This window comes from Bacillus sp. AFS077874, assembly GCF_002566505.1.
GTDB lineage: Bacteria > Bacillota > Bacilli > Bacillales > Bacillaceae_G > Gottfriedia.
On the sequence record NZ_NUYF01000005.1, the window covers coordinates 57,672 to 173,014 of the forward strand.

General features: G+C 33.2%; 111 protein-coding genes, 7 pseudogenes and 2 riboswitches (1 of these 120 only partly in view). Of the genes and pseudogenes, 25 read left to right on the plus strand and 93 right to left on the minus strand.

The features are described from left to right. The 3 genes from COJ46_RS02020 to COJ46_RS02030 form a co-directional block, all read right to left on the minus strand. Positions 1 to 102 carry the 5' end (the start) of an MFS transporter gene (locus COJ46_RS02020; RefSeq protein ID WP_098565635.1) on the minus strand. 1,083 nt of this gene lie to the left of the window's left edge, so the window shows 102 of its 1,185 coding nt (coding positions 1-102); it begins with the start codon at positions 100 to 102; its stop codon lies beyond the left edge, outside the window. Between the two features lie 95 nt (positions 103 to 197). Continuing rightward, on the minus strand, positions 198 to 578 hold the full coding sequence (locus COJ46_RS02025; RefSeq protein ID WP_097977347.1) for a VOC family protein: 381 nt from the start codon (positions 576 to 578) through the stop codon (positions 198 to 200). A gap of 84 nt (positions 579 to 662) precedes the next feature. Further along, positions 663 to 1,685, minus strand: coding sequence for an ROK family transcriptional regulator (locus tag COJ46_RS02030; protein WP_176522589.1), 1,023 nt, complete (start codon positions 1,683 to 1,685; stop codon positions 663 to 665). Between the two features lie 140 nt (positions 1,686 to 1,825). On the opposite strand from COJ46_RS02030, the gene COJ46_RS02035 reads away from it, so the two are divergent. Both COJ46_RS02035 and COJ46_RS02040 read left to right on the plus strand, forming a co-directional pair. Continuing rightward, positions 1,826 to 2,185, plus strand: a complete 360-nt coding sequence (locus tag COJ46_RS02035; RefSeq protein WP_097977349.1) for a phosphatase PAP2 family protein — start codon at positions 1,826 to 1,828, stop codon at positions 2,183 to 2,185. Between the two features lie 152 nt (positions 2,186 to 2,337). Beyond that, positions 2,338 to 2,994, plus strand: a complete 657-nt coding sequence (locus COJ46_RS02040) for a phosphatase PAP2 family protein (protein ID WP_097977351.1) — start codon at positions 2,338 to 2,340, stop codon at positions 2,992 to 2,994. Between the two features lie 121 nt (positions 2,995 to 3,115). Here the strand turns inward: COJ46_RS02040 and COJ46_RS02045 are convergent, their stop codons facing one another. Next, a complete protein-coding gene (locus COJ46_RS02045; RefSeq protein WP_286133615.1) occupies positions 3,116 to 4,222 on the minus strand; it encodes an MGDG synthase family glycosyltransferase in 1,107 nt (368 codons plus the stop codon). A gap of 394 nt (positions 4,223 to 4,616) precedes the next feature. On the opposite strand from COJ46_RS02045, the gene dltX reads away from it, so the two are divergent. Genes dltX through dltD form a run of 3 tightly spaced genes read left to right on the plus strand, consistent with a single transcriptional unit; the run spans position 4,617 to position 7,136 of the window. After that, entirely contained in the window at positions 4,617 to 4,733 is a 117-nt protein-coding gene (gene dltX, locus COJ46_RS24120) for a teichoic acid D-Ala incorporation-associated protein DltX (RefSeq protein ID WP_141437815.1), read from the plus strand. A 32-nt stretch (positions 4,734 to 4,765) separates the two neighbouring features. Next, a complete protein-coding gene (gene dltB / locus COJ46_RS02055; protein WP_097977356.1) occupies positions 4,766 to 5,914 on the plus strand; it encodes a D-alanyl-lipoteichoic acid biosynthesis protein DltB in 1,149 nt (382 codons plus the stop codon). Between the two features lie 34 nt (positions 5,915 to 5,948). Beyond that, complete coding sequence (gene dltD, locus COJ46_RS02060) at positions 5,949 to 7,136, plus strand: D-alanyl-lipoteichoic acid biosynthesis protein DltD (protein WP_097977357.1); 1,188 nt, start codon at positions 5,949 to 5,951, stop codon at positions 7,134 to 7,136. A 134-nt stretch (positions 7,137 to 7,270) separates the two neighbouring features. On the opposite strand, the gene dltC is transcribed toward dltD, so the two are convergent. Then, a complete protein-coding gene (gene dltC / locus COJ46_RS02065) occupies positions 7,271 to 7,513 on the minus strand; it encodes a D-alanine--poly(phosphoribitol) ligase subunit 2 (protein WP_097977358.1) in 243 nt (80 codons plus the stop codon). Between the two features lie 668 nt (positions 7,514 to 8,181). Here dltC and COJ46_RS02070 point away from each other — a divergent pair. Next, positions 8,182 to 9,300 (plus strand): AbrB family transcriptional regulator, encoded by a 1,119-nt coding sequence (locus COJ46_RS02070; RefSeq protein ID WP_098565636.1) that lies wholly within the window; start codon positions 8,182 to 8,184, stop codon positions 9,298 to 9,300. A 198-nt stretch (positions 9,301 to 9,498) separates the two neighbouring features. Here the strand turns inward: COJ46_RS02070 and COJ46_RS02075 are convergent, their stop codons facing one another. The 6 genes from COJ46_RS02075 to COJ46_RS02100 all read right to left on the minus strand — a co-directional run bounded on the left by COJ46_RS02075 (position 9,499) and on the right by COJ46_RS02100 (position 13,372). Further along, complete coding sequence (locus COJ46_RS02075) at positions 9,499 to 9,978, minus strand: PaaI family thioesterase (RefSeq protein WP_098565637.1); 480 nt, start codon at positions 9,976 to 9,978, stop codon at positions 9,499 to 9,501. 274 nt (positions 9,979 to 10,252) lie between these two features. Next, positions 10,253 to 10,630: a DMP19 family protein gene (locus COJ46_RS02080; RefSeq protein WP_176527917.1), complete on the minus strand. Its 378-nt coding sequence runs from the start codon at positions 10,628 to 10,630 to the stop codon at positions 10,253 to 10,255. 128 nt (positions 10,631 to 10,758) lie between these two features. After that, a complete protein-coding gene (locus COJ46_RS02085; protein ID WP_097977364.1) occupies positions 10,759 to 10,986 on the minus strand; it encodes a hypothetical protein in 228 nt (75 codons plus the stop codon). Positions 10,987 to 11,013: 27 nt separating this feature from the next. After that, positions 11,014 to 11,157, minus strand: coding sequence for a winged helix-turn-helix transcriptional regulator (locus COJ46_RS02090; RefSeq protein ID WP_097977366.1), 144 nt, complete (start codon positions 11,155 to 11,157; stop codon positions 11,014 to 11,016). A 70-nt stretch (positions 11,158 to 11,227) separates the two neighbouring features. After that, entirely contained in the window at positions 11,228 to 12,250 is a 1,023-nt protein-coding gene (ltaE, locus tag COJ46_RS02095; protein ID WP_098565639.1) for a low-specificity L-threonine aldolase, read from the minus strand. A gap of 114 nt (positions 12,251 to 12,364) precedes the next feature. Then, the gene (locus tag COJ46_RS02100) at positions 12,365 to 13,372 is read right to left on the minus strand and encodes a helix-turn-helix domain-containing protein (RefSeq protein WP_097977369.1); all 1,008 of its coding nucleotides are present in this window, start codon (positions 13,370 to 13,372) and stop codon (positions 12,365 to 12,367) included. A 285-nt stretch (positions 13,373 to 13,657) separates the two neighbouring features. On the opposite strand from COJ46_RS02100, the gene COJ46_RS02105 reads away from it, so the two are divergent. Beyond that, positions 13,658 to 14,812 (plus strand): tyrosine-type recombinase/integrase, encoded by a 1,155-nt coding sequence (locus COJ46_RS02105; RefSeq protein ID WP_097977371.1) that lies wholly within the window; start codon positions 13,658 to 13,660, stop codon positions 14,810 to 14,812. Between the two features lie 129 nt (positions 14,813 to 14,941). On the opposite strand, the gene COJ46_RS02110 is transcribed toward COJ46_RS02105, so the two are convergent. The 8 genes and pseudogenes from COJ46_RS02110 to COJ46_RS02145 all read right to left on the minus strand — a co-directional run bounded on the left by COJ46_RS02110 (position 14,942) and on the right by COJ46_RS02145 (position 20,589). Beyond that, positions 14,942 to 15,211: a hypothetical protein gene (locus COJ46_RS02110; RefSeq protein ID WP_097977373.1), complete on the minus strand. Its 270-nt coding sequence runs from the start codon at positions 15,209 to 15,211 to the stop codon at positions 14,942 to 14,944. Positions 15,212 to 15,214: 3 nt separating this feature from the next. Then, positions 15,215 to 15,601 carry an SHOCT-like domain-containing protein gene (locus COJ46_RS02115; RefSeq protein WP_097977375.1) on the minus strand — a complete coding sequence of 129 codons (387 nt, stop codon included), beginning with the start codon at positions 15,599 to 15,601 and terminating at the stop codon, positions 15,215 to 15,217. Further along, positions 15,601 to 15,972 carry a DUF2089 domain-containing protein gene (locus COJ46_RS02120; protein WP_098565640.1) on the minus strand — a complete coding sequence of 124 codons (372 nt, stop codon included), beginning with the start codon at positions 15,970 to 15,972 and terminating at the stop codon, positions 15,601 to 15,603. Before COJ46_RS02120 ends, COJ46_RS02115 begins: the two co-directional genes overlap by 1 nt. A gap of 297 nt (positions 15,973 to 16,269) precedes the next feature. After that, positions 16,270 to 17,118, minus strand: coding sequence for a MerR family transcriptional regulator (locus tag COJ46_RS02125; protein ID WP_098565641.1), 849 nt, complete (start codon positions 17,116 to 17,118; stop codon positions 16,270 to 16,272). 80 nt (positions 17,119 to 17,198) lie between these two features. Then, positions 17,199 to 18,362, minus strand: coding sequence for an MFS transporter (locus tag COJ46_RS02130; RefSeq protein WP_098565642.1), 1,164 nt, complete (start codon positions 18,360 to 18,362; stop codon positions 17,199 to 17,201). Positions 18,363 to 18,592: 230 nt separating this feature from the next. Beyond that, positions 18,593 to 18,892 (minus strand): hypothetical protein, encoded by a 300-nt coding sequence (locus tag COJ46_RS02135; protein WP_097977381.1) that lies wholly within the window; start codon positions 18,890 to 18,892, stop codon positions 18,593 to 18,595. Positions 18,893 to 19,028: 136 nt separating this feature from the next. Beyond that, the gene (locus tag COJ46_RS02140) at positions 19,029 to 19,415 is read right to left on the minus strand and encodes a cupredoxin domain-containing protein (RefSeq protein ID WP_097977382.1); all 387 of its coding nucleotides are present in this window, start codon (positions 19,413 to 19,415) and stop codon (positions 19,029 to 19,031) included. A gap of 124 nt (positions 19,416 to 19,539) precedes the next feature. Next, a pseudogene (locus tag COJ46_RS02145) lies at positions 19,540 to 20,589 on the minus strand (LLM class flavin-dependent oxidoreductase). Between the two features lie 286 nt (positions 20,590 to 20,875). On the opposite strand from COJ46_RS02145, the gene COJ46_RS02150 reads away from it, so the two are divergent. The 3 genes from COJ46_RS02150 to COJ46_RS02160 all read left to right on the plus strand — a co-directional run bounded on the left by COJ46_RS02150 (position 20,876) and on the right by COJ46_RS02160 (position 23,119). Further along, positions 20,876 to 21,859 carry a glutathione S-transferase family protein gene (locus tag COJ46_RS02150; RefSeq protein ID WP_097977384.1) on the plus strand — a complete coding sequence of 328 codons (984 nt, stop codon included), beginning with the start codon at positions 20,876 to 20,878 and terminating at the stop codon, positions 21,857 to 21,859. A gap of 22 nt (positions 21,860 to 21,881) precedes the next feature. Continuing rightward, positions 21,882 to 22,391, plus strand: coding sequence for a GNAT family N-acetyltransferase (locus tag COJ46_RS02155; protein WP_098565643.1), 510 nt, complete (start codon positions 21,882 to 21,884; stop codon positions 22,389 to 22,391). A gap of 203 nt (positions 22,392 to 22,594) precedes the next feature. Continuing rightward, positions 22,595 to 23,119: a GNAT family N-acetyltransferase gene (locus COJ46_RS02160; RefSeq protein ID WP_097977388.1), complete on the plus strand. Its 525-nt coding sequence runs from the start codon at positions 22,595 to 22,597 to the stop codon at positions 23,117 to 23,119. A 174-nt stretch (positions 23,120 to 23,293) separates the two neighbouring features. Here COJ46_RS02160 and COJ46_RS02165 read toward each other — a convergent pair whose 3' ends face one another. Beyond that, positions 23,294 to 23,488: a hypothetical protein gene (locus COJ46_RS02165; protein ID WP_025569137.1), complete on the minus strand. Its 195-nt coding sequence runs from the start codon at positions 23,486 to 23,488 to the stop codon at positions 23,294 to 23,296. 112 nt (positions 23,489 to 23,600) lie between these two features. On the opposite strand from COJ46_RS02165, the pseudogene COJ46_RS02170 reads away from it, so the two are divergent. After that, positions 23,601 to 23,859: pseudogene (locus COJ46_RS02170) on the plus strand (LysE family transporter); the annotation flags it as partial. Positions 23,860 to 23,891: 32 nt separating this feature from the next. Here the strand turns inward: COJ46_RS02170 and COJ46_RS02175 are convergent. The 6 genes from COJ46_RS02175 to COJ46_RS02195 form a co-directional block, all read right to left on the minus strand. Next, positions 23,892 to 24,383 (minus strand): helix-turn-helix domain-containing protein, encoded by a 492-nt coding sequence (locus tag COJ46_RS02175; protein WP_097977390.1) that lies wholly within the window; start codon positions 24,381 to 24,383, stop codon positions 23,892 to 23,894. A gap of 287 nt (positions 24,384 to 24,670) precedes the next feature. Next, the gene (locus tag COJ46_RS02180; protein ID WP_098565644.1) at positions 24,671 to 24,988 is read right to left on the minus strand and encodes a low molecular weight protein tyrosine phosphatase family protein; all 318 of its coding nucleotides are present in this window, start codon (positions 24,986 to 24,988) and stop codon (positions 24,671 to 24,673) included. Between the two features lie 19 nt (positions 24,989 to 25,007). Continuing rightward, positions 25,008 to 25,523 (minus strand): YfiT family bacillithiol transferase, encoded by a 516-nt coding sequence (locus tag COJ46_RS02185; protein WP_097977393.1) that lies wholly within the window; start codon positions 25,521 to 25,523, stop codon positions 25,008 to 25,010. 75 nt (positions 25,524 to 25,598) lie between these two features. Further along, positions 25,599 to 26,531 (minus strand): manganese-dependent inorganic pyrophosphatase, encoded by a 933-nt coding sequence (locus COJ46_RS02190; RefSeq protein ID WP_097977395.1) that lies wholly within the window; start codon positions 26,529 to 26,531, stop codon positions 25,599 to 25,601. 269 nt (positions 26,532 to 26,800) lie between these two features. Further along, positions 26,801 to 26,962: a hypothetical protein gene (locus COJ46_RS24310; RefSeq protein ID WP_176522591.1), complete on the minus strand. Its 162-nt coding sequence runs from the start codon at positions 26,960 to 26,962 to the stop codon at positions 26,801 to 26,803. 67 nt (positions 26,963 to 27,029) lie between these two features. Continuing rightward, the gene (locus COJ46_RS02195) at positions 27,030 to 27,722 is read right to left on the minus strand and encodes an SDR family oxidoreductase (protein WP_097977397.1); all 693 of its coding nucleotides are present in this window, start codon (positions 27,720 to 27,722) and stop codon (positions 27,030 to 27,032) included. 107 nt (positions 27,723 to 27,829) lie between these two features. Between COJ46_RS02195 and COJ46_RS02200 the strand changes: the two genes are divergently transcribed. Continuing rightward, positions 27,830 to 29,179, plus strand: a complete 1,350-nt coding sequence (locus COJ46_RS02200) for an MATE family efflux transporter (protein WP_097977399.1) — start codon at positions 27,830 to 27,832, stop codon at positions 29,177 to 29,179. 47 nt (positions 29,180 to 29,226) lie between these two features. Here the strand turns inward: COJ46_RS02200 and gpmA are convergent, their stop codons facing one another. Together gpmA and COJ46_RS02210 are read right to left on the minus strand one after the other, a co-directional pair. Beyond that, positions 29,227 to 30,018, minus strand: a complete 792-nt coding sequence (gene gpmA, locus COJ46_RS02205) for a 2,3-diphosphoglycerate-dependent phosphoglycerate mutase (protein WP_097977400.1) — start codon at positions 30,016 to 30,018, stop codon at positions 29,227 to 29,229. Positions 30,019 to 30,187: 169 nt separating this feature from the next. Then, a complete protein-coding gene (locus COJ46_RS02210; RefSeq protein WP_098565645.1) occupies positions 30,188 to 30,922 on the minus strand; it encodes a GntR family transcriptional regulator in 735 nt (244 codons plus the stop codon). A gap of 360 nt (positions 30,923 to 31,282) precedes the next feature. Between COJ46_RS02210 and deoD the strand changes: the two genes are divergently transcribed. Continuing rightward, positions 31,283 to 31,993 carry a purine-nucleoside phosphorylase gene (deoD, locus tag COJ46_RS02215; RefSeq protein ID WP_097977404.1) on the plus strand — a complete coding sequence of 237 codons (711 nt, stop codon included), beginning with the start codon at positions 31,283 to 31,285 and terminating at the stop codon, positions 31,991 to 31,993. Between the two features lie 177 nt (positions 31,994 to 32,170). Here the strand turns inward: deoD and COJ46_RS02220 are convergent, their stop codons facing one another. The 3 genes and pseudogenes from COJ46_RS02220 to COJ46_RS02230 all read right to left on the minus strand — a co-directional run bounded on the left by COJ46_RS02220 (position 32,171) and on the right by COJ46_RS02230 (position 35,237). Further along, on the minus strand, positions 32,171 to 33,616 hold the full coding sequence (locus tag COJ46_RS02220; protein ID WP_098565646.1) for a DEAD/DEAH box helicase: 1,446 nt from the start codon (positions 33,614 to 33,616) through the stop codon (positions 32,171 to 32,173). Between the two features lie 293 nt (positions 33,617 to 33,909). Continuing rightward, positions 33,910 to 34,324, minus strand: a pseudogene (locus COJ46_RS02225) (VOC family protein). Between the two features lie 367 nt (positions 34,325 to 34,691). Then, entirely contained in the window at positions 34,692 to 35,237 is a 546-nt protein-coding gene (locus tag COJ46_RS02230) for a GNAT family N-acetyltransferase (protein ID WP_097977407.1), read from the minus strand. Positions 35,238 to 35,414: 177 nt separating this feature from the next. Between COJ46_RS02230 and COJ46_RS02235 the strand changes: the two genes are divergently transcribed. After that, positions 35,415 to 35,831, plus strand: coding sequence for a hypothetical protein (locus tag COJ46_RS02235; RefSeq protein ID WP_098565647.1), 417 nt, complete (start codon positions 35,415 to 35,417; stop codon positions 35,829 to 35,831). Between the two features lie 68 nt (positions 35,832 to 35,899). Here COJ46_RS02235 and COJ46_RS02240 read toward each other — a convergent pair whose 3' ends face one another. Continuing rightward, complete coding sequence (locus tag COJ46_RS02240) at positions 35,900 to 36,469, minus strand: class I SAM-dependent methyltransferase (RefSeq protein ID WP_098565648.1); 570 nt, start codon at positions 36,467 to 36,469, stop codon at positions 35,900 to 35,902. 196 nt (positions 36,470 to 36,665) lie between these two features. Here COJ46_RS02240 and COJ46_RS02245 point away from each other — a divergent pair, with 196 nt between their 5' ends. Continuing rightward, a complete protein-coding gene (locus COJ46_RS02245; RefSeq protein ID WP_097977413.1) occupies positions 36,666 to 37,733 on the plus strand; it encodes a pyruvate kinase in 1,068 nt (355 codons plus the stop codon). Positions 37,734 to 37,780: 47 nt separating this feature from the next. Here the strand turns inward: COJ46_RS02245 and COJ46_RS02250 are convergent, their stop codons facing one another. The 24 genes and pseudogenes from COJ46_RS02250 to COJ46_RS24875 form a co-directional block, all read right to left on the minus strand. Next, on the minus strand, positions 37,781 to 38,011 hold the full coding sequence (locus COJ46_RS02250; protein ID WP_098565649.1) for a hypothetical protein: 231 nt from the start codon (positions 38,009 to 38,011) through the stop codon (positions 37,781 to 37,783). Between the two features lie 530 nt (positions 38,012 to 38,541). Then, a complete protein-coding gene (locus COJ46_RS02255; protein WP_097977416.1) occupies positions 38,542 to 39,342 on the minus strand; it encodes a HoxN/HupN/NixA family nickel/cobalt transporter in 801 nt (266 codons plus the stop codon). A 209-nt stretch (positions 39,343 to 39,551) separates the two neighbouring features. After that, positions 39,552 to 40,415, minus strand: a complete 864-nt coding sequence (locus COJ46_RS02260; protein ID WP_097977418.1) for a GHMP family kinase ATP-binding protein — start codon at positions 40,413 to 40,415, stop codon at positions 39,552 to 39,554. Between the two features lie 19 nt (positions 40,416 to 40,434). Beyond that, on the minus strand, positions 40,435 to 41,403 hold the full coding sequence (cbiB, locus tag COJ46_RS02265) for an adenosylcobinamide-phosphate synthase CbiB (RefSeq protein WP_097977420.1): 969 nt from the start codon (positions 41,401 to 41,403) through the stop codon (positions 40,435 to 40,437). Positions 41,404 to 41,712: 309 nt separating this feature from the next. Next, the gene (gene cobU / locus COJ46_RS02270; RefSeq protein ID WP_097977422.1) at positions 41,713 to 42,249 is read right to left on the minus strand and encodes a bifunctional adenosylcobinamide kinase/adenosylcobinamide-phosphate guanylyltransferase; all 537 of its coding nucleotides are present in this window, start codon (positions 42,247 to 42,249) and stop codon (positions 41,713 to 41,715) included. Then, complete coding sequence (cobD, locus tag COJ46_RS02275; RefSeq protein WP_098565650.1) at positions 42,246 to 43,349, minus strand: threonine-phosphate decarboxylase CobD; 1,104 nt, start codon at positions 43,347 to 43,349, stop codon at positions 42,246 to 42,248. Before cobD ends, cobU begins: the two co-directional genes overlap by 4 nt. Continuing rightward, positions 43,349 to 43,906 carry a cob(I)yrinic acid a,c-diamide adenosyltransferase gene (gene cobO / locus COJ46_RS02280; protein ID WP_097977426.1) on the minus strand — a complete coding sequence of 186 codons (558 nt, stop codon included), beginning with the start codon at positions 43,904 to 43,906 and terminating at the stop codon, positions 43,349 to 43,351. The genes cobD and cobO overlap by 1 nt, the downstream gene beginning before the upstream one ends. A gap of 15 nt (positions 43,907 to 43,921) precedes the next feature. After that, positions 43,922 to 44,491 (minus strand): nitroreductase family protein, encoded by a 570-nt coding sequence (locus tag COJ46_RS02285; protein ID WP_097977428.1) that lies wholly within the window; start codon positions 44,489 to 44,491, stop codon positions 43,922 to 43,924. 1 nt (position 44,492) lies between these two features. Next, positions 44,493 to 45,278, minus strand: a complete 786-nt coding sequence (gene cobA, locus COJ46_RS02290) for a uroporphyrinogen-III C-methyltransferase (RefSeq protein ID WP_097977430.1) — start codon at positions 45,276 to 45,278, stop codon at positions 44,493 to 44,495. Positions 45,279 to 45,297: 19 nt separating this feature from the next. Next, positions 45,298 to 46,338, minus strand: a complete 1,041-nt coding sequence (cobT, locus tag COJ46_RS02295; protein WP_098565651.1) for a nicotinate-nucleotide--dimethylbenzimidazole phosphoribosyltransferase — start codon at positions 46,336 to 46,338, stop codon at positions 45,298 to 45,300. Then, the gene (locus COJ46_RS02300; RefSeq protein ID WP_097977433.1) at positions 46,331 to 47,851 is read right to left on the minus strand and encodes a cobyric acid synthase; all 1,521 of its coding nucleotides are present in this window, start codon (positions 47,849 to 47,851) and stop codon (positions 46,331 to 46,333) included. Before COJ46_RS02300 ends, cobT begins: the two co-directional genes overlap by 8 nt. Further along, positions 47,844 to 49,214 (minus strand): cobyrinic acid a,c-diamide synthase CobB, encoded by a 1,371-nt coding sequence (locus tag COJ46_RS02305; RefSeq protein ID WP_098565652.1) that lies wholly within the window; start codon positions 49,212 to 49,214, stop codon positions 47,844 to 47,846. Before COJ46_RS02305 ends, COJ46_RS02300 begins: the two co-directional genes overlap by 8 nt. A gap of 17 nt (positions 49,215 to 49,231) precedes the next feature. Further along, complete coding sequence (locus COJ46_RS02310; protein ID WP_098565653.1) at positions 49,232 to 50,353, minus strand: cobalt-precorrin 5A hydrolase; 1,122 nt, start codon at positions 50,351 to 50,353, stop codon at positions 49,232 to 49,234. After that, positions 50,353 to 51,126: a precorrin-4 C(11)-methyltransferase gene (cobM, locus tag COJ46_RS02315; protein ID WP_097977439.1), complete on the minus strand. Its 774-nt coding sequence runs from the start codon at positions 51,124 to 51,126 to the stop codon at positions 50,353 to 50,355. Before cobM ends, COJ46_RS02310 begins: the two co-directional genes overlap by 1 nt. Then, positions 51,123 to 51,824, minus strand: coding sequence for a precorrin-2 C(20)-methyltransferase (gene cobI, locus COJ46_RS02320; protein ID WP_097977441.1), 702 nt, complete (start codon positions 51,822 to 51,824; stop codon positions 51,123 to 51,125). Before cobI ends, cobM begins: the two co-directional genes overlap by 4 nt. A 2-nt stretch (positions 51,825 to 51,826) precedes the next feature. After that, entirely contained in the window at positions 51,827 to 53,017 is a 1,191-nt protein-coding gene (gene cbiE, locus COJ46_RS02325; RefSeq protein ID WP_097977938.1) for a precorrin-6y C5,15-methyltransferase (decarboxylating) subunit CbiE, read from the minus strand. 1 nt (position 53,018) lies between these two features. Beyond that, positions 53,019 to 54,122, minus strand: coding sequence for a cobalt-precorrin-5B (C(1))-methyltransferase (locus tag COJ46_RS02330; RefSeq protein ID WP_098565654.1), 1,104 nt, complete (start codon positions 54,120 to 54,122; stop codon positions 53,019 to 53,021). Positions 54,123 to 54,125: 3 nt separating this feature from the next. Further along, positions 54,126 to 54,773, minus strand: a complete 648-nt coding sequence (locus tag COJ46_RS02335) for a precorrin-8X methylmutase (RefSeq protein WP_097977444.1) — start codon at positions 54,771 to 54,773, stop codon at positions 54,126 to 54,128. Beyond that, the gene (cobK, locus tag COJ46_RS02340) at positions 54,774 to 55,586 is read right to left on the minus strand and encodes a precorrin-6A reductase (RefSeq protein WP_098565655.1); all 813 of its coding nucleotides are present in this window, start codon (positions 55,584 to 55,586) and stop codon (positions 54,774 to 54,776) included. It lies immediately after the preceding gene. Then, a complete protein-coding gene (locus tag COJ46_RS02345) occupies positions 55,583 to 56,497 on the minus strand; it encodes a sirohydrochlorin chelatase (protein ID WP_098565656.1) in 915 nt (304 codons plus the stop codon). The genes cobK and COJ46_RS02345 overlap by 4 nt, the downstream gene beginning before the upstream one ends. Before the next feature lie 62 nt (positions 56,498 to 56,559). Then, positions 56,560 to 58,185: a precorrin-3B C(17)-methyltransferase gene (gene cobJ, locus COJ46_RS02350; RefSeq protein WP_098565657.1), complete on the minus strand. Its 1,626-nt coding sequence runs from the start codon at positions 58,183 to 58,185 to the stop codon at positions 56,560 to 56,562. A gap of 52 nt (positions 58,186 to 58,237) precedes the next feature. After that, positions 58,238 to 58,621 carry a (2Fe-2S) ferredoxin domain-containing protein gene (locus COJ46_RS02355; protein WP_097977940.1) on the minus strand — a complete coding sequence of 128 codons (384 nt, stop codon included), beginning with the start codon at positions 58,619 to 58,621 and terminating at the stop codon, positions 58,238 to 58,240. A gap of 124 nt (positions 58,622 to 58,745) precedes the next feature. Then, a riboswitch (cobalamin riboswitch) is annotated at positions 58,746 to 58,927 on the minus strand. Between the two features lie 167 nt (positions 58,928 to 59,094). Then, a riboswitch (cobalamin riboswitch) is annotated at positions 59,095 to 59,281 on the minus strand. Positions 59,282 to 59,602: 321 nt separating this feature from the next. Next, positions 59,603 to 59,923, minus strand: coding sequence for a YbjQ family protein (locus tag COJ46_RS02360; RefSeq protein WP_097977451.1), 321 nt, complete (start codon positions 59,921 to 59,923; stop codon positions 59,603 to 59,605). A 166-nt stretch (positions 59,924 to 60,089) separates the two neighbouring features. Further along, positions 60,090 to 60,684 (minus strand): annotated as a pseudogene (locus COJ46_RS24875) (AAA family ATPase). A 138-nt stretch (positions 60,685 to 60,822) separates the two neighbouring features. Between COJ46_RS24875 and COJ46_RS02370 the strand changes: the two are divergent. Then, on the plus strand, positions 60,823 to 61,524 hold the full coding sequence (locus COJ46_RS02370; RefSeq protein WP_097977453.1) for a polysaccharide deacetylase family protein: 702 nt from the start codon (positions 60,823 to 60,825) through the stop codon (positions 61,522 to 61,524). Between the two features lie 83 nt (positions 61,525 to 61,607). On the opposite strand, the gene COJ46_RS02375 is transcribed toward COJ46_RS02370, so the two are convergent. The 7 genes from COJ46_RS02375 to COJ46_RS02405 form a co-directional block, all read right to left on the minus strand. Next, a complete protein-coding gene (locus tag COJ46_RS02375; RefSeq protein ID WP_097977455.1) occupies positions 61,608 to 62,711 on the minus strand; it encodes an MGDG synthase family glycosyltransferase in 1,104 nt (367 codons plus the stop codon). Positions 62,712 to 62,743: 32 nt separating this feature from the next. After that, positions 62,744 to 63,304, minus strand: coding sequence for a hypothetical protein (locus COJ46_RS02380; protein WP_097977457.1), 561 nt, complete (start codon positions 63,302 to 63,304; stop codon positions 62,744 to 62,746). A 146-nt stretch (positions 63,305 to 63,450) separates the two neighbouring features. After that, positions 63,451 to 64,086 carry a VTT domain-containing protein gene (locus COJ46_RS02385; protein WP_097977459.1) on the minus strand — a complete coding sequence of 212 codons (636 nt, stop codon included), beginning with the start codon at positions 64,084 to 64,086 and terminating at the stop codon, positions 63,451 to 63,453. A 27-nt stretch (positions 64,087 to 64,113) separates the two neighbouring features. Then, positions 64,114 to 65,343 carry a sensor histidine kinase gene (locus COJ46_RS02390; RefSeq protein WP_176522592.1) on the minus strand — a complete coding sequence of 410 codons (1,230 nt, stop codon included), beginning with the start codon at positions 65,341 to 65,343 and terminating at the stop codon, positions 64,114 to 64,116. 100 nt (positions 65,344 to 65,443) lie between these two features. After that, the gene (locus COJ46_RS02395; RefSeq protein WP_097977463.1) at positions 65,444 to 66,115 is read right to left on the minus strand and encodes a response regulator transcription factor; all 672 of its coding nucleotides are present in this window, start codon (positions 66,113 to 66,115) and stop codon (positions 65,444 to 65,446) included. Positions 66,116 to 66,142: 27 nt separating this feature from the next. Further along, positions 66,143 to 66,727 (minus strand): undecaprenyl-diphosphatase, encoded by a 585-nt coding sequence (locus COJ46_RS02400; RefSeq protein ID WP_097977465.1) that lies wholly within the window; start codon positions 66,725 to 66,727, stop codon positions 66,143 to 66,145. A 236-nt stretch (positions 66,728 to 66,963) separates the two neighbouring features. After that, on the minus strand, positions 66,964 to 68,166 hold the full coding sequence (locus COJ46_RS02405) for a serine hydrolase domain-containing protein (RefSeq protein ID WP_097977467.1): 1,203 nt from the start codon (positions 68,164 to 68,166) through the stop codon (positions 66,964 to 66,966). Between the two features lie 172 nt (positions 68,167 to 68,338). On the opposite strand from COJ46_RS02405, the gene COJ46_RS02410 reads away from it, so the two are divergent. Further along, positions 68,339 to 68,965: a trimeric intracellular cation channel family protein gene (locus tag COJ46_RS02410; RefSeq protein WP_097977469.1), complete on the plus strand. Its 627-nt coding sequence runs from the start codon at positions 68,339 to 68,341 to the stop codon at positions 68,963 to 68,965. Between the two features lie 64 nt (positions 68,966 to 69,029). On the opposite strand, the gene COJ46_RS02415 is transcribed toward COJ46_RS02410, so the two are convergent. Continuing rightward, the gene (locus COJ46_RS02415; protein ID WP_098565658.1) at positions 69,030 to 69,581 is read right to left on the minus strand and encodes an NADPH-dependent FMN reductase; all 552 of its coding nucleotides are present in this window, start codon (positions 69,579 to 69,581) and stop codon (positions 69,030 to 69,032) included. A 554-nt stretch (positions 69,582 to 70,135) separates the two neighbouring features. On the opposite strand from COJ46_RS02415, the gene COJ46_RS02420 reads away from it, so the two are divergent. After that, positions 70,136 to 71,050 carry a DMT family transporter gene (locus tag COJ46_RS02420; protein WP_097977472.1) on the plus strand — a complete coding sequence of 305 codons (915 nt, stop codon included), beginning with the start codon at positions 70,136 to 70,138 and terminating at the stop codon, positions 71,048 to 71,050. Between the two features lie 1,258 nt (positions 71,051 to 72,308). Here the strand turns inward: COJ46_RS02420 and COJ46_RS02425 are convergent. The 13 genes and pseudogenes from COJ46_RS02425 to COJ46_RS02480 all read right to left on the minus strand — a co-directional run bounded on the left by COJ46_RS02425 (position 72,309) and on the right by COJ46_RS02480 (position 89,178). Beyond that, positions 72,309 to 74,003, minus strand: coding sequence for an ATP-binding protein (locus COJ46_RS02425; RefSeq protein ID WP_098565726.1), 1,695 nt, complete (start codon positions 74,001 to 74,003; stop codon positions 72,309 to 72,311). Positions 74,004 to 74,401: 398 nt separating this feature from the next. Then, the gene (locus COJ46_RS02430) at positions 74,402 to 75,463 is read right to left on the minus strand and encodes an HNH endonuclease (protein ID WP_286145483.1); all 1,062 of its coding nucleotides are present in this window, start codon (positions 75,461 to 75,463) and stop codon (positions 74,402 to 74,404) included. 22 nt (positions 75,464 to 75,485) lie between these two features. Continuing rightward, complete coding sequence (locus COJ46_RS02435; RefSeq protein WP_098565660.1) at positions 75,486 to 75,908, minus strand: DUF6884 domain-containing protein; 423 nt, start codon at positions 75,906 to 75,908, stop codon at positions 75,486 to 75,488. 720 nt (positions 75,909 to 76,628) lie between these two features. After that, entirely contained in the window at positions 76,629 to 77,960 is a 1,332-nt protein-coding gene (locus COJ46_RS02440; RefSeq protein WP_098565661.1) for an HNH endonuclease signature motif containing protein, read from the minus strand. After that, entirely contained in the window at positions 77,953 to 80,259 is a 2,307-nt protein-coding gene (locus COJ46_RS02445; RefSeq protein WP_098565662.1) for an AAA family ATPase, read from the minus strand. Before COJ46_RS02445 ends, COJ46_RS02440 begins: the two co-directional genes overlap by 8 nt. A gap of 824 nt (positions 80,260 to 81,083) precedes the next feature. Continuing rightward, positions 81,084 to 81,560 carry a hypothetical protein gene (locus COJ46_RS02450; RefSeq protein ID WP_098565663.1) on the minus strand — a complete coding sequence of 159 codons (477 nt, stop codon included), beginning with the start codon at positions 81,558 to 81,560 and terminating at the stop codon, positions 81,084 to 81,086. A 29-nt stretch (positions 81,561 to 81,589) separates the two neighbouring features. Beyond that, a pseudogene (locus COJ46_RS24880) lies at positions 81,590 to 81,736 on the minus strand (IS3 family transposase); the annotation flags it as partial. A 30-nt stretch (positions 81,737 to 81,766) separates the two neighbouring features. Continuing rightward, positions 81,767 to 82,255, minus strand: a complete 489-nt coding sequence (locus COJ46_RS02455) for a hypothetical protein (protein WP_098565664.1) — start codon at positions 82,253 to 82,255, stop codon at positions 81,767 to 81,769. Between the two features lie 13 nt (positions 82,256 to 82,268). Continuing rightward, positions 82,269 to 83,246, minus strand: coding sequence for a DUF6731 family protein (locus COJ46_RS02460; RefSeq protein ID WP_098565665.1), 978 nt, complete (start codon positions 83,244 to 83,246; stop codon positions 82,269 to 82,271). A 453-nt stretch (positions 83,247 to 83,699) separates the two neighbouring features. Further along, entirely contained in the window at positions 83,700 to 85,790 is a 2,091-nt protein-coding gene (locus COJ46_RS02465; protein WP_141540888.1) for a PDDEXK family nuclease, read from the minus strand. Positions 85,791 to 86,604: 814 nt separating this feature from the next. After that, the gene (locus COJ46_RS02470; protein ID WP_098565667.1) at positions 86,605 to 88,350 is read right to left on the minus strand and encodes a DUF2075 domain-containing protein; all 1,746 of its coding nucleotides are present in this window, start codon (positions 88,348 to 88,350) and stop codon (positions 86,605 to 86,607) included. A gap of 3 nt (positions 88,351 to 88,353) precedes the next feature. Continuing rightward, a complete protein-coding gene (locus COJ46_RS02475) occupies positions 88,354 to 88,692 on the minus strand; it encodes a nucleotide pyrophosphohydrolase (RefSeq protein ID WP_098565668.1) in 339 nt (112 codons plus the stop codon). A gap of 216 nt (positions 88,693 to 88,908) precedes the next feature. Further along, positions 88,909 to 89,178, minus strand: a complete 270-nt coding sequence (locus COJ46_RS02480; protein WP_098565669.1) for an IS3 family transposase — start codon at positions 89,176 to 89,178, stop codon at positions 88,909 to 88,911. Positions 89,179 to 89,606: 428 nt separating this feature from the next. Here COJ46_RS02480 and COJ46_RS02485 point away from each other — a divergent pair, with 428 nt between their 5' ends. Continuing rightward, the gene (locus COJ46_RS02485) at positions 89,607 to 90,731 is read left to right on the plus strand and encodes a DNA/RNA non-specific endonuclease (RefSeq protein ID WP_286145484.1); all 1,125 of its coding nucleotides are present in this window, start codon (positions 89,607 to 89,609) and stop codon (positions 90,729 to 90,731) included. 491 nt (positions 90,732 to 91,222) lie between these two features. Beyond that, positions 91,223 to 92,047, plus strand: coding sequence for a hypothetical protein (locus COJ46_RS02490; RefSeq protein ID WP_098565670.1), 825 nt, complete (start codon positions 91,223 to 91,225; stop codon positions 92,045 to 92,047). A 454-nt stretch (positions 92,048 to 92,501) separates the two neighbouring features. Here the strand turns inward: COJ46_RS02490 and COJ46_RS24315 are convergent, their stop codons facing one another. Together COJ46_RS24315 and COJ46_RS02495 are read right to left on the minus strand one after the other, a co-directional pair. After that, a complete protein-coding gene (locus COJ46_RS24315; RefSeq protein WP_176527918.1) occupies positions 92,502 to 92,651 on the minus strand; it encodes a hypothetical protein in 150 nt (49 codons plus the stop codon). 399 nt (positions 92,652 to 93,050) lie between these two features. Then, positions 93,051 to 95,069 carry a DNA/RNA helicase domain-containing protein gene (locus tag COJ46_RS02495; protein WP_176527919.1) on the minus strand — a complete coding sequence of 673 codons (2,019 nt, stop codon included), beginning with the start codon at positions 95,067 to 95,069 and terminating at the stop codon, positions 93,051 to 93,053. A gap of 329 nt (positions 95,070 to 95,398) precedes the next feature. On the opposite strand from COJ46_RS02495, the pseudogene COJ46_RS02500 reads away from it, so the two are divergent. Then, positions 95,399 to 96,427 (plus strand): annotated as a pseudogene (locus COJ46_RS02500) (IS1595 family transposase). 184 nt (positions 96,428 to 96,611) lie between these two features. Further along, positions 96,612 to 97,028 carry a DMP19 family protein gene (locus tag COJ46_RS02505; RefSeq protein WP_098565672.1) on the plus strand — a complete coding sequence of 139 codons (417 nt, stop codon included), beginning with the start codon at positions 96,612 to 96,614 and terminating at the stop codon, positions 97,026 to 97,028. A gap of 1,019 nt (positions 97,029 to 98,047) precedes the next feature. On the opposite strand, the gene COJ46_RS02510 is transcribed toward COJ46_RS02505, so the two are convergent. The 9 genes from COJ46_RS02510 to COJ46_RS02550 form a co-directional block, all read right to left on the minus strand. After that, positions 98,048 to 98,974, minus strand: coding sequence for an IS110 family RNA-guided transposase (locus COJ46_RS02510; RefSeq protein WP_286145488.1), 927 nt, complete (start codon positions 98,972 to 98,974; stop codon positions 98,048 to 98,050). Positions 98,975 to 98,982: 8 nt separating this feature from the next. Next, positions 98,983 to 99,855, minus strand: a complete 873-nt coding sequence (locus COJ46_RS02515; RefSeq protein WP_098565673.1) for a collagen-like protein — start codon at positions 99,853 to 99,855, stop codon at positions 98,983 to 98,985. A 329-nt stretch (positions 99,856 to 100,184) separates the two neighbouring features. After that, on the minus strand, positions 100,185 to 100,283 hold the full coding sequence (locus COJ46_RS25200) for a DUF5412 family protein (protein ID WP_176527921.1): 99 nt from the start codon (positions 100,281 to 100,283) through the stop codon (positions 100,185 to 100,187). A 37-nt stretch (positions 100,284 to 100,320) separates the two neighbouring features. Continuing rightward, complete coding sequence (locus COJ46_RS25205; protein ID WP_176527922.1) at positions 100,321 to 100,521, minus strand: DUF5412 family protein; 201 nt, start codon at positions 100,519 to 100,521, stop codon at positions 100,321 to 100,323. A gap of 628 nt (positions 100,522 to 101,149) precedes the next feature. Continuing rightward, a complete protein-coding gene (locus COJ46_RS02525; protein WP_218008678.1) occupies positions 101,150 to 102,406 on the minus strand; it encodes a DNA-packaging protein in 1,257 nt (418 codons plus the stop codon). Continuing rightward, positions 102,339 to 102,818 carry a terminase small subunit gene (locus COJ46_RS02530; protein WP_098565676.1) on the minus strand — a complete coding sequence of 160 codons (480 nt, stop codon included), beginning with the start codon at positions 102,816 to 102,818 and terminating at the stop codon, positions 102,339 to 102,341. The genes COJ46_RS02525 and COJ46_RS02530 overlap by 68 nt, the downstream gene beginning before the upstream one ends. Positions 102,819 to 103,656: 838 nt before the next feature. Then, the gene (locus COJ46_RS02540; RefSeq protein ID WP_098565678.1) at positions 103,657 to 105,519 is read right to left on the minus strand and encodes a DNA polymerase; all 1,863 of its coding nucleotides are present in this window, start codon (positions 105,517 to 105,519) and stop codon (positions 103,657 to 103,659) included. Continuing rightward, a complete protein-coding gene (locus tag COJ46_RS02545; protein WP_098565679.1) occupies positions 105,516 to 106,091 on the minus strand; it encodes a hypothetical protein in 576 nt (191 codons plus the stop codon). Before COJ46_RS02545 ends, COJ46_RS02540 begins: the two co-directional genes overlap by 4 nt. Positions 106,092 to 106,121: 30 nt before the next feature. Further along, positions 106,122 to 106,292 carry a helix-turn-helix domain-containing protein gene (locus COJ46_RS02550; RefSeq protein WP_098565680.1) on the minus strand — a complete coding sequence of 57 codons (171 nt, stop codon included), beginning with the start codon at positions 106,290 to 106,292 and terminating at the stop codon, positions 106,122 to 106,124. Between the two features lie 157 nt (positions 106,293 to 106,449). Here COJ46_RS02550 and COJ46_RS02555 point away from each other — a divergent pair, with 157 nt between their 5' ends. Next, on the plus strand, positions 106,450 to 107,016 hold the full coding sequence (locus COJ46_RS02555) for a helix-turn-helix domain-containing protein (protein ID WP_098565681.1): 567 nt from the start codon (positions 106,450 to 106,452) through the stop codon (positions 107,014 to 107,016). Continuing rightward, the gene (locus COJ46_RS02560; RefSeq protein WP_098565682.1) at positions 107,009 to 108,205 is read left to right on the plus strand and encodes a tyrosine-type recombinase/integrase; all 1,197 of its coding nucleotides are present in this window, start codon (positions 107,009 to 107,011) and stop codon (positions 108,203 to 108,205) included. Before COJ46_RS02555 ends, COJ46_RS02560 begins: the two co-directional genes overlap by 8 nt. Positions 108,206 to 108,676: 471 nt before the next feature. Here the strand turns inward: COJ46_RS02560 and COJ46_RS02565 are convergent, their stop codons facing one another. Beyond that, complete coding sequence (locus COJ46_RS02565; RefSeq protein WP_097977474.1) at positions 108,677 to 109,258, minus strand: MerR family transcriptional regulator; 582 nt, start codon at positions 109,256 to 109,258, stop codon at positions 108,677 to 108,679. Positions 109,259 to 109,857: 599 nt separating this feature from the next. Next, positions 109,858 to 110,031: pseudogene (locus COJ46_RS24885) on the minus strand (ABC transporter); the annotation flags it as partial. Between the two features lie 312 nt (positions 110,032 to 110,343). Here COJ46_RS24885 and COJ46_RS02580 point away from each other — a divergent pair. Further along, a complete protein-coding gene (locus COJ46_RS02580; RefSeq protein WP_098565683.1) occupies positions 110,344 to 111,945 on the plus strand; it encodes a glycoside hydrolase family 10-like protein in 1,602 nt (533 codons plus the stop codon). A gap of 63 nt (positions 111,946 to 112,008) precedes the next feature. Here the strand turns inward: COJ46_RS02580 and recQ are convergent, their stop codons facing one another. Genes recQ through COJ46_RS02595 form a run of 3 tightly spaced genes read right to left on the minus strand, consistent with a single transcriptional unit; the run spans position 112,009 to position 115,302 of the window. Continuing rightward, the gene (gene recQ / locus COJ46_RS02585) at positions 112,009 to 114,120 is read right to left on the minus strand and encodes a DNA helicase RecQ (RefSeq protein ID WP_097977480.1); all 2,112 of its coding nucleotides are present in this window, start codon (positions 114,118 to 114,120) and stop codon (positions 112,009 to 112,011) included. 41 nt (positions 114,121 to 114,161) lie between these two features. Next, positions 114,162 to 114,602 (minus strand): YaiI/YqxD family protein, encoded by a 441-nt coding sequence (locus COJ46_RS02590; RefSeq protein WP_097977482.1) that lies wholly within the window; start codon positions 114,600 to 114,602, stop codon positions 114,162 to 114,164. Continuing rightward, positions 114,586 to 115,302: a pseudouridine synthase gene (locus COJ46_RS02595; protein WP_097977484.1), complete on the minus strand. Its 717-nt coding sequence runs from the start codon at positions 115,300 to 115,302 to the stop codon at positions 114,586 to 114,588. Before COJ46_RS02595 ends, COJ46_RS02590 begins: the two co-directional genes overlap by 17 nt. Positions 115,303 to 115,343 lie beyond the last annotated feature (41 nt).

Sequence of the window (115,343 nt, forward strand, 5' to 3'; positions counted from 1 at the left end):
ACGAGATACCCATGATGCGAATGCAAATCCGGTCAGTGCAAAAATGAAATAAATGGCGATTCTCCATAATTGAATTTGGCGACTATTTAAAGAAATATCCATACTAAACCTCCTAGTTATAGTGTTACAAAACTTTTTAAACGCATTTAATAAGTGTGAAAAAAACAAACTTATTTAACACCTTTAATAAGTATAAGTTAAACAGTCAACTCGATAAGATTTCCTTCAGGATCTTTTATAACACTCTCATAGTACCCATCACCAGTCATACGAGGACCATTAATAAGAGGGTAACCGCTATTTTCAAATTTGGCACTCATCTGATTGACAGCGTCTTTACTTCCTAAGGAGATTGCAATATGAGCCCAACCAATTTGATCATCGGTATTCGTCTTAACAATACCCTCTTTACGCATAATCTCTAACCGTGCGCCAGATTCAAAAGTAAGAAAATAAGATTCAAATTTCTTTTCACGATTATGATATTTATTGTTAGACTTACAATTAAAAAAAGTTTCGTAAAACTCCCTCATCCCTTCCAAATCCTTAACCCAAATAGCAACATGTTCAATCTTCATTTATTTATCACTCCCCTATTTTATTTTTTTCTTAATTTTAGTATTAAATGGGGATCACCACCTTATATGACTAACATTTTATTATCAATCGATCATAAGTTTAAGACAAAGACTTTGTAATCCAACTAAATAATCTTGTTTCCAATCACTCGTCGTAAGTACTGGAAGATGTTCAGCCGGAATATATTTTGAGCTAGTCATTCTAATTTTATCTAATATTACGTTTTCAACTTCATCCTTACAAAAAATGATAATATGAGGGTTAATAATTGCTACGAATGAGGCCACTAGCCTACTGATTGCATCAATTTCATAATCCTCACTTATGATTAGGTTTTTAAGTCCTTTTCCATTTACTAACGCCTGCCCTAAATTTCTATCATCATACTGAGGTACAAATGAAACCTCACCTGAGAAAAAAGTACTACCCCTAACAACATCACCGTTTACCATAATTCCTGCTCCTGGACCGTTTTGTCCTGAATACAAATAAACAAGAGATTGTTTCTCTTTTACTACTCTATTATTATGAAAACCTAAAACAGCTGCATTCATATCGTTCTCAACTATGACAGGGATCGAAAAATGTTCTTCATAATATTCTTTTAAATTAATGTTTTGAAACTGTTCATATCCTGGTATATAAAACATTTTTCCATTATCAACCGCTGCAGGAACCCCAATCGACATTGAACTGATTTTTGGAAATTTATTTATTATATTTTCAATGGTAGTCGTTAAAAAATGTAAACTATTATCTATTAATGCACTGGACACTTTGCCTTGTTTTTTTATTTCACCGACACAATTAAAAATTTTATAATTCGTTTCTGTTTTTTCTAAAAAAATTACCAGCCCTAACATATGTTCAGGATTGTAAGAATATCTTTTTGCTCTTCTTCCACCACTAGAGTTATCTAATCCAACTAAAAGAACTTCTCCTTCTTTTTCCATTTCTGTTAGAAACTTACTAATTGTTGGAAAACTAATTTCTAGCCTTTGACTTAATTCAACTTTAGTTGCACTTCCTAGTTTTAAAAGTGTTGTACGAATACCACGAAGAACCATTTTCCTCATCGAGCTTGGAGTTACTAAAAATTCATTCACTAAATTCACCGCCTTAAAAAACTTATTAAACGACTTTAATAAGTTTTTGACCTTAATTTACCATATACTTTTTATTTACACAAATGAAATTAAATTTATATAGAGATTTATAGATTTATATTTTTTGAGTAGTACAAATCATGTATAGAATGTCCTTATTTCATTATTTAAAACCTAATGCCGGCTCTTTATTACATTTTGAGTTTCCAAATGAACAATCTTTTATGTCAATTGTCGTCTATGGTTTTTTTGTTTTTGTATTGATACGCCATTTAAAAAACAATATCTATACTCGAATCAAATTGATCACTCCAATTATCGTTTTATTTCTTTTATTATTAATTGGAGTAGCAAATATATATTTCTCAATTCAAATTCCAAGTGACATTATAGCAGGATACACATATGGAGCAGCATGGTTATTTTTAAATTTATTACTACTTGAAATACTTCGTCTCATACAACAATATAAGACATTTCCAAACAAACGGGCCATGTAGACATTTATATATTTAAAATCAATGAAAAAGTAAAATTATGACATATAAGTGAAACGGAATGGAAATGATAGTATCTTAACTCTAAAAGAATATGATTTAATAGTTAGCTAGTAAAATTCAATAACAACTTTGTAAATTTGAGGTATTTTTAAATGAATTTAAAGTATTCTTTGTCCATTGCTTTTTTAATAAGTCTTTTGTCACTTTTTGGTTTCGGACTCATGGCATTACTAGTAAGCAATCATAGTATATATCATTTTGATAGTACAGTTATTAACTTTATACAAGGAATTGAATCACCGGTCATAACATCTTTTATGAAAATAATAACTTTCTTAGGTTCAAGCGTATTTATTATTCTACTTTCTATTAGTATTCTATATTTTCTTTATAAAGTTTTAAATCACCGTTCTGAGTTAATATTATTTATTGCTGCTCTTATTGGCTCAAATATTCTATGTGTTTTATTAAAACTCTTTTTTCATAGGGCGAGACCTGATTTACACCGTTTAATTGAAATAAGTGGATATAGTTTTCCAAGTGGGCATGCAACTAACGCTATGACAGTTTATGGAATCTTAACATTTATATTGTGGAGAAATATTCGTACAAAATCTGGGCGTTCTCTTTTGATAATAACAAGTTTAATAATGATTCTTTTAATTGGCATAAGCAGAATTTATTTAGGTGTTCACTTTCCAAGCGATGTAATTGCTGGTTACTTTACTGGAGGATTTTGGATTAGTACTGCAATCTGGTATTATCAGCGTTATAAAGAAAGGCAATATGAACGAAAACAATGCGCTTGAAGGTTTTCTTACTAATTGTAAAAAAAGGAATTTTAAATTTGTACGGATTGATGAGGGAATCCTTTCATTATCCAAAAGAAAAATAGAGAGTAATTACTCTCTATTTTTCTTTTGATTAATATTATGATATTCCTTCAAAAATATCATTAACGATTAACTGAGAACTAAAACCTTTATATAAGTTCATTAGTGATATTTTCATTTTAAATAAATAATATGGCTTTTCAAGTATTTGTTCTACATAATCCACTAAATCACTTATAGTTTTTACAGTGAGTGAGGCCCCTACATTTTCAAAAACACGAGAATTTTCACTTTCTTGTCCAGGTGTTGGTCGGTACAAAATTGTAGGTAAACTACATGCTATACTTTCTGAAAGTGTTATCCCCCCTGGTTTAGTAATTAGTAAATCTGCTTCTTTATATAGATTATAAATATCATTTACATAACCAAACACCTGAAGTCTACCATTGTATACTTCTACTTGGTTAATAAGACTCTTATATAGATTTCGGTTATTTCCACAGACAACTTTTACACTTAGTCTCTCATCATTTAAAAGCTGCTGGGTTATTTTTTTTACATCTTTCAAAGCCCCTACAGCACCAGCAACAATTAATATTCGATAATTTAAATTAGTTTGGTGCTCGTCTACTATAAGTTTACTCCTTTCAATTTTTCTAAATTCTTCTCGTATGGGTATGCCACTTACTAATACTTTTGAGAAAGGTACACCAAATCTTGACAGTTGAGGTAATAATTCTTCAGTAGCAATATAGTACCGATCTACTTCATCGTTAATCCAAGAACGATGGATATAATAGTCAGTTATTACAGTATAAAGTTTACATGGATGACCTGATATTTTCTTCCATTTGGCTACCGATTCTACTGGAAAAGTAGTAACAATGATGTCTGGTTTCTCAATTTGAAGTATGCTTTTTATTTTTTTTCCACTTAATTCTAAAAGCTTATCAATTATAGATAAATTATAAAGCTTTTCAGTTCCGTAAAAGAACCATTTGTATACTGTCTGTGCATGCTTGAACATATTTATGTGGAGTTGCTTCGCGAATGTATTTAAAGTAGGATACGCTTCGTCATATAAGTCTATAATAGTTACATTTTTTAAATCATGATTTTCAAATTCACTTTTTAAAGCTTTGGAAACTTGTTTATGACCATTTCCGAAACTAGAAGTAACTACAAGTATTTTTGGTTGCTGCATCACTTTTAATGATCCACCCTTCTTTTTGTTACACAATTTAAAAACTTATTATGGGATCATTATATATTTTGTAAATTAAATTTCGCAGATTCTATTATGAATATTCACTATAAATTTGATTAAAACAATTTAATTATTAAATACTTCTACATATCAAAAAAATGCCTTTTTAAAAATGAATAATGAATTTTATAGCCAATCATTAAATTATAGTGAAATTGATTAAAAAAATATAATCTTTTTTGTTTTTTTACTGTGTTATTATATAGCAATGCTATACATTTCACGTACTTTTAAACAAAGTAAACCTTCAATTTTAAACTTAAATTTATCCTGGTTAAAGGTGGAAATAATTATGAAAGAAAAGAAAACAAATCGAGTTTTTAAAAATGCGATGATTTTTCAATGGTTTTTTAAAACTAGTTATTATTTGATGATCATCATATTGCTAATCTATTTTTACATTTGTAATTCCTCTGGCTCATCTACATTTATTTATAATGAATTTTAATTTTATAAACTAATATTTATAGAGGTATTCAAATGACACCATACGGAAATTTACTATATTTTATAATATTGATGTTATTATTCTTACCAATTATTATTTGTGGGCTAAGAGGAAAAAAGATAACATTTTACAGTACTCTAGTGGGATGGACACTTATTTTACTTATTTTTAAAGATGATCTAAAACAGTTGTTATTTTTTATATGTTTTACTATTTTTCAATCAGTATTGGTCATTAACTATAGAAAATATCGTGGGAAATATAATAATCCTCGTGTTTTTTATTTTTTAATTGCATTAACGTTATTACCTTTAATTTTAACAAAGGTTCAGCCATTTTTTATTTCAAATTCAATAATTGGATTTTTGGGTATTTCCTATGTAACTTTCAAAACAATTCAATTACTAATCGAAATAAGGGATGGATTAATCAAATCGTTAACAGTATTTGAGTTTCTACAGTTTTTTTTATTCTTCCCGACTTTTACGTCTGGTCCGATTGATCGATATCGTAGGTTTGAGAAGGATTTTAAGAATAGCTTTGAAGCTGGAGAATATAAGCGGTTTTTATTTAATGGTATCAATTTAATATTTCGAGGGTTTCTTTATAAGTATATTATTGCTCATGCTATCAATTTGTATATTATTTCAAATGTCTACTTACATGAAGACCTATTTGTATTAAAACTATTATACATGTATGCATATAGTTTTTATTTGTTCTTTGATTTTGCAGGTTATAGTGCTTTTGCAGTCGGAGTTAGCTTTTTATTAGGTGTTCAAACACCACAGAACTTTAATAAACCATTTTTAAGTAGAAATATTAAAGATTTTTGGAATCGTTGGCATATGACATTATCATTTTGGTTTAGAGATTATGTTTATATGAGGCTAGTTTTTTTCTTGCAAAAAAAGAAAATAATAAAAAATCGATATGTAATCTCGTATATTTCTTACTTTACCTTATTTTTTTTAATGGGTCTTTGGCATGGACTAGCGTTGCATTTCATTGTTTATGGTATTTACCATGCTATTTTAATTATTTGCTATGATTTATTTGAAAGGAAAAATAAAGAAAAGAAATTAATTCCTCGAACAAAATTCACAGATATACTTTCAATAATTATTACATTTCACTTTATTTGTTTTGGCTTTTTAATTTTTTCAGGAACTTTATTCTAAAACAAATAAATAGATATCAAATGAGGGGTTATATATGAAAAAACCTACTTTCGGTCCAATATTTTTGGCTTTTATAGTTGTTATTTTAATAATTACCATTCCAAATCAATGGTTATCTACATTAGTTACAAATCGAACAGCTAGGCATCTATCTAGCTCTCTTAGTCCTGCTATCTTTCAAGGTATTACAGTACAAAGACAAGTTATGAAAGATCCTACTATTATACCAATCTATGGTTCGTCTGAACTTTCAAGATTTGATCAGTTTCATCCTTCAAATTATTTTAAGGTATATGATCCAAAATATACACCTTTCCTAATTGGAAGAGGAGGAACTCAATCATTAATACATTTCCTTAGTTTATCTGCTAACTATTCAAGTTTAAAAGGGAAACAGATAATTTTTATAATTTCACCTCAATGGTTTAATAAAAGAGGATTAGATGAACAACGTTTTGACCCGAATTTTTCAAAGTTACAAGCAATTGAATTTGCAAATAATAATAAAATCCCTATGGAAATAAAAAAAAGAGCAATTAATCGATTACTTGATTATTCAATAGTTAAAAATGATAAAATGCTTACGACTCTGATGAGGCAAGCACTTGGAATGAAAACAGAAAAACTGACTAATAAACTAATTACTAATAATTTAGTCAATCCTTATTTATCAATTATAAATAAACAAGATGTACTTACATCAAAATTTAATTTTATCAGTAACTTTAATATAAATAATTACTCAACTTCAAAAAATAAATCATATAAAGAGCTGATGGCAATTGCAGAAAAAGAAGGAAACAAAACAGCAACCAATAATCCATTTTATATTAGAAACAGTATTTATACATTGCATTTTGCTAATAAAATTAATCAATTAAAAAACACTAAGTCTACACTTTCCTATAAAGAATCACCTGAATATAAGGACCTACAACTGGAATTAGATTTATTAAAAAGTGCTGGCGCAAAACCACTCTTCATATCTATTCCAGTAAATGGGTACTTTTATGATTACATTGGTTTTAAAAAAGAAGAGCGTACTTTATATTATAAAAAAGTATCTAAAGAAATTCGTGATTCTGGATTTGAAGTTGAAGACTTATCGAACCATGAATATGATAAATATTTTTTCAGCGATTCGCTTCATTTAAGCTTAAAGGGTTGGGTTTATGTGGATCAAGCAATGGAATCTTTCTTGCACAGTAAAGAAAAAGTTTAGAATTAATCTCAAAACTTTGTGGTTAGCTGATTGAGAATGAACAAAATGTGTATATGAAATTAAGTATAGTCCAAAGAAAAAGCTTCCGAACACAAAATTTGAGTGTTCGGAAGCTTTTTCTAAAATTCATTATTTTAAGCAGCCATAGTTTCTAAAATTGATATAATTTTATTTGGTGTAGACCACTCATCGCGATCAAAATCAGAAATTGTTACATCTATCCCTAATTTATCTTCTATCTCAACTAGTAAGCTAACAGTTCCAAATGAATCTAACAAACCTTCTTCAAATAAAAGTACTTCCGGATTTTCTACTATTTCTTCTGTATTACATAAATCAGTCAAAATAGCTAATACTTGTGCTCGAATATTTTTCATTATATTATCCTCTTTTGTTATATTTTCTAATAATTTTCTACTTGAGTTGATCAATATTTATAACCTAGGCAATTTCATCCGTCGTATTTTTATATGCAACTGATTAGGTGATTAACTGCCTTATAATTAATCGCGTATATTACATTTTTGATAAAATCACACTATATTTTTATTGAACAAAATTAAATCTGAATTCAAAGAATAAATCCACTCCCCTTTTTTTATTTGCCCTATAAAAGAGAATTATAGAGGAGATCCCTTAAAGTAAAATAAAAATAAAATTAAACTTAAATGAAAATTTGATTCTAAATTAAATATTCCTAATCTGAATAAGCATGGATTAAAGAACCGTTACTTTTAATAATTTGAATTTTTTAGAGGTGAACGACAATATATCGTCAAAAACCAGATAAACTTTAACCTGATAATAAATATAGAAAGATTATTGGAGAAGAGCATCAAGTATAAGTAATTTTTAATAAAAAAAACAGGGAATTTTAATATTGGATAACATTGTTTATGATAGAGTTCTACTTAGTTAAGATTTTTACGGCGGTTAGACAACATCGGGTATTTATTCAAATGAATTTGCAAAAGCAGAAATACTGGTGTACAAGCTTGATTTCCTTAAGAAAATAACTAAAGGATGAAAGGAATGAAAGAAGGTTATGAAAGATCGACGCTGGATAGGAATATTGACAATTTGGGTTGGTATTATAGCAGGTACATTACTTATCGGCACTTTGCTGGAGGATCAGGGGTTTCCTTCACCCCATTTATTTGCTGCACTTCTTGTTGGGATAATAGTGGCGTTCACTCCATTTAATCGTTTTAGTAAAATAATTCCATCCGGTGTATTTACAGTAGCTCAAGCGATTACAGGTGTACTTTTAGGTACTTACTTTAACCCATTTTCAATTGCCTCTCTTGAAAATGCCTGGCCGATCGTACTTATTGTAACAGGAGCCACTTTAGTGCTAAGTGTCATAACTGGACTTGTTTTTGCTCGTGTAACCAAGACTGATTTAGCAACTTCTACCTTGGGGATGATTGCAGGTGGTTCGGCAGGAGTCATCGCTACGAGTGATGATCTTAATGCTGACAGCCGACTTGTAGCCTTCATGCAATTTGTTCGTCTCTTCTTAGTAGTATTTATCACACCCCTTCTTGTCCGACTAGTTCTGTTACCTACTGGTAACTATGAACATGCAGGGCCAACGGAAATTGAGGCCACAGGTCCAATTCTTGCGGGGTGTCTCTTCACATTATCTATTGCTATAGTGGGAGCATGGTTAGGGAAGCGTTTCCGTATTCCCACCGGGGCTTTGATAGTACCATTGATACTTGGGGCTGTTTTGAGTACATTGAAACCATTTCAAGGGCTTACCCCACCCGAATTGATACGTGAACCGGCATTTACTTTAGTTGGTCTTCAAATTGGATTGCGTTTCGATAGAGACACCTTAGGACGAGCTAGACGATTGTTACCAGCAATTACTAGTTTTGTTCTCATACTCATAATCGGCTGTGGAGCTTTCGGTTTGGTTCTCGCAAAGTTAGTCCATCTTAATCTACTTTCCGGATATTTGGCGACAACACCAGGTGGCATTAATGCTGTGATGGCCATCGCTTTTGGTAGCGGAGCCGATACAACATTAATATTTGCGATGCAAACATTCCGCCTTTTTATCATGGTGCTAGTTGCAGTTCCTTTAGTACGCTGGTTGATAGGCAGAGATAAGCCTACAAAAAACGGAATTAGCAAAATACTTAAAGAACCTAAATAAAAGAGTCTGTTGATAAAATGTGTTAAGACCACGGGTCCGTTTTGAATTAATCTTCAGATATTTAAAGCCGCAATGACAAATGTTTTGATATAACAGTTGGCATATAAAAATGCAAAAACTCGCTTCAATCTTGGCGAGTTTTTGCATTTTGGTTCTTTAAAATTACCTTTGGAATACAATATTTTATTTAAAGGGTTTTTATTTTAAAAATGTGCTAGGCATAACAACAAGAACTACCTCTCCACGAGCACAAAGAGTGTCATTTGCAAATAATTCTGTATGAACTTTCCATTTTTTAGGATGGATTTCTTCAACAGTTCCAACTGCTTTTAAAGGTACGTCTTGGGGAGTTGGTTTAAGATATTCCACATTTAGGGAAGCGGTTACAAATCTAGGAGGTGCTGTACCATCTCCTATTTTGTTCCCATTCTTACGGTGTAAAGCAAGTGAGGCAGAGCCTGTCCCATGACAATCAATTAACGAAGCTATTAATCCACCATAAATAAAACCTGGAATTCCCATGTACCTTGATTCCGGTGTAAAGATCGTAACCGTTTTATCACCTTGCCAACCAGTGCGAAGATGATGACCATCTTTATTTAATCGACCACATCCATAACACCAAGCGAAATCATCTGGGTAGATATCTTGAATTGCTTTTTCAATTACTTCCTCCATCATTCATCCTCCTTAATAACTTATTAAATAAAATTCATCTTAATATGAGCAATCGTTCGGTCATATTGTACTTTAAATATATACAAGGTCTTACTAATCCACAATAGTTTCCTGATAATTCCGTTAATATTAACTATACTTTTAAAGTAGAGTAATATTTTTCAAGTATACAAGTAATTTACTTTCAATAATAAAAATAGTTCACAAGTAGTACTACTAGTGGAAAAACTTCTTATCGTTAAAAATAGAATAGTTTGCTAAATAATTACATACGTTAATTGATCAATTTCATTACTTTTTCATATGTATCTTCATAGTTCAAATTATTATAAAACTCATTATCTAATTCATTAAGTTCATCAAGAATATCATCTTCTGATTTATCACTATGATAGATTTCATTAGCTTTTTTAACTAAATTAGATAAGAAACTTATTTCTAAATTATCTAAGATTGAAACAGTTTCTTGCCAATGTTCACCAGTCCAATTTAAGAAATATTGATCAAATCCACCGTTATTCACTTCCATTAAGAGACTATCGACCAGATAAAAATTTCTTTCGTTTTGACTTAATCCCTCAATTCCATTTTTGCTTTCTTTTTCAATGATTTTATCAAACATCTCTAAATATAAATCTTCTGTATTTTTCATCTGATGAACTCCTCTGATATTTATATTTGCTTGAATGTATAACATTTAAAAACTAACTTGTATTATTTTTCTATCCTAGCATAAAAAAATGACTATATAGCCGACCAAAATGAGTTAGTTAAACAATACTATTTAAATGGTAGTGGCTTTTCTGGACGATTTGGACAGTAATAACAACTTGGATCCATACATTTTTCTTCTGTCCAGGCATTACAATTTGGACAGAAAAATGCATCAAAATCTTCATAGTGAATTAAACTATTGTTGCATTTTGAGCATTGTTGTTTCTTATCAATAAAACCATCTATTTCATATCCATCAATTATTACATAGTCATCTTTTTCTTCGATTTTCATTATAAGCTCCGTTCTACATCATCTTTTTTAACTAAAGAATCTATAATTCTTCATCTTGTGTAGTATAGTTATCTCCTCTATTTTTTTCTTCATAAAACCCGTCCCCCAATCTATCATAGCATCGAGTACAGTGTTAAATTTTTTACCTAGTTCTGTCAGAGAGTATTCCACTTTAGATTCCTTTTCTGCCTCAAAAAGATAGTCCCATTAACTCAACTAATACAGCAATTGCATATAAAAATCAAATTGTTTTCATCACATCAATTACTTTATCAATATCATTTTTCGTAATCCAGTAATGTGTGGCAAAACGCATCATGCCGTTTTCTTCTGGAGCAAAAGTGATAATTCCATTCTCTTTAAAAATATGTTCAATTTCTTCAGGACTTCTTCTCAGATCAGTCATTTGAAAGAATACTAAATTGATATGAAGTTGAGATGTATCAACATTAATTCCAGGGATTTCAGTTAGTCTATTAGCTAAATATTGAGCATTTTCATGATCTTCATGTAATCGTTTCGTCATTTTCTCTAATGCGATTATACCAGCGGCAGCTAAAAATCCAGATTGTCTCCAGCCTCCACCGAGTAATTTACGCTTCTTTTTTGCTTTTTCAATAAATTCTTTACTACCAGCAAGAATTGAACCTACTGGAGCACAAAGTCCTTTTGATAAACAAAACATTACTGAATCACTATATTGAGATAACTCTTTGACATCCGTTTTTAAATAAGTAGCTGCATTAAATATTCTTGCGCCATCTAAATGAACAGGAATATTTGTATCTTTTGCTATGTTATAAACTTGCTTCATATAGTCGATATCTACTACAGATCCATTTGAATAGGCATTTTCTAAACAGATTAATGAAGTTTCTGGATAATGGATGTCATCAGGTTGGATCGAATGTTTAATTCGGTTAATATCCATCTTGCCATGAGTTGTTTGTAAAGTTCTTAAGTGAACTCCTGCAATAATTGAAGCAGCTCCTACTTCATGTTCGAAAATATGACAATCCTCTCCAAGAATGACTTCAGTACCTCGATCACAATGTGTAAACAAAGCAAGCTGGTTACCAAATGTTCCACTTGGTACAAATAAAGCAGCTTCTTTTCCAATCATAGAAGCAGCTAGAATTTCTAATTTTTGTACAGTTGGATCATCGCCATAAACATCATCGCCAACTTCGGCTAAAAACATGGCTTGTCTCATTTCATCTGTAGGATTTGTTACAGTGTCACTTCTTAAGTCGATAAACTTCATTTTCATTCCCCTTTTTCACTATTTTCAGAATTATCTAAACTAGTTCAATAGACGCATCGAGATTTGATTTCTAATACAAGTATCCATCTCATTGTCGGAAATTGGCGAGTAAATTTAGTCATTAAATGAGTTATTTTTTTCAAATTCCTTTAAACCCATAAGCAAAAGCTTCTCAGTAATATCCTCAATTCCAGTATGATGAGCTAGTGCAATTTGTTTAATCTTTTCTTTTATTGAATCTTTCACAAAAATAGTTAGTTGTTCTTGATTACTCGTAAACACAATAAAACCTGGTCTAGTAGAAAGCTTGCCATCAATTAAACAGTTTTGTAAAATTTCAAAATCTTGTTCAATGTTGGAATCAAGATATGGTAGTTTAATTGGTTTTATTTCGACCTTAATTGAGTTGTCCTTTATATAAAGATTCATATTTTGATGTCCAATGTGTTTATAAAAAGAATCGATAATGCCAAAAATCGGAGCACTAATTGACTGAGGGATTGGAAATTGAAAAGAGATCATACCTCTTTTCGTACTATGACTGGCTTTCTTCATTTCATAAGCTTTTCTAAAACCACGGCTTGTAAGTTCTTCTTTATTTAAAAGTTCACCCATGTTCGTTTTGGCTAAGATTTCAGAGGTCTCATTAAGCTCAATGATACGGGCTTTTTCGTTCGAGTTTGGAATTTCATATAGTCCAAATAAGTAAAATTCTAAGTCCTTTGTAAAAAAAGACTTTTTTCTTGATGCATTTTTTTGTGAGAATTTTAGATTTTCAATTTCTTCTTCTGGAATAAATACAGTTAGTCTACCTTTAAAATTTACTTTACTTGCGTTAATTTTCCCATTTTTTATATATTGATGGATTGTTGCTTTCGATACTCCTAATAAATTTGCTGTTTCAAGAACAGTTAGTCCTACCGGTTTTACAGTTTGGGACTTTAATTGATTAAGATCCTCTAGGTAAAACCTCATCGTCCCATCGATTTGCCAATCTTCATAAACAAGATTAAGTTTTCCAGCCTTTATATAATTGTAAATCGTTTGTTTCGATACACCTAACAGTTCTACAGCCTCATTTGTTGTAACAATCTCTTTCATTTTATGATCTTGTTCTAACATTTGAATTCTTCCTTTTTCATTGTTTTATAGACTCATTATATCATAATTATTTCCAAAAAATTGTTAAAAAGTAATTAAACAGATACAACTAAATCAATTTATTTATAAATAATTAAATATACAAACTTTTTTTAAAGTAGAATAATAGTGTATTTTTCTACCTTATTCATTTCATACATTTTAATATTTATAAAATATTAAAGTAAATTATTTAGCTGGAAAAAATATTCGAATTAATACTATAAATAGGTTGATTTATGTATAATAGTTTATGAGGTGAGTAATATGTTAGTAAAATCAAGTCTACTTATTACAAATTCAGTGCATTTACCAAGTACGAATCTAAATGAATCCAACATAATTGAGTATTTAATAGATGAAACATACTTTCCTATTCTTCTACAAACAAAGTTTGAAAATGAAAAAAATCATCGAATGATCTATGAAGGTTTTTCTGATTTGGATATGATCTACTACTTTGTCCATCAAAGAAAAGATATACAAAAATCGAAACAACGAAAAAATAGTACAAAGGTGGAATACATACGAGAGTTAATGCAGTTTTTTCGATACTTGATGAAGAGTGAAGATTTTTTGCGTCAGGATGTAGAATCTTATATTGAAACTTCATTTTTCAAAAACTTAAAACAAAGACATATCGATTCATATCAACAATGGCTATCTACTTATCAATACGGTTCGAACAATCAACAATATCGTGTTACAACTCTTTCAAGAAAACTTGTCATATTAAAAAGCTTTTTCAAGTTTTTATTTGATAGTCATTACGTTCAAGTACCCTTATATACTCGAATATTGAATGCAAAAATTACAAAGGATGATTTACCTAATCGCGATTTAGAAGAAAGTGAAGTTAAAGCATTATTGAATTTTTATAATGGAAATATTTTAAAAACGACTATAATCAAATTATTAGCTACAACTGGTATGCGAATTCGGGAACTAGCAGAGGCAAATTGGGGTAAAGTTACAAAGGATTCAAACGGTTATTGGCTAGAGATTATTGGAAAAGGAAATAAAAAACGTGAAGTTAAATTATTAAATCATGTATTTGTAGATTTATGTAAACTAAGGAGTCGACGTGGTCTATCAAATGTCATTTCAAAAACTGATTCAAGTCCATTTTTTCCAAATAAACTGAATCAACATTATTCGTTTAAATACTTATCAAAATATGTAATTGAAATGATAAAAGATTCTGATTTACCTTTTGTAAAAGAACATAATCGATCGAACAATATTAGTCCTCACTTCTTTCGACATCATTATGCATGTCGTTCAATTGAAAAAGGTGCGAGCATTTATCAAGTTAGTCGAAGTTTAGGTCATGAAAGTATTCAAACGACTGAACTTTATTTAGCAAAAATGATGAATCGAACACAAAATGCAAGTAATGTTTGGGATGATGAAAATTATTAATAAGAAAAACCCCATTTTTTTAGAAAGGGGTTTTTTATAATTCACTTTTGTTTACATAATATTATTATAAGTAACTAGTATCATTTTGGTAGAAAGGAAAATATAAATTAGTGTTTGAAAGACGGAACTCTAAAGCTTTACTACTACCTCTGTTCCATCTTTTAATTTCGTATCAACAAGGATTAGTCCACTGTTTTTTGAAAGTCCCTCTAGTAACGGCTTCAAATCCTTTCTATCAATTTCAGGAAAGTTGAATTTGCTGCCATTTCTTCTGATTGCTTTATTTATTAAACGATTTAGCAATTTTGATGTGATGATCAAACTTGCTAAATTTAAAACTGCATAAGGAACAGGAATGGAGAATCGCTTTCCTTCTATTTTCACCTTGACCTTTAACATATTCTACTCAATCACGACGAAAACTTTATCACCGTTAGATGAAGTGATGTCAACGATTTGTCCGACCATTTCGTTTTCAATTGCTTCGATTAGTAGATCAATGTTAATATCTTTAACATATTTTTCAGCTTCAGGAATTTTTTCAGCAATATTAGTACCTACTTTTAATACAGCCTTCACAAGATTAATCGGTACATTTACATTAACATTATCTCCTACTTCAGAGTTCACACGAATCTTTAAGATTTTATTTCCATATGATTCTTTTTTCAAAGATACGCGTTCTGGCTGATCTTTATCTTGTAAAATATTAATTAATTCACTTGCTTTATCTTTATCAATCTTTCCTTCTTCCACCAACGTTAAGATTCTAGAAATCTCATCTTTCATTATAAGTCCCCCTCTTTTAATAATTGAATGGCTTTCTCAGCCGTAATTTCGCCTTTTTCCAATAATGTTACAATTTTAGATTTATCTATTTCTGGTTTCTTTTGAGTGGAATACCCAAGAGTAGAGATAATTTCATCTAATTTTCCTCTGACAGTCGGATAAGAAATTCCTAGTTCCTTTTCGACCTCTTTAATATTTCCACGACATTTAAGAAAAATCTCAATAAAATGAAGTTGTTCTTGACCTAGAGCTGCTAATCTTGATACTTCAAATTCATTTTCAATCGTAGTCTGACAATGGTTACAATGTAGCTTAGTAATTTTAAGTGCCTTGCTACAAACAGGACAATTAGTGAGTAAAGGATACGACATACTGTTCTCCTTTCTTTTATTTAAACATATCATACACTATATATTTAATTTTTCAAACAAAAATTTAAAATTATTTATAAAAATATACGTTTTAATTAAATTATTAAATGTTTATATTGAATAAGTTAATTCACAGAGCTTGAAAGTTTAATTTTCATATTAATATTTAGCTTTTTATTCAATAATTCAATTTGTATATTAAATAATTTTATTTTCGGATCATAAAAGTAAAAAAAGACCCTTTAAGGAGTCTTTCAAAAATTTTCTATGAGCTTTTTAAATCATATTTTTGTCTGTCTATTCTCTTTCATCATCGACCAATACTCTCATTTCAATCAAAAATTCTTCTTTTTGATTTGGTGAATAATTATTATGTATTAATGACTCATATATATCACTTTTAATTGTTATTTGATGTTTGTCTATATAGTCAATAAGTCTTTGTAAGTTTGTAAAATAATCATTAGATGATACGCTTTTATAAGTTATGCATATGTATTTTCCTTCGGGGATGGTTGAAAGCTCGGTATCTGGTAATAGTAGTGTAGTTTGTTTTTTTGTTAAAACGGGTGTAAATAAATATTGATATGTTACTTCACTAACATGTGTATAAGACTTATATGGCACAATGGCTCCATAACCATTGTTCCTAAAACCTTCTGTAGATGCAGCAAATTTCTTTAATTTACTATATGAAGCATTCAAAATATTTTTCGGATCGATCCCATTAGCTTTCGTCTGAATGATTTGCATTTCTTCTTCATACGAAAAAAACACTTCACCAAATTGAGGATAATCCTTTTGTTTTTGCAATCCCTTTTTTGCATTTGCGATGATTTTTTCAATTTCGATTAATGAATCTATTTTTTCTCTTACAATTTTTTCTTGTTCTGTTAAAAAGGAGAAAAATTCATCTCTCTGTAGCCCCTGTACTTCTTTCATCTCTTCTAATGGTGTACCAATATATTTGAGTGATTTGATTAAATCGAGAAGATGAATTTGTGAGTCTTTGTAATATCGATAATTCGTATCTGGATCGACATACGCTGGTTTAAATAAATTGATTTTATCATAATATCGGAGTGCTTTAATCGAAATATTAACTAACTTGGATACCTCACCTATTGAATAAAGTTTTTCCTTCACATTAATCACCTCCACATTCTTATTTTAGCAAAAGAAGCATATTCTTTATTCGTAAATATAGAATACGCTTTTTTGATATATTATGCTGTTCGATATACTGGCATTTTCCAGGCAATTGTTAAACCAACGCCACTCGCTAATAAGACTGTTGCAAAATAAAATGGATAGTTTAAGTCTATATCAAATAGGATTCCACCTATTATTGGTCCTATTACATTCCCAAAACTAGTAAACATTGAGTTCATCCCACCTACAAAGCCTTGTTCATTACCTGCAATTTTAGATAAATAGGTTGTAACAGCTGGACGCATTAAATCAAAGCCTAAAAATACAGTAATCGTCACTAGTAAAATCATAAAATATGAGTTCACAATTGTCATCATAAACACTAGAATTGTAGACAGGATTAAACTATATCGAATTAATCGAATTTCTCCCATCCATTTTGTTAATCGATCAAATAATGCTATTTGAGCAATCGCACCAACTATCCCACCACCAGTAATCATAATTGCTATGTCTTTCGGTGTAAAACCAAATTTATGATTTGTGAACAATGAAAATAAGGATTCAAAAGCTGATAAACCAAATTGTGAGATCAATATAACCATAAACGATATAAAATACATCGGAGCAAAAATACGTTTAAATCCTGGTTTTTGTCCTTTCTCCTCAATACAGTATTGATTGCGTTCTGGCTCAGGAAGGACTGTAATAGATAAAACGCCTGCGAAAATCGCCAATCCTGCTGCAGAGAAAAATGGTATGCGTGGACCATATTCTGCTAAAAATCCTCCAACACCTGGTCCAACAATAAAACCTGTTGAAATTGCAGCCGACATATAGCCGAGTGCTTTTGCTCTTGTTTCAACTGTTGTAACATCTGCTATAAATGCTGTTACAGCTGGCATAATGAATGCCGCACTTATTCCGCCTAGCATACGTGAAATAAAAAGAACCTCAATCGTTTTACCCATTCCGAATAAAAACTCTGAGATACTAAAGATTAATAATCCCGTTATAATCATTTTTTTACGTCCGAATTGGTCTACCCAGCGACCTGCAATTGGTGAAAAAAATAATTGTGTAATAGCAAATGCAGCTACCATATAGCCCACAATTGTACCAGATATATTTAACTCATTCATAATTGAAGGTGTGACGGGAATAACTAACCCAATTCCTAAAAAAATAATGAATAAGTTCATTAATACTAAAAATAACATTATGTTTTGTTTTTTCATCTTAACTCAACTCCTTTAAAGCTCTACAAAACATAATGTAAAGCCTCCTCCGAGGGGAGAGTCAATTGGTTTTTTTATTATTTTTGATTCTTTTTTATGAATCCGCTTTCGATTCTTTGCAATAGAAAAAGGAGCCTCTTTTTAGAGAAGCTCATCGTTATTAGTACATTAGATTCATCTATCTAAAATCATTGTTAGCCTTTAAAATGTTCATCTATCTAATGGTATTCTTATTTAGCGTGTTGAGTTTTTTGAAACATTCCGAGAATGCTCGATGTGACAAAACCAAGGATTAGAGCGAAGGTTATATGTTGGTATATCCCAACAGTACCGTTTGCTCCCATACGATGCCAAATATCGTTTGGTAGCGTTTTCCAAACAAACCACAAGCATGATGTTACGATAACTGTAATAATTGGTATAGTGAGGCGTTTCCCAAGTGATGAAGCAATAAACATCATTAAAGCTAAACCAAGGATCGGTGTACTACCAAAAAACCATTGAAGTATATGAAAATCGATGTTCTCCATCCATATCCCTCCTCATTTTAATTGTATGAGGAGATATTGCTAAATAGTAATGTTCCTGTTAGAAATTCAAATGACATTTCTTTATTGTAGTAAATTATCAAAACATAAATAAAGTCAAGGCCAAATGGCCTTGACTTTATTTTACGATTACTTTTCCTACCATACCTACATTAAAATGGTACTTACATGTAAGATCATATGTATTTGCTTGTTTTGGTAATACTGAAATAGTTTTTTCAGTTCTTGGTTGAACTTCTACATCAATATTGAGCATTTTCACAGTAAAAGTATGTGGTTTACTCCCTTTATTTTTTAATAATAAAGTTGTTTTCGTACCATTTGGAATCGTGATGTTTTTCGGGTTAAAGTAATCATCATTTAACTCTACTACGATTGTTTGTGCTCGATTATTTGCATCTGAAACCTCAGATTCAGCAAAAGCTTTGAAATTACCTGGAGTTGCCATCAGCAAAATCGTTGCCATAAAAACAATTAATCCTGAGAACCAATTTTTTATTAACATTTGCATACCCTCCTTTCCTAGCAATATTCTTTTCCATTTGATGGAATATTATCACGATTTTTTTTATTTGATCGATATAAAAAAACTGTCCTCTTATAGAAAACAGCTTTTCGTTTATTTCCAGTTATTGATTTGCTTCCCACTTTGCAATTTCATCTCGAACGATTGGTGCAACTTCCTTACCTAATAGTTCGATTGCTTTCATTACGTCTGCATGTGGCATCGAACCAACTGGTACATGAAGCATAAATCTTGTAATACCTACATTTTTTCGAAGGTGGATGATTTTTTGTGCGACAGTCTCAGAATCTCCAACATAAAGTGCACCTTCAAAGCTTCGCGCCGCATCGAATGCAGCTCGGTCATATGTTCCCCAACCGCGTTCTTTTCCAAGCTTATTCATGACTTGTTGAGTTGATGGGAAAAATTTATCTGCAGCAGTCATTGTATCTTCTGCGATGAACCCATGTGAATGGGATGCAATCTTTAGTTTGTTTACATCATGACCGGCATGTGCTGCTGCTTTTTTATATAGCTCAACAAGTGGTGCGAACTGAATTGGTCGTCCACCTATAATTGCAAGAACTAGTGGAACTCCTAATAGTCCAGCTCGAACGACTGACTCACTGTTTCCGCCACTTCCAATCCAAATTGGCAGGGGCTCCTGAACTGGACGTGGATAAATTCCTATATTGTTAATGGCTGGTCGGTGTTTTCCACTCCATGTTACGAATTCAGATTTTTGCAAGGTTAACAGTAAATCCAGTTTTTCTTCAAAAAGCTCATCATAGTCGTTTAAATTATAGCCGAATAAAGGAAATGATTCGATGAATGAACCACGTCCCGCCATGATTTCCGCTCGACCATTCGAAATACCATCAAGCGTAGCAAAATCTTGAAATACTCGTACTGGAGATGATGATGAAAGGACAGTTACGGCACTTGTTAGTCGAATACGATTTGTTTGTGATGCAGCTGCTGCTAATACGACTGCTGGAGATGATGCTGCAAAATCATTACGATGATGTTCCCCTACTCCAAATCAATCTAATCCAACTTGATCTGCTAGAATAATCTCCTCAACCACTTCACGTAATCGTTCTGCATGGCTTATTACATTACCTGTATTTGCACCAGGCGTTGTTTCTACAAAAGTACTAATTCCTATTTCCATTTAACTATTCCTCCCAATTTCTGTAATTTTAAAGAAAATTTGAGTAGATTTATAAGGTTTTCGTTGCTATATTTATTAAGCAACTTAAATATACCTCAAATTCGAGATAATTTCTAACAAAGTGGTATAAAGCAATTATATAGATCGTATTGTCATCATAAGTATGACCAGAAAAAATACATTTTCTGAATTTTAGGAGTATAATAGAGTATTAGAATTACTTCTATGTTCACCTTCAAAAACTCTAAAAAATTTTATCCAAAGTAGTGAGAAAGGAAGTTTAAGTATGAATAAAACTAAACCAACTGAAGTAACAGTTGATGGTTTCTTTAGACGTCAATTAAATCGTTTTTCTACACCATTTGGAAATAAACCAGGAGAACTCCCTATTGAAGCAGGTCGATATCGTCTCATTTGGTCAGCTGCTTGTCCATGGGCACATCGCTCTGTTATTGTACGAAAAGTTTTAGGTTTAGAAAATGCAATCAGTTTAGGTACCGTCAGTCCAATGCGTCCAAGATTGCCTCACGTGGATTGGGAATTTTCTTTGGACTCAGGAGGAGTTGATCCAATATTAGGCGTTCGCTATATGAGTGAAATCTATCATAAATCAGATCAAAACTATTCAGGACGTCCGACAGTACCCGCTATTATCGATATAAGCTCTGGTAAGGTTGCCAATAATGACTATTTTAGGCTAACAAATTATTTCGAAACGGTTTGGAAGCCGTACCATAAAAAGAATGCACCAGATTTATACCCAGTTTCCATTCGCCAGGAAATTGATGCGCTAAACGAAATCATATTCACTGATGTAAACAATGGCGTATACAAATGTGGTTTTGCACAATCTCAGAAAGCCTATGAAGATGCTTATGAAACATTATTTAATCGATTAGATGAGCTAGAGCAGCGATTATCTAAACAACGTTTTTTATTTGGTGATAAAATTACTGATACTGATGTTAGGTTATATACAACACTTGTACGGTTCGATGCTGCTTACTTTACAGCCTTTAATACGAATCGAAATTTAATACGCGAGTTTAAAAACCTATGGGGCTATGTACGAGATTTATATCAAACACCAGGGTTTGGGGATACAACTGATTTTGATGCGATTAAACGACATTACCATTTATCGATTACTATTTCACCCGAAAAAGAAGAACCAAAAGTGTTACCAAAAGGTCCAGAACTTACGATTTGGAATTCGAAGCACAATCGCGAAGATTTAAGTGGACAAAATGAAAAGTTCCTCATTCATTAAGGCATAAGGAGATGCAATTTTAATGGTAAAAATAGAAATTTGTAATGCTGAAAAAGAGATGTTTCAGTCAATTCGAGAACAAAGAATTAACGCTTATTATGAATACGTTAACCTGTTACCAGATAAACATTGGAATGCTTTAAAGAAGTCCCTCTCATCGAATGTTGATGAACAAGAAGGTGTGGAAATAATTGTTGCCACGGTTTTAGGAAAAATTGTCGGTAGCGTCGCTTTATTCCCAGCCAAAATAAATGCCTATGGAGACTATATCGACGAACTTGATTATCCAGAAATCCGAATGCTTGCTGTAGAGTCAGACTGCCGTGGTCAAGGAGTTGCTTCTGCGCTAATTTCAGAATGTATTAATCGCACGAAAGAAAAAGGATTCGAAGCAATCGGATTACATACCGGTGAATTTATGAAAAATGCCATAAGTTTATATGAAAGAATTGGATTTAAACGTTTACCAAAGTTTGACTTCGAACCAGCAAATGATGGGATTATCGTCAGAGCTTATCAGATGAAAATTTAAACCTTATTTATTACTCATAATTAAATTTAATTTTGTTCAGTAAAAGGGCTGTCCGAAGTTTTTTAACTTCAAACAGCCCTTTTGCGGTTATCGTGATAAGAATTTCACCTATTTAATTTGTGTTATTTAATTAGAGATATCATCTTCACTTCAGAATACTATCTTATTATGATTCTTTTTAATATAAATTTGGAGTGTATTAATTGTCAAAAATAGATGAATCAAACATTCTAATTGAGCCGTGGAACGAAGCAGATCTTAATTTACTTCTGTCATCGAATACGAATAATATGATGAAATATCTTGGTGGTCTAGAAAGTTTAAATCAAATTATGAGTCGCCACAAGCATTATCTTGAAATGAGTCAAATAGGTACAGGACAAATGTTTGTTATCGTTTTGCTTCCATTCAGAACAAAAATAGGAACTGTTGGCTATTGGGATCGCATATGGGATGGTAAACTTATTTATGAAATTGGTTGGAGCATTTTACCACAATTTCAACGAAAAGGTATAGCAACAATTGCAGTAAAAAAAGCTATTAAGAAGGCCCAAAAAGAATCGAAGCGTAAATATATTCACGCATTCCCTTCCGCTAATAACATTCCATCTAATAAATTATGCGAAAAATTAAATTTCAAGTTTATTAAAAAATGTAATTTTGAATATCCAATTGGTAAATTTATGATCTGTAATAATTGGCGACTAAAGACAAAGAAGAAAAAATGAAGTTAAGCCTAAAATGGCTTAACTTTCTTTTTTTAAACCTAATTCACAATCCGACTTTTTAAGTCTGTCTAAAATTCTAGTATTCTCACAATTTTTTCAATATAATAAATAGGGGATTTGTTTACACAAAAAAAAGCCGATGCCAATAGATATTGGCTCAGCTTTATGTATATTTTATTCAAAATAAAATAATGAATCGTGAGAAGTATTTGTCTGATAGTAATTTACTAAATCTTCTACAGAGATTCCTCTAATTTCAGCGATATCATTAAAACTCATATCATAATGATATGACAGTTCATGTAAAGATAATGCTGGATTATTCGCTAATAATTCATAATCAGGTAAATTGTCAAATTGTTGTGACATACTCTTCACTTCCTTTTACAGTTTCTTACTATCCTTTCCTAAAATTTACAAATTTAGTCAAGATTCGTAAAAAGATTTGAAATGAAGATAAAATGGTCAGTTAGGTGGTTCTATGATTCAAACTATTTTACACGCTTCTTTATTATCTTTTGGATTAATTCTTCCTTTAGGGGTTCAAAACGTCTTTATTTTTCAACAAGGTTCAACTCAAAAAAGATTTATTAATGCACTTCCTGCTGTAATTACTGCATCGATTTGCGATACTTTGTTAATTACTTTATCTGTTACAGGGGTTTCAGTGCTAATTTTAGCATCACCTTTTTTTTAAAACCGCTCTTTTAAGTTTTGGCGTTTTGTTTTTATCTTATATGGTATGAGGTTCATACCTTCTATCCAAACATTTTCATCTATTGGTACATATCCCAGCTAATTGAAACAATTGAATAACAGGAACACCGAGTGGTTCTGCCAACTTTCGAATAATTTCAGTTGACGGTATACCTCTTTTGCCATTTTCAATTTGTGAAATATATAAATGGGATACATTTGCTTTTGTTGCAAGGCACTTTATTGATAGATTTTTTTGTAATCGTGACTGTCTAATAAATTCAGCAAATATTTTTGAACGCTCCTCAACGTTTTGCTCTTTATAGATCATATCAAATTTTAGATTACTATTCATTTCGATCTGGGAAAGATTGAATACTTCTTCTGAGATATTTCGTAAAGGAGTTTTCAATTTTTCAGGTGCATTAATAATATAAGCACACCAAATTAAGTCTTCAGCATTTCCACCTGTTACTTTTGCTATCGCTCTAGTTAATTTTTCTTCAGGTGGAGTCAATTTCGCATTTTGTAATTTGCTTAAATAGCTCTTGTCTTTTGAAAAGCCCAACTTATTTAATTCTTTGGCTATATCAGTCAAACTTAAATTTGAATTTTTTATATATTGCTTTAATAATTTATAGTACAGCTCACACCTTTTTCTTATTTTGCTCTATTTTTATGTGTACAACATGGACTTTGACACTGTTGTGAAATGGGTTATTTTGGAAATTTTTTTATTCATGCGGAAGTACTTAGAATCCTAACCGTTTATTAGGTAAAAAGAACTAAACCCACTCTTTTAGCTGAGTGGGTTCCTTAAAATCTGATAATGTTTTCGCTTCTTTCCCAATTACCTTAAATTATTTCGGATACTCTATTTTGGAGAATTTCAATTAATTCTTCGTCCATAAACTGATAGTCATCAGCTATATCTAGATTGACAATCTTTTTATCATTGAGTATATCTCCGAATTTATCGCGAATTCTTCTTAAATGTTTTTTCTCCATTACAAAAATAATATCTGCCCAACCAATATGTCCCTCTGTCACTTTAATCCTGGCACCAGTTTCAGTCCCCGCTGATCTTGCTTGGTTGCAATTATATAAGTGAAAAATTTTTTCTGCTGTAGGACTTCTCCATTGATTTTTGCTACAAATGAATAATAATTTTATTGTTCTTCACACCTAACTATTAATTGTTTTTCACTAAATAAATATGAGCCAAGTGGTGTTCACTATGCCAAGCATATAAAGCTAAGATGAAATCTATACTAATATTGATTTTAAGCTCTGGGTGATAACAAGTTCGATTAAACTCTTCCTCTGTTATTGATTCAAGTAAGACTACATAACGTTCGTGAATACCTTCGATAATTTTTAAGGAACTATAAAAATCAAAATTCGAATCACTTAATGTAATCCATGCATTTTCATCATAGGCTTTGATCGTAGGATTATCTTCAGTTAAAGCTAATTTAACTCGAATAAGACTATTCATATGGCTATCAGCAACATGATGAATAACTTGTTTTGGTGTCCAACCACCATCACGATAAGGTGTGTTTAATTGTTCTTCTGTAAGTGATGTGATTACTTCTTTAAATTTAATTGGAGCATCTTTTAGTACTTTAATAAATTCTTTACGTTGGTCAGGAGTGTAACTTGGTGGTAAGGTAAATCTGCCAATCGGATATTTTAAATTTTCCATTTCAAATCCCCCAATTATTAGCTATTTATAAAAAAACAACAAAGCCTTTCAAAGACTTTGTTGTTAAATTACGAATTAAAGTGTATTGAATGTTTCAGTTAATACTGGAACGATTTGTTTTTTACGAGATACAACACCTTTTAATAAAGCTGTGTTGTTTTCTAACGTTACATTGTATGCTTTTTCTACTGCATTAGTAGCAGTACCTTTTGCAACTGCGATTGAGTCATTTGTTAAAATATCAGTTACAACGAATAAGAATAAGTCTAATCCTTTATTAGCAACGATGCCTTCAAGTACATTTTCTAATTCTGCTTGACGAGAAAGTACGTCATTTGTATCAACTGCGTTTACTTGTGCGATTTCTACTTTATAGTTACCCATTTTGAATTCTTTCGCATCAAGTGAAACTAAAGACTCGATTGATTTATCAGCTAGGTTTGCACCTGCTTTTAACATTTCTAGACCATATTCCTCTGCATTTACACCTGCGATTTCTGCAAGTTCTTTTGCAGCAGCAACATCTTGATCAGTACAAGTTGGAGATTTGAATAATAATGTATCAGAAATAATTGCTGAAAGCATTAGACCAGCAACTTCTTTTTTAATTTCGATATTATTTTCTTTATACAATTTGTTTAAAATTGTAGCAGTACATCCAACTGGCTCACAACGGTAGTATAAAGGATCGCTAGTTTCAAAATTAGCAATACGGTGATGATCAATAACCTCAAGTACACGAACTTGTTCGATATCATCAGCACTTTGTTGACGCTCATTATGGTCAACTAAAATAACATTATTTGTTTCAGCTGCAACTTTTTCTACTAATCGTGGTGCTTCAGATTTAAATGAATCAAGTGCAAATTGTGTTTCTGCACTTACTTCACCTAAACGAATAGCCTCAGCATTTTCACCTAATGCCTTTTTTAATTCTGCATATGCAATTGCAGAGCAAATTGTATCTGTGTCTGGGTTCTTGTGACCAAAAACTAGTACTTTTTCCATCAAAAATTCTCCTAACTATATCTTGTTTTTCATTTGTTTATGTATTTTTAATGCCAGGAATTGGCTTTAATATAAAACGCTTCAATAATAATACCATATCAAAATAAAAAAAAATAGCCAAAATGGCTATTCTTTACAGTTTCAAGTCAAAGTCAAAAAAACATGCTAATTAGACTAATTGAAAACGCTTAATTTTTAGGTCACTAAGCCTATTCATCCTATTGCAAACAAGCAATAATATAAACAAGTCTTTTCAAACCAAAGCCTAATTAATCTTCAGCATTTTTATATGACATTGTTTCCGTAATCGGTTCACTCTTTGGTAACCAATCGATTGGAATATCATCTGCTTTATTAAGATCTTCAAGTAATAATTCGTCAAAATTATTTTGATTTGAATCAATTGATTTGTTCTTTTTTGATTTGCTCATCTTTTATACCTCACTTTGTCCTTAATGATTTGGCTTTAGTTTGTGTAAAAGACGGCTTGGTTAATACTTATTTTATGTTTTTTATGATAATTTCAGGTATGGATATATTTTTACGTGGTTTTATATTTTCAATTATGATTTCAGCTATATCATCTGGATTCATCATTTTTGAAGTTTTATCTTCATCAAAAATACCTGTCCAAAAGTCTGTATTCATTCCACCCATATATGCTGCAAATACCGAGATTGGTGTTCCTGTTAATTCAACAACCAAACTTTCAGTAAAGCCTTTAACTCCGAACTTACTTGCGCAATAAACTGATTCTGTTGCTTTTCCAATTAGACCTGCAGTAGAAACAATATTGACGATTGTTCCACTATCTTGTTTTTTCATTTGTTTTAAAACCTCTTGTGAACAGAAAATAGTTCCCTTTAGGTTAATATCGATCATTTTATGTACTGCTTCATCATTTAATTCTTCTGCAAGATCAAAAATTCCAACACCTGCATTATTAAATAATAAATCAACTTTTCCATATGTTTGAATGATTGTATCGAAGACTCTTTTTACATCTTCATGTTCTGAAACATCTACAGTATGTATTGAATAATTGTTAGGTAACTGTTTACCAATTTCTCTAAGTTTATTTTCAGTTCTTCCTAATAAACAAATGTGAGCTCCGTTTTCAGAATACTTTTTAGCTAATGACGCTCCTAATCCACTTCCTGCGCCTGTGATGATTACAACTTGATTTCCCAATCTAAGACCAACTTTCTTTATAAAATATTTATCCGAATAATTTCATTATAGCTATTAAACCAAAACATGATACAATTGTAAAAGTGTTTGTTTAGGAGGTCGATAAATTGAATACTACTAAAACGGATAAAATATCACGCTTTTTTAAACTACTACTTCCGATTTTAATCACACAAGTGACATTATTTTCGATGTCATTTTTTGATACAATCATGTCTGGTAATAGTAGTCCAGGGGATTTAGCAGGAGTTGCGATCGGTGTTAGTATTTGGACTCCAATCAGTACGGGGTTAACTGGCATTTTAGTCGCAATTACGACAATGGTAGCAAATTTAAATGGTGCAAAACAGGATGGAAAAATAACGCCTCTTGTTATGCAAGCACTTTATTTGGCTGGGATTATTGCAATTGTCATAATTATTATTGGTATATTTTCAATTCATCCAATCTTAAATCATATGAATCTTGATCCGAAAGTTCACCGTGTTGCTCTTCATTTCTTATTCGCATTATCATTTGGAATTTTACCTTTATTTCTATATACAGTCATTCGTCAGTTTATTGATGGTTTAGGTAAAACAAGAACTACTATGGTTATTACCGTTATTTCAGTACCAGTTAATGTAATTTTGAACTATTTCCTTATATTCGGTAAAGCTGGTCTTCCACGTTTAGGTGGCGTAGGTTCTGGTGTAGCCTCTGCAATAACGTATTGGATTATTTTTGGAATTGCTTTCTATATTATTAAAAGTAAAAAGCCATTTAGCAGCTTCAATCTATTTAAAAAACTTACTCCAATTTCATTTGCAACTTGGAAAAGTATTTTAAAATTAGGAGTTCCAATTGGACTTAGTATCTTTTTTGAAGTAAGTGTATTCTCTGTCGTAACATTATTATTAAGTGAGTTTGATACTGAAACCATTGCTGCACATACAGTGGCAATGAATTTTGCAAGTCTACTCTATATGGTTCCATTAAGTATTTCAATGGCTTTAACAATTGCAGTTGGCTATGAAGTTGGTGCAAAAGAGTTTCAAAATGCAAAAGAATATAGCAAAATTGGTTTAGTAATGGCAGTTTCAATTGCTTCATTTTTTGGGATCATCATCTATTTATTCCGATATGATGTAGCTGGATGGTATACAAATGACCCATCTGTACAAATTTTGGCAGGCGGATTCTTAATTTTTGCTGTCATGTTCCAACTATTCGATGCAATTGCTGCACCAATCCAAGGTGCATTAAGAGGATATAAAGATGTGAATGCCACGCTAATTATGATGATTTTAGCTTATTGGGTAATCGCATTACCAGTTGGGTATGCACTTTCTAATACGAATCTAGGTGCAAAAGGATATTGGGTTGGTTTAATTGTTGGTTTAGGAGTGTCAGCACTAACATTATCTTTCCGATTAGTACAATTACAAATAAAAAAACTAAAGTTATCTGAAGCATAATAAAAAGGATGGGAAGCACGATTGCTAAACCCATCCTTTTTTGTATTTTACTCATCTTGTATTGTTATATTTGGATGATCATCATCAAATTGGTCAAGTAATTCACTAGGGATATGTTTTGGGATTACATCGGGTGGAAGTTCTCCATCCATACCTAAATAGTAATGTCGAATAGGCTTTAGTTCTTCAGTTAATTCATAAACTAAAGGAATACTTGTTGGAATATTAAGTGAAGCAATTCCGTCAGCTGAGACTTGATCTAAATATTGCACGATCCCCCTCAACGTATTTCCATGTGCAGATATAATAACTTTTTTACCTTCTTTCAAAGCTGGTGCAATTTCTTCATCCCAATATGTTAATACTCTTTTTTCTGTATCCTCCAGATTTTCAGTAAGTGGAAATTCATCTTTTAACAAGTTTTTATAACGAGGTTCATTTATTTCATATCTTGGATCATCCGGTTTTAGAGCAGGTGGTCTAACATTCATCGATCTTCGCCAAATATTAACCTGTTCTTCACCATATTTTTGAGCTGTTTCAGATTTATTTAGCCCCTGAAGTGAGCCGTAATGTCGTTCATTTAATCTCCATGTTTTATAAACAGGAATCCACATCATATCAATCTCATTTAATATAATCCATAATGTACGAATTGCTCTTTTAAGAACTGATGTATAGGCAACATCAAATGTAAATCCGTTTTTCCTTAAAATGATACCAGCTTCTCTTGCCTCAGAAAGTCCGCTCTTCGTTAAATCAACATCTGTCCAACCTGTGAACCGATTTTCAACATTCCATAAACTTTGCCCGTGTCTGATTAATACAAGTTTAATCATATTGCTCTCCTTTAAAATCAATTAAATAAGATATAGTTTGCTGAAATGTTCATAATTTGATTCACAATTGACTGTTTGTGCACAATCTTATGTAATTAAAATTCTCGACTAAAAACTGTCTTACTTCACCTGGTGGTTAGCATTTCTACAATTTTAAACTCTTTTTCCACTATTTGTTTATTCGATTTATTTTTATTGAACTTAGTTCGATTGGGATATAAATCTTATTTTTAAGTACGATATTCCCCATTGAATCATATAGGTTTTCAATGAGTAAAACGAATAAATTATTCGTTGAACGTAATTCATGGTTTGAAGAAGGAAGGACTGATTCTGTAAATTTTATTTCAATTGTTGATGAATGTATTAACTTATAAATATCTTCTTCAAGTATTTTTAGTACACCCTGCTGATCGCCTAGGTTCATTTGATATAGGGAAGCAGTCTCACTTGGGAACATTGTATAAGCATGGGCGACAATTTTATTTTTAGATTTATACCATCTATTAAACCTAATCATCACTGCTGAATCTTGATTAAAAATCTTTTTAACATATTCATAATCATCCGAAAAACTAACTTCTAAATACGCATCTACATCATCGATTATTTCTGTACAGCATTGATAAATTGAATTATCTATTTTTTCTAAGCCAACACTTCTTAAATTCACATTTTGCTTTATGAAGTTACCTTGTCCATGGATTGTTTCAATATAGCCGTCCTCTTTTAGTAAACCCAATCCTTGTCTTAAGGTCATTCTGCTAACATTCATCATCTTAGATAGTTCTGGTTCAGAAGGAAGCTTACTTCCAATCGGATAGACTCCCTCATTAATTAATTTAAATAATTTTTCATAAACCCCAACGTATAGAGGTAATTTTTTTTTATTTTCAACGGACATAACAACACTCCTTATCAATATTATATCGAGTTATGAATAATTCGCAAACTTGTCCATTAAAAGTGGGAAAGCAAAGCTGATCATTTTTAAATACCTAAGTGCTTTTAAGTTGCTATTGATTTTTCTATTTTCTTGAAATATAATTTAGTTAAAGAAAAATAGACAACTGATTATACAACTATACTTCGTAGTATTAATTTATCGTTATTTTGAATATGTTGTTTGATTTATTTTGTAAACGGAAACATATTAGGAAAGAATGATAACGTTAAGATAAATTAACATGTGAAATGATTAAGCATTAAAAGTTGTATGGATTAGTTAAATAAATTATTAGAATAGAATTGGAGAGAAAATAATATGACAACGCCACATAATACAGCCAAATCAGGAGAAATAGCAAAAACAGTCTTAATGCCAGGGGATCCATTACGTGCAAAATATATTGCAGAAACATATCTAGAAAACCCGGAGCAATTTAATACAGTACGTAATATGTTTGGCTATACTGGAACTTATAAAGGACAACAAATATCTGTAATGGGATCTGGTATGGGCATGCCAAGTATCGGAATTTATTCATACGAATTATATAAATTTTATGACGTTGAAAATATTATCCGAGTTGGAAGTGCAGGAGCTTATACAGATAAACTAAACATTCACGATATTGTGCTTGTAGATAGTGCTTGGAGTCAATCTACATTTGCAAAGACTCAAGCAGGCGTAGAAGGTGACGTACAGTATCCTTGTGAATCATTAACAAACAAAATCGAAGAAACTGCAAAGCACATCAATACTCCTGTAGTTAAAGGCAGAATACATTCTAGTGATGTCTTTTATTATGAAAATTCAGTTCCAAATTTTGTTAATTTTTATAAAGAGCATAATTGTATATGTACAGAAATGGAAAGCTTTGCACTTTTCCATAATGCAAAAGTCTTAGGAAAGAAAGCAGCTTGTTTACTTACTATTTCAGATTCTTTAGTTACTCATGAAGAGATTAGTGCTGAAGCTAGACAAACTTCATTCGATAAAATGATGAAACTTGCATTAGAAGCTTGTTTGTAAAATAAATAAATATTTATTAAAATTCTAAAAGTAAGTTTTAAATTTACAATAAAAAGTCGATTTCCGTTTTTACGAAAATCGACTTTTTTGTTCAAATGTAACTTAAGCATGTAAGCATTGAATAAAGGTTAGCTAAAAATTTGATCCATTTCACTATAAGCTAGTCATTATGCTTCCTTATTTAATTGCTTTACTTACTTTTAATTTTTTTCCTTTAATCGTCGCATTCTCCATGGCTTGTAAAACTAGCGATCCTTTACCATTTAGTATATCAACATATGACATCTGGTCATGAATAGATATAATGCCTATATCATCTACTGTGACTCCAGGGATTTTTGCGATTGTTCCAACAAAATCAACAGCACGAATTTTCTTCTTTTTTCCGCCGCTGAAGTGAAGTTTCATAATACCTTGATTAATTCTAGCTGTTTTATTATTTCTTACTACTCGCCTGCTGTTAAGTTTTTCTTCGAAGATTGCTTTTTGACTAACAACCTCTTGATGACTTGGCGCCTCAATTGTAGGTATCTCAAAGCCGATGTAATTTTCAATCGCTTTAACGAATTTTCCTTCAAACTTTGTCGAAAACGTAATTGCTTTTCCTTTATTGCCGGCACGGCCGGTTCTTCCGGTACGGTGCACATAGCTCTCTTTTTCCATAGGAACGTCATAATTGATGACTAACGTTACATTATCAATATCAATACCTCTGGCTGCTACATCGGTTGCTACTAGATAGCGGAAGTTCCCTATTTTAAATCCTTCCATTACAGCAAACCGGTCTTCTTGTTCTAGTCCTCCATGGAGTCTTTCACATGAATAATTAGCTTTTTCCAGTTCATTATACACAGTATCAACATTTTCTTTCGTTCGGCAAAAAATTAGGCAGCTATCAGGATTTTCTACAACCGTGACGTCTTTAAGGAGTGAAATCTTATCTTCCTCTTTCACTTCTATTAAAAAATGTTCAATTGTATCGGCTGTTACACCAGTTGATTCAATCTCAACATGAACAGGATCTTTCATATATTCATGGCAGAGATTTTCAACATCTTTAGGTAAGGTTGCAGAAAAAACCATCGTTACCCGGTTTAAAGGCAGCTGGTTGATGATAGCTGCTACCTCATCGATAAAACCTCTATTAAGCATTTCATCAGCTTCATCTATGATAAGATATTTTATTTGTTCTAGATCGAGGGTTTCTCGTTCAAGATGGTCCATAACCCTACCAGGTGTACCAACTACTACATGTGTTTTTTGTTCCAATTCTATCTTTTGTTTAGTAAACGGTTCTTTACCATATACGGCCACCGCTTTTATCCGTTTAAATCTTCCAATATTCGTAATATCTTCACGGACTTGAGCTGCAAGCTCTCTAGTTGGAGTTAGAATTAAAGCCTGTGGTTTCTTTTCTTCCCATTCAATCATTTCGCAAACAGGAATACTATAAGCTGCCGTTTTACCGCTTCCTGTTTGAGATTTTACGACTAAATCTTGATTTTCCATTGCCAATGGTATAACTTCACTCTGAACTTCAGTTGGAGCTTCGTATTTTAATACAGCAAGTGCTCTTTTTATTTCATCACTTAGATGATAGTCCGCATAACTTCTATTAGTCATTTCTTAACCTCGTTTTTGTTTTTTTCGATATATGTATAGAATTCTCCCTAAAAAAAATCATATTCATTAATTGAATACGATTCATTATACTTGAAAATTGTAAGATAAAACGGTTTTTATTTTCATTTTTAAAAAATAATAGATTATATTGGCAGGAAATTTAAGGTTTAAAGATATAAAAATAAAAAAAGAGTTACAAAAGTAACTCTTTCGTTAAACTAATTATATGTAAGTTTCTTGCGGTTATCCCACACTATACCGGAATTAAACGTTATACAGAAAACATCATTAAACTATTGAGCTGACTGTGTAGAAACCTTCCATGTAACACCAAATTTATCGGTTACTTGTCCGTATAAAGGACTCCAAAAAGTTTCATGCAATAATATGATCACTTTTCCACCATCTTGTAATTTACCGAATACTTATTTCGTAGTTTCAACATCACTAATTAAAATTTTGATCACCAATTTGATAAGGTAGACCTGTAAATGTGTCAGAAATCATTAAATCTGTTGAACCAACTTTGAGATGTGCATGTAAGATACGATTTTTTTCTTCATCAGATAGATTTGTATTTTCTTCCCCTGGCATATCGCCAAATTTCCGAAGGACAAGATTCTTTGTATTAAATGCATGTTCATAAAATGAAACAGCTTCCTGTCCATTCCCATTCAATATTAAATAAGGGTTAATACCTAAAATCATTAGAAACACCTCTAATAATTTTGAACTAATCACTTCTTATCTCTAATTTAGTTTTTACAAGTTGGTCACGCTTAAGCTCCTATTTAATAATTTCTTCTTCAAATCATTCATTCCTTCAAATTAAAAAAAAGGTTTTTTTAGATAATGACCAATCGGTTTCAATAGAGTATATCTTATTTTATTTTTTCCAAGTTTGCTCGGCTATAAATACAAGTAAACTTATAAAATACTATATTTTTCAGAATATTCATTTTATAATATTAAAAATGTATTTTTAAAAATTACCTCTCTTATAATACTTAGAAATTAATTTAAATTATCAAATGGTTGAAAAAAAGTGCTATTTAATCGACTCTTTTTATTAAATTCATTTATTAAATCTACCCATTAATATTGTATTATAAAATCTTCCATCAGAAAGTACCTTATCTTTTTTTAAAACACCTTCAACTTCAAAGCCTAACTTTTTATAAAGTTTAATTGCTTTTTCATTTGTTTCTAAAACACTCAAATTCATTTTATGAAGATCATTAGCATCTGCCCAAGAAATTGATCGTTTTAAAAGATTTTTACCGATTCCGTATCCCCAAAATTCTTTTAAGACGCAAACTCCAAACTCTACTTTATGAGAAAGTCTTTTTAATTGATTACCTTCACATCTAGAAAAACCTATTATTTTCTCTTCAACTTCAGCTACTAAAAATAAATTATTAATCGTTTCTGTATCAGAGATAATTAATTGTTCAAAGCCTTTTGGATCAATAAATGCTTCTCCTGCTTCTCGGTCTAGATTTTCTGTCTCCCCATCAATCTGTACTCTCAAACTAGATAATTGTTTAGCGTCAAATAGTACTGCATGTCTAATAATATATTGAAGGCCATTTATCGTAAATTTCTGAGATTGTATTTTCATCATATACTCCTTACACTTGTATTCTTTATTTTAGGATTATTTGTGTACTACTTCTATTAGAGTGGATAACACTCCAAAAAAGAATGTTTATTGATTCATATTAAAAGAGATCAACCTAATGTTAATATTAAAAGTTTTTAGTCGAAACTATATTAATATGAAAGAGGTGTATCAAAAGTGGAATTTAGAAGTAGTGGTAGGCTTTCAAATTTTTTAGTTGCAATCTTGTTTACGATTTGTATGATTACTTTCATCTTTTATGTACAAAGGCATGGATTTCCAAATACGACTAAGTCATATATGATCATGACAATGGTATGCTTAATCTTTCTAGCTTATATTGGCTATACTCGCAGTATGGTTATTAGAATAAACGATCACGGTGTTACATACGAACATTGGGGTTTCAAGCGAACGATACCCGCTCATCATATTACACGTGTTAATTTACAATATCGCTATAAAGAAACACCATCACATAGTGCTTATCTAGTAATTAACCATCCTGAAGAATCTATTTTCATTCCATCTATGATGTTTCAAGGTCAAATCGAACGAATAACGAAAGAAATCCGAGAAAGAATGATTTACTAATTAAATCAATTTAAAAGAACTGAAGTGAAGCTTCAGTTCTTTGTACTTAAGAAGATTTCTTTGTAAAATTATCGCTTTACTGCATCTACAATGATAGAAGGAAAAAGCACTTTTTCCCCGTGATTTCTAGGATCATATTTTTTTGAACGGAAAATAACACCATCTTTGCCATCCCATTCTTTAAAATGAAAATTTCCTTCTTCATCACAATATTCTAGTAGTTTTACTTCAAAACCCGCAGTTTCAAACATGTTAACTAGTGTTTGATAGTTATAGACAATTTTATGGCTTGCAGCAGGATGATCTATTGGTCCTGGTCCACCAACTTTAACAATACTTTGATAGGTTTCGTCTTGAAAAAATCCATCTGGTACTGCACAACGAATATAGCCCGATGGTTTTAAATAATCATAACAAATTTTAGCAGCTTCTAAACCTTCTTCATATGTAAGGTGTTCCCAAACATGTTCAGCTAATATTGCTGTAATAGAACTTTTCTCAAATTTATTTTCCCAAGTTGACTTAACTAATAAATTAAGTTCTTCTTCCTGAGTTTGAATCCATGTTGGATTATTGTTATATTCACCTGCTCCAATTACAACTTTTAATTCACCTTGTTTAATCACTAGTAGATTCACCTCATCTAAATTTCGATCGATTAGTATTGTTCTACAAAAGCTACATGAATTCCTTCTATAAAACGTAGGAAAATGTCAAAATTTAGAAATGTAGATTATTTGAGATATTCTTCTTTAATTAACACTTCATAAATTATTTAGATTCTTCTACTTTATCTTGGGTATAATAATTCCAGTAAATGGGAGGCGATATCAAATGACAATCGATCGAATTTGTACGATTGGACCAGCTAGTTTTGATAAAAAAATACTGTCTGAATTGATTGAGCATGGCATGACAATCGCAAGACTAAATTTTTCACACGGAACACATGAAAGTCATCACAATGTAATTGAACTAATAAAATCAATTAGAAAAGAAACAGGAAAAGAAATTAAGATTTTAGGAGACCTCCAAGGTCCAAAAATTCGATTAGGAAAAATTGAAGGGGAAAAAATAAATCTTGAACCTAATCAAACATTTACTCTCGTAATTGATGAGATTACAGGTGATCGTAATCAAGCAAGTGTTGATTATAAAGGGTTAATAAATGATGTGAAACAAGGAGATCGTATTTTAATTAATGATGGTGCAGTGGAGTTATACGTTGAAAATATAGAACAAAATAAGATTATCACTTCTGTGAAAACTGGTGGCGAAATTTCTTCACATAAAGGAGTAAATTTACCTGGAGTCGTTACAAGTTTACCTGCTATTACGGAAAAGGACCAAAAAGACATCGAATTCATTTTGCAAGAAGATCTAGATTATATAGCATGCTCATTTATTCGACGGGCATCGCATTTACAAGAAATCAGGAGTTTTATGACTTCAATAAGTGATAAAACACCTCAACTAGTAGCAAAAATTGAAACGATAGAAGCAATAAAAAACTTCCAAGAAATTAATAAAGAAACAGATGCAATAATGATTGCTCGTGGTGATTTAGGTGTTGAACTACCCTATCAATGGATTCCTCTCTTACAAAGAGCTATGATTCATGAGTGTAATTCAAATGAGACATATGTTATCACAGCAACTCAAATGCTACAATCAATGGTAGATAATTCAATTCCAACAAGAGCTGAAGTAAGTGATGTATTTCAAGCTGTAATGGATGGGACCAATGCCGTCATGCTATCCGCTGAAAGTGCTGCTGGACACCATCCAATCGAAAGCATTGAAACATTAAAACTTGTATCTCAATTTGCTGAGACCGTAAAATCGAAATCTCCTTTTGATTTTGATGATATGCTTGAATTGATTAACTCAACTATTAAATAAACCTGATTTTCAAGACAAAAACGCCCCAAAAGGGCGTTTTTAGATTATCACTTTTCTTTTTTATAAAATCGTTCACCAGTATCTGGATTATAGTAAACTCTTGTTTTCTCCCCTGTAACAGGATCAATATTAACTTCACTAGTTCGTTGAAATCCTTCTGGTATTTGGTTTCCATGATTTCGATTAAATCGTTTATCGTAAATAAAATAACCTAGAAATAAACAAATAATGAGAAATAAAATTTGGACACCATAAAAACCGAAAATAAATTTTTCCATTATATTTTCTCAACTACTACGGCTGCTCCATTTGCTACATCTTTACTCATATTGTTCCTCATGTAAATGGACCTCCTAAAAGTATTGCTATTACAATACTATACAAACAACTCACTAATTTATGTCAGCCATTTTGTCCGTTAGATTGTAATATAACAATTATTTCAAAAAATATCAGATAAGACCAAAGGACGTTCACAATCATAACTTTTATGACCCATCAAAATAACATCTTAGTATAATTGGATCCTCTTAAATTACTTTATCACCTAATGAATTTAAGTATAGCAATTTAATTTTGAGAGGTCTACGCACACAATGTATTGGAATTTTTAAAATTTGAATTTTTTTTATGCTTTTATCTTACCTAAAAGAAGTGTACTTCGAATTATAGTCGTTTCATATGCTACAAATTCACGGTACATCTCCATAATCTCATCCCAATAGATTCATATTTACCCAATTTTATGGACGATTATTATAGAGAATAAAAGAGCTCTGACACTATAAAATTGTCAGAGCTTACCTAATTAATTCGTAGTATTTATTTCGTCATTCTGTTTTTTAGAGTAAACGCTTATAAAAATAAATGATGTGACTAAGAAAATGAAAAGAATGACTCCCACGATTTCGAAATCTAGTTCTGCCCAAGGGTTAAAAAAAGTAAATGCCAGATAGAAGGAAACCCCGTATGCCAAGACGACAATCACCCAACCCATTAGTCTTGACGCAGCTTGACCGATTTTGCTGGACTGGTTCACCATTTTATAAACAATCATCGAATCAATTGTATCCGTAATCATCATCCCAAACATAAAAACTAGCCCTAAAAATAAAGGAGTATATTCACTTACACTTCCAGCTGCCAAAGACCAGACGGCGGTTTGACTTACAGTCTCGGCAGCCAAGGCAAACAAAGCCCCTACTAAAATAATTAGGAAAGGATTTGTAGTCCCCTTCGCAATTTTTGGAATAAACTTTCCCTTTAGTCCGCTAAGTTGAAACTCTTCGTGATTGTTTCTAGTGCGTAACAGATTATACGTATTTAACGTTCCAATAAGGAATAAAGAAAAAATCGACACCCATGATGCAATATTATCAAAATAAGCTGGGAATGAAAAATTCTCTATCACCATCCCTAAAATACCTGCTGTTAATGCTACCATTCCTCCATGACCCAATGAAAATAATGTCCCCACCCAACGTGCGAACGAACTGCCCATTTTCCAATTAAAACGGGTTTGTCCATCAATAAATGCAAGATGATCAGCATCCAACCCATGCCGAAGCCCCAATACAAAAACAAGGAAAAACATTGATACAGTTTCCATTAAAAAATTTCCTCCCTTTTTTTAAACAGTTGCAACATAAAAAATCATCCTAACCCTTTGACAGATTGAGGATTTTTGAGGACATCCGGGAGAAAAGTGCGGCCAACTCTCCTTTTATAAATGAAAACGCAAATCACTTCTCGTTCCTCTTGACTAAACATGTTACCACCCATTTGTAATCAAACTTTGTAAATCATTCAAATCATTATCTATTCCTTGCTTTCATAATGAAATAAATTTATAGGTACTCCCTTGTAAGCGAGTGACATTTCCCTTATTAAGTGTGAAACTACCAATTCACTGTTTGGAAGATTTCCATCTAGTAAAATACCCGCGACCGTTCCACTGTGGGCGACAACGATTCCGCCCTGGTAGCGATCGGCCAACTGAACTAATAGAGGAAAAACAGGCTTAGGCAATATTTTTTGATTCACCCTTGCACTGAGGGTTGCTGCTTCCCCAATATAAGTTATATTTTTTTCCTTAAACCCTTTTGAAACCAGATCAAAAGCTTTAATTAATTGCTGTTGATCGTCCTGGCTGTATACTTTCGGCACTTCATTAAATTCTATTGTTTTGATCATACCCCCAAGATCGATACCAACGAGAATGAATGGGGGTAAGGCTCCAAAGCTTTCAATCAGTTGACCGTGAATATAATCATATACCACGATTTCCTCATACATTACCCCATCGGTAGGTTCCACTTTTGCAGCAATCATCGAGATTATTTCATTTGTGAGCGGAATACTATAGCTGTCAGCAATTGCTCTTAATGAAGCAACAATATCCGCCGAACTGCTAGCCATCCCCTTGCCGGTAGGGATATTGGAATGTATTTCAAGATACCCACCTCCTCTTATCCCAAAAAGTTGGAGCAACGATTCACCCGCTTTCTTCGCTTTCATTTTGGAATTTACAACTCTTATCCGGGAAACGGCTGTGTCTGGAACAAATCTAGCCTCACTTCGTAAACTCCGGATAGGCAAAGTGATTAAAAACGGACGCTCTTCCATGATACCTTGGACCAATTCTCCAAATGTGCCATTGCAGCTTCCTCTTCCTAGTTTCATTGTTCAGGCTCCTATCCCCTTACTTCATGCCCAGCTCCACTAATATCGAAAGTACCATAAATATTACGACACAGATAATGGAGGTAGTTTTCATAACTGTTACTGTAAGTAAAATATCATCTGCTTTGATCTTCCGTAATGGTTCGCCCATCTTTGCCCGTTCAGAGACTTTACCGAAATAATAATTCGTTCCTCCAAGTTGGATCTGAAGCGCTCCTGCGATTGTCGCTTCTGGGATACCGCTATTTGGACTCGGATGAAGTTTAGCATCCCGTTTCATCATTTTCCAAGCGCCTAGTATATCGAGACGTTTAATCGAACAAGCAAGCAGCATCATTCCAAACGTTAACCGGGCAGGCAAATAGTTTAATAGATCATCTAGTCGGGCCGAGGCCCAGCCTAGGTTTTGATATTTTTCATTCTTATATCCTACCATCGAATCTAACGTATTAACCGCTCGGTACAACATTGCAAGCGGGGCACCCCCGATTAGGGCAAAGCATAACGGTGATATAATGGCATCGACAATGTTTTCGGCTACGGTTTCCACTGCCCCCCGCGAAATTTCACTTTCCTCGAGGTTTTCTGTATCTCTTCCGACAATCATTCCCAGACTTTTTCGTGCAGCCCTTAAATCCTGATTTTTCAAGTGTTGGAATACTTCCAACCCTGCATCAGCCAATCCTTTTGTCGCGATGGTCGTTGAAATTAACCAGATTTCCACAATGACAGCAAGAACGTGATTCACCTGATTGAGGCCGCAAATCAGCAAAGCAACGATTAAATAGCTGCCGCCACCAATCAAAATAGGAAATAAGAGTCCTACCAGCTTCAAATACCTTTCCTTTATGGTGAAAAAACGAATCGCTTTTTCCGTACGACTAATAGACTTCCCAATGATGACCACCGGATGTAGCAACTTTCGGGGGTCACCAATGATTCGATCAATAAAATAAGCAATAACAATATTAATAGCATGAACTAACATCGAATTCTCAGCCCTCCTTATTCCTTACTGCTTCACGTGTGGCCTCATAAGCAAGACAGCCAATTGTATTCCTAATGGAGGTGGCGGTACCGGCAAAAAAATGGGTTGGAAGAGCTTGCGAAATGGCTGTACCTTTTTCTTATCGCTTTTATCTCTAATTTGATATCGTAAACAACTTCGTTTGATCATTCCACTTCATTACCATAGCTTTTAACCATCCGCAAATCAGCAAACCGATCAATGGAAAATAAACAGGGCTTTTTTTCCTATCGTTTTTTGAAACCTCAATCTTCGGAACGGGAAAGCGAGTTATTTTAGCTTTAGTTGCAGACCGGAAAAAATGGTGTATGCTTCATCTGCTTCGGCCGCCAATAATTGATTGATTTTTCCTAGAACATCTTGAAAAAAACGCCCCAACGACGATAACGCGACACCACCTAGACCTACCTCATTAGAAACAACAATCACATGCTGATGATTTTCTTGTATCACCTTAATCCAACGATCCACTTCCTCTATTAAACTGGTTTTCTTGTTTTCTTCCTTGAGTTCCTGTTCCGTTAACCACATACAATGATTGGATAGCCAGGAAGAAATACAATCAACTAGAATAACATCGTAGCCTTGATAGACCGTTTGAACAGAAGTTAGTTCGTTCGGTTCTTCTAATAACTCCCATTCACTTGGGCGCCGCTTCTTATGGCTATCAATTCTTTTCTCCATTTCTTGATCGGCTTGAACTCCGAACGCAACATAAAGGACTCTACCTGCATGACTGATAGCCAAGCGTTCCGCAAATTCACTCTTCCCGGAGCGAATTCCTCCAGTGACATAGGTTAAGGTCATGATAGATTCACCTCTTTACTTACTTCAATTAAGGCTTGGATTAAGCTTTGATTTTCTTTTTCGGTTCGAATCGCAATCCTAAAATCCTGATCCGTTAGCCCCGGATACATGTTACAGGAGCGTATTAAGATTCCTTTATGACCCATGCGCCACTGTAATTCAGCCGCCGTGATGCCATCTGTTATCCTAACTAACAGAAAATTGGCTTGACCCGGAAAAACCTTCCACCCAAGTTTTTCTTCAATGGCTAGTTTGACAAAGCTTCTTTGCTCCTGAATTAGGGTAATTGTTGCTCCCTCGTATACCTTTTCGTTTAGGACCGCTTCACCAACCAATAGTGCCATTTGGTTGACACTCCAAGTTACTTGTTTCGCCTGAAGCTTTAATATCAGGGTTGGATCGGCCAGCATATACCCCAGCCGGAGACCAGGGATCGCATAGAACTTTGTCATTGAGCGAACTAAGATTACTTGTTTCCAACGTTGCAAATCCTCAAGCAGCGTGATTCGTGTTTCGATCGGAAGAAAATCAATAAATGCTTCGTCTATTATCAAATATGTATTTGTCTTCTTTGCCTGTTCTGCCAGCTCGACAAGTTCTTCCTTCGAATATGTTACACCAGTGGGATTGTTGGGATGTCCGACAAAGACAAGATCGGTTTTCGCTATTAATTGAAGGAATTCCGATTGATCAGGCTTAAAATCATTTTCTGCCCTGCCGACCAATGAATTGATGGTAGCACCATAAACTCTAGCAAGCTTCTCGTATTCCGAGAAGCAAGGATATACAACCCCCACTGTTTCAGGCTGCAATCCTAAAATCGCAAGGGCTATACACTCTGCTGCTCCATTTCCTATCAAAATCTGTTCTGGTGAAACGGAGTGTTTTTCCGCCAGCTTTTGTTTAAGAACACGATGGGCGGGATCGGGATAATGGACGATTGACTCCAGTTGCTCCTTTATCAACTCAATTACACTAGCAGGTGGACCGAGTGGATTGATATTCGCACTGAAATCTAACAGCTGCGATGAATCTTTACCAAACAATTGTTGGGCCGTCAGAAAATCGCCACCATGTCCAAATTTTTCAATATAGACCATTAAAACTCAATTCCCTTCACGGCAGGAATTCCTTCGTTATAATAATGCTTAACGGGCTTCATTTCGGTTACTAAATCCGCACAAGCGATGATTTCCTCTTTGGCTGACCGTCCGGTAATCACCAGATGTATCCCCTTAGGGCGCAGCTGAATCAACTCAATAACTTCTGTTAACGGAAGGACATCGTCAATCGGGAATTTATCAATTGCGAGCGCATTATTTAGTTCATCTAAAATGACAACATCATAGCTGCCAAACTGGACCTTTTCTTTTGTAAAAGACCACGCGGTTTTTAGGGCTACCCGATGTTCCTCTGGTGTTTTCGTCCATGTGAAGCCAATTCCTGTCTGCACGATTTCAATCCCTAATTTTTCGAACGTAATTTTTTCCCCGTACGTTCGATCAGGCGATTTAATAAATTGAATCATAAGCACCCGTTTTCCCCGACCTGCGGCACGAACTGCGAGCCCAAGGGCTGAAGTTGTCTTCCCTTTTCCATCACCGGTGTAAACTAGTGTAAGACCGCGCTTTGCTTTGTTTTCAGTTACCTCTTCCATACCCTTCACTCCTCGTTATAACCAGACTGTCTTTTCTTCAAAGGATGTCCGAGCCGGAACTTTCTCCTTTTTTAATAATTCTGAATCGGGATAACCGATAAACAAATTTCCGATGATTTTCTTGTTTTCGGGTGAGCCAATAAACTCATACATTCGTTGGTCACGAACAAGTCCGACTCCCCTTGTCCGCCAAACCAGACCTAATCCTAATTCTTTAGCGGAAAGCCACATCGAATGGATCGCACAGCATACGGCATACTCATTATCGGCTGATGCCTCTTCATCGTCTGGGACGATATCAGCGGTAACGACAATATGGACCGGTGTTGTTTTTAGTACTTTTAAGGAGCTTTCGATTAAATTTGGTTTGGTTGGAAAGCGTTCCTGTAGGTATTCATAAGCCAACGCTTCATAGCGCTTTTTTGCTTCGCCTTTAATCACATAAAAGCTCCATGGTTCACGCATCCGGTCATTCGGTGCCCATGTCGCTGCTTCTAATAAGGTGTGAATCTTTTCGTCCTCTACCTCTCGAGCCGCATAATCACGGATTGCTCTTCGGCTTTTGATTTCCGCTAAAATCGACATCTTAGACCCTCCCTATTCCAACTAATTGTTTTTCTTCTGATTCCTGAAACCAGTGTAATTTCTCGCGAAGACCGACCACATCACCCACGAGAACAATCGCAGGATGAGTAATCCCGGCTTCTAGAACCCGGACTTCGATATCCTTTAAACTCCCGGTCACCGTTTTCTGTTTGGCCGTGGTTCCCCATTGGATAATGGCTGCTTTCGTATCAGGGCTTTTTCCGTTCTCTATTAATTTCGAAACAATATAAGGTAAATTCCCAATTCCCATATAAAAGGCAATTGTATCGATTCCTTGAGCGAGAGTTGACCAATTTAATTGATCCTCACCCTTTTCCGCACGGCCGTGGCCTGTGACGATTGCGAAGGTGGAAGCATAATCGCGGTGGGTAACCGGAATTCCGGCATAAGCAGGCGCTGCAATACCAGCTGTAATCCCCGGTACTATTTCATAGTGAATCCCATGTTCTGCAAGAATTTCCGCTTCTTCACCGACACGGCCGAAAATGCAAGGGTCGCCTCCTTTTAATCTGGTGACTGTTTTGCCCTGACTGGCTTTTTCAATTAACAACTGGTGAATTTGATCTTGAATGATCTGATGTTTCCCTGGTAGTTTTCCGCAAAATATCAACTCTGCCTCCGCCTTTGCATACTTGAGCAGTTCCTCATTTACTAAACGGTCATATAAAATCACATCCGCCTGTTGGATACACTCCATCCCGTAAACCGTGATTAGCTTAGGGTCTCCCGGTCCAGCACCAACAAGATACACTTTTCCATTTATCATCTTCTAGCTCCTTCCTAAATTACTCATTTGAAATTCCAGCCGATTCAAAAGTGGCCATTTCTTTTAACATTAAAGTTGCTGATTGTAAGATTGGAAAGGCCACTGCTGCTCCACTTCCTTCTCCTAGCCGCAAATCTAAATCAAGAAGTGGCTTTTTGCCTAATAACTGCAGTGCAATTTCATGTCCAGGCTCGACGGAACGATGGCCGACAATCATATACTCCGCTGCTGTCTCACAGATTTCCCTTGCCAAAAGAGCTGCAATCGTGCAAATAAACCCATCTACCAATATAGGAATCCGGTTTTGAGCGGCGGAGAGCATTGCACCTGTCATTCCGGCAATTTCCAAACCGCCAATTTTTGCTAAGATATCGATGGGATCCTTCCGGTCAGGGTTCCTTTCCTTTATCGCCCTTCTGATGACCTCTTGTTTATGACGAATTTTTTCTTGTGCAATCCCTGTTCCTCGGCCGACGAGTACATCGATGTCCTGCCCGCTTAAAACCGCTGCAATCGCACTGCTTGACGTCGTATTACCGATCCCCATTTCCCCAACAATTAGGCATTTGATTCCCTGTTTAATCATCTGTTCCGCCCGTTCATAGCCAACAGCGATGGCTTGTTCGGCCTCTGACCTTGTTATTGCATCTTGTTGGCAAAAATTGTTGGTTCCATAGCGAATTTTTCGATTCACAAACCCGTCAGCCTCAATATCTGCTGCCACACCGATATCGACGACTTCAAACATGGCTCCGATTTGCCGGGTAAAAACATTGATGGCCGCACCGCTGTTTAAAAAGTTTATGACCATTTGCACGGTAACTTCCTGTGGGAAAGCGGACACCCCTTCTTCGACTACACCATGATCAGCAGCAAAAACTATAACACCGGGCGGTGATACGACTGGGAATGATTCAGATGTCATTTCCGACAGATGAATGGCTAATTCCTCTAATTTCCCCAAACTGCCCGGAGGTTTGGTTAACGTATCGATATACTCACGAACTTGCTGTCCCATTTCTCTATCAAGTGGCTGGATTCCTGTTATTATGCTATTCATTGGTTGATCTCCTTTTTTGATAATCCTTCATTAAATGGTCAATGACATTCAGTTTAACGTGTGCCCTTACATGTTCTGCCAGCCGTTCAAACGCTTCTTCCCGCAATTGATTAAAAGATGGGCGCATGTGGATGGGCTCCAATCCCTTTTTACGGCGGAGCTGATTAAGTAATTCCTCACGAAATTCATCATTATGGAATATCCCATGAAAATAAGTGCCAATGATGGTTTCGTCTGGGGAATGACAACCATCCCATTTTTCATTTGTAAAAATAAGCCCTTGGGACGCTTCTGTCGCCACGGTTTCACCCATATGAATCTCGTAACCTGTCACATGAAAGTTTTTTCCGAAAAGATGTAACTCCCCATTTGATAGGATCGTCGTCTTATCTTTCGTAATGGTAGTTCCAATTGGCAGTAACTGAAGACCTTCGATTTCTTTATGGAGAGATTCGATCGCCAACGGATCCTCAATTTTATCACCGAGCATTTGATAGCCGCCACAGATTCCGAAAAGTACGGAATGTTTCTTTTTTTGTAGTTCTGCTATTTTTTGAGCGATGCCGCTCTTTCGTAAAAACAGTAAATCTTCAATTGTATTCTTGCTGCCTGGGAGAATGACTAAATCTGGATGGTTTAATTGATCTCCTCTCGTTATAAAACGGACATGACAATCCGGCTCAGTAAAAAACGGGTCGACATCGGTGAAATTTGAGATTTTCGGATATTGAATAACTGCGATATCTAATTCTTTTTCAGTATTTTGAGTATATGTATATTGATTTAAAATCACGGAATCTTCGGCATCAATATTTAAATTCTCCAAATAAGGAATCACGCCGAGAATGGGTTTTCCTGTATACTCCTCAAACCACGTTAATCCAGATTCTAGCAGGCTGAGATCGCCGCGGAATTTATTGATGATTACACCAATTACTCGATCGCGATCCTCTGGTTCCATCAGCTGAAGGGTTCCTACTAAACTAGCAAACACTCCGCCTTTTTCGATATCCCCAATTAAAATCACAGGGGCATCCGCCATTTTGGCAACCCGCATATTAACCATTTCCCGGTCATTCAGATTAATCTCGGCCGGACTACCAGCCCCTTCAATTACAATTCGTTCATAATTTTGGGACAGTGTGGACAGTGATTGTTGAATAAGTTCAATTCCCGTTTGAAAGAATTCCCGGCGGTACCTTCCTGCTTCCATATTTTTATATGGTTTACCATGGACGACAATTTGGGATTGGTTATCCCGGTTCGGCTTTAGTAGAATCGGGTTCATATCGGTGGTTGCCTGAATACATGCGGCTTCGGCCTGAACTCCCTGTGCTCTGCCGATTTCTTTTCCATCCACTGTGATATAGGAATTTAATGCCATATTTTGTGATTTAAACGGAACCGTTTTATATCCGTCCTGGGTGAAAATCCGGCAAAAGGCGGTCACGACAACACTTTTGCCAACATCCGAATTGGTACCTTGAAACATAAGTGGAAGAGCTTTAGTCATTTTGTTTGAACTCCTTACATTTCTTCACCCAATTTTCGACAAGCTCAGGGCATGAGCCAAAATGAAAATGGGTATAACCTGCAATTAAATTCCCTTTCCGATAGCCCTCCTGCTTAAACCCACGTATTCCTTTCGTTTGGTAGGCCGGTTCAAAAACCGTTCTCGGATGAAAGGTGGAGTAGTGAAATTCATGACCTCTTGCACTCAGATTTCCCGCTAACAAGAAATTTTCTTCTTCTGCAGTGATTTCCCGGTATCCCAAAGCAGCTAGTTTTGTCTGCATTTTCACCTTTCCAGGAATGATCCCAACCATTTTGTAACTCGTTTCATCCGTTGTTTCCAACGATTCAGTTAAGTACATAAACCCGCCGCATTCCGCCAAGGTTGGCAGTCCTTTTTCAATGGCCGTTCGAATCGAGTTGTTTACCTCTGTCTGTTTGGTCAGCTCCTCCGCAAATTCCTCTGGGAAACCGCCACCGATATATAAGCCATCGACATGTTCCGGCAGGCATTCACCTTTTAATGGAGAGAACTCGATTAGCTCGGCTCCGGCGGCTGCTAACATGTCGAGATTTTCCTGATAGTAAAAATTAAAAGCGGCATCTCGTGCGACTGCAATTTTTACAGTTGCCTGCTCCACTCTTTTAAACTGGGATTCATTTATCTTTAAAAGAGGGGCTTGTGCCATGTCATATATAGAATCTACATCAACGGTTTCAAGGACTAAATCACCTAATTGCTCAAAAAATGGATCCAATTCTCCCCGTTCAACGGAGGGTATCAATCCTAAATGCCTTTCCGGTATCGAGAGTTCCTCGTTTCTTTTCAAATAGCCAAGGACAGGAATACCGCATTCTTGCTCAATCGCGGTTTGAACGATTTTAAAATGCCCTTCGCTACCCACCCGATTGGCGATCACCCCGACTATATTGGCTTCCTTCAGAAACGTTTGAAATCCCTTTACAATGGCTGCCGCGCTACGGGCCATGCTGGCACAATTCACGACCAAAATAACCGGACTTTCGGTGACGAGACCGATTTCGGCAGTTGATCCCGTATTATTTAGAGGATTTTTCCCATCAAAGAATCCCATTACCCCCTCGATGACGGAAATATCCGCCCCATTACTTGCACGGTTGACAATTTCTTTGACCATCTCGTGGTTGAGCATCCAGCTGTCAATGTTTCTTGACGTTCTCCCCGTGACCGCCGTATGATAAGTCGGATCGATATAATCTGGGCCGCATTTAAAGCCCTGGACGGTATAGCCCTTTTTCCTTAAAGCAGACATCAGCCCAATTGTCAGCGTCGTTTTTCCGACACCGCTGCCTGTCCCTGCAATCACAAGTCTACGAGTAGACATTCTATTTCCCTCCTCTCTCAATAGGGAATCACCGCTACTGATATGGTGACATTACCTGATTTCTTCTTTATCAAAGTTAGATGTTCCGCTGCGCTGTACAATAAAGCAGCCGGCTCACTGACGCCGTATGCACCGGTAAATTTAAAGACTGTTTCAGAAGGGTTTTGAAGTTTAATCGAATTCAATTCAGCTGGGGTGTAATAAATAAACTCCCAGCGGTTTTTTTTCGCCACTTCAAGCAGTCCCTCTTCATCCTTTTTTAGATCAATCGTGCAAACCGCTTTGACACTTTTTTTTGAGAACTCTAATTCCTCAAGCGTTTCGTCGATTACTGCTTCGATTTCCGCTGCAGTGGTCCCGCGGTTGCAGCCCAATCCAAGGACGATCACCTTTGGTCGATATAAAACACCATTATGTAAAATCTCCGTTTCGTCTTCGGATAAATTCCGATGGGTTATTACTAAGGCAGCATCTGGCTTTGCGGCCAGCGCTTCTTGGATCGATGAATACGGCTGAATATTTCCTGGTAATGGCCGATCATATGACCACCAGTCTTTTTCACCTGACTCCTGAACCACGGCGATTTTTTCTTCGTTCACAACCGAAGCGCTAACGGGCGTCAGCTTATCAGCCGAGTCCCAAATCCAGCCAAATCGTTTCCCGAACAAATCAACCGCAATCGTTTCCTGTACATCTGAAGCTGTGGTAATAATGGGACGGGCCTGTAGAGTGGCCGCCACTTCTTTCGTTAGTTCATTTGCACCGCCGATATGGCCTGACAGCACGCTGATCACATGTTCGCCCTTATCATCGATAACGACAACCGCAGGATCTGTTTTTTTATCCTTTAAAATAGGTGCAATCATTCGTACCACGGCTCCAAGGGAAATGATAATGATCAGCCCCTTATAGGCTTCGAAAAGAGAGGGCAGAAGAAGGCGAACGCTCCCGGTAAATAACTGGATGTCCTTGTTCTTCTCATCTCCTTTTTCAAACTTTGCCATATAGTACACATCGGTATTTTGAAACGAATGACCCAGCTTGCGGGCCAGTTCGACCCCATGCTTTGTAATGGCGACAATCGCATAGTCCCCCTTCTGCTGGATGACCGCCCTTTGCGCTTCTTGGAGCTCGATCATTATGATTCCACCCCCCTGCGGAATCCGTGTGTAAACTTTTTATCATACAGCTTGGAACGATAATCTTGTTCGTGGATGTTTTCATCCAGTGCCCATCCTGCTAAAATCATCGCCTGTTTACGAATCCCGTTTACCCGCATATCTTCGTCTAAGCGTTTCAGTGTGGTCCGGACAATTTTTTGATCTGGCCACGACGCTTTATAAACAACCGCAACAGGAGTATCCTTGCTCCATCCTGCCCCGGTCAATTCCTTGACAAGTTTCTTCGTTAATGTCGCACTTAAGAAAAGTGCAATCGTGCAATTATGTTTTGCTAAATCCGCCAGCTTTTCAAATTCTGGCACAGGTGTCCTACCCTCGGCTCTTGTCAGGATCACGGTTTGGGTTAAATCAGGAATTGTCAACTCAGCTTGAGCGGCCGCGGCGGCCGCAAACACAGAGCTTACACCTGGAACAATCTCTATTTCGATTCCTCTCTTCTTTAACAAGACGATTTGTTCCATAATCGCCCCATAGACAGCCGGATCACCCGTATGTACACGAACAACCTTTTTCCCTTGTAGGATTCGGTCAGCCATGACGTCAACCATTTCTTCTAAGTGCATCCCTGCAGTTTTCAATATTTCGGCGGAAGGTTTTGCTTTTGCAATTAAGTCTTCGTTTACAAGAGAATCCGCATATAGAATAACATCTGCCTCCTGAAGATGCTGAAGGCCTTTTACCGTGATTAAATCAGGATCGCCCGGTCCGGCACCAATGATATAAAGCTTCATTTTCTCACCACCATTAATGTTAAATATTCAAGCTCAACTCCTTCGAGCTCATCTGCCCTCCAAATAATTTCTTCATCCGATGTTACCTTTGTAACGACTGAAGCCTTGTCAAGCAAATCTAAATCTCGTAATACTTCTAGCATTAAATCAATCACTTTCGCTACTTTTATAAAAATGACACAATCATTGTCTTGAATGACTTTTTTCATGGTTTCATAGTCATCCCGTGCTGGAACAATCGCAACATGCTCATCCCCATCTGCCAATGGAATTCCCAGCCTAGAAGCCGCCCCATTGATGGACGAAATCCCCGGAACAACTTCAATTGGAACTTGCGGATACTTCTGCTGCATCAAACGCATCATATGAATAAACGTGCTGTATAAAAGAGGGTCCCCTTCAGTTACAAAAGCAACATCCTTTCCCTCCTTCAGCTTCGCCCATACATTTTCCACGGTTTCCGTCCATTTTCTTTCTAACGTGGCTGGATCCTTTGTCATTGGAAAGACAAGGCCCAGCATTTCTTTTTCGTTCGACTGAAAATAGACATCAATGATTCGATGGGCATAACTTTTGCTGCCCTTTTGTTTTTTCGGATAGGCAATCACTGGTGATTCCTTTAATTTACGGAACGCCTTAACGGTAATGAGCTCTGGATCCCCCGGGCCAACCCCAAGGCCATATAATGTACCTAACATATTTACTCCCCTTCCTTGCGCCATGCTTCGATTATGTAAATAGGATTTAATGCATCAAATCTTGTCAAATTCAAAATGGGCTTACTTCTGGATATTTGAGCAAGAGTAATGTTCGTCTCATATCCCCGCTCTTTAAACACAAGTATCGCTTCTGAAAGATTTTCAATTGTGACGGCATTTAAGACAATGCGTCCACACTCTTTCAAGCGGCTACAGCAAATATCCAAAATGTCTTCCATCCCACCTGCCGTCCCGCCAATAAATACCGCATCCGGATCCGGGAAGGTTTCTAATCCCTCTGGTGCTTTCCCATGGACGAGTGTTGCATCCACACGAAATTTTGCTAAATTTTGCTTACAGTTTTCTAAGTCGCCCTCGTTCTTTTCGATGGCAAACACTTGTCCTTCCCTGGCGATTTTCGCAGCCTCAATCGCAACAGAACCTGTGCATGTCCCAATATCCCAAACTGTGCTATCTTCTTTTAACCTTAGGCCACTAATGCTTAGTGTCCGAATTTCTTTTTTTGTAATTAAGCCCTTATCTGGTTTACGCTGTAAAAATTCCGAATCGTCAATGCCAATGGGCCAATGTGGGCTTTCACCCTTTTTTTTAAGAATTACTACATTGAGCGGTGAAAACTCTTCATCCATCATTTCAGAAAGGGTAAACCAGCGGCATCGTTCCTTGTCACTGCCAAGGTTCTCGCCCACAAACGCCTCATATTCAGTCATGCCAAAGGAAAGCAAATATTGAGCGATTTTATTTGGAGAATTTTCTGTGTCGGTTAAGATCGCGACTGTTTTTTTTCCATCCACTCGCTGTGCCAACCCTTTTATACTCCTGCCGTGAACACTAGTAAAATAAGCATCCTGCCATCTTTCTTTCATTTTGGCAAAAGCAAGCTGGATTGAACTTATATATGGATAAATATCCAAATCGATTTTAGAAGATAAATAGCTTCCAATTCCATAGAATAACGGGTCTCCTGAAGCTAGAATCACTACGTTTCTAGTCTCCGACTGCAACCGTTCCACTAGAGAATTAAGGCCGCCTTCGATCGCCATTTTTTCGCCGGCGAATTCAGAAAAAAAAGCAAGCTGTCTTTTTCCTCCTATTAATAGGTCACTTTCATTAATCCACTTTTCGTACATCGGGAGTAGGCTGACTTTCCCTTCGTCCCCAATGCCGATCATTTTAATTGATGCCACTCTTACGCACCGCCTTTCCTAACAATTGCCCCTTCATAGTATAAAGGGTCGTATCTATGTCGATCCCACCATCGACTTCCTTTAACGCAGCGTCGCAGCAATAGTCGCTAAGCATTTCGAAAAAGGATAGGTGGCCCTGTGCTGTCATCAAATCACCAACCTGTGATGCCGTATTGGCAGTTCGAATTTCCTCGACCATAGTCGCATCAGCACCGGTACGACTTGCCACCTCAGCTAAAAAATCAAAATCTATCGGGGCACTTTTTGAGTGGACCATCATGATCCCCATTGCCACTTTTGAAAATTTCCCCATCATGCCGACCATCGAAACTCTCTTTACCTCTTGCTTCTTGCATTGTTTAAGGGTAAACCCGACAAAGTCACCCATTTCGATAAAAGCTTCTTCAGACAGCTCGGGGAATTGCTTCATGGCATTTTTCTCGCTCCGCCCGCCTGTTGTAATGACAACGTGCTCGCAGCCACTTGCCCGGGCAACACTAATTGCCTGAATGATACTGGCTTTATAAGCGGCTGTGGAAAAAGGAACGACAATCCCACGGGTTCCGAGAATAGAAATCCCGCCAATGATTCCTAAGCGTCCATTGAGTGTTTTTTTGGCGATTTCTTCACCAGCTGGTACGGAAATGACGATTTTAATGCCTCTTGTAATCCCGAATTCTTTTAATACCCCTTCGGCTGTCTCGCAGATCATCCTGCGGGGAACGGGGTTAATAGCGGCCTCGCCGACTGGAACGGGCAAGCCGTCCTTTGTAACGCGTCCAACTCCAATTCCCCCATCAAGCACAATGCCTGGTTCATCGAGCCATGACACAGTGGAAACAATCAAGGCCCCATGGGTGGCATCTGGGTCATCCCCCGCGTCTTTTATCGTACTGGCGGTAGCCGTTTGTTCCATTACTTCACAGCCATCTACCTGGAAGGTTGCAAACCGCTTAACGGGCAAGTATATCGTTGATTCTGTTTGCGGTTCACCGGTAATTAATGCCGTCAGCGCTGCTTTGGTTGTTGCTGTTGCGCAGGCCCCAGTCGTATATCCTTCCCGCAGCTTTCCTTTTGGTACTTCCTGCATGGGTTATCCCCGTTCAGCCATAATAGAAATGGCATTTAATGCGGCAACGGTCACGGTACTGCCACCTTTCCGGCCAATATTGGTGATGAATGGGATATCGAGCTTAGCTAGTTCTTCTTTTGACTCAGCCGCAGAAACAAACCCAACAGGCAATCCAATAACAAGACCAGGTTTTGCTTCTCCTTCTTTAATCAGGCGGATAAGTTCGAGTAAGGCGGTTGGGGCATTCCCAATGGCAAAAATACCGCCATCTGCTTCTTTGATCGCCTTCCGCATCGAAATAATCGCCCTTGTTGTATTCAGCCGTTTGGCTTCCTGGATGACATCCGGGTCGGAAATATAGACTTTGATTTCTCCTCCGAATTTTTGAATTCTTGCTTTATTTGCCCCACTTTGAATCATTTGAACATCTGCAACTACCATTTTCCCGCTCCGAATCGCCCGAATACCGGATTGAATAGCGTCAGGATGGAAAAGGACGCTTTGCCCGAGTTCAAAATCAGCGGATGCATGGATGATACGCTGGACAATTGGATACTGTTCCTCGGTAAAAGGGTGCTCACCAATTTCTTCATTAATCATTTCAAAACTTTTACCTTCAATCTGTTCCGGTTGGACGGTTAACGGTTTAAATTCGGTACGAAAATCCATTTATCTCACTCCTGTATTAAAATGATTGTTCTGTTGTGATCTTGGTGTGGAACCAATCTTTTTATGTAATTCTGCGATGACATCAATAAAATTAGCATAGACGGTGCCATAATTTAGTTTCGGGCGACCAATAAGGATTACCTCAATCCCCAGTTCCTTGGCGGCTTCCACCTTTTCATCGACCGATCCGACTTTCCCACTCTCTTTAGTCACCATTAAGGTCACACCATATTGCTTATATAGGGCTTTGTCGAACTCTTTTGTAAATGGGCCCTGGATCGCAATAATATTTTTCTGCGGCAGCCCTAATTGCTCACATTTTTCCATATTATCCACACGAGGCAGCATCCTGGCGATCAAGCGAATGTCCGGGTTACCTAATAGTTTTTCTGTGAAAATTTGAAGCGTCTTGCTACCTGTCGTCAACATCACCACGCCTTTATTGGCCAATGCAAGCTCGGCAGCTTCCTCGTAGCTTTCTACGAATTTCATTTTGTCATATTGGAAATTTTGTGACTCCCGTTCATATCGAATATAGTGGATTCCCGTCGTTTCAGACGCCTTGATTGCGTTTTTCGAAGCTTCTTCCGCAAACGGATGACTGGCATCGACAACCGCTTGAATACCTTTTGTTTCAATCAACTCCACCATGTCTACATCCGTTAATCTGCCGATTTGAACACATATACTTGACTCCATTAATTCAACCGCTGCATTTTCTGTGACTACTGAGGCAAGGAGATTGAAGCCTTCCTTTTTTATTTCTAAAGCAAGGGCTCTTGCATCACTTGTTCCGGCTAACACGAAGATCATCCTCTATCTCCAGCCTTTTGCACCGCATGTTCGTGATCATGGTGATGGTGATGGTCATGGCCGTGATGATGATCGTGGTCATGATCATGGTGGTGGTGATGATCGATATGTTCCATCACATTAAGACGATATTGGCAAGTATCGCAGTTCATCTTCACCTCATCACGTAGGGCTTCTTCCACCCGATCTATTAAAATCGTCTGTAATTTTGGATGATAACCAAAATAGTCAGCCTGCTGAATTTCGACAGCGGGATATTGATTTTGAATAGGTACCATCATATCTTCTAACCGTTTAATCAGGATGCCAGTGAATAGAAAGTAAGGCAGGATTACTACTTTTTTTGCTCCAAGCTTAATACAGCGCTCAATCCCTTCGTTCACAGAGGGATTGGTCACCCCCATAAAAGCAGGTTCGACGATTTTATAGTTTGTTTTTTCCCATAGTAATCTAGCAATTTTATATAAATCACTATTCGCATCGGGATCGCTTCCGCCACGTCCTAACAAAAGGACAGCCGTATCGTCTTCAATGGTTTCCACATTCTCGCCAATTTCCATTAATCTAGTTTTTAGAATTTCAAATGTTTCCTCATGAACACCAATTGGCCGGCCATAAGTAAATTGAACAAGTGGATATTTATTCTTTGCCTCATCAATAGCTGCTGGAATATGAATTTTGGAGTGTCCTGCTTGTAAGAGCATTATCGGAATCAAGACAACATGGTCGGCTCCTTTCTCCACACATAGATCGATGCCTTGATTCACTGTTGGTCGTTCAAATTCTAAAAAACACGTCTCGACAAGGAAAGAACCTTCCCAAGTCTTTCTCATCTCACGGATGAACTCACGAACCTGCTGATTTCCCTCTTGATCTCTACTTCCATGCCCCACAAATAAAATTGCTCTCAAAATATTTCCTCCCCTTTGTTTGTAAATGCCTTACCTGCCAATTATCGCTAGACTTCTCTCCTTTATTCCCCGCAAACAGCTGCTTCGATTTTAAGATTTGGTGTGATATCCTGGTACACAAAACCTTGAACTTCTTTGACCCGTTTAAAAAATTTATAGAAACGTTCATTTGGATACGCCTTTTGTTGGTACTCTTGAACAATCCCCTCTATGATTCCGACAATTTTGTCCGGCGCGATTCCTTCAGCTACGATTTGGCCATTATGAGCGGTTCTTCCTGCTGTCTTGGCTCCTAAAAACAAATCAAATGCTCCTTTACGGTAGACAATGCCAATATCTTCTTTTACGGCTCCATAACAGGCCATGCCGCAGCCATTCACACCAAGTTTCAATTCTTTTGGGAGTTCCATGCCGCCAAGCCTTTCTTGAAGCTCATCGGCATAAGGGATGGAATCCTTCTTTTCTCCGTCACAAAAATCACAGGCTTTTACGGTTAATACGTCGCCAACAGGAGCAATCAAAAAGTTGGCTGCCGTTAGTTTTTCAATAATCTCATCAGGCTTAGAGGTTAAAATTTGCAGCTTCATAAAATGGTCTTGTGTGTATTCCATGACTCCTTCTTCTCCGACAATTTCGGAAAGAATGACCATCTGATGCGCGGTAAATTTTTTATTGGCGACACCAGGGCTGACCGCTACCTCAAAAATAGATTGAAAGTCTTGCTTCACAATTGAACCTTGAGTTCGTTCATAAGTCTCACCAAGGATCATTTGCAAGGCTTCCTCAGCCAACTCTCTTGGCGACTCTTTCACTAAGATTGGGGTGACTAGTTTCTTGTTTACTGGCATTACATCTTCCATTTGCTCCAGTGCCCATGGTTCGGCTTCCTTTTGCAGACGCTGATGCGGTTTCAAAGGTTGAATTGCCTGATTTAATGTATACTTCCGCTGATAACCACGCGGAGTAATCATCAATTCATCGTAGAAAAATGTTGAAGAGTTGCCTATTAAAACGGTAGTTAACATGCCAATTTCATGTTCTAACATCTCTTGTAAATTTGTTAAGACGATCTTTTGACTATCACGGTAGGCACTCTTTACCAATCCTACAGGGGTATCTGGGGAGCGGTATTTTAGTAGTATTTTTTGTGCTTCCATGATCTGCCGTGTTCTTCTCCCGCTTTTTGGATTGTATAGGGCAATCACAAAATCAGCTTGAGCGGCTGCTTCGATTCGTTTCTCGATCAAGCTCCACGGTGTTAAATGGTCACTTAAGCTAATCGTACAGGCATCATGCATGACCGGCGCGCCTAATAAAGCAGCACAGGAGTTGATGGCAGAAATGCCAGGGACCACCTCCACTTTTACCCCTGAGTCTTTTTTCCAGCCTTTTTCAATTAGCACCTCGTAAACAAGTCCTGCCATTCCATATACACCGGCATCACCGCTCGAAATGACAGCTACCGTGTAACCGAGCTCAGCTTGTTTCACAGCCTCCTGGGCACGGCTCACTTCTTCTGTCATTCCTGTGCTGATGATTTGCTTTCCAGCTATTAATCCCTTGATTAAATCAACGTAGGTTTTGTAGCCGATAATGATATCACTTTCTTGGATGGCTTCCTTTGCCCGTCCGGTAATATGTTTTTCATCACCAGGGCCAAAACCAATAACCAATAATTTACCTTTCACACTATTACGCCACCTTCCACAATTCTAAACAGAATCCAGCTACTATCCGCTGTTAAATCTTTTCTTTAACCGCTTTTTGTATTCCTTCGATGCATTCCGACCCTTCTGGATGTATGAATCCAGCTTCGGAATATTGATAGATCGAATGCTCCTGAAGGCAATGACCTTCAGCCAGATGACGCTTTACAATCGTAGTTCCCACTTCTGGGGTTACGTTTTTATACCAAGTCCCTGAAGGATAGACGATGGCAACAGGTGCATCCTTACATCTCCCATTGCATCTCGTTCTTGTAGTATGTATGATTGAATCTAAGCTTAAATTGGTGATTTCATTCCGTATTGCTTGTGTCGCTTCCTCCCCACCCTTTCTCATACAGCTGCTGCCGTTACAAATGAGGACATGGTGTTTCGTCCCTTGTAAATTCCAAGTAGTCATGTAACATACTCCCTTTCGTTTTTTCATAAAAAAAGCACCCCTATGGACATAGGGGTGCAGAATAAATACACAAAAAAATAGCGATGTAAGTTCAGCACTTCTACCTATGTTCCCGTAGGTTGATTGAAGCTATTAGGTAAAGGCAGGTCTCCTGACTTAGGTTCATCATTCTATTGCGTCTTCCCAAATTCCTTCAGTGACATCTGCAATGAACTCCCCTTACAGTGGCGGGTACCGTGACGGATTTAAACCGTACTTCCCTATTAAGCACAATTTTCATTGTGCACCAATCCTAATCTATTCAATTTTTAAAAAGACTTGTTTCTTCTAGAGGCATAAAAAGATGATTTAGAATCATTAAAACGAAAAAATCCGTTCAACAAAAGTTGAACGGATAAAACGCCAGCACAAAAAAAGTTAATAAATAATCCTTTTTGTCCAAACGTTTCATCTTCTCAACCCCCGAAGAAATCGAAACTTTAAAAGCTAAGACAGGTCTCCTGACTTGTGTATCTTCCTACTTTAGACCCTTCCCGTAACGTCCATATAAACGTTTCAGTGGTTTGTCTATTTCGTCCACACTTACAGTTGCGGGGACAGTTCTGGTAATGCTCCAGATTCCCTATTAAGCCCTAAGGCATCTTAACTAATTGTTAACAAATTATTATTTAATTTATTAGATATTATTATTCTAGTCTATCAGATTTAATATTTCAAGAGTTTATTAAACTACTTTAAGGAAAACGCTACCCTCTAATAACTTCATCTTGTTAAAGTAATTGAATTAATATAGAAATTGTAGAAATTAAATATCGACATTTCTTTTTTTATAACTAATTGTTATTTAAGGACAAGTAAAAAGAGAACTCTTCGTGTGGTTTTCTTGTAAACTTGTCCGTGAATTTGTCCGCACTTTTTTTATTTATATTTTATTCTATAAAACTTAAAATAAAAAAACCTTGAAATGACAAGGTTTTTTTATCATATTTTCTCGACTAAAACTGCCGTTCCATAAGCGACAATTTCACTCATGTTTTGCCCTATTTCTCCTGAATCAAAGCGCATCATGATAATTGCATTTGCATCCATTTCACTAGCATTTTTAGTCATTCGATCCATCGCTTCTTTTCTTGCATCTTCAAGCATTGCAGTGTATTGTTTGATTTCTCCACCAACAAGACTTTTTAGACCAGCTAAAATATCTCCACCAAGTCCTCTACTACGTACAATAACTCCAAATACAGGACCCTTTACTTCAACTAGTTTATAGCCTTCAATGTTTTCAGTTGTAACTACGATCATATTGTTCACCTCAAAATTTTTATTCTTTACACAAATCTATTTATCCAATTTTGTGTATGTATTTCAATACCATTATTAAACTTCATTAGTTAAAAATGGAAAATTCGAAACGTATATTGTATTAATTCTATGTAATAGGTGTAATCCCTTTTTACTAAAGTGATTTTCATTTTCTTAGAAAATTATTATTCGTTAATATTTCCAAAATTGATTTTTCTACTTCAATTATAGCCTTCTCATTTACATCTATAAATTTAGTGTTAACCTGCTTATACCATTCTTTTTCATATTGATATAATTTCATATTTTGATCATTTGAACTTCTTCTTTTTGACAAATAATTTTTGTTTTCTTCTATCAAGAGTTTCAAATTCAGCATCTAAATAAATAATTAAATCAGATCTGCATTTTCTAAGTTGATTTAATTCACCTATTAAATAATATTCTATATCCCATGAATAACCGTTTGCGATAGGAAAAAAGAGCGTATAAAATTCGATATCTTCTGGACCACGATCAAAAAGAATATTTTCATTATGAAAATGATTAAATCGCTTAATTTCTGCTCCAATAAATAATTGCTGATTTTTTATAAACCCCTCTAATGTATGTATATCAAGATTTAAATTATTTCTACTTTGAACAATTGGATAAGGATTTTCTTATATTACTAGTTAATTTTCCAATTAATTTTCTAATCTTTTCGCAAGTGTTGTTTTCCCACTAGCCATTTGGCCTTGGATTGAAATAATCTTTCTCATATTATCTCCTACTCACATTTCGATAGCACAATCTAATTTCATCATAATATTATCTGCTTTTAATTACCAACAAATAGTAAACTGGACTATAATAATGTTATATGATTATTATTATTTAAAGTTAATTAAGGAGAATATATGCTTAGAATTTTCATCATAATCGGGGGTTTACTATTATTATTATTTATTCTTTATGGACCAATCCCGAGTATACTAACACGTTTATTTAAAATTTTTTCAATCCATCGAGTTTCTTCTAAAAGTCAAAAACGAATTGCTTTAACTTTTGATGATGGTCCACATCAAGTTTATACGAATTTACTTTTAGATTTACTCCAAAGTCATTCAATTAAAGCAACTTTTTTTGTATTAGGTTCAGCGGCAGAAAAGTATCCTACGATCATTAAAAGAATACATGAAGATGGTCACTTAATCGGAATACACAATTATAAACATAAATGTAATTGGTTTCTCAGTCCAAAACAATTAAAAAATCAAATAGAAAAGACTGCAAGTATTATTAAGAAAATAACGAACGATGACCCACTTTATTATCGACCACCTTGGGGGTTAGCTTCACTTCCACTCCTATTTCAGAAAAAGCTTAAAATTATTTTATGGTCTGTAATGGCAAATGATTGGAGTAGTAAAAAAGGAAGTGAAGGCATTTATAGTCTTTTGTTAAATCAAACGAAACCAGGAGCAATTATTTTATTACATGATAATGGAGATACATTTGGTGCAGATGAGGATGCTCCTATTCATACAATAAAAGCATTAGAGAGATTTATTGAACATTGTTTACAAAACCAATATCAATTTGTTAGGATTGATCATTAGCTAAATTAAAACTAAACACCACAAGGAATCTCTTTACCTTGTGGTGTTTTTACGTATTCATAAAGTTATTAGTCATAACACTCTTAAGAAATGGAACTAAAAATATCATTGACAATTAATTGTGAACTAAATCCTTTATTTAATGCGGTTAAAGATGATTTCATTTGTTCTAAATGATTTGATTTGAAAAGAATTCGATTAATATAAAAAGTTAATTCATTTAACGACTTTACTGTTACTGAAGCACCAGCATTTTCAAATATTCGGGAATTCTCTTTTTCTTGTCCTGGTGTTGGTTTATATAGGATTGTCGGTAAATTACATGCAATACATTCTGATAATGTAATACCACCAGGCTTCGTAATTAAGAGATCAGATTTTTTATACAAATTACGTATATTATTTACGTAGCCAAATACTTGTAGGCGGTCTTTGTATTCTTCATTTAACTTACATAATTTATTATAAAGTATGCGATTATAGCCACAGACAACTGCTACATTAAGTTTTGTTTCAGCAAGTAACTGCTTGGCCATTTTTTCTACGTCCTTTAATAATCCAACTGCTCCAGCAACTATTAAGATTTGGTCGTTTGATTTCGATTTACTTGTACCTTCATTTAAAAAATCTATTTCTTTAAATTCTTGGCGAAGAGGTATGCCAGATACAAATATTTTCGATAAAGAAACGCCTAAATTGACCATTTGATGTATTAATCCTTCCGTCGCTATATAGTAGCGATCGATTTCATTATGAATCCATGAACGGTGAATATAATAGTCGGTAACAACTGTATATAATTTGCAAGGATGTGATGAATATTTCTTCCATTTTGCTACAGACCCTACTGGAAATGTAGTAATGATAATATCAGGCTTCTCTTTTTGAAGAATACTTTTTATATTCTTTCCGCATAATTCTAAAAGCCTGTCAAAAATGACTGTACTGAATAATTTCTCAGTCCCATAGAAGAACCATTTATAAATTGTTTGGGCATGTTGGAATAATTGCAAATGAATATTTTTTGCAAATACATTTATTGTTGGATATGCTTCTTCGTATATATCAATAATTGTTACATCGTTAAAGTTAATATGTTCAAACTCACTTTTTAGCGCTTTTGATACTTCTTTATGCCCATTTCCAAAACTCGATGTAACGACAAGTATTTTAGGCTGCAATACCATACTAATCAACCTCTTTTGAATAGACAAATTAATTAAACGAATGTATGAATTAACATTGAGATTACAACTGCAAATGAAAGATAGTAATGCCAGTTTTTATCTTTTCGTTTATATCTTAAAAAACCGAATATCCCTAATGGAACTAAGAGCAAATAAGTTATAACACCTGAAATATAAACAGCATCTGTTTTCCATTCAAAAAAAGTCATAATCACAGAGTGTACTGTAATTAAAGCAAAAGTAATTAACGAAATTGGGACATGTATTAACTTACACCATTTCAATAATTTAGCTAAGTATTTCTTAAATTGCTTTTTGTCATTTAATTTTTTAAATCGAATTAAAAAGTATAGTGGAAAGAGAATAAATGCCGCATATACACCTATTCTTCCAAGGGAACCTTTATCTTTCGCATACATTTTTAATGGATTTATTTTATGAAAACCATGTTGTATCTGTGGTCCCATATTCGTAAATAATTCAGTTCGATGCGAAACTTTCCACCCTGCAATGATGAAAATAATGATCGAAATTGCTAATGCTATATAAATTAATTTTCTCTCAGATTTATTTTTTATCCAATTACTAATCATTTTGACCTATTCCTTTCAAATTTTAAAAAAAATATTAGAAAACATGATCCATATTCGCCTCCCTTTATATACAACAAATGTACAAAATTAAAGTGAAAATTTAATGAAAATTGTATTATGTTTTACTAAAATTGATTAATTTTGTTTCAATTTTTTTTCTTAATAAATTTTCTAATTACATCGATTATTATTGGAATGATTGAAACGAAAATGATTCCAATCGTTAATAGCCCAAAATGATTTTTAACAAAAGGAATATTTCCAAAAAAGTAACCAATCGACACCATTAGTCCAACCCAAAGTGTCGCTCCGAAAATGTTATATGAAATAAATTTTGAATAGTTCATTTCACCAATCCCTGCTACAAATGGAGCAAAAGTTCTTACAATCGGAATAAACCTTGCTAATACAATAAATTTAGAACCTTTTTGTTTGTAAAAGTTTTCAGTTTCATGAATGTATTTAGTATTTATTTTTTTACTTTTACTTAATTTACTTCCGAATTTCCTACCTATAAAATAATTTAAAGAATCACCAAAACTAGCTGCGACTATGAAAAGGATTAATAATCCAAAAAAGTTTAATAAATGTAAGGAAGCAAGTGCACCTGCTGTAAAAATTAATGAATCTCCTGGTAAAAATGGTGTCACAACAAGTCCTGTTTCCAATAAAATAATGAAAAATAAGATGAAATAAGTTATTGCCCCATAGTTATGCACAAAAGTTAATAAATGTTGATCTAAATGCAATATGAGATCAATTAAATTTTTAATAATCTCCATATAACTCTAACTCCCCCAAAATTTTCTCTATATGGTTGTCTTAATTTGAAACAAATTTGAAATCGGAATTTTAATTTTAAAACTGCTACCTTTACCGATTTCGCTATTAACAATAATTTCTCCATTTAAAGACTCTATAATCGATTTTGCGATCGATAAGCCGAGACCAGTATTACCTTCATCCCTTGACCTATGCTCTTCGATTCGATAAAACCGATTAAATATTTTATCTTGTAGCTCTTTTGCAATTCCAATACCGTTATCATTTATTTCATAATAGAAATAGTTTGCTTTTTTTTCTGATCTCACGTAGTAATTTAACGAAATTGTACGATCCTCAAGTGAGTATTTAATTGCATTATCAACAAAGATATTAATCAATTGTTTTAGACTTTCTTGATTCGTTTTAACGATAAATTTTTTATCATTTAATAGCTGTATTTTTTGTTTTTTTTCTGATGCTTTATATTGCCATGCTTTTTGAATTTGTTCAGAAAATTCATCGATTCTAAATTCTTCAATATTTACTTTAGCGATTTGTTTATGATCAAGTCTTGCTAGAAACAGTAATTGATGAACTAGATTACGCGTATCACTTAATTCCTTTTTTAAATCGGATAAGGTTTCTTTTCCGAAATCAGAAAGTCGATTTTGTTCAACACTCAATACATCAATACCAGCTTGTAATACCGATAATGGTGTTCTTAGTTCATGTGAAGCATTTTCCACAAATTCTTGCTGTTCTTTATAAGACGCAATAATTGGTTCCATTGCCTGATTTGTAATTTTCTTTCCGAAGTAGTACGCCATAAAACAAAAGATAATTGAGAGTAAAAATGAGATACTGATAAACTGCTTTATTAAATAAATAACTGATGATAAATCTTTACCACTATAAATTGTACCGAGATAATGATTTGATGAATCATACACCTTTTCTGCAGCAATCATTAAATTTAGTTCTTCCTTATCATGTGGAACAATTCGTTTAATAACGACTTTATTATGATTTGGATTAATCTGTTTTAAAACTTTTTCTATATCCTTTGTATACCCAGGTGCTGTTTCATCATAGATTTCAAATCCGTTATTTTTATTTAAAAAATAATTAAAATAAACATTTTTACGTTTATGTTTTCTTTGAGTATTGTCATCATTTGGACCTAGAGATGCAGCATTCATTTTTACTTCTTTTATTTCTTGCTTTAATACTGTAATAAGATCGCTCTTTTGGTCTAAGTAAATGTAAAACGACAAAACAATTCCTACTGAAATATTAAATAAAATAATAAAAATCATTAAAATTCTAAGATTGAAAAATGTTAATCGCTTGCTAATTTGTTGAAATAATGAGATCTCATTTTTCGATTGTATAACCAACACCTCTAACACTCTTTATATAAGTCTGATTTGGTGGATCAATTTTTTTTCTTAGATTTTTTACATACGCTTCAACAGCATTACTTGTTACTTCTGATTCAATTCCCCAAACTCTTTCAAAAATAACTTCTCTAGTAAGCACAATCCCTCTATTTTTTACTAATAAATCAAATAGTTGTAATTCTCTTTGCGTTAAAATTATTTGTTCATTGCCTCTACTTAAACTAAAATTTGTCCGATTATATGTTAAGTCTTCAATCGAGATTATTTCATCTTGAAGTGGCGCAAAATTTCTTCGATTGAGTACTTTAATTCTTGCGGCCAGCTCACTAAAATCAAATGGTTTGATTAAATAGTCATCCGCTCCAGCTTCTAATCCTTCAACACGGTGATTAATACTATCTCTCGCTGTTAACATTAAGATTGGTCCTTTAAATCCATCTATTCTAAGCATTTTGCATATTTCTAAACCACTAATCTCAGGTAACATCCAGTCCAAAATAAGTAAATCAAAGTCATAATAGGTTGCTAACTCCAATGCTTGCTTCCCATTAGTTGTCCATTCGATTTGAAATGGAGTTTGTGTTTTTAACAAATGGGTTGTCATTTTTCCTAATTTTTGATCGTCTTCAGCAAATAAAATTTTCAATAAATGTCTCCTCTATTAAGTTCTTAATCAGGAACTTAAATTCTTTTTCGTATTAATTGGTAACTTGTTTATTATTCTTTCATAAATTTTTAATAATATTTTCATTAATGGTTCCGTTAATGATGATGTTTTTAAAACAACAATTGCAACTATACCCGCCAAAATAAATGCACCAATTATATCAAAAGGATAATGTACTCCAACAAAGATTCTTGAAATACCAACTAATATCGCCCAAACCAATGAAATCAACCCTAAACGATCTTTTCTAAACAATAAAATAAGCGCAGTAGAAAATACTAATGTCCCGTGATCACTTATAAAAGATGAATCAGATGAATGTGTAATCAGCTTCGTCACATGGTGATTAACGAATGGTCGCGCGTGGTAATAAAATTGATGGATAATAAAGTTACCACCTAGTGCTAATATAAGTGTTAGTACGATATAAAAAGCTGTATACTTACGTTCGTTACCTTTTTGAATCCATAAATAAGCTAAAAGTGCTATTACGATTAAAATGGCAGATTTAGATAAAAATATCATTACATTATCTAATGCAGGCCATTTGCCTGCAAAACTATTTATTAATTTAAATATTGAGTAGTTCATAAAATTTCCTCCATTTTTTTTGATCGGAAATTATTATATAAAAGTTTTATGAAAAATTGATGAAAATTTAATTGAGATTTTCTATTACAAATAAAAAAAGACCTATTGTAAAATAGATCCTTTTAACTGAGACTGCAGTTAGACAAATAATTTAAGTCTGAAAGAGAGTATTTTTTACTTCACGATCGAACAGAAATAAAAAATTGTTGTATAGGACAACGATTCACTATTTATTATTATTTTAATAATCGTTCTTCAATAACATGTTTATAAATAACTTCTGCTAATTCTTTTTCTACTTCAAATCTTGAATCTTCAGATAAATCGAACTGACATCCGTTTAAAATAAAAATTATACCGAAATGTTTTTCTTCATGCCAATATAAGTTGCTGATTAATCCGTATGCTTCACCCGCATGGCCGATCATTTCTTTGTAACCCGGTAAGAAGTCGTGGCTAATATGAAAACCAAGACCCATTTTACTAAAGAAATGATTATTTTCTTCTCTAGACCATTGAGTTGATTTCATTAATTTTGACGTTTTTTGTCCAAGAAGTTGTCCATTTAAATTTCCATTTAACATATGTGCCCGTAAAAATTTACTTAATTCAACTGCGGATGTCCTTAGTCCACCTTGAGGTTCAAACAATCCTCCATGATTGCCTATGATATATTGATCCCAATGAGTTTTCGAATACCCACTTTGCCTAGCATCATCAATTGATACTTTATATTCGTTTGTATCTTTATTTTTTTCATATATGTTTGCTAGTTCATGGCTTTTATTAAAATTCGAATATGAAAAAGCTACATTTTTCATTTCTAAAGGTTCAAAAATATTTTGTTTGATATATTGATCAAAACGTAATTTAGTGACTTTTTCTATAATTGCACCGCATATGATCGCACCAATATTTGAGTACATCCATTGATCTCCTGGTTTCCAATCCCCCCATATTTCTTTCGTAAAATACTCCCCATTTTCATCAAATAATTCTATAAGTTGTAAAGAAAAATTTGAATGTCCATCTTTAATGAACTTTGCATAAACACTATTTGAAGCATCGTCTGAGTTAAGTGAGGAAGTATGAGTTAATATTTGCATCAACGTAATATAAGAATTAGGGAATTTAGGATTTCTTACTTTAAAACCTAAATAATGACTAATATCTTGATTTAAATCTATTAATTTTCTTTCGACTAATTGCATGATAGCTGTAGCCGTAAATAGTTTTGTAATAGAAGCAATTCGAAACATCGTATATTCTGTAACTAAATCTTTTGTTTCTATATTACGATAACCATAAGCATCAGACCAAATCAGTTTATCTTTTAAAACTGCAGCAGCTTGACACCCAACAATATTAAATTTGTCCATTATTAATTGAATTTCTTTTGAAACAATTTTATTTTTATGTTGTTTAATTTTATTTTGCATTTTAACCTCTCCAATCTATAAATTTCAAGTGATTTTTATGTAAAATACAGTAAATTTTTTATGTAAAAAAATTTTTTTAAATGAAGCGTTTTCAAAGTTATTTTAATATTGTAATAGTCCCTACCTGTTGCTAAAATGAATCATAGAAAATGGAATTAAGGGGATAGAATGGATGATTTTGATCGAGGTTTTTGTTTATGCAGGGATTATAGCTGCTAGCATTTCTGGTACTTTGGTTGGTATTCAAAAGAAATTGGACTTATTTGGAGTTGTTTTTTTAGCAGCTTGTACTGCGCTTGGCGGAGGGTTAATTCGAGATATTATTTTAGGTCAAACAGTACCGAATGCTTTCGCAAAACCTCAATACTTTATGGTAAGTACAGTCGTTTCAATTGTAACTTGGTTATTTTATCAACGAACAATGCAGTTTCAATCAACTTTAATCATTACTGATGCAATTGGTCTAGGTGTTTTTACTGCAGTTGGTTCATATTCGGCAATTGATCACGGTTTAAAAGGTTCTTTTTTAATTATTTCGATGGGTTTAATTACTGGAATTGGTGGTGGAATTATGCGAGATGTATTCGCAAGAGAAATTCCATTTGTATTCCGAAAAGAAATTTATGCAATTGCAGCAATTATTGGCTCTATAACAATTTTATTTACACATGGTGAATTTACTAAACTGCAATCTTTGTATATTTGTTTTCTAATTACAACAGCTATCAGAATTATCGCTGTACGATACAAAGTAAACTTTCCTATTAGAAATGTAAATGATAAATCGTTTTTACTTTAAGCTTAACAAAAATGTTAAGCTATTTTTAATGGTCCTAACCAATAATTGATTAGGACCATTTTTATTACTTAGAAACACTATTTGATTCTATGTATTCTTTATATAAAATTTCTTTTTGTACATATTCTTTTAATTCATCAATTACTTCAGCTACTTTTGCAAAAGCTTCAGGCTTAACAACTGTGTCATTTTCAAAATCAACTGGATCTAAAACTAGTTGTTTTGGTAATGCATTTCCATAAACACCACGAATTACAGTTCTCAAACTATTTAAAGCGTTTATACCACCTTTTCCACCACCAGCTACTGCTAATAATGAGATTGGCTTTTTCTTAAATGGCTCAGATCCTAATAGTTCAACTAGGTTTTTTAAAGCTCCACTCATCGCATTATTGTACTCTGGCGTACAAATAACGATTCCATCAGCTTTAACTAGTAATTCTCTAATTGCTCTAACTGCTTCTATTTCTTTTTGTTCAGCTTCCCCGTTATAAAGAGGAACTTGTTCAAATGCTAAATCTAAATTTGTAAAATTATTAGAGTCTGCGATTTGTTTTGCTAAGAATCTAGTTCGACCATTTGCTCTAGGTGAACCATTTACTACTACGATATTCATTAAAATTCCCCCCACTTCTTTAAATCGTTGCCACATATTTGACATATTTTTACTAAAAAATTCTTTAAACTACAAAATATAGTATAAATGAAATCTATATATTTGCCTATTAATTTAAACAGAATTTAATGAAAACTTTGATTTTGAAATCTTAATAGGCGTGGAAAATATATTTATTATGAACTTTTTATGAGTAAAGAAATCTCGTCTTTTTGCCATTTTACTTCCTCATGAACTCTTTATGAGGTAGTATGTCTCATCTTTTTGGCATTTTACTTCCTCATGAACNNGTTAATCTCATCTTATTGCCCTTTTACTTCTTCATGTACCCTTTTTGAGGAGGTATGTCTCATCTTTTTGGCTTTTTACTTCCTCATGAACACCCTATAAGGAAATTAACCTCTACTTCTCCTTGAATTTTTCTTACTCAAGAATACCCTATGAGTATGCTATTTTCCTTTTACAGGATTTATTCAATTGATATAACACCAAAGTTTAGTATATACTTATTTGACAGAATATTGAAATTACATATGAAATGGATGTGATACATATTGGGGAATTTGGCAGTAAATAAAAAGGCGACAATTAGTATCATTATTGCAATGGCTACTTTCGGGACAGTAGGTTTCGTCGCTCCTAAAACAGGCTTAAAAGCCATTGATTTAGTTTTTATTAGATGTGTTTTTGCAAGTATATTCTTATTTTCTGTTTGGTATTTTTCAGGAATAGCTAAAAAAGAAATATTTAATAAAAAAGATATTACTCTTTCATTATTTAGTGGGATACTATTAGTTTTAAATTGGGTATTTTTATTTAAATCATTTGAAAATTTATCAGTTACAATTTCAGTTTCAATTTATTACTTAGCTCCCGTAATTTTATTCTTATTAGGTAGTTTAATTTATAAAGAAAAAATTACGATAGTACCTTTACTTGGGGTTCTAAGTAGTTTTATTGGCTCAATTCTTTTATCCGGTATTAATTCTGATTTTACAATTGATAAATTCCTTTCGTCTGGTGTCATTTGGGCATTTCTTGCGGCAATCTTTTATGGTTTATTAATGATTGTGAATAAAGGGATTACACAAACAAGTTCATATTTTACGACTTTACTTCAGACAACATTAGGGTTTCTACTTTTAATTCCTTTTGTTAAATTTGATTCTTTTCAAAACTTGCATTTTGAAAACTGGAGTTTTATTTTGATTATTGGATTTGTTCATACAGGCGTTATTTATGCATTATTCTTTGGTAATATTCGATTTTTACCTTCTAATATGATAGCTGTGTTAACATTTTTAGATCCTGCAGTAGCCATTGTGTTAGATACAGTCATAACAGGTTTTAAACCAACACCAACCCAAGTAGTTGGAATTTTTATGACATTTTTAGGTATCGCTTTAATACTGCTACTGAATTCACCGAAGAAAGTATCGCAAAATTCAAATGAAAAAATTGCAAATTAACTGTTCATTCAGTTAAAAGAACTTTAACTTCATTGTCAAACTATACTAAAAGGACTATAATGAAGTCATAAAGAATATACTAAAAAGGGATGTGCTGCGAACACATCCCTTCCGAGTAGTAATTGGTAAAGTTGCTTTCCTCGGATCCAGTGAAGAAATAATCACCACAACCATTCGAGGGGTAGGGTGGTTATTTTTTTTTGCTAATAGAAATGATAATACCGATTATGCTTAAGATTACAGTTGCAGTTATTCCAACACATTGAATAATTAAATTTGCAATCTCATAACCAGTCACATTCTCACCTCCCTTCTTAGCGAAGAAAGATTAACATATCAACCATTATTATAAATTGCCATAAACCCTTGTAAAACCAAGTTTTTTGAGAGGAAGTCTGTTATGAATTATCGCAATTTGTCACCGTTTTACATCTATTTTTACATCAAATTTACATCAATTATTAAATTTATTTTCTATAAAATTTAATAAATATGAGTATAACGTTTACAACAAAATAATCATCTTAAAGTCTTGATATAACTAGCTTTTAAGCGTGTATGCAACTTACACTAAAACTTACATTTACACAATAAAGAGAAGCAACTATTACAACTCTACTCTACCTTATTTTACCATAAACCATATCACAAAACCAGAATATATGTTCTTATTTTTTTTAAAATATGCTTTCAAAAAGTTTTCTTTTTTAATTCATAGTAACTCCACAAATTTAATGTAAGTAAACTTACATTAAAACTTCGAATTTGATAAAATTTCCGATAAACTTCGGGCAAAGGAATTACTTGGAAAGTATACAGATCGTATAAACTTTTCAGGTAGGGTATATATAAATTGTCAATGATATGGAAGGATTATAGGATTTTTAAAAAAATGGTATCTTTTCTTGTTTGAAACTTTACAACTACATTAATATTGTAGAGTTGAAATAGTGTTAATCAATAAAAACCCTCTTGATAAACAAGAGGGTTTTTTGTGATCCCAACAGGACTTGAACTTGGCTTTACTAGCTGGCAAGGCAGTAATATATTTCTTGATTAATTCAGTTTTTGGTATTCTTGGTCTTCATCATTTGATTAATATTCTTTCGTAAAGGTTTATGTCCCATTTGAGCCATCTTTACTTTTTACATTGAAATATCAATACCTAATCTCGTATAAAACTTCAATAAAAAGTAACATATTTCGGATTATTTTTCCTTTTTTAATATTTGAGTAATATGCTTATAAGTATTAATTATTATTCAATTACCTTTTTCAAATCAATTACATACACAGGTGAAGTTAGACCCGATAAGGTAAGAACATGAGTTGAATGAGGAAAATTGTTATTAGTATCATCAAATCTTGAATAGCTTACTTTATCAATATCTATACCTCTATAATCCAATGCTTCCTCATCTTCTTCATCGACATTCCAACAAACAATACAGTCTATTTCATCAAATAATTTTTGTTCATCGTTGAAATCTCTAAGTATATTTTTCAATTTTGATTTGAACTCAATAACAACCTTTTTGTTACCCCATTTTGCATATAGATCATATTTGTTTCTATATCCAGTAGTTAAAGGAATTAGATTACTTATCTTCTCTTTTCCAATCAATTCAAAAAACATACCTGCAATACTTGCTTCCTGATCTTTAGGGTTTTTAATAAATTTAGTATTCGAACTCTCCAAATCCATCATCGTATCAATTTCAGCAAATATCTCATCTTTATTCCATTGTGTATCTTGATTAACTTCTCCTGAAACATATTTTGTTATATATTTCAAATATATATTAAATATTTTACCTGCATAATCTCGAAGTATTTTTGATTGACTTCCATGGATTGACTTTCTACCAATGTCAAATTTCAATTTATTGTCCTCAAAAAGTATAAAAATGTTTGACCAATACCCAGCATATCCAGTGTTAGGATGATCAATTGAAATACCAGTAGGCATTCCTTTTACTGAAGTAAAAATACCATTTGAGAAGCGTGCATAATTAAAATTACTCAAATATTCAGGGTTTTCCAATTGTTCTTTAGTAATTAACCCATTATCAACCGACAAGTCATCCCATACCCTTCTTTTTGGGACAAAACATGAAAAATACTTAATTTTACGATTATCTGAGTGTTCAAATTCGCCTTTATAAATTATAATTTTATTTTTTAACTTTTTTCTCTTTTCCCTATCTGTTCTATCACCAGATTCAATAAAGTTTATAAAATCATTTAGATCAATATAATCTTCACCTGCTAATCCTTCATGTATTAACCAATACTTGAATGGTATTTCTTCTTCAAATTCTTCACCATTTTGATCTTTAAATATTAATTTTATAATAATATTCAAGTCATCTTCCCATATTTGTTTTGTATTTCCAAATGAAGTTTTAGTTCTTAATATATACTTAAATTGTTCGTATTTAAGCTTGAATATGGGGCTATCCATTATTTTATTTAAATTAACTATTGTTCCTTGAAACAATTCATTATGATCTGTAAAAGTCGACTGTAGCATTTTTTTATCATTACTGTACTTCCAATTATACGCATCTTTTACAATTGCTGATCTTGTCCCATTTGTATTTCCACTTTTAATAAAAAAATCATTACAGCTAAACATAACAAACGTTAAACCTACGCCTTTTTCACCAACTGTTTCATCATCATCAACTTTGTCTGTTGAGAATGGTTTTAGTAAATCAAGTAGTTTTTTAGGATCTATTCCTACACCATTATCAGTAATTGAAATTGATTTTTTGGAAGCGTCAACATTCAGGGTTATTTTTTTTATTTCTGTAGAGCTAGATTTTTTTATAGCATCTACTGCGTTTTGAATTAATTCAGCAAGAATATCCCAATCATTATTATAACTATCATCAATATCTAAAATACTTCGTCTAATTTGTTTTAAGCTTGGATTTAAAAAATCATCCATTACGTTACTTATTTCAGACAAAATTTACACCTCTTTACATTTTACTATTTTTAAAATTGATAAAAAACTGAAGGTTAAAATCCAATTAAAACTGATCTAATTAAAACAACATTAACACATTTTAAACCATAATTTAACAGTTTATTATTAAATATTTTGTCAAAAAATGTTCTTGCAATTGAAAATGAAGTAAATTAATCAAGTCAAATCTTCGTTGATAATATTAAATGATGCACTTTTAAATTAACGCATATGATAGCAGCTACTTATGATACTTCAAAAACAGTAAAGATTTCTAATGAATTATTAAATTCTGTATTTCTTATACTTGTTAATTATGTTTTCAAAACGGAACTTCTCTCCAACACTATTTTTTTACATCATATTCAAACTTTATGTTAATTACTTAAAATAACCCTTAACTCCTCAATGGTTAACACTTTTTCTTTCTTTCTGTGTATCATCCTATGGCAATTCGAACATACAGGTACAAGGTCTTCCATAGGGTCAATAGAAACCTCTTCACCTATAGTACTTAGTGGTTTAACATGATGTACTTCGATGAAGTCTTTTCCTCTATCACCATAAATTTCTTCAAAGTTGAACCCGCACGCTAAACAAGAAAGCCCATGAATTTCAATTGCTCGTTTACGGTTTATAGGATCACGTTCATATCGTTTCCCATAATAAGTAATTATTTTACCATCAGTTCTAAGTTCGTCCCATTCGATTTCTTCAGATTCTATATCCTCCACTATAACTTTATTATCAATAGGACTTAGTAACTCGACAATATATTTATTAGATTCTCCTCTAACTTTTTGAAAATTAAGTTTTGGAACATCAATTTCACTTCCTTCTTCCTTGTCTTTAAAGTACATATAGACTTTTGGAAATCGATTTTTTATTACATCTGAAAAATCAGACTTCCAGAACAGTCTAGTACGTGATGTATTTCGGTTTTCCATTTCTATCACTGCAAGATAGACATTTTCTCTATATTCTAAAACAATTTCTTTTCTTTCACCTTTTTCCATTTGTTGAACATTAAAGTAACCTCTAATATCCCTTGGAATACCAGTTCCATGATGAAGGAAGGCAGATTTATCTAAAGTTTTTATTGCCAAATCTTCAGAAATAATCTCCCAAGAAAAACTTTTCAAGGACTTAGAATTACTATTTTTTTTAGTATCAATTTCCAATTCATTTTCAATAATTCTAAATCCTAAACCTTTTAAAAATTTATTTGTTTCTTCACCACCGCTGAATAATAAGGAAGAATATTCTTTACCATTTGCAAAGATATTTGCAATTGAAATTAAATATTTAGGGGGATAAACCTTACCTTCGTACAATAGATTGAACCTTGTTGATTCTCTTCTTTCTGGAACCCCTTCTTTTTCAATTTTTTTAATTGCCATTATTATATACTCTTTATTGATATTTTTGGGAATTGTCATCTGCATTACACCTCATTTTTGATTACTCCGTATGTATCGAATAGTAACTTAATTGTTCGCCAATGCCTTTTCCTTGAAGCGGTACATTACAAAATATCCCTCTGTTCTCGAGATTAGGAATTAAAAATTCTCTATATTTAGAACCTGCAAAGAAATCAATTCTTTCAATGTTAAGATTTAAATCTTCTATTTGTTTAAAAACTAATCTAGACCATTCTTTTCGCTCTTTTACTTTCATATTATTTAGCGTTAAATCATAGGGGTTAATTATTTCTTGTTTATTTAAAAGGCCATATTTTGCAGATAAAACAAACCAATCTTCAAAATCCTGCTGCTCAATGTATTTGATAGCTTTCTTAAATAAAGTTGACTTTTGATACATCTCTTTCGTTTCACATGAATAGTCAGCTTTTAATTTTGTACAACTTATCAATGCAATCTTCATAATTTACCTCTCTCTTTAAGATATCGAATAGGAAAATCTTAACATACGTTTTTAGATTAAATAAAACTGCAAGAAAGAAATTGTTAAATTAATGATACGTTGTTTATAGTGGAATTGGAATTTCTAGCGATCTAAGTATTTTATGACGAGTTATCGTATAATTATGGAGTCTTGTTTATAAAAAAAAGTTCATGGCATAAGCTTCCTTACGTTACACCATTGCATTAACAAGGATATTTACTTTATTAATTGAACAATGAACTGTAAGTATAATTTTATAGGGGGATTTTATTGTACAAGAACTTTATGTTATCGATGCAGTTTGTACAGAGTTAAAAAGACATAACTATTCAATAGATATGAAGAAAAAAAGAAATTAGCTGGCTCGTAATTGCAGGATCAGCCGTCGCTTATAAAGCATCGATTCCTATGTGCCATGGGCCTCAAAAGTTGGATTAACTCGGATTTAAATATACATCCTTTAGTATTTACTGATAAGCGGGCTATAAATAATTTAGAATACTAATTGGACAGACAAATAATAAGCAACTCATAAAAAGGATACCAACCTTCATTGGTATCCTTATATATATCTTTATTTATTTTTATGTATTTGAAAGGGTTGATTGACTGTCTAATATCTTTATATATTAATAGAAAAATTTTCATTTTTTTTAGTATCTACTAAAAATATATGAAAAGATCTATTTGTGATATTTATTAAAATTCGAGATACTCCATAATAGTTTTAATTTTGTTCTTTTTTTTAAAAAACATATCTCTTTCTTTATCTATTTCAGTAAGAATGTACTTAATATACCATTCTAAATTAGATATAATATTTAATTGGGGATTTTTATTAATTTGATCATCAAATTTATTAATATCTTTCTTTATAAATCTGAAATCAAAACCAACTATGCCTGGTAATAGATACTTTATTTGTTGATTTGTAAGTATAGCTGATACAGTTGCTATTAATTCTAAAAGTAATATTTTATTATTCAAAATCATAAAAATAAATTCAACTTTAGTCTGCTCTAATCCTGTCAATAACTCTTCTAATTTCACTTTAATAGGTGTACGTATTTTTAAAGATCCACTATTAATTAACTCAGTAATTTTTTCAATACCATTACTGTTAGGAATTAGTTTATCTTTACTTGCTTTTAAATGTTCTGCTCCTAATAATTCAATTAAAATATCATTAAGTGTAGTTGTCTCTTTTATATACTTTATCAGTTCATAATACTGATTTATAAAATTAAAGTTATCCATAAAAGACCTTAACAAGGGATAGAACTTTTTTAAGTTAATTAAATTATCTTCTCCGATTTTTGCAAGCTCATTCACAATTTGCAGACAATTAGTATTACTACCAATACTCATTAGTGCTTGAAATTTATCTATCACTTTATCATCTTTAAAAACCTTTCTCAATTCTTTAAGGATCTCATCTTCTGATCTCCTACCATGCATAACCAGCGCTTTTGCTGGCCCCCCCATTCCATACGTGTTTCTATAATTTTTTACACGACCCAAAGCCAAATCCAGCCTATATAGATTGCAAATGTTAATTGTATAAATTCCCTTAGGACTATTTTCTTTAGGGTGAATAAATATATAATTTTCTAAATCTAAATGATCATCATAGTTATCAAAGTGAGTATGAACAATTTTGTAATCACTTGAGTTTTTAGGATAATTATCATAGATATAATTAATATTTTGTTTATTTATTTCAAAACTTTCTTTTATCCCTTTAGCAGTATTACATTTTTTACAAGTTAACGTTAAATTTAGAGGATGATAAGAAAACTCCTTATAGTTATCATTTCCTTTATGAACAATGTGTTCAATATCACCAGGATTACTCCCTAAGTCTAGAGGCATTTTACAATAATAACAATATTCTCCATATGTAAATGATAATTTCTCATAAATAATATTTCTAACATATTTTAAGTCTGTTTTTGTTTTTTCCCAATCATGTCCCTTTTCTATAATATGTTGTAGATGTTCCTTCGGATGTGTATAGTAGTGACTAGACATTGATACCAACCTTTTCAAAAATTAATTCTAGAACTTCTCTTAGTGGGTCACTTTTTTTCATTTTTTGATAAATTTCCTTGAATCCTTTGATTTCCTCTAACTTTTCTTGATTGACATTTCCTAGACTAATATCAAAGAGTATCTTGTCGATCTCATCTGCTACATAATAATTCCTATTCGTAGGTAATCGAAATATATTAAATAATACATCTTCAACTGCCCAACCAAATGTATCCTCATCATGTAATTTAACTTCAACATCCGAATTAATTGTTTTTCTGTCCATAGAAATTATAGAAGAAGATCCTACTTCTAAATCTGAAATTAAAAAGTGTGAATGTGAAGCCATAATAAAATGAGAACTCGGAAATTTTTCAAAAATTGTATTTACACCATAAATATATTTATATTGCCAGTTTGGATGAAGACTTGTTTCTGGTTCATCTATTAATATAACAGAATTAGGTTTTATTTTTGCTAGTATATTTACCATTGTTGAAAAATACTGAGCCTCGCCAGAGCTCGCATGTTCAAGTCTAAAAAAATTTTCTTTTTTTAATTTAACAATAGGCATTTTAAATATACCTATTTGATATAAATGCCAAATAATATTTAATTCATCGAAAAATTTCTCATACTCTTTATAAAAAAATAAATCAAAATCAACTATTATAGACTTTTCTGTGACTTTAAAAATACTAGTATTCAAATTTCTATTTTTAATAAAATCTTCTATTTCCTGAAACTCTATTATGTTAAGATAATTATTTTTCCTTAATTTTTTTTGATTTGTAGTATACTTTTTTTGTAGGCTCTCTACATTTTCCTTATTTATCTCATTAATAATGCTTTTATTGCCAGCTGTATCAAATATAATTCTTATCTTAGGCTCAACATTAATAAAATCTGTAATATTTTTTAAATATTTTAAAAAGTCATTTTGCATTGATGAAATTATAATATTCTGAACTAAATTCCTTGTAGTTTCACCTATTTTTGCTTCATTATCGGAACTTTTAATACCTAGATATTGATATCTATCCAATACATCTTCTGCATTACTTTGATATGTAAATTTATCATTTATGTTATATGAAACCGCGATTAATTTATGTGGTAATAGTTCTTTATTGAATCCTATAATTTTATCATTTCTAATTAATTCAATTTTAGAATTATTTCTTTTTACAGTGTATTTCGTCTTACCTATGTAATAGCTCATTTCATAATTAACATTTTTTGTAGAAAATATACTTTTTGAATCCTTTGATTCAGCGATATAATATAAATCCAAAAGTACCTTCTGAATAATTGATAGTATTGTACTTTTCCCTGTCCCATTAGGACCAATAATTAGAGTCGAAAAAGGATTGTTATTTCTCTCTATACCGTTGATTAATTTAATATCAATTTGTTCATAAATATTATCAGAATTGAACTTTATATGTTCGATTCTTAATATATTAGAATTCGAACCCTCATTTGGGTTTTCTGAAAGATCGTCCTTATCTAAAGGGTTTTCAGGAAGATCGTCCTTGTCAAAATAAACAATAGATGATCGAAAGTATGGATTTAAATATTTATTTTGTTTTTGAAATATTTTATTACCATATAACGTTTTATTCATTGTAATGTTACCATGCTTAAATTTACTTTCCGTATTAGGATTATAGAAAAAACCTGTTTTTGATAGAAACCATCCTCCTGGACCAGTTAATGTATCAATCCCCTCTCCTTCCATTAATTCTATTAAATTATCAAAACTTTTTTTTGATAGAGAAAAATTAGAGTATTCTAATATTCCTCGTTCTTGTAATTCATACTTTGAAAATCTACTAAGAAAATCAATAATTTTTTCATCTTTTCCAACTTCAATTAGTGGGAAAACCAATACTTTCCTTTTGTTGTTTTTCTCATCTAATTCACCATTCAACTCATCTGGTTCATCCGCTAATAATACTTTTCCTACATAAGTATATTTCTCTTCCGTATCTTTTAACTCTCTACGGAAAAAATACAAGTCAATTCCACTATCATTTGAACGAAGAAGTGTTTTATTCTGCAAGTAGTCAGTGGACTGATCACCTATTCTCCCCATGCCAACAAAGGGCCAAATCTCCCCAATCTTCTCCGAATACTTATACAATGTATTCTTTTTATCTGATATTAATACAAGAGAATTAGTTTTTAATGACCTGCGCATTCCTCCTTGTACTCCACATTTAAATATTTCTTGTATTTCTTCATCACTTAAGAGAACTCCTGGTTTTAAATTATATATTTCTTCTAAAAAATCCATTAAATCGTCCTTCCTTAATTAAGAGTTTATATTCAGGTTTATTTTATCATCTCTTTAACAAATATTCTTCAAATTGAAAATTGTTTTTTCATGTTACAGTTTACTTCCACATTTACTTATCCGAAAATAAATTATTTATTATATACTATGAAATATCGGTTATCTTTTTAAGAAAATTCATTTTTTTAATATCCGTTCCAAATTAGGAATTCTCTTTTCTAAATACTCATTTTCCAAATCCAACACCTCAAAATATTTAAATTTAAAACTATTATACTTGGTATTTTTAGGCAGAGATACCATAATTTAAAAGATGAATGATTACTTCTTGTTCCACTATTCTGTCATTTACTTCAATAAAAAAAGCAGCATATTAGTAGCTTGTGATCTTCAACTATTGGATGCGTTAGCCATCCATGAATCAAAAATTCACAACAGTGAATGGCAGTTTAAATCGTTCTCCCATAGTTGTTATATAAGATTCATAGACCCTAATGCGACTTTTTTTATTAATAGTTGTGTTTATTGAAAATTCCTAGTTATGTTAAAATATTTTGGTGAGTAGTACCATTAAATAATAATGTAGGGGTTCGAAATGATTACTAATCAAGACTTAATTTTACTGATTGAGCATTTTAAGCAGTATGCATCTGATAGCGAAATCATAAAATTCTTTATGCCCCTCGCTTTCTAATTTTGCTCAATTAGGATCCCCTTTTTAACCAGGAAGTACTAAACGACATCACCCAAAAACTCAACAAAACCACAAAAAAAGAAACGATCCATCGATTGATGAATCATTTTCAGTTAAATAACAATATTTTTTATTCTTCAATCGAATAGTGTTCTTTCTTAATACCAAAATCAGCATTTTTCATCAACTTTTTTGTATTTTTGAAAAACAAAATGTTGTTTTCGCTTAAAAAAGTCTCATTCAATTCACGAAAAGCGTCTTTTTCTTTCTTTCCGTAATACAAATAAATTTTCAGATCTGCATCAACAGAACATAATTTGTAAACAGATTTGATTCGGATGCCACTTTCAACCTCAATTGTGACAACTGGTTTACTCTCAAGAAACCAAACTACATCAATAAACCCGTTACGATAATTCATGTGTTTTACATCTATCACTTGATATTCTTTCATCCCCTCGAAATTAAATGATTTCGCTAATTTGACTAAATTTCGTTGTAATAGTGTGTGATAGTGGTTTTTTGTTTTGTAATCAAGTGAATCATACGTTTCATCCATTGTTCGTTTAATTTCTTCTAAAATATGTTTCACAAATTCTCGTTTCATTCCAATACCCTCCTGGAATTAAATATTACCAGCAGCTTTACAACAAATCCACACTCTTCAAATAATTGTCTTGGTAATTTTCCTTTCTTATTTTCTGAAATAAAAATACGCTTGAACTCATCGGTGTATGTGATCCCTTTCGAACTTACTGACTTTACGTGTTGGTTTTTGGAAAGAAAAAAAGTGCACCTTTGATTAGTGCACTTTTATGGTCTTCTATTTCTAGGCGGGAGGTTGTTATTTTTTGCAATTATGTCAGTAATCAACTTAATTGTATAAAATGAACCTAACGTCATTAAGAATAAAAAAATAAACCATACACCTACTCCTACAGAAGAAAGTATTTTTGAAGGAGATTTAGGTAATACATTAATTATTATTGACGTTAGCACAAGCATTAGCCCCCAATAAATTTGAGTTCTAATGCTAATAAACAACTTAGTTTCAAATGAGGGAATCAATTCTCTTAGTCTTATAAATACTGGACTTTCTTTAAGAGATATTACTAAAGAAAGGAATAATCCATTAATTCCAATGATAATTGATGCAAAAGATATAACGTTACCAGTACTGGATCTTATATTCTTTATTAAGCCATTAAAATATAAAAAACCTAAAAATACACCAATACAAATACTTATTAAATAATGGTATTTCTCCCATAATACTTCAATTTTACCATATAAGGTATTCAATCATATCACTCCATTAAATTGGACGTAATACCCTTCTTATATCTGCTCTTCTAGTGTCGTATGTTTCTAAGAAAGTATTATATAAATATTCGTGCCCAACTGTTGTTCTAGGTGCTACATCTATAGGTATTCTATCTGTCATCCTTGGCTCTAATAAATTAATTGTTTCAATTTCAGCTTCTTCGTTTTCTAAAGCTGTTAATTCTATTTGAGGCCTTTGACCTTCTTCTAATCCTTGAAAATCTCTTACTAGACTAGCTATACTTTCTGGTGTAAGACTTGCTGTTCTTGCTGATCTACCTAAAGAAATTTGTATATCAAAATTCACACCAGAAGTCTGAGTTATTAATCTTCTTGCATCAGCTAATAAACTAGTATCTCCTAAATTCGCGTCAAGCATTACATCTGAACCTTTAATTCTTATTTTTTTATAGTAATCTGCGTTAATTAATCTTTCAATTCTTGAATTATCTAAGATAGGTGCAAACTTTACCATTAGTGGTATTTCATCTGTTTGACCGACAGCATCTAGATATCGAAATCTTAATTGAGTAAGCACATGCTCCGCTTGCTTCACTGATAAGCCATATAAATTCGATTGCATTACAACAGTGTTGTATGTATTATCATAAAGTATACTTACAAATTCTCCGATAAATTCATCTTGTTCTAATAAAATATTCTCCTTAATTTCACCAAATCTTTTCTTAGATGGGATATTTTTATCTCTTAATTTTGATAATTGAAAACTATAAATATTCCTTACTTCATCATATGAATATGAATCTCTCTCTACTTCAGCAAACTCGTCCCCAACAGGGACATTTGTACCAAAATTCAAATGTGTCATTAAGTATTCAAGAAAACCAGACATATTCCATAAATCTGCAGTATAATTCTGAACCTCTTCTTCCAGCTCATCTCTTAATAAAACATTTGCTGGAACTAATTGCACTTCAAAATAATTAAATCTAACGTATTTCCTAACCATTCAATACCCTCCTTTTATTCAAAATTAATATTCGACAAAAGGAAGTTTTTACCTTTAAATTTTATACACTCTAAACTAGACCCATTAGTAATACGGAGGGGAAGAGGAAACCATTGCTATTCCTGTTTACAAAGTATAAAAAAAGAGTCCTCACTAAAGGACTCTTTTTCGCAAGTGCAGAGTTATTCAGTCGTCAATGTACACACATATACTATAAGGAGATTTTCAAATGCTCCTTAATACAAATTTTATCATATAGTAGAGTCAAATATACTGCCGTTATATGCCAATAACCTGCCATATTTTTGCCATGTTTATTGAACTAGTCGAGTAGAATGGAGTCTTTTTACCTTGGGGTAAATTGTACCCCCTCTCAGAAACGTGCTTGCACTATTATTGCACACGGCTCCTCCAGTAATCATTTACAGAATTTAGCTAATATCTTTTCTTAAATCAAAAAAATTCTCCTAAACCTTTGGTGAGGGTAGTGGAAAGTAACTCTTTATTTAGAATTTGGTCAATGTTTTTGAAATCCCAATAGGGAATTTCCAGTAAGCGAATGTTGTTGGCTTGGCAGTAGTCACGTTTAATTTGATCACGTTTTTGTACACCTTTTAAATTTTTTTCTCCTTTTTCCTTGTCATATTTATATTTAAAATAAACTTCATAATGTTGGATTCCTTGATATTCAATTAACAATAATAAATGATTTTCTAAGAAAATGGCAAAATCAAAAGGTAATGTTTTTTTATATTTACAATCATCAAATCTATATTCTTTGATATATTTAATTCTATTTTCGTCTAACCATTTATTAATAGCCTTTTCACCTTTTGAAGCTAAACATTTTATACACCTCGTACCATTTAAAAAACTATTGGGAACAATTGAAAACAAATAACCACACGTATTATGTTTCATATCAATTTTGGTTAATGCATTTTTGTATTCGCTGATCACTTCATATTCATTTCCAACAAGCTTGTAAACTTCTGCTAAAAATTCCTCCTGCGTTTTTTTAGCTTTTCCACTACATTTTATACATCTGCTTCCTTTTAAAAAATCACCAGGATTCACATCAATCAGATTGTTACAAATCGTATGTTTCAATGTCACTTTAGTAAAAGTGTTTTTATATTTACTCAACACTTCATATTCATCATTTACGATTTTATAGATTTTATCAACAAATTCTTCATGGGAAATGCTTCGTTGGTCTAGTAAACAAAGTTTACATTGTTGACTTTTGTGTAAAAAATAAGAAGGCGACACTTTTATCATTCGATTGCATTTCGTATGATTCATTTCAATGGGAGTGTTATTATTCACATATTTTCCTACAATTTCAAATTCATTCCCTACTAAAGCAAAAACTTCTTTTTCGAATTGTTCATGCCCTTTATTTGAATTGCTGGCACAGTTATAACAACGTGAACCAAATAAAATATTTGAAGGTAAAACATCAAATTCATAACCGCATACAATATGTTTCATTTTTATTTTCGTTCTATTATTTTTGTATTCACCTAAAACTTCATATTCACCATGGAAAAGTTGATTCACTTCTTCAATAAATGTTTCATGAGTTTTAGTGTTTTTTTCAGCCGCTCTTTTTCTCCCACATTTTTTACAACCTTGTCCTCTTAAAAATTCATTTGGATTAATGGAAATGATTTCTCCACATGAGTTATGTCTCAATTGAACTTTTTTATTGCTTTTTTCATATTGACTTAAAACGTCATATTCACTTCCCACTTTCATGGCCACTTCTGAAACAAATTGTTCATGTAATTTGGTATATTTTTTTGCCATTTTTTCATTGAAACATTTTTTACATCTCGTACCGCTTAAAAAACTATGTGGAGAGGTTAAATAAATGGCACCACATTTGGTATGTTTGATTTCTACTTTTGTTTCCGTACTCACATATTTACTCAGTACTTCATACTCATTCCCTACTAAATGAAACACTTCTTCAAGGAATTGATAATGTGTTTTTATTTGTTTCTCGACTCTATTTTTTATTCCACATTTTCTACACCTATTTCCTCTTAAAAAATCATTTGGAGTAATGGAAATAATTTCACCACAATTATGGTGTTTCATTTGTACTTTGGTTTTCCTGTTTTTATATTGACTAATAACTGAAAATTCACTTCCAACTAATTCAAAAATTTCTTTTACAAATTGTTCTTGGTTTTTTTTCATGTTCCCACTACATAAGGGACATTTTCCACTTTTCAAAAAGTCATACGGAATTTTTTGAAAATGACGATTACAGGTTATATGTTTTATTTCTATTTTCGTTTTCGTACCTTTGTATTGACCAATTATTTCAAATTCATTTCCAACAAGATTAAAAACATCTATAACAAATTCATCATGTGTTTTTTTTATAGGCATTATAAATTCCCCCTTTCTTTTTGTGAGAACAAAAGCAAAGCGGATTTCGCCCAGCTTTGTTGTTACTTGGTTTAAAAGGTTAGAGTCAATTTGATTATTTGTAATTTTAGTTGTTTTCTCAACTATTGCGTGATTAATCAACAAATATTATCTCATAATATATCAATTCATGTAATTGGGAGAATTTTAGTTTTTAGCAAACTAAACTACCATTTATTTCAATAAAAAAAGAGTTGCAAGCAACTCGTGACCATCAACTAAAGCATTGTGTTAGTAGTTGTAGAATTTATATTTCCATCGGAATTATTAATCCCAACCAAAACCAAGTATGCGTTTAAATAAATAAAAAAATGCAACTAAGGTTGAAGTTACGGCTTTAATCTGACAAACTAAATCAATATTTTTAATAACGCAACGTATCTTTGGATATACGTTGCGTTCATTGTTTATAGGTGTATTGAGATTAAAGTTTATTGAACTATCCTTCCATTTTTTCAATAAAAAGGGACCGACAAAATCGTCGACCAGGTTGTACAACAAAAGCTTTGCGTAAGTTATATAAGAAAGTCTTTAATCACTTAGAAATACTTGGCTAACATATCAGTTAAAGTAGATAAAAAACGGCAATCTGATTATAGAGAGCCGTTTTTATTCTATTGCCCCATATTTAAGAATGAAAAATTAGTAGCAAAAGCTATGTATGAAACAATACACAAAATTCTAAGTGTTAAAGTCTTGCGATTTAGAAAAAAGATATAAATGTAAATTAAAGTAAAACTTATAAATGATATTATTTCTGAAATCCCTTTGAATATTAGTCTAGTTTTTATAAGGAGTGTACATAAAATTATGGTATAATTACGACAAACTGCACCCTATGCCCCGAACCAAAGATTAGTCCCTAAGAATACAAGTTGAGAGTTGTAAAACATTTGAGCTTGCAAAGTTTCAGTACTTATTTAATCTCCAATATTTCCTTCATATACTTTTTAAATGCATCATTTTTCCAAAATCCCAGCCGTATCCCGTCAATTCCTCTAGTCATCAAAATATAGTAAATATTCAATACGAATAAGGTAAACTCTTTTGCATTTTCCAAGCTTTCATCGCTTTTGGAAAATTTGCCGTTTACATTATGAAAATTCTCTGGATTGCCGAATAACCGCCCCTTTACGTCGACTTGAAGATCATTGCCGACTAAAACGCCGACTTTATTTAAATCGATTCCCTGAACTGCAAAGACGGAGCCAATCTGCTCTTCAGCATCATTATCCTCTGAATTAATCCAATTTTCTTGAGTGGAATTCCATCTTCGTTTGATATTTCCTTCATGCCAATGAGTGATTGACGGGTCATTGCCATCAGCCTGCTTCCAAGGTTCAACTAATCCACCTAGTAAGCGGTTTATATGTTCCGGATTGAAATTACGGTCTTCTTCTACCCAGTCAATCAAATTCTTTAAAGGTTCAGTTTCGAAATATCCAAAATATGCATCAGCATCACTATCTTGGAATACACATCTATCAAAATTGGAGTTAAAATTTGTTTGATCTAATAGACCTGTATCCTTATATAATAGATATTTTATGCCATTTACGAAATCTTCTGATGTATAGTTCTTTCCCGATGGAGCTTGAATTCTAAATTGCGTTGTTAAGTATCTCTTTTCAAAGTCTTTTGTTGCTTCATTGAATTTGTCACGTGTCATATTGGCAGGGCGAATAGCTTGCAATACGTCATACATTAACACGATTTGACGACCTAACTTTTTTAAAGCCTCCAAGTGGTTCTCATCCTGAGCAAATCGTCCTTTATACACCTTGTTAAAAGATGCCATTTGCTTGGAGAACTTTCTAGAAAGCTTATGAGATTCGTCAACAATTACAACATCAAAATTTTCATCGGCATTAATGAGCTGTGTAGAGGTAGCAAGTGTCAGGTTACTGTTGTTCATTCCATATACTCTAAAGATATCCTTTGCCGTTTTAATCCAATTAGGCTGCAAAACGATTGCTATTCGCTGGTTAGGTTTTTCTTTCAACAACTTAGCGACCAAATGAGTCAGCAATACGGTTTTTCCAGTCCCTGCATCGCCATTAATCACAAAGCTTTGTTCAGGATTTAATTCTATCTCCCTAAGAATGTCCATTTGCTGGCTTGTTAATTCTTTGATTGGGCTATATTTAACCAGTGCTCCATTACGCAGCTCCTCTAAAGTCGGTGTACTTACCCATCGATTAGGATAAAGCTCTTTTTCCCAAAATGGCAAAATGACTTCTGAAGCAACTTTCTCTCGGTCTCGGTAATCATTCACGCTGTTGCCATTGGTCCGATTAAGAATCTCATCATTATCATATTGAACCAGCTGCTTTTTTGAGTTTGGATTGTCGGCCATAAAATAGGTAATCAGCTGGCTTTCGACATCATCTAAAGCTGAACCGTTGAAATAAGATGAAATAAGAATAATTACTTGGTCGAAATCAGCTATATTAAACTTCTCCTCTTGACCATTGTAGTGCTGCTTATTCCGCTCAGTAAAGTGTTTCGTTTGTCCTATGTAAATCTTTTTCGACTTCGTTCCTTTGTATATATAAACGACATTGCCATTTCTAAGAATATTTTGTTCAGGCTGGCGAAGTTTATCGAAACCTTCCAATTCTCTATTTTTCACTTTCAATGTTATACAGTTATACTTAGCCATTGCTTAATCGACCTCATCCAATTCATTATATTTCTTTTTTTGACCAAAGCTCTTGGGAACTGGATATTTTTGGGCATTTTTAATCAGTTTTTCAGCGATGATTTCATCAATATCAAAACCTAGATTATTAGCCATCATATAAGAGTAAATTAGAACATCTGCCAATTCTTCTTTGAGCCGCTCAGGATTTCCTTTGGCTTCTTCTGGAGTTTTCCATTGAAATAATTCCAATAATTCATTTGCTTCTAATGAGATGGAAATGGCCAGATCTTTTTCATTATGAAATTGCCGCCAGTTGCGCTCATCTCTAAATTCATTAATCCGTTTCATTGATTCGCTCATATTAATTTCCTTTCATACCTTCCAGAAAATGTTTCCTTGTCACTTAATTATTAAACCTTTTTTAGGGAATAAATTCATTTATCTTGGTCGCCTATCTTTTGGTTGTTCAATTATTCCATATAAATATTATTACATAATAACTATAAAAAAAGAAAAGCCATGTGGTGAACATAACCCTGTCAAGTAGACAGTAGTTTAAAAAGAGCTCAAAAAAAGCTAAGCACAGACAGTAGTTCGATATTCGATCGGACTGCGGTTTTCTAATTTAGCTTGGAACCTTTCGTTATTATAAAAATACATATATTCGATTACAGCTTGAATTACTTCTTTTTTAGTTTTCAAGTTATTCAAATACGTTAGTTCAGATTTTAAATGTCCAAAGAAATTCTTTCTAGACATACTAGATTGGATATTTTTACTTCTTAAAGAATGTGTTGTAAGCACTGAGGTATATTGATGACCGATCACTATGAAGAAGGATTCCATTTATATCTCTATTTTTAGTGGCAGCTTTTATTGTATTTAAAAGTAGTTTGACACTACAATGTTCACTTATTTGATAGGAAACTATTTCACGGTTAAATAAGTCCAGTATTACATCATGTGTATATAATGTCGCTAACAAAATTTCACTTATCATTGTATAAAGTAAGAATAATAAACAAAAAGACAAAAATTGTTCTATATTTACTTTGATTATCGTGAAATCTTTCATTTGAAGGACATTTCCTTTGAAAAAAATATCGTTCCTTTTGTTCAACTAAAGCATGCTTTAGTTGAATAAGAGTTCCTTATTATTTTGACTTACTTGTTTTATAGTATGAAAAATTCAAAATAACAATGGTATTACAAATCTATTAAATTATTGTTATAATTATTAAAGTTTCATAACAAGGATCATTAGGGGGTATATTATGAAAAAATCAAACGGTTGGACTATTTTCTGGTTAATTTTCTTTTTTCCAATAGGATTATATCGTATGTGGCGATATAGACAATTCCCAAAGGTAGCTCGTATTATTATCACATGTGTAATTGCATTTATTGTAATAATAAGTAATTTGGAGGATGATAGCGATCCTCAACCTGTAGTAAATAAAAATAAAGAAGTTGTAAAAAAAGAGACTACTAAAAAAGTGCAATCCTCAACGAATACGGCTTCTAAGACTGTTGAAACCGATAAGAGTACATCTGACGATGACACAGAAAAATCAACGAACAATAGTGAACCCAACAAAAGTGTTCCTGCATCTAGCACTACAAAGGTAACAGGTACAACGGCTGGATTTGATAACAGCAAGTATACCCTAATTGAAGTTAACGGCGGGGATTTGTCAGGACATAGACGGGCGAATGTCAAAGTAGATGTTGGATTTGGAAAACGAGAATATTGGGCTTATACAAATGAATACGGTCAGCTAATTCGTGTTGAGGCGAAAAAGATAACACTTCAAAATCCGAATACTGATCACGTATTGTCATCAGGTAGATATTACTCTGATGAAGCAAATGTTCCTGGTACAGAGAGTCCAACTTTGGATAAAGGGCATGTGATTGCTGACTCGCTTGGAGGAGTATCAAATGCATATAACATTACACCTCAGGACAGTAATCTCAATAGACACGGCGATCAAGCTTATATGGAAAAAGTAATTCGAGATGCAGGAGGTTGCACTGATTTCGTGGCAGTAATTCAATATCCAAATACTAAGACACAAATTCCTAACCATTATAAATTCACATACAAAATTCAGGGCAGATCCATTACAGATGAATTTGACAATGTAAACCCAGATAAAGTGAACAAAACTTTAGGGAAAACGACAGGTAAGATCAGTACGCCACCGAAGACAAACAATGTACCTGCAAACAAAACGGAACCTAGTAATGAAGATGTTAGCAAGGTTGACACCAATCATAACGGAAAGGTTACGATCGCTGAAGCCAAGGCTGCTGGCTTTAAAATGCCAATTACACGCGATTCATGGCTCTATAAATATATGGATGATCGAGATGGTGATGGCTCAGTAGGTGAATAAAGGGATTTATGCAGTGATTCTTTTCTTCTTATTGAAGTAAAGAGGCAAGTAATAAAATGATGCTGATTTTAATTCCCTTGATAGTTTGCTTTCAATGTTTTGATCTTATCAATTCGTTAATACAGCATCATTAATATTTTTGAATTATAGAGTTTCTTATATAACTACCATGGGAGTACAATAAAAACTTCCATTCACTGTTGTGAATCTGAGGATTCATGGATGGCTAACGCATGCATTAGTTGAACAAGAACGAAAAGGAATTTCCGCGGAAAATCCCTTTTTTTGAAGCTATAATAAAAATATACATGAATACTTTGTAACTATCTTATTTTTAAAGGTTTTTTTATAAGGTCTGATAAACATGAACCGTCTGTTACTACCAAAACTGTCATGAAAAATTGTGTCAAGACTGTATTTGTTTAGTGTTATGGTATATAAGGATTAAAATAAAGTTAAAAAATGCATATTCAGAGAGTAGGAATTTTAAGGTGATTTGGTTTTTCTTTTTTGTCGGCATAGGATTATTAGGTTGGACATTGTATTCAACCATTAAATTATTTGCTAGAAAGCAAATAAAACAAGCTTTTAAGCGTTTTGGTATTGGTATTGGATTAGTAGTAGTTTGTTTTATCGGGATGGCAATCACAGCACCAAAATCACAAGAAACAACTACGCAAGAAAAAACAACTAAAGTTACAAAAGAAAAGATAAAAAAACAAGAAACAGAACAACAAAAAGCTGATAGGCTTGCCAAAGAAAAGGCTGCTAAGCTAAAAGCAGAGCAAGAAAAGGCTGCTAAACTTGCGAAGGAAAAGGCAGATAAACTAAAAGCAGAAAAGGCAAAAGCTGCTGAACTCGCAAAAAAGAAACAAGAATTGAAACAAACTTATCTAAAAAAACTAAAACCCCAAATTAATGATGTTATAAAAACTTATGATGACAACTGGAAAAAAATCTGGCAACCAACCATGTCTGCAATTGGTAGTGGAAACACTGATTTCTACACAGCGTATAACAACATGCAGGCAATTAAGCAAAATTATCAAGACTATCGATTCCTTTCGTTAGAACCAGTTAAAGGAATGACGAAATCAGATAAAAAGTTACTTAAAACGTTTAACGAAAAGATGGCGGATGCATTTACGTTTCGATGCATGGCAGTAGATATTGCTTCTGACGCGTTCGATTCAGGCAACATAACTCCTTCTCAAACAAATAAAATGCAAGACTATATTTCGATGGCTGATCAAAGTATGATCGAGGCTACTGCTGCGTTTGTCACATTAGAACATAGCTATGGAATTACAAAATAATAGCAAACTATTTTTATAAATGTCTTTCTGTTAAAGTAAAAAAAGGACTGTCTAATTTAGACAGTCCTTTTACGATCAAATTCAACTAATACATGCGTTAGTTGATTTGTAGATAAAGTTATTTCCACGTATCAAAATGCCAATAATTTGGCTCCCCAAAAAGAAATGAACTTTCAATAGTTTCTTTATACTGCTCCCAATCAAAATAAAATGCTCCAACCCCAGAATAATTTACTAATTTACTACTCCAATCATCGAGATTATTTTCATGTCCTAATTTATACCAAATGATTGTATTTTCATCTTTTGAACTCCGTTTAATTTTTAACGAAAAAGCACCGCATCCTAAGTCAGAACAAGGACAAATATATATTGAATTTCTATTGTTCTCAAAGTCCGATTTTGCTTTTAATAATAATCTATCAATTTGTTTTTGTTGAAATTCTTTTGGACCTTATCCTAAGCAAGAAACATAATCCATATCTTTAATTTCCTTAAAATTATTAAATGGTATTCCATCAATTAAACAATTAGCAAAAACTATTTTACCAGGATATCCCTCACGTATTTGTTTTTCGATACTTAACTTAGAAATCTTCGGCACATAATCATCCCCAGAATAATTACTTAAATCTTCTTTTAAGAGTAGCAAAAGTAACTTTAATTTTACAGTCCTTATTGAACTAAGTACAAAAAGAAAAGGGGAACGCCGCAGTATCGCTTCATTAATTCTTGCCCTTTAGTTGAAAAAGAAAAAGAGGCGCTTATTCAACAATCGCGCCCGATTGTTGAACATCATATTAATCTAAAAAAATGACCACCTATCAAGTTATCTTTTGGTGGTCATTAAATAATATTTAGATTAAAAATATTTATTTATACTATTCATTATCTTCAACTGCTACTAATCCTCCTCAAACTTGTCCAGCAGCTAGCTTCGACTTAATTATTTAATTAATAAATTTTTTATTAATGATTTAACAACTCCAACCACGCAACTGCTTCACAATGTATTTTGTGTTGATGGTGGCTCATTATATAAAATAGATGTAGTTTGATCACCTTGTTTAGGCCATTCCTCTAATCCCACTTTCTTAAAGAAATTATAGGTTTCTTTAAATTTAATATCATTTGGAATAATAATAATCATTTCTTTCGTGACACGTGTTAATAATATTCTATAAGTATCTCTCATTATTTCTTCTTCTTTATCAGTAGGGATACTTTTCTTTTTATATACTGATAGATCGCTTTTCCATTTTAATGAATTATCCTGTTTCTCTAAATAATAATCTCCTGCGAATAAAACGATTGGCAAATCTAGTTCCAATCCCTGACAGAAAGTCTCCGTTCCCACGGTAATATTATTAACATCGCAACACTTTTCAGTATACCATCTGTAAGCTTGATCATTTTTTTGATAAGATTCTTTAACTAACCCTTTAGAATACTTAATTAAATCCCTTTTTTCCACTTTTGATGAACACAAAATGCCATATAAATATTTGTTATCTGTATTCTTCTCTTCTCGATGTTTTAATCTTTCTAAACGCGTCAAACCGTCTTCATTTTTTACATATAAAGAATTCAAATCTCGACAAATTTTTATATCAACTCCCATAGTTCCATTCTTTTTTATTTCATCATATTGTTTGCTTGCTTCAATAAGATCTGCCTTTAGAACAGACTCAATAAAATTAGAAATATCAGTAAAACCAGCTCTTACTGATGTACTTAGATGCAGTTCTTCATGAAAAGATATTTTTTCCTCTTCTACTACAAATTTTTCTTTATAATTAGTCGGTGCATGTATTTGCCATGAGTTATCATCTCGAAGTGCATTTATCCAAGATTCGATTCCCGCCTCGCCATCTAATGGTTTCTGCCCATCTCCGATTAAGGCAATTATCGTTATATTGTCATTATAATTTGCTTCGATAATTCCTTTTGCATCACTTCTAGATGTGTTTGCTTTTTCTGCTGTCCAGAATCTCTGTGCCTCATCGAAAATAACTACTTTTTCATCAACAATCCCGTTTTTAATGATGTAATCATGTCTAAAACCAGTAAAATAATCAATATCATTTGACCCTGTTATTCCCTTAAGAACACTGATAAGCGCACCATTTCCCGTATAATATCTAGATGGTATTCCTTGTCCGATATTTCTAAACAATTGTAGCAGTGCGATTAATGTCTTTCCTGCACCTGGAACACCACTTACGAGTATAAGATTTTTACTATTATTATTTTTAATTATACTTTCAATAAATTCATCTGTTTCCTTAAGATATTCATATGCTATCCCATTTAATTTACTTAACGCACCTTTTTCTCCGCTTATTAAAGCATCTTTAATTATTCTTGCTTCATCCCAAATTTTGCGTGATCTACCACGTTCACTGCGAATCCAATCATTCACTTCAACTTCAGTCATAATATTTTCATGGGCTAATGATTCAAATAAATTATCCAGAGAATCTTTTCCAAGTACTCTATCTAAATCCTTTGGGATATAATTATCTAACACTCTTTTTTCAAAATTTATATCTACTTTATTAACTGAACTCATTATTAAAAATGATTCAACCTTTACATTTTTTGAAATATTATATTGATGATATTCTTGAAGAATTTTCCCATACTCTACAAATTGCAAAGCATAACTATCATCAACATAATTACCCGATGTCTTAAACTCTAAAGAAATTATTTTACTTTCAAAAAGGAGTATAATATCTGGCCTCTTTGTATTTTCTTTTGGTAACATGTACTCAAATAAAACAAATAGTTCGGGATTCAAATTCCATCTTTCAAATTTTTCTGCTAAGAATTTAATTTGTTTCTTCCATGCCATACGTTGAGCTTTTGTATCGTCTTTATACTTTTTCTTATATCCAATATTACGTACGAACTTCTCTAAATCACATAATAATTTGTCTAACATCTTATTATCCAAGGTATTCTGATTTGATAACTGTATTATATCTTTTACTTTTAACTTCGCACCAACTATACTCACACTCATCATCCTCATTCTAATATCTTTAAATTTCTATGTTAATAAAAACTATTCATCTATTTATTATAATAGTATCATCTTCTACCAACATTAAATTAGCCATATGACAAATTAGTAAGTTTTTAATGAGGGTTCACATAACATCTATTTAGTTAATATTTTACAAATTAAAAATATAAAGATTTAACAAAATAAACAGATATAACAATTTTAACTTAATATAAAATCTATTTAAAAGTTGGCTCTGTTAAAGGTAAATGTTGATATTTGAAGCCTATCCGAAATCTTAGTATAATTAACCTAAGAACAAACATTCGGGAGGTTGCAAGTTGGGCAAAGCGTTCAGTAATCTATTAAAACATATCGGCAATTTGACACATACAGAAAAAGAGCGAGTGTTTCAATGGGTAAAACGCTATGTTGAACCTTCTTCCTCCGTCGGTGGTCGGCTAATTAATGAGATGCGAGAAACTCGTTTCAATGAAGGATTTGAATGCCCTCATTGTTCATCTGAACACGTTGTTAGATTTGGAAAATACAATGGTCGCCAACGCTATCGTTGTAAATGTTGTAGTAAGACATTCACGGATACAACTAATACTGTACTTTATCGCACTCGAAAAGGTGATGAATAGATTACATTTGTTGATTGTATGTTCAATGGGTATTCCTTACGAAAATCTGCCGAAATTGTAGGGGTTACTTGGGTTACACTTTTTTATTGGAGACATAAACTGTTAAACGCACTTAAACAAATGGATTTTGAACATTTTGAAGGTATCGTTGAAGTTGACGAGACCTATTTCCTATACTCCGAAAAAGGTAAGAGAGGCATTTTAGAACGCAAACCACGTAAGCGTGGCGGTAAATCTAAACTTAGAGGAATCAGCCACGAACAGGTCTGTGTTCTTGTTGCCAGAGACCGTACAAAAGCAACTGTATCCAAGGTTGCTTGTATGGGTCGAGTTGTAAAAACTAAGGTTGATAATATGATTGGGTCAAAACTAACAAAAGAAAACGTACTTGTAACAGATGCTTGGAGAGCCTATAAAACCTATGCAAAAGAAAAAGGATTAGAACATTACAGAATTAAATCCAATGATGGTAAACACGTTATTAAAGGCTTATATCACATTCAGAATGTAAATGGTCTCCATTCTCGTATGAAACGTTGGATAGACCGTTTTAAAGGGGTTGCTACAAAGTATCTCAACAACTACCTTGCTTGGTTCTTGTTTGTAGATAGTCGCAGTAACGAAAGTACGAAACACAATATTAAAGAATTTCTATTAACATCATTTGTATTTGAGATGACTGATACCTATGATAGCCTGCGTCTATCTCGTTTTACGACCTAATTAAAGTTGAAATAAATTGGAAATGGAGTTGTGATTTTATGAGTGAAAATCGTGAAATAATTAAGAATTTAATTCCACTAAATCTTCTAATGAAGAAATCAGGCGAAGAGATCATCAATGATTTTCATTAAACTTATATAACGAAGAGAATTATCATTTAACCGAAAGGGATACCTTTTATAAGTTGCCTGTTGTAATAATAGATATAATACTTATAGTTAACTTAGATACAGAACTGAATATGCAAGGTATTTTGGGTTTCTTAGAGAATTCAACAGGATTATTCTTAGATGATACTATAGAAACTTTACAACGAATACAAGCAAAAGAAGATTACGAAATACTAAAGGCAATAAAGTCTATACTGCAACAAAACAATGTATCGACACAGGATTTAAGAAATAATGTTGATAATCAAACGGAATACTCAATAACTACCTTTTCTGAAACTCATAGTTCTAAATATGATGATATGGTATCAGAAATTAGTGAAGTAGCTGATAATCTTTATCTTTATGATGGTGATAGGAACTTATTTGATAACCTTATAAAATACGTTGATACAAACAAAAGTAATTTAGTAGGAGAACTTAAAAATTAGGCTAAGTTTTATTTTTTCGCGGAATCTACTTGAATATAAGTCGGGAATCACACATTGATGGATTCCCGATTTCTTTTATTAATTCTCAACATTAAAATTCAACAGAGCCTAAAAGTTAGATAGATTATTCTTTACTTTTCAGATATTTCAAAGGCAGCCACCGAAAAGTTTTAGATAAGAAAATTGAAAAGCTAGCTAAACCTAATAATGATTAAAAATATCAAAAACAAATTACTAGACTTCGTACCAGAAGCAAAAAGCACTCGATATACGGCTTGATGATTAGATTGATCAAAGGGCGTATGAAGGCATAATAGCCACTTTAAACCCTCATATTGAAAAGCTAGTAAGTCAATTAACACTCCTGCAATAAGAGGGAACTAATAAGACTGTAGAGGTTGTTGCACTAAAAGCACAAATTCTCCGACAGCTTAGTCCTACACAACCTATTAAAGAATTGATTCCAACTTTATTAACTCGGTTCATCCATAAAATTAAAGTAAAAGCAGACGGCAATTAGATGTACATTATCGCACCTCTAAACCATATGCTTTTTAGGTTTCTAACAATATTTAATTAGATATACTTAAGACACATCCTAATAAAGAATACGTTGAAAAGCCGCATAATAATTAGGCAGCTAGTTCAAAGCATGCACAGCATTCATATTGTGTGGAGTGTATGAACACATTGGTGCTGGGGGTTATTAATATTGGATCTGGTTCTTATTTAGCGTGTTTGGGGAAGTTTTTATGCAATATAAGGTAACCTTTCATAAAAGAATGTATTCTATAATATGGCCTGATTCTTGAACAAAATTTAAACATCGATCTTCAACTAAACTGCCATTTTGTTCAATAAAAAAGGACCGACAAAATCGTAGATCACGTTGTTCAACTACTATGAAAATAAACTTCTGTAAATTAGATAAAAAGGCAATACTAAATAGAAGCAGCTCATTCGTTTTTTTAAAAAAGAGGAGCGACTTATTGTTGGTGTTTATGGACTGATTAAATAGATTAAGAGGCTTCAGTTATTGATACGGAATAGCCTAAGTTTTCTAATCTTCGTACCGAATGGCGGACAATTGATTCCTGTCTTTGTTTATCAAAATAATCTTCGCCTAGGTCGACATACATTTCTTTTCGGGTTAAAAGGTAATATGCAATTCTTAACATCGCATGGGCGACAACGATTGCAGCTTTACTTTTTCCTTTTCGTCCAGCTGTACGTCTATACAGTGCACCAAGATAGTTTTTGGATCCTCTTACTGATTGGGCTGCTTCTGTTAATGCCGATTTTAAATATTTATTTCCTTTTTTAGATTTACTAGATTTCCTTTTACCTGCACTTTCGTTATGTCCAGGAACCAGCGCTGCCCATGAACATAGGTGTGCTGCGGTAGGGAATTGATTTCCTACATCGGTGCCAATTTCAGCTAGAATTTGTTCAGCCATCCTTGTAGCGATTCCAGGAATTGAATCAAGTCGTTCAACATCTTCTTTATAGGAACTTACTCGATTTGCGACCTCTTGATCCAACATTTCTATTTGATTTGTTAGGAAATCAATATGAGTTAAAATCGTTTTTAACATTAGTCGTTGATGTTGTTGAATGTAGCCCCGTAGTGCCAATTCAAGCTCCTCTTTTTTCTTTTTCAACGTACCACGAGCGAAGTTTGCTAGTTTTTCAGGATCATCTTCACCATGTGAAATTGCACGAAGCATGTCCAGTGAAGAAACACCCTTGATATCTGAAACAACAGAACCAAGTTTAATGTTAGCCCCTTCTAAAACCTTCTGAATCCGATTAAGTTGTCTTGCACGTTCTTCAATAATGCTACGACGATAGCGTACTAGTTCTCTTAATTCTCGTTGATTCCGATTTGGAATAAAACTAGCTTTGAGTAAAAAATAAGACTCATAAAGAGTCTTTAAAGTTAGGATTCACTAAATTATTTTACTTTTTCGATTGTGACACTCACACGTGCTGGTGTTAATGAATTTGAAAGTGAGTATAGATTCGGTTCACTACCTTGCATATACGATTGCCCAAAAAAGTACTGAACAGGTGTGTCTATCGTTAGATAAGCTTCCCCAGTGTTGTAGTCATAATCGTATGAATACAAAGTTGCTATGCGTTCGTAGTAATCAAATGCCCCACTAGAAGTAGAGGGATAGCGATACAATTGAAGGTAACCCGCGCGCTCATCTCCATGATAAGTAATTTTGTATTCACCAGGCGTTTTGAGTGTGAATATCGTTCCGTTTAGATCGTCCACGTGTCTTGCCGTAATCTGGTCATCCGACTGATTTATCGCATAACTAATCGGGTCTAAATACTGGTAATCTACGAATTTTAAAGCATAATTGACTTTACTATGTGAATAGTCAGAAATGATACTCGCATAAGTTGCCTTGATTCCGACTCCCTCGCCTTTATCCCCCTTAGGACCTTGAATCCCCTGTTCACCTTTTTCGCCTTTAGGACCTTGAATACCTTGCTCTCCTTTTGCACCTTGAGGTCCCGTCGCTCCAGTAGATCCTTTAGGACCCGTAGCCCCGGTATTACCTTTAGGACCTTGAGCGCCCGTAGCTCCTTTAGGACCTTGAACTCCTTTATCGCCCTTATCACCTTTTGAATTCCACGTAATTAACGTTTCTTGTGACTTACATTTACTACCTTTACTAATGACTCTTAAAACACCATCTGATTTCTTGACGCACCCATAATAAGTTGTATTTGTAGTAGTTGCGTAACTTATGGTTCCACCAATAATTCCAATAAACAAAATGAATGTACTTACAATGAAGATATTTCTCCTCATTATTTCACTCCCTATTTTCTCATTTTTTTAATAATTAAATTATAACTTAAAATTTAAATTATTTTTTATTTTGCTATTCATTTAGAATTAATAATTATCGACAAGTTTTATTATAATGGCAGACCATTGGAGTGATATGTCTAGTAAGGGCGAGTGTCCTTTTAAGGATAATCTTTCCAACTATCCTGCTCTTTTGGCTCAATAAAAAATCGACTAAACAGCCGATCATGTTGTTCAACTAAAGCATTGCGTTATCCGACCATTTATCCTCAGATTCACCTCAGTGAATGGAAGTTTATGTCGCACTTCCATAGTAATTGAATAGTGGTTTACTCTTTACGAAAATCGTAAGTTTGCTTTGGGACAATTATTCTATGACCATTTATTATCACTGTGTCATTCTTTACCCATTTTATAGATAATTCCAGTAAATGTTTTTAGGTTTAATATCTTTCTTGTTAAAAATTAATTCACCCTAATAGCATAGTCCGTTGTTGCTCCCCCACTCGATACGTAAGCTTTTAAAGTATAATCTTGATTTGGAGACTTACTTTGTGCGATTAATTTACCTTTTGGAATATAGCTTAAAGTAGGTGGAGCGAAGCAAATGAAAATAACATGATTTTTAACGTAATAGGTGTGTTTGACAATAAAACAAGATTTAATGCTCCTTCTTCAAAATGGGGCACTGATATATATGAAAAAATTACCACAATTGATTGCAAGAATCTTAAAACATCTATTAGATCAGTAAAAAGTGAAAAAAGAAAAGAATCTTCAATAATATCAAAATTGAAATTTATTTTGAAAAAACTTTTTTAAAATTAAAAGCTATACAAATATTAATTTACAGGTTCTGTTAAGGGGGAGAAAACTCAAAAAACAACAATTTTTATCAATTGAATTAGCAATATAATTAACTTGCTAAATGGTAATAGATAAAGAATGTGAAAAAGGCATCGCTTAAGTGCAATGCCTTTTATTATTTTTAATGTTCTAAATGAACCTATCACTATCCTTAGTTTACTGAAGGTTTGATACTAATAAAACCCTTGATATGTAAGGCTTATTTAGTTCCTTGGACCGCGTCTTTAAGCGATTTACAATTATTGATTGTTTTCTTAAATAAAATTCCAACTTTATAGAGCAAGTCCAACAATTCTTTTTCAGTTAGTACGATTAAAGCCTTTGGTACCTTTATTTCTACATATTTCAATCGGTCTGTTTTTTATTAGTGCGGTACTTGTAAGAACGTTTGAGATGTAATGAGATTCATACCGTTATTGTAATTACATTAAACTCTTGCTATCCATATTGGACGTTCTTCTTTATCTGGCATTAATTCAGTGAACGCCCATACTAATGCGTCCATTCGGTCTGGTGATTTCTCGCCAACTTCCCACTCACACATCTGATCTTCTACTTCTGCAAAATATCCAACATGATGAATTTTACCTTGTTCGTATTTACTTGAAATTGGCTCCGCTCGTGTTTGTTTGTTTCTGGAAGCATGCACTTTTTTAAAAGGGATATTGTTATCTATCGTCCGCAAAGTTTGCTCTATCATATCTCCACCTTGATTAGCTTCCGCAACAATTAGATTTGCTTCGTATTTATGATATAAATTGATCGCTCGTTTTGCCCATTGTAATGGTGTTCCCTTCATGCTTCCATCTTCCAGTAAATAACCATGACCACTATCATCAATTCCTGCAACAATAATTCCTGTTTCATCTGAATCTTTTTTGTTAGTTATACTAGGGTCTATTGCTACTACAATTCGTACTAAATTGGGTGCTTTATTAACTCGAAAATCTTCTATGTGTTCACGTGTCCATAATGCGTTTTGATTATCTGTTAAAATCTCGGCAAAGAGTTCTTGTCGTCCTAGCCTTGTACCTCCATATTTATCTGTAATATGCTCAATAAATTCTTTGGGTAACGAATCATTTTCAAACGTTGAGCCTGTTGTAACAAAACAAGTCTTATCGTTAATCAATTTCTTTATTAATGGCATTGGTTTAGGTGTTGTTGTGACAATTACCTTATTCGATAACTCTGATCGCATACAAAACTTCATCATATCCCAAACTTCATCGACATAACGCATCTTACATATCTCATCTATCCAAACTAAATCAAGTTCATGCCCTCGTAAATCCTCTGGATTTTCAGCACTAAATCCAATTGCGGCCGCTCCATTTTTCCAGGTAAGTCTCCTTTTAGTTGGTTCATAGTTCGGCTTATTGTAGCTTGGACATACATTCATAATCCCACTTTTACCAAGTATCATTATGTCTCGAACGTCTGAACTTGTAGCTCCTATTAATGCGATATTCCTTGCTCTGCCTGTCTCTACAAAACTTCTTACAGTCTGTGCTCCTGTTAATGTTTTGCCGTATCCTCTCCCACAACATAATAACCATGTATTCCACCTCCCTAACGGTTCTAACTGGCTTTCTCGTGCTTTTAGTTCCCATAGATTAGTTAAGATTTTCTTTTGTACTGGTGTCGATTGTAGCCACAACATCGCTAATTCTTCTTCGTTCATGTAACGTATTTCTCGTCTCCAAGAAAAGTCGTTCAAGTTCTGCTTCTTCATGCGAATAGTTCACCTCTTGATTGATATCTGCCTTGGCGGCTGCCTTGAATCCTGCACGATCAAGAATATCCTTAGCGCTTGCAACTCTTGCTTGTGGATTGGCTTCTGTATCTTCCAAGATGTTCATTAACGCTTGATAAGCCTTCAGAGCACCTTTTTTAAATTGTTTCCGTATCTCATCGTCTACTATTTGTTGTCTACGTTCCAATTCTGCTTTAATGTGTGGTTTATTCATAAGCTCATATCCTAATTGACTAGGATACTTTGATTTATATCCAGAAGCTAATACACTACCAGCAATATCATTAGTGTTAATATATTGTTCAACAAAGCTTATCTGTTGTGGTGTTAGCTCTCTCAATCTTGCTCACCCCGATAGCGCTTTTATATAGTAGTTTATACATTTTGTGATGTATAATACATACAGTTAACATAACAAATGTTATAGGAAGTTGAATTATAAACGCTGTTATATCAGTCTTTGTCGTATTGGTGCTCTTGTATAGTCAAAAAACAGTATGCAAAATCAATATATAGATATGAATTCATATATTAGATAAAGTTCCTGTTAGAATTGTAATAGGTGGATGAATAAAAAACTGCATAAGGAATAAATTTTAATCGCATCCATGAGTGACAATTGCACTTTAATACCTGATGTTAAATTCGCAATTTATCAAGTCAGTTGTTAACTCTAATTGACAAAGGTGTAAACTTCAATTGACAAATTGTCAATCAAGGTTTACACCCGGTTCTTATTATTAATATTCTTATTATATATTCTTATTAAGAATTGTTATTTTATATATTAATAATTGTAATAGCTAACTATCTTCTTCATATGTATAATCAATGCAATATATACAAATACCATCATCGTTTATAATATTTAAATTTAGATAGTCTGGATATGATTCATCGTCATTTAATATCAAACGTAATGGACACATATCACAAATATGTTTTGGATTAATTATTTAAATTCCTCCGTTGCACCAAGTAATTTAACTTTCATCTTCCTACCCGGTTCTTTGATGGTTTGTACCAATTGTTCTTTTTCAAGTGAGTCTATTACATGATAATAAGTCTGTCTTGAAATTCCACATTCGCTTAACTTATCTGTCGGAATTGAAATTGGCTTGTGTTTGTTGGTGCTACTGTAATAAAGCAACAAAGTTACTACTAATGCTCGTTTATTATTACAGCCCATAGCCTTTAGTAGCCAACCTAATAATAGGGGGCCTGCGATGAATGCAGGCTTTTTGGCTTTCTCTAAAGCTATTTTTTCTCTCATCTTCTGTGAATACGGAGTTAGAACTTCTTTGATCTTCTCGTTCCTCATGTGTACCTCCTATTTCTGCTAGAATTTTTGTAACTTTGTTGAATGTTGATATTCCTCGCTCATCCATGTACCTGTTTGGGTATTCCACTATATCTGCATCTGATCTTAATTCAAATCCATTTAAGATAATTTTTGAAGCATCTACTAATGCTTTTTGTGTAGTTGCTATAATAGCATCTATTTCTGCAAGATCGCCTTCAATAAGAATTGCATCATGTACGGGTGCTAATACTTTTACACCACGTTCTAATGCTAAAATACACCCAAGCCTTAACATTTCTGCTCCATTTGCTTGCATTGGGAAGTTTTGTAGCATCCTTACGTTGTAGCCACTTTCCACCCACAATTTCCACCCAAAAACAGTTTGGATACATCCATGTAATATTGCTGAGTTTGTCATAATATCCGACCAAGCCCAGAATTTCGCATAAGTTTCTTTATGTTTATCTAATAATCGTCTGGCCTTTAGTACGATATCATTTATACGACTAGCTAAAGATTCAGCACCCATACCATATTGAGTAGCTAAAACGCAAGCTTTGTACTGTTCTCGCTCTTTTTTATGGCTTTTTTTAGTCGCATCAAGTGGTACTGCATTAGCTTGTTTAGCAAATTCTAGATAAGGGTCGCCACTTGCATAGGCAATTTTCATATTTGTATCATTTGACAACGCCGAAGCAATTCCAAATTCTTGTTGTGACCAATCAAGGTAACAAATAAATTTCCCTTGTTCTGGTTTAATTAACGAACGCAACCATACAGCGGGTCCAAAAATAAATTTAGAGTTGCTTGGCTGATTTCTACCTGTTCGTGATTGAAAAGGAGATAGTAAACACCTATTGCGCCCATCAGCTCCTACCGATAAAGCATTCAATTTCAATTGGCCTAATATGTAACGCAAATCCCTTAATGATTGCAATTGTGGGTATTGTTTGCAGGCATCTTTGAAAGTGTCGTCATCTAATTTTAAATTGCCTTTCTCTGTACATGGCCATGTCATTCCGTTAGTAACTAAATACAGCTGAAATTTATCGACTTTAAATATAGTTCCTTCGTAAACTTGAAAATCTTGATCAACTTCTTCAACTAACTTTAACTTGATTTCCTCCCAATTGTTTTGGAGTTCTTGCAATAATTGAAGGTCAATCGGTATACCGTTTCGTTCCATTTTTGCTATTGCCCACATATACCTACCACGAATTAAACTTTGACCAATATTGATATACGGTATCATTTTAGGAAAAAGGTTTACCAAAGCGTGAACATCTCCGGCACAATAATCCATCAATGCTGACGCTTCAACATCTGTAAAAGGTCCACCACGTATAGCTAACTCACGCATTTCTGCTTTTTCAGTTGCTAGCATGGGATCTAATCCAAAATGTGCTAATGCTCCTATAAGTCCTCGACTATAGGCCGTTTTCTTACCGTTCGTTAAATTGCGATATTCTACATATAAATCCAGAATATGTGTAGGAATGGACCAATCTAATTCCAGATAGCAACCTATTTCCGCTGATGCATAGTAGGCTACATATAACACATCCGGCCCTACATTAAATGGCATTTCTGGAGAAGGGTCTCCCCATAACCAAACCTTGTGTTCTTTTTTTGTGTAGTATTCTATTGCAACCATACAGATTGGTTTTTGAATTAGGTTTTCATCTTGTGAAAATTCAAAATCAACAAACCATATTTCTTTAAAATCATCAATTTTCATGTCATTCCTCGAAGTTTATTTAATGCTTCGTGATCAAGTGTATCAATGATTTTCCCTTTGAACCCTTTGAGTAATAAAGTTTTAAAATCTTCATCAGGCCAAGTTGGTTCTGCTAAATTCCCTTGTGCAGTATATACATCATAAGCACCCATACCTTGATTGGCTACAATTCTAGTCCATTTTTTTGTAGCTGTTTTTGCTCCTTCTCTAGCACTTTCCCACCAAGATAGGTCTTTTCCATCCGGTCCTGGTTGGGGGATTGGCCATAAAAAAACATCGCCTTGCTTTGTAATTGCAGTATAAATTGTTTGTGCTTTCACGTATTGGTGAAATTCTGTAAATATTTCAGCAGATACTGCACCTAAAATTAAAAAGAGCTCTTTACCCATTGAATCATTTATTTCTAAAGTATAGAACGTTCCTCGGTATGCTTCATCTGGATTTACACGAACAAACCAAGATTTATCTGGCTTCCTTACATGTACTTTTATCACCTGTTTTTTTACAGGAGATAATTGCATATCTTGATTGACTTTAAAGTCGTCAAGATTATAATCTTTTTCGATATTCATTGAGTCCACTTCCTTTCTAAATTAATTTGATTATTCATCTCTTAACCATTTGTCGATAACTTCTCTCAAAAAGATAACTTTTGATTTTACTCTTTTATGAGGAATTTTCCCTTCTCTTGCTAATTGGTAAAGCGTTGTTTGTCCAATGCCTGTGTACTCACTTACCTCTCTAATTGACATAGTTATTTTTGTGATAGCCATAGAAACCCTCCTTTCAACTAGTTATAATTTATATTCTGTGGTGGAGTTAAACGCATTATGGTATATTATTCCTCTAAAGTCAAATTACATACGATTTGTTTTTTCAGTTGCCACTTGACAAAATTTGTTGTATATTATTTTTAAAGGGGAGTTATATATGACTAAACAAGATTTCTACATTTACTTTAAAAATTTAAGACAAGAAAAGAATCTATCTTTTCATCAACTTTCAAAATTGTCTGGTGTATCTAGACCTTACTTGTCAAACATTGAAAATAATAAGGTAGTTGGGAAGCCATCAGCCGAAATTTTAAGTAAAATTGCTGAACCATTAGGTGTAACAAAAGAATATCTGATGAAGAAAGCAGGTTACTTAGAAGAAAAAGCTCCAATAGGAGATGCAATAACTGTTGAAGAAGGTGATACAGATACAATTGCTGACGTGGATTTGAGAATACTTTTAAGTTCAAACAAATTTGATCTTCATTATGCGGGCATTAAACTTGAAAATTATCAACTTAATGGAATTTTAAAAATTATTGACACGATTTTAATGATGCAAAAATTTAAAGATGTACCACTAACCAAAAACGAACAAGCTGAACTTGAATTGTTAGATTTATTGTCAAATCCTGAGAAGAAAATGGAATTTATAAAAGCTAATGAAGATTCGTTCGTAACAGTTGAAAAACTAATGAAAAAGGGAGAAAAAACTAATGGCTAATATTCAAAATCGAGGAGAAGGTGTTTACTTTTTTACAGTCAGCCTAGGTAAAGGAGCGGACGGTAAATACAAACGAAAAACTAAAACTTTCAAAGTTGAAGAAAAGCTAACGCCCAAAAAAGAAAGGGAATTAGTGAATGCTGAGTATTTAAGATTTAAAAATGAAGTCCTTACTGGTGAATTTATTGCACCTAGTCGTAATAGTAAAATGACTTTTAAGAAGCTTTCCGAGGAATGGTATGAAAAAATTGCAGTCAAGGAATACAAACCGACTACACTTAATCGTCAAAGGAACACTCTTGATACAAGATTGATTCCGGAATTTGGACATTTATATGTCGATGAAATTTCGTACGGTAAAATTGAAGATTTCCGTCATAATCTTTCAAAAGATGGCGCTAGACGTGATGGAAAGTCTGGTGGATTATCAACTGGTCATATTAAATCGTTTATTGATACATTACGTACTATTTTCAATTATGCGGTTAAGTTGAAAATGATTAAGCAAAATCCTATTGAAGATATGTCAGTCAAATTAGATGAAAGTAAATCATATGTCCCTTACAACAAAGAGGAAATTGATAAATTATTGACTGTATTGCAGAATGAGCCACTGCATTGGAAAGTATTTATTATGTTGGCAATTGAAACTGGTGCTAGACGTGGAGAATTATTAGGACTTGAATGGAAACACGTTGATTGGGAAAAGAATGAAATTTTTATTAAAAATAATTTAGTAGGCACTAAGAATGGCAATCCAATTATTACAACTCCAAAATCCAAAAAGGGTATGCGCTTAATATCGCTAACTAGCACAATGATGGAGTTTTTAAAGTTATATCGCGAGGAACAAAAGAAAGAACAACAATTATTTGAATGGAATGGTGGAGATTATAGATTTATTTTCAGTCATTCAGATGGAAAAGCCATTTACCATGATACTCCTTCAAAATGGTTTAAGCGATTGTTAAAACGTCACAATTTACGATATGTTCGGTTTCATGATTTACGTCATTTGAGCGCAACATTATTGATTAACGAAGGAGTTAATCCAAAATTAGTCTCTAATAGGCTAGGTCACAGTAAAATTACTACTACTTTAGATATCTATACTCATGCTTTACAAGAAACTGAGCGAACATCTGTTGATAAATTGGGGAGCGTATTGAACTTTAAAAAATATTGTTAAAAGTAAATTTACATCAAATTTACATCAAACAATAGAATTCCACTATCAAAAACCTTGATATTTCAACGTTCTATACCCATTTTTCCATTCTTCTTAGCGAAGAAAGGCACCTACCACAACCCTACTCTACCTAATTTTACCATAAGTATATTCAAAATACCAGAATGTATGTTCTGTTTTTAAATATTTGATTAGAAGCCATTTCGTCTATTCATGAAGAGTAACCTTACCTCAACTGCATTTTTTGAACTTAATAAGGGTTACTAGAATGATGGATTAATGAAAATCTATCATTCCTGAAGAAATATCAATAAAAAACAAGTTTACATAATAATTTAATAAAAAAGAACACTTGTTTTAAGTGCTCCTCAAATTTCGGCTATTAATTATTAAGTGTAAAATTCCATATAAGATGGCTATTATCATTCCAACGACAAATGCAACGCGAAATCGCAAGAATGTAATATAAGCTTATATTTCGAAATACCATTTTTTTAATTCTTCTATTTTTTCACTTACTTTCTTTCGTAATGAATTCTTTTCTTGAGTGGCTGCCGTTTCTAATAACAGTTGTTGATCTTGTTTTCTTTGTTCTCTCCATTCTTCTATCAGTAAGCTAGTTTGTTTTTCTCGTTGCTTTAATACTTCTTTATGTTGTAGATCCATCTTTTTAGAAAGTCTTTCTTCCATTTCATTCATTAGTTTTTCAATTGTTTGCAACTGGTGTTCATTGTTTATCTGTATTAGGTGCTCTGTTAAGTTTAAAGACTTTTCTTCGACTATCATGTCTGTATGAGGTATTAATCTATTGGTTTGCTCTATTATCATTCTCGCAGACTTCTCTAACGTCATCCCATCATGCTTACTTAATTCAATTAGTTTTTCGAAGATCAAGACATCATAATTTGAATATTGTCGATGTCCTCTACTATTCTTCTTGATTGTATAACCAACGTTCTCTAAGATGTCCTGATACTTTCTGAAGGTGCTTGGTTTCAACTCCAACTGCTCTCTTATTTGAGTACTAGTTAATATTACGTCTCCGTCTATCATGCCCCTCACACTCCTTACAATGCATATATTCTATACTGGCATGCTATCTCCTTTTTGCATTGTAAAAGGTTTATCGAATTTAGCATCAGAGTTTATTGAGCGAGAAAGATTTGATGAGCGAATATATGAATTTTTATAAAAGAGGATCACTTATTTTTATACGAATGAAATGTTCTAATAGTTTCTTTATTTTTAAAGGTAATAAAAAAAACTCATTTGTATGTTTAACAAATGAGTTTTCAGATCAAATTATTAGTCAAAATACAATATTTTAGTTTAAAAGATATGTCATCAAGAATATTACAAATACTGTTAAACCCGCTGATATTTTTATGTTCCTACCTAAGTTTAAATGATTCATGATATCTCCTACTTTCATTTAAAATATTGTTATTTTATAAATATATTTTTAGAAAATTCGTTTTTTCCTACAGATAAATCATACTAAGTATTCTTTTTTATTACCATGTATAAAGTGTGAACATTATTCTATGAAAATTTTTTAACAATATTAGCTGTTATATTGACACATATATTTTAAGCCCAAAAATAAAAAAACTCATTTCAAAACGCTCTTTGAAAATGAGTTTTTTTAATTGTTAATTATTTTGAATCAAACATTGATACACTGCCATCATATCACGTTTATTAAGTTCTCTTATACGATTAAATATCGGTATATCTTTAACTTCCTCAGTTAGTTGTTTTTCAGGAACTATTTCACTTACTTTACCAGTGAGCCATGTTAGAACTGTAATACCCTCAACAAGCTGTTGACGGCCACTCTCTTGGGAATAAATATTGAATATTCATCTTTCGGAAGTAAAGACACTAGACGTTTCTTTGACTCCTCACCAATTGTTTGACAAAAAGTTGTTTTATCAGAACAAGCTATGCATCGTGAATGATCAAATGATTTATATATGAAGGATTTCACAAAAGCATCAAAAACCGAAATGTAATTTCTCGATTATTTAGATTTTTTTGAAATTTTATTTCAAAAATCATAGACAATACTTTCCATTTTTGGTAGTTTTATATTATGTAAGCGCTACTAATTTAATAGAAAGTAAGGTGGAACACCTATGAAGAAAAGAAAACTAGGAAAATATGCGATTGCTGCTACAGTAGGGGCATCTCTATTATTTCAACAAATTCAAAATGTTCATGCTGAAACTACTTCACAGTATTCGGTCCCGCCTAAGCATGAGCTACGATCAGCTTGGATTGCTTCAGTAGTAAACATAGATTGGCCATCAGCTACTGGCTTGTCTGAAATGCAACAAAAATCGGAGTTTATTAAACTATTAGATGATGTGGAAAAGATGGGAATGAACTCAGTTGTTGTCCAAATTAAACCGACCGCCGATGCTTTTTATCCGTCTGATTATGGTCCGTGGTCTAAATACTTAACTGGTACACAAGGTAAGGATCCAGGCTATGACCCACTTGCATTTATGGTTGAAGAAGCACATAAACGTAATATTGAATTTCATGCTTGGTTTAATCCGTATCGTATTACAATGCCACGAACAGCACCTGGTGATGCTACTTTAGAGGATTTAAATACTTTAGCAGAAAACCATCCTGCAAGAAAACATCCTGAATGGGTAATCCCTTATGGCAAGCAATTATATTTTGACCCAGGTAATCCTGATGCACGTCAATTTATTATTGATGGGATTATGGAGGTTGTAAAAAAATATGATATCGATGCAGTACATTTGGATGATTATTTTTATCCATATCGTATTGCAGGTCAAGAATTTCCAGATCAATCCTCGTACGAAAAATATGGTAAACAAAAGTTTGCTAATATTGAAGATTGGCGACGAGACAATGTAAATCAGTTCGTAAAAATTCTTCATAATTCAATTAAAAAAGAAAAATCTTATGTCAAATTTGGAATTAGTCCTTTTGGAGTTTGGCGAAATATCGTAAAAGACCCTACTGGTTCAAATACTACTGCTGGTCAAACAAATTATGATGATTTATTTGCTGACACAAGAGAATGGATTAATAAAGAATATCTAGATTATATTACTCCGCAAATCTATTGGAATATAGGATTTGAACCTGCTGCGTATGATATACTTGCAAATTGGTGGACGAAGGAAGTAAAAGGTAAGAATATTGATTTATATATTGGACAAGCTGATTACAAAATTAACGATAACAATGCAGCTTGGGCTTTACCTAATGAATTACCAAAACAAATTGCCTTAAATCGTACAATTCCTGAAATCAAAGGTAGTATGCATTTTTCAATTTCGGACTTAAATCGAAATCCACTTGGTATTAAGGATCGTTTAAGCCAGGACTTATATAGAACAAAGGCATTAATTCCTTCAATGCCATGGTTAGATGACAAGGCTCCAAAGAAACCAAAATTCGAAAATGCTTCTCGTACAAAAGATGGAATCCAACTTACTTTGAATACCCATCCTAATGATCAAGATGTTGCATATTATGTTGTATACCGTTTTGATGGATTACATAAAGATAGCATTGATGATCCAAGAAACATTTTAACTACCGTTCGTAAATCAGAAAATGGCAAAACAACCTTTTTAGATACAACAGCAAATATCGATAAAGACTACACGTATGAAATAACTGCTGTAGATCGACTTCATAATGAAAGTAAAGAAAGTAATCAAATTAAGGTTAAAGCTAGTAAGAAATAGGAATAATAAAGAGCTTCCCACTCTATAGGAAGCTCTTTATACTTTTAGTGTAAAAAGTTTATATTATGTTGCAGATTTCATAATCACTGCCTTAATCATGAAATAACTAATTTCAGAAGGTAACTCATCTTTTATAGGACGAAGTTTTTCGCTTCCAACTGTATTAATGACTTCTTTAATTTGTTTTTCAATATCAAAAGGTACTACTTCATCCCAATCAAACTGATCATCTTCCATTGCACTTTGCAGAATATGATTTTCAACAGTAGTTGTATTTAATCCTCTCTCTTTTGCAATTTCAGAAATAGTAAGTCCGTTTTGATAAGATTCGTATGATATTTTGTGTGAAGGTACTTTATTAATAGTTGTCGCTTTTGGTTTTGTTGTCTCAACTTCAATATGGTTTTCTTCTTTATACTTCTTGATTACTTCTATAAATTGCTTACCAAATTTTTGTTGTTTTTGCAATCCGACACCTTTTGAATGTAAGAATTCTTCATCAGTTGTAGGGAGTAATTTACATAAATCTCGTAAAGTACTATCTGCAAATACGATAAAAGGTGGTACTCCAAGTTCAGTAGCAATTTCTTTACGTAAACTTCGTAGTTGATCGAATAAATTATTATCAACGTGTGTAATTTCAGTAACTTGGATTTCTTCTTTTTTCATTACGTTTATTTTATTTAAAAGTACTTCTCTTCCTCTATTTGTTACAGTTAACAATGGGAATTTACCGCTAGTAACGCCAATAAATTGTTCCGATGTTAAATAATCAATTAAATCGCCGACACTTTTTAATGTACGGGTTTTGAATAAACCGTATGTCGTTAAAGTATGAAAATTTAATTCTATTAATTTTTTATTCATTGATCCTGTTAGAACAGACGCAACCATCGTTTTACCAAATCTTTCGCCCATTCGAATAATGCATGATAAAACGATTTGAGCATCAATTGTAATGTCTATTGAAGTTCTTTGATCAATACAATTACTACATTTACCACAGGAGTGGTCAGTTTCATCCCCAAAGTATTTTAAAATGAATGCCTGTAAACATGTTTCGCAATAACTGTAATCTTTCATTGATTGTAGTTTTGAAATTTCTTGTTTTAGACGATTCTGTTCAAAAGTAGATTGTTCAATTAAAAATCTTTGTATTTGAACATCTTGTGCAGTAAAAAGTAAAATACATTCACTTTCTAATCCATCTCGTCCTGCTCTTCCAGCCTCTTGATAATAGCTTTCCATATTTTTAGGCATTTGGTAATGGATTACGTATCTAACATTACTTTTGTCAATTCCCATTCCAAATGCATTCGTAGCGACCATAACATTAATATTATCTTGTAAAAATGCATCCTGTTGTTTTGAACGTTCTGCATCGCTTAAGCCTGCATGATATTTACCAACAGAGATACCAAGATTTTTTAATTTATTCGTAACATTATCTACTTCTTTTCTAGTTGCGGCGTAAATAATCCCTGATTCGTTTTTATTTTGTTTTATGTAATTACAAATATAATCTAATCTATTTTGTCCTCTAATGACTTTAAATGACAAGTTCTCTCTTTCAAAGCCTGTAATGATTGTCGTTTCCTCAATTATTCCTAATTGATTACAAATATCAGATTTAACTTGAGGAGTTGCCGTCGCAGTAAGTGCCAGTATTGTTGGGTTCGTTGGCAATTCTTGTATTAGGTTTTTTATACGTAAGTAACTTGGTCTAAAATCATGTCCCCATGACGATATACAGTGTGCTTCATCTACCGCTACAAGTAAGATTGGCAATCTTTTTAATTCATTGATAAAGCTTTCTGATTCTAATCGTTCAGGTGCAACATATAGAATTTTGTATTCACCATAACTTAAATCCATCATTCTTTCATTTACTTCATTATAAGAAAGTGAACTGTTAATAAATGTGGAAGGAATACCTACTTGATGCAATGCATCTACCTGGTCTTTCATTAAAGAGATTAAAGGAGAAATGACGAGGGTAACTCCTTGGAGAATTGTCGCTGGAATTTGATAACAGATCGACTTTCCACCACCTGTAGGCATGATACCAGCTGTGTGCTTTCCTGATAAAACTCGTTCAATAATTTGTTCTTGTCCGGCTCTAAAATTTTCATATCCAAAATACTTTTTTAAATTTTCTCTTGCAAGTGTTAACATGCTTGCCTCCTTTTTTATTTTATTTGTACCATTCTATTTTACTATAAAGAAATTGAAGAAAGTAATTTTCTTAATCCGTTTTCGAAATTTGTATTATCAAGCTTCTGACGTTTTTTTGGTCCCTTTACTCGTCCACCTGCATTTCGAATTTTCTTTGAAACATATCGAGTATGCAAAAGTGAATCAATATTTTCATTTGTATATTGAAAACCGTTTTGATTCAATACATAAGCTTGCTTTGATAAAACCATTGCAGCAAGACCATAATCTTGAGTAATGACGAGATCTCCGTTTACAACTCGATTTACTAAAGCAAAATCAACTGCATCCGCACCTTGTGAAACAACGATCGTTTCGGCGCCCTCTCTTTGCATTATATGGGCAGTATCACATAATAAAAGAACGTTTATCTTAAATTCTGCTGCAATTTTAATTGTTTCTGAAACTACTGGACAGCCATCTGCATCAATTAAAATTTTCATTTGATTCTTCCTCTTTCAATTGTTCTTTTAAATTAACTAATTCGTTTTCTGTTAATTTTCTCCATTTACCTATTTCTAGATTAACCAAATGGATATTCATAATTCGAATTCTCTTTAATTTAATCACTTTAAATCCAAAACTTTTTGCCATTTTCCGAATTTGACGATTTAAGCCTTGCGTTAAAATAATTCGGAATGTAGATTCATCTATTTTTTCAACTTTACATTTTTTAGTTAAAACTGTTCCTATAAGTACCCCATTTGACATGCCATTAATAAAATCTTCATTAATTGGCTGATCGACTGTGACAATATATTCTTTTTCATGTCCATGTTCACTATGTAAAATTTTATGTGCAATAGGACCGTCGTTTGTAAGGATGATTAATCCTTCCGAATCTTTATCTAATCTGCCTATTGGAAAAATTCTCTTTGGATAATTGACAAAATCTATTATATTTCCTTCTACAGTTTGTAATCCTGTACAAGTAATTCCTACTGGTTTATTTAGAATGATATAGTCTTTTTCACTCGTTATGTAAATCACTTCATCATTAACTTGTACAAGATCGTCTTCTTCTACTATGCTGTTTTTTTCAGCAGTTAGTCCGTTAATTTTAACCTGTCCTGAAGCAACCAATCGTTCTGCCGCTCTTCTAGAACAAAAACCTGATGCGCTAATATAAACATTAATTCTCAATACTTATTCCTCTTTTACTAGTCTTTCTTTTATCATAACAA

What these genes read in the sequence shown, in the direction of transcription:
- COJ46_RS02025 (WP_097977347.1), bottom strand. Translation starts at nt 578, where the DNA reads ATGAAGATTGAACATGTTGCTATTTGGGTTAAGGATTTGGAAGGGATG.
- COJ46_RS02035 (WP_097977349.1), top strand. Translation starts at nt 1,826, where the DNA reads ATGTATAGAATGTCCTTATTTCATTATTTAAAACCTAATGCCGGCTCT.
- COJ46_RS02040 (WP_097977351.1), top strand. Translation starts at nt 2,338, where the DNA reads ATGAATTTAAAGTATTCTTTGTCCATTGCTTTTTTAATAAGTCTTTTG.
- COJ46_RS02045 (WP_286133615.1), bottom strand. Translation starts at nt 4,222, where the DNA reads ATGCAGCAACCAAAAATACTTGTAGTTACTTCTAGTTTCGGAAATGGT.
- dltX (WP_141437815.1), top strand. Translation starts at nt 4,617, where the DNA reads ATGATTTTTCAATGGTTTTTTAAAACTAGTTATTATTTGATGATCATC.
- dltB (WP_097977356.1), top strand. Translation starts at nt 4,766, where the DNA reads ATGACACCATACGGAAATTTACTATATTTTATAATATTGATGTTATTA.
- dltD (WP_097977357.1), top strand. Translation starts at nt 5,949, where the DNA reads ATGAAAAAACCTACTTTCGGTCCAATATTTTTGGCTTTTATAGTTGTT.
- dltC (WP_097977358.1), bottom strand. Translation starts at nt 7,513, where the DNA reads ATGAAAAATATTCGAGCACAAGTATTAGCTATTTTGACTGATTTATGT.
- COJ46_RS02070 (WP_098565636.1), top strand. Translation starts at nt 8,182, where the DNA reads ATGAAAGATCGACGCTGGATAGGAATATTGACAATTTGGGTTGGTATT.
- COJ46_RS02075 (WP_098565637.1), bottom strand. Translation starts at nt 9,978, where the DNA reads ATGGAGGAAGTAATTGAAAAAGCAATTCAAGATATCTACCCAGATGAT.
- COJ46_RS02080 (WP_176527917.1), bottom strand. Translation starts at nt 10,630, where the DNA reads ATGAAAAATACAGAAGATTTATATTTAGAGATGTTTGATAAAATCATT.
- COJ46_RS02085 (WP_097977364.1), bottom strand. Translation starts at nt 10,986, where the DNA reads ATGAAAATCGAAGAAAAAGATGACTATGTAATAATTGATGGATATGAA.
- ltaE (WP_098565639.1), bottom strand. Translation starts at nt 12,250, where the DNA reads ATGAAGTTTATCGACTTAAGAAGTGACACTGTAACAAATCCTACAGAT.
- COJ46_RS02100 (WP_097977369.1), bottom strand. Translation starts at nt 13,372, where the DNA reads ATGTTAGAACAAGATCATAAAATGAAAGAGATTGTTACAACAAATGAG.
- COJ46_RS02105 (WP_097977371.1), top strand. Translation starts at nt 13,658, where the DNA reads ATGTTAGTAAAATCAAGTCTACTTATTACAAATTCAGTGCATTTACCA.
- COJ46_RS02110 (WP_097977373.1), bottom strand. Translation starts at nt 15,211, where the DNA reads ATGTTAAAGGTCAAGGTGAAAATAGAAGGAAAGCGATTCTCCATTCCT.
- COJ46_RS02115 (WP_097977375.1), bottom strand. Translation starts at nt 15,601, where the DNA reads ATGAAAGATGAGATTTCTAGAATCTTAACGTTGGTGGAAGAAGGAAAG.
- COJ46_RS02120 (WP_098565640.1), bottom strand. Translation starts at nt 15,972, where the DNA reads ATGTCGTATCCTTTACTCACTAATTGTCCTGTTTGTAGCAAGGCACTT.
- COJ46_RS02130 (WP_098565642.1), bottom strand. Translation starts at nt 18,362, where the DNA reads ATGAAAAAACAAAACATAATGTTATTTTTAGTATTAATGAACTTATTC.
- COJ46_RS02135 (WP_097977381.1), bottom strand. Translation starts at nt 18,892, where the DNA reads ATGGAGAACATCGATTTTCATATACTTCAATGGTTTTTTGGTAGTACA.
- COJ46_RS02140 (WP_097977382.1), bottom strand. Translation starts at nt 19,415, where the DNA reads ATGTTAATAAAAAATTGGTTCTCAGGATTAATTGTTTTTATGGCAACG.
- COJ46_RS02150 (WP_097977384.1), top strand. Translation starts at nt 20,876, where the DNA reads ATGAATAAAACTAAACCAACTGAAGTAACAGTTGATGGTTTCTTTAGA.
- COJ46_RS02155 (WP_098565643.1), top strand. Translation starts at nt 21,882, where the DNA reads ATGGTAAAAATAGAAATTTGTAATGCTGAAAAAGAGATGTTTCAGTCA.
- COJ46_RS02165 (WP_025569137.1), bottom strand. Translation starts at nt 23,488, where the DNA reads ATGTCACAACAATTTGACAATTTACCTGATTATGAATTATTAGCGAAT.
- COJ46_RS02185 (WP_097977393.1), bottom strand. Translation starts at nt 25,523, where the DNA reads ATGGAAAATTTAAAATATCCGATTGGCAGATTTACCTTACCACCAAGT.
- COJ46_RS02190 (WP_097977395.1), bottom strand. Translation starts at nt 26,531, where the DNA reads ATGGAAAAAGTACTAGTTTTTGGTCACAAGAACCCAGACACAGATACA.
- COJ46_RS24310 (WP_176522591.1), bottom strand. Translation starts at nt 26,962, where the DNA reads ATGAGCAAATCAAAAAAGAACAAATCAATTGATTCAAATCAAAATAAT.
- gpmA (WP_097977400.1), bottom strand. Translation starts at nt 30,018, where the DNA reads ATGATTAAACTTGTATTAATCAGACACGGGCAAAGTTTATGGAATGTT.
- COJ46_RS02210 (WP_098565645.1), bottom strand. Translation starts at nt 30,922, where the DNA reads ATGTCCGTTGAAAATAAAAAAAAATTACCTCTATACGTTGGGGTTTAT.
- deoD (WP_097977404.1), top strand. Translation starts at nt 31,283, where the DNA reads ATGACAACGCCACATAATACAGCCAAATCAGGAGAAATAGCAAAAACA.
- COJ46_RS02220 (WP_098565646.1), bottom strand. Translation starts at nt 33,616, where the DNA reads ATGACTAATAGAAGTTATGCGGACTATCATCTAAGTGATGAAATAAAA.
- COJ46_RS02230 (WP_097977407.1), bottom strand. Translation starts at nt 35,237, where the DNA reads ATGAAAATACAATCTCAGAAATTTACGATAAATGGCCTTCAATATATT.
- COJ46_RS02245 (WP_097977413.1), top strand. Translation starts at nt 36,666, where the DNA reads ATGACAATCGATCGAATTTGTACGATTGGACCAGCTAGTTTTGATAAA.
- COJ46_RS02250 (WP_098565649.1), bottom strand. Translation starts at nt 38,011, where the DNA reads ATGGAAAAATTTATTTTCGGTTTTTATGGTGTCCAAATTTTATTTCTC.
- COJ46_RS02255 (WP_097977416.1), bottom strand. Translation starts at nt 39,342, where the DNA reads ATGGAAACTGTATCAATGTTTTTCCTTGTTTTTGTATTGGGGCTTCGG.
- COJ46_RS02260 (WP_097977418.1), bottom strand. Translation starts at nt 40,415, where the DNA reads ATGAAACTAGGAAGAGGAAGCTGCAATGGCACATTTGGAGAATTGGTC.
- cbiB (WP_097977420.1), bottom strand. Translation starts at nt 41,403, where the DNA reads ATGTTAGTTCATGCTATTAATATTGTTATTGCTTATTTTATTGATCGA.
- cobU (WP_097977422.1), bottom strand. Translation starts at nt 42,249, where the DNA reads ATGACCTTAACCTATGTCACTGGAGGAATTCGCTCCGGGAAGAGTGAA.
- cobD (WP_098565650.1), bottom strand. Translation starts at nt 43,349, where the DNA reads ATGGTCTATATTGAAAAATTTGGACATGGTGGCGATTTTCTGACGGCC.
- cobO (WP_097977426.1), bottom strand. Translation starts at nt 43,906, where the DNA reads ATGGAAGAGGTAACTGAAAACAAAGCAAAGCGCGGTCTTACACTAGTT.
- COJ46_RS02285 (WP_097977428.1), bottom strand. Translation starts at nt 44,491, where the DNA reads ATGTCGATTTTAGCGGAAATCAAAAGCCGAAGAGCAATCCGTGATTAT.
- cobA (WP_097977430.1), bottom strand. Translation starts at nt 45,278, where the DNA reads ATGATAAATGGAAAAGTGTATCTTGTTGGTGCTGGACCGGGAGACCCT.
- cobT (WP_098565651.1), bottom strand. Translation starts at nt 46,338, where the DNA reads ATGAATAGCATAATAACAGGAATCCAGCCACTTGATAGAGAAATGGGA.
- COJ46_RS02300 (WP_097977433.1), bottom strand. Translation starts at nt 47,851, where the DNA reads ATGACTAAAGCTCTTCCACTTATGTTTCAAGGTACCAATTCGGATGTT.
- COJ46_RS02305 (WP_098565652.1), bottom strand. Translation starts at nt 49,214, where the DNA reads ATGTCTACTCGTAGACTTGTGATTGCAGGGACAGGCAGCGGTGTCGGA.
- COJ46_RS02310 (WP_098565653.1), bottom strand. Translation starts at nt 50,353, where the DNA reads ATGATCGAGCTCCAAGAAGCGCAAAGGGCGGTCATCCAGCAGAAGGGG.
- cobM (WP_097977439.1), bottom strand. Translation starts at nt 51,126, where the DNA reads ATGAAGCTTTATATCATTGGTGCCGGACCGGGCGATCCTGATTTAATC.
- cobI (WP_097977441.1), bottom strand. Translation starts at nt 51,824, where the DNA reads ATGTTAGGTACATTATATGGCCTTGGGGTTGGCCCGGGGGATCCAGAG.
- cbiE (WP_097977938.1), bottom strand. Translation starts at nt 53,017, where the DNA reads ATGATCGGCATTGGGGACGAAGGGAAAGTCAGCCTACTCCCGATGTAC.
- COJ46_RS02330 (WP_098565654.1), bottom strand. Translation starts at nt 54,122, where the DNA reads ATGCAGGAAGTACCAAAAGGAAAGCTGCGGGAAGGATATACGACTGGG.
- COJ46_RS02335 (WP_097977444.1), bottom strand. Translation starts at nt 54,773, where the DNA reads ATGGATTTTCGTACCGAATTTAAACCGTTAACCGTCCAACCGGAACAG.
- cobK (WP_098565655.1), bottom strand. Translation starts at nt 55,586, where the DNA reads ATGATCTTCGTGTTAGCCGGAACAAGTGATGCAAGAGCCCTTGCTTTA.
- COJ46_RS02355 (WP_097977940.1), bottom strand. Translation starts at nt 58,621, where the DNA reads ATGACTACTTGGAATTTACAAGGGACGAAACACCATGTCCTCATTTGT.
- COJ46_RS02360 (WP_097977451.1), bottom strand. Translation starts at nt 59,923, where the DNA reads ATGATCGTAGTTACAACTGAAAACATTGAAGGCTATAAACTAGTTGAA.
- COJ46_RS02370 (WP_097977453.1), top strand. Translation starts at nt 60,823, where the DNA reads ATGCTTAGAATTTTCATCATAATCGGGGGTTTACTATTATTATTATTT.
- COJ46_RS02375 (WP_097977455.1), bottom strand. Translation starts at nt 62,711, where the DNA reads ATGGTATTGCAGCCTAAAATACTTGTCGTTACATCGAGTTTTGGAAAT.
- COJ46_RS02380 (WP_097977457.1), bottom strand. Translation starts at nt 63,304, where the DNA reads ATGATTAGTAATTGGATAAAAAATAAATCTGAGAGAAAATTAATTTAT.
- COJ46_RS02385 (WP_097977459.1), bottom strand. Translation starts at nt 64,086, where the DNA reads ATGGAGATTATTAAAAATTTAATTGATCTCATATTGCATTTAGATCAA.
- COJ46_RS02400 (WP_097977465.1), bottom strand. Translation starts at nt 66,727, where the DNA reads ATGAACTACTCAATATTTAAATTAATAAATAGTTTTGCAGGCAAATGG.
- COJ46_RS02405 (WP_097977467.1), bottom strand. Translation starts at nt 68,166, where the DNA reads ATGCAAAATAAAATTAAACAACATAAAAATAAAATTGTTTCAAAAGAA.
- COJ46_RS02410 (WP_097977469.1), top strand. Translation starts at nt 68,339, where the DNA reads ATGATTTTGATCGAGGTTTTTGTTTATGCAGGGATTATAGCTGCTAGC.
- COJ46_RS02415 (WP_098565658.1), bottom strand. Translation starts at nt 69,581, where the DNA reads ATGAATATCGTAGTAGTAAATGGTTCACCTAGAGCAAATGGTCGAACT.
- COJ46_RS02425 (WP_098565726.1), bottom strand. Translation starts at nt 74,003, where the DNA reads ATGGATGATTTTTTAAATCCAAGCTTAAAACAAATTAGACGAAGTATT.
- COJ46_RS02430 (WP_286145483.1), bottom strand. Translation starts at nt 75,463, where the DNA reads ATGACAATTCCCAAAAATATCAATAAAGAGTATATAATAATGGCAATT.
- COJ46_RS02435 (WP_098565660.1), bottom strand. Translation starts at nt 75,908, where the DNA reads ATGAAGATTGCATTGATAAGTTGTACAAAATTAAAAGCTGACTATTCA.
- COJ46_RS02440 (WP_098565661.1), bottom strand. Translation starts at nt 77,960, where the DNA reads ATGTCTAGTCACTACTATACACATCCGAAGGAACATCTACAACATATT.
- COJ46_RS02445 (WP_098565662.1), bottom strand. Translation starts at nt 80,259, where the DNA reads ATGGATTTTTTAGAAGAAATATATAATTTAAAACCAGGAGTTCTCTTA.
- COJ46_RS02450 (WP_098565663.1), bottom strand. Translation starts at nt 81,560, where the DNA reads ATGAAACGAGAATTTGTGAAACATATTTTAGAAGAAATTAAACGAACA.
- COJ46_RS02460 (WP_098565665.1), bottom strand. Translation starts at nt 83,246, where the DNA reads ATGGTTAGGAAATACGTTAGATTTAATTATTTTGAAGTGCAATTAGTT.
- COJ46_RS02470 (WP_098565667.1), bottom strand. Translation starts at nt 88,350, where the DNA reads ATGGCTAAGTATAACTGTATAACATTGAAAGTGAAAAATAGAGAATTG.
- COJ46_RS02475 (WP_098565668.1), bottom strand. Translation starts at nt 88,692, where the DNA reads ATGAGCGAATCAATGAAACGGATTAATGAATTTAGAGATGAGCGCAAC.
- COJ46_RS02480 (WP_098565669.1), bottom strand. Translation starts at nt 89,178, where the DNA reads ATGGAATCCTTCTTCATAGTGATCGGTCATCAATATACCTCAGTGCTT.
- COJ46_RS02485 (WP_286145484.1), top strand. Translation starts at nt 89,607, where the DNA reads ATGAAAAAATCAAACGGTTGGACTATTTTCTGGTTAATTTTCTTTTTT.
- COJ46_RS02515 (WP_098565673.1), bottom strand. Translation starts at nt 99,855, where the DNA reads ATGAGGAGAAATATCTTCATTGTAAGTACATTCATTTTGTTTATTGGA.
- COJ46_RS02525 (WP_218008678.1), bottom strand. Translation starts at nt 102,406, where the DNA reads ATGAACGAAGAAGAATTAGCGATGTTGTGGCTACAATCGACACCAGTA.
- COJ46_RS02540 (WP_098565678.1), bottom strand. Translation starts at nt 105,519, where the DNA reads ATGAAAATTGATGATTTTAAAGAAATATGGTTTGTTGATTTTGAATTT.
- COJ46_RS02545 (WP_098565679.1), bottom strand. Translation starts at nt 106,091, where the DNA reads ATGAATATCGAAAAAGATTATAATCTTGACGACTTTAAAGTCAATCAA.
- COJ46_RS02550 (WP_098565680.1), bottom strand. Translation starts at nt 106,292, where the DNA reads ATGGCTATCACAAAAATAACTATGTCAATTAGAGAGGTAAGTGAGTAC.
- COJ46_RS02555 (WP_098565681.1), top strand. Translation starts at nt 106,450, where the DNA reads ATGACTAAACAAGATTTCTACATTTACTTTAAAAATTTAAGACAAGAA.
- COJ46_RS02560 (WP_098565682.1), top strand. Translation starts at nt 107,009, where the DNA reads ATGGCTAATATTCAAAATCGAGGAGAAGGTGTTTACTTTTTTACAGTC.
- COJ46_RS02565 (WP_097977474.1), bottom strand. Translation starts at nt 109,258, where the DNA reads ATGATAGACGGAGACGTAATATTAACTAGTACTCAAATAAGAGAGCAG.
- COJ46_RS02580 (WP_098565683.1), top strand. Translation starts at nt 110,344, where the DNA reads ATGAAGAAAAGAAAACTAGGAAAATATGCGATTGCTGCTACAGTAGGG.
- recQ (WP_097977480.1), bottom strand. Translation starts at nt 114,120, where the DNA reads ATGTTAACACTTGCAAGAGAAAATTTAAAAAAGTATTTTGGATATGAA.
- COJ46_RS02590 (WP_097977482.1), bottom strand. Translation starts at nt 114,602, where the DNA reads ATGAAAATTTTAATTGATGCAGATGGCTGTCCAGTAGTTTCAGAAACA.